Raw genomic sequence first — 111335 nt, 5'->3', positions numbered from 1 at the left:
CAGGATAAAAGTCGTCCCGAATCGCGTAGAGGCGACCGGGCCTACCATTCATTGAAAGAATCAGGTCGACCCTCATCGCCGGACCCAGAAGCACGCGACCATCAACCGGAACATGGGGGTCACAGGGTTGACCGTCGATAGCAATCACAATCGGATTGTACCGTGAGAAATCCAGCCGCATGATGCGCGCGAGACATGCGTTAATCAGTCGAAGGCGGACGATTTCGCCATCATGAAACGCTTCCTGTTGCCGGAAGTTGCCATTTATGGAAACCAGGCTGCCTATCCGGCCCGCCATTCCTGCTTCCATCGGATTCCCGAAGCCGCCGACAATCTGGCGCTCGTCGTCAAGGCGCCAGTCCGTCAAAACCCAATGAATATCCCGATCAACAGCCGGCGGGCTGTCTTCCTCGACAATTAATACACCGGCGAGTCCCCTGCCCTGTTGCTGAAGGCTGTTGGCATGGGGGTGGTACCAGAAGGTTCCTGCATCCGGAGGAGAAAATTCGTAGACAAATGCTTCACCGCTGTGAACCGGAGGCTGTGTCAGGCCAGGAACGCCGTCCATGGCATTCGGAAGCCTAATTCCATGCCAATGAATCGTTGTGTCATCTTCAAGTCGGTTATGAAGGGTTACGCGCAGAGGTCTCCCCTGCTTAACGCGGAGAACTGGGCCCGGAACCTTGCCGTCATAAGCCAGCATGCCGGTAGCCGGTCCGGAATCGGCCCAAAAGTTGTGATCCGCAGCGGAGGCGGTCAGAAATATTTCCTGCAGGCCGGATCTGACTGTCCTGCCAGAGGCAACTTCTGCCTGCCCAGAGCGGACGGGCATTGCCGTTGCTGCGAGCCCAGCCAGGCAAGCAAGAGCCTGCCGGCGGCTGAAGCTTCGCGAGGACCATCCGATGTCGCGATGGCTCATTCACGAATCCCTCGATTGTAGAAAACCGATTCAGCGCAGTTCCGCTAATCGAGGGATAAAAATCCCAATGCGATCACCGTCAGCTGAATGTAACTATCGAGAGATCAGGATCGAGGTGGGTATGGATCTGGCCGGGTAGAGCGATCAGAATGGGATACGTCCACATTCAGGAACTGGTCGGTCCGGAAATAGACCAGGGCAACTGGCATGTCTGGAAGAACCGCAAAGAAAGCGATGCACTGGGTGGAGATGCTGCAAGGAGCAGCTTTCGCTGAACCGCAGCCTTCACAGTCCCCGCTATCTTGTCCGGTCATACGGCTCATACCCGTCGGGGACATTGTCGCCGAAGCATAGGAGGCCTGAATTGCCCCACTCATGATCAGAGAAAGGGCAAGGAAGGCGACAAGGATGCGTGAACAGAACCGCATGTCGCCAACGATAGCACCTGCGGTCGAGAAAGCAATATAGGGAAAAGCTGGCGTGTGTGGCTGATTGCCGCAGATTCCCACGTGGGAAGGTTTGGGTTGGTACTTTGGCAATGGGCGAACCAGGTGCTACGATGCGCTGACAGATAAGTGAGCCGGGCATTCACTCTGCAGCCCGTGCAGCAACCCAACTTCAGAAGTCGATGTGGAGTGCCAGATGCAGAAGCAGCCTTCACTTGAATCAGAAATCCTGAGGCTTCTTCATCGAGCGGATTTCGAAAGACGACCAAAAATCGTTGAATGTCTGCTCCAGGCACTGGAGTCCCTGGAAACGAGGGACTGTTGCCATCCAGCCGTTTCGGAAGCTTACAGGCAGCTGTGTATGCCCACGAAAAAGCCAAACTGAACAAGGCTGCTATTGGGCAGTCTTGCCCATCGCGAAAGATACCCGCCGTTCACGGCCAAACGCCTGAGCGGCTCTAAAGCTTCAGGAACCGGCTATACTGAAACGCCTGTAAGCTGCCACCGGGAGTGGAGTGCGACTCGTACTCAGCCCCAACCAGCCTGTACCGGTCTCCTAGGGCAGCGGCCAAAGTTTCCGGGCTATATCTCTGAACGGGGAGCCCGCTGCATTTATCAGGCCCATCCAATGCGAAAGTCGCAATGATGGCGGTGCTGCCGGTTGTAGTTGCCTGATCCATTGTGGTGAGGTAGCGGCTGCGCTGTTCCTCTTCAACCATGAAATGGAACACGGCCCTATCATGCCAAACCAGATAGTTTCTTTCCGGTTGCCAGGCCGTGATATCGGCTACGGTCCAGTTGACCTTGCTGCCCGATTCACCCAGCCGGGCCTTTGATCTGGCAAGTGCTGAAGCCGCAACATCGAGCACAGTTACATCCATGAACCCGGAAGCAACAAGTGCGTCCACCAGCCTGGATGCGCCACCGCCAATGTCGATGATCGGCGTTTCACTCGTCCGGGCGATTGCACGAATCCAGTCAGCAGATCTGACCGGGGATTCCTGAAACCAACTCACTTCGTCTTCGGCCTTTCGGACATATACGCCGGCCCAATGATCGGAAATGGACTGTTCGGCCATATGTATGCCCTTTCTGTGGTGCCCATGCAGCAATGACCTGACGATAGGGGGGGCTGGCGAAATATCAATCGGACATTTCCTGCTTGACCTTCCAAGACGGCAAGGTTGCAGGATGGGCTCCCCTAATCAGGAGAAGGCCATGCTGAGGATTTTTGTACAGAACATGACATGTGGCGGCTGCGAGAAGAAGATCCGCGAGGGTCTCTCCGGGATAGCCGGCGTGGAGGGCGTTACAGTCGACCGGAGCCAGAAACACGTGCACGTCGTAGGACCCGCAACCGAAGAAGAGGTGATCGAAATCATCAAAGCGCTTGGGTTCAGTGCAGAAGTACTCCCAGCCCGTGGATCGGACTGAGCAATCATGAACAGAACTGCTTATAGAGCCAGTGAGAAAAGCCTTCACTGGATGTCCGCTGCAGCAATCATTACCCTGATCGGGATCGCCATCTGGGGTGGTCAGCTTTCCCCCGGGCCCACGAAGCTCATTCTTGGCCGGCTGCACCTCGGACTGGGTGTCATCGTCCTCGCACTGAGCATGGTTCGAGCGGCAATCAGGCTGTCCGGACCGAAACTATCCGGCATTGGAATTGCTGCACGAAGCGTTCACACAGGATTGTACCTGCTGCTGTTTGCGATCCCGGCGACCGGCCTGGTGACCACAATCAGGTCGAATGGCATTTACATCCTGCTGAATTTGTCCGGCGGCGAGGCCTATAATCCCCTACTGGCTGAGGATACAGCAAACCTGCACATCATTCTGGCTTACACCATGGTCATTGCCCTGATCGGCCATATCGGGGCTGCATTCTGGCATCAGTTTATTCTGAGAGACGGAACAATGGCGAAAATGATGAGATAGCATCCAGTCCGCACCGGGCGGCGGAGCAGGTTTTCCAGCTCCGCCCCATCCGGGTTGTAAGAACCATATCTTTTGACAAGACTGATCATCAGGAAGCAGAATTTTCATTACCAAAGCAGAAAGAAGACGGAGACCAGCCAATGTCGAACGGTCATCACACGGGCCATGGTCATGGCCATCCGGGCAAACATCTTCATGACCATCCGAGCACGTCTTCTGTTCATGACCCTGTCTGCGGCATGCAAGTCGAGCCAGCGGCGGCAAAATTCTCTTCAGAGTATAACGCGAAGCGGTATTTCTTCTGCAGCGGGAAATGCCAGGGAAAATTCGACGCCGCCCCGGAAACATATCTGACTGTCCAGAAAACCGCAGGCAAGACGCCAGATCAGAGCGGCGTAGTTTACACCTGTCCGATGCATCCGCAGATCCGCCAGAATGGACCCGGTGCATGCCCAATCTGCGGTATGGCGCTGGAGCCAGAGAATGCGGCCGATGCAACCGGCCCCAATGCCGAACTTCAGGATATGGCTCGCCGGTTCTGGGGAGGTGCAATACTAACGCTTCCCCTTCTTGTCCTGGAAATGGGTCCGCATCTTTTCGGCTTACATCTCCTTGGACCACAAAGCTCAAACTGGGTGCAGCTGCTCGCGGCAACCCCGGTCGTATGGTGGGCTGGCTGGCCGTTTCTGGAGCGGGGCGTCTCATCCGTCCGGAACAGAAAGCTGAACATGTTCACGCTGATTGCCATGGGAATTGGCGTTGCATGGACCTACAGCGTTGTAGCAGCAGTATTTCCAAGTGTCTTCCCTAGTGCCTTCAGAGGGGGTGATGGCGCCGTCGCTGTATACTTCGAAGCAGCGGCCGTAATTACCGTACTGGTACTTCTGGGACAGGTACTGGAGCTTCGGGCCAGGGATCAGACCTCTGGAGCCATCAAGGCTTTGCTGGATCTAACGCCGAAGACCGCCCGCCGTGTTCAGGATAATGGAGCCGATGAAGACATTCCCATCGAGGAGATCGCTGTTGGTGACAGGCTGAGAGTCAGGCCAGGAGAAAAGGTCCCCGTCGATGGGGAGCTCCTGGAGGGAAGATGCAATGTTGATGAATCTCTAGTAACCGGTGAGTCAATGCCGGTTACCAAAGAGCCAGGAAGCAAGGTGATTGCCGGAACCATCAATCAAACCGGCAGTTTTACCATGCGCGCAGATAAAGTCGGTCACGATACGATGCTGGCGCAGATTGTCCACATGGTTGCACAGGCTCAGCGCAGCAGAGCCCCGATCCAACGCCTGGTTGATGATGTCTCCGCGTGGTTTGTACCTGCCGTTATTCTGGTTGCTGTTGTCGCCTTTGCTGTCTGGGCCGTGTGGGGGCCCCAGCCACAAATGGCATATGGTCTTGTTGCCGCAGTTTCTGTGCTCATCATTGCGTGTCCATGTGCACTCGGCTTGGCAACACCGATGTCGATTATGGTCGGTGTTGGACGTGGAGCCCAAAGTGGCGTTCTCATCAAGAATGCAGAGGCAATTGAGCGGCTGGAGAAGATCGATACAGTCGTCGTCGACAAGACGGGAACGCTGACGGAGGGACGGCCCGCTGTTACCCAGATAGTGCCCCTGGCAGGATACGGACAGGATGATCTTCTACGGATCGCAGCAAGTCTCGAAAGGAACAGCGAGCACCCTCTTGCACATGCCATTATTCAGGCTGCAACCGAAAGGAATCTCGACCTTGTCGAAGTTGTTGATTTCGACAGTCCGGTTGGGAAAGGCGTAATCGGTTCAGTCCAAGGCGCCAGGGTCGTTATTGGAAACTCAAAGTTTCTTGATGAGATGAAAATCCCCTTGTCCGATGCCCTTGGAAAGGCCGATGAACTTCGGAAGGGTGGTGCGACGGCAATCTATGTGGCCATCGACGGGGTGGTGGCAGGGATTCTGGCAATCGCCGATCCAGTCAAGAAATCGACGCCGGAAGCCCTCAGCGCACTACAGGCAGCCGGAATAAAGGTAGTCATGGTGACTGGCGATAACCGTACTACCGCTGAGGCTGTCGCAAAGGAACTCGGAATCGACGAAGTCGAAGCTGACGTTCTCCCGGATAAAAAAGGCGCCATAGTCGATAAACTCCGCCGCACGGGTGCAGTGGTCGCCATGGCCGGTGATGGAGTGAACGACGCTCCGGCACTGGCAGCTGCAGATGTTGGCATTGCCATGGGCACCGGCACTGATGTGGCTATTGAAAGCGCCGGGGTTACCCTTCTGAAGGGTGATCTGCTCGGGATTGTAAGGGCAAGAACCCTCTCCGTAGCGACAATGAGAAATATCAGGCAGAATCTATTCTTTGCCTTTATATACAATGCTGCTGGCGTACCGATTGCAGCTGGTATTCTCTATCCTTCATTCGGTGTGTTGCTGTCTCCCATTATTGCTGCGGCAGCCATGGCGCTCTCATCTGTCAGTGTAGTCGCTAATGCGCTGCGACTTAAGTCGCAATCAATGTTCTAGGACAGACAGACACCAGATGCATATGACATGGCGGGATGTCCGAGGATACAGCCATGCACCCGGATGAACGACCAACCAAGCTATTCAAGGTGTCGAATTGTGACATTAGCGCAATTCGGCAGGCATACTAATAGGATTGAAAATGGCGGATCACAATCACTCGAGCAACTACAGAAAGGGGTCGATCACGCTCGCCGGCGCTGTTGCCATGGGCACCGGTGTCATGATCGGGGCTGGAATCTTTGCTCTCACCGGCCAGATAGCTCAACTCGCCGGCCCATATTTTCCTTTGGCTTTCATTGCCGGTGCCATTGTTACTGGCTTTAGCGCTTACTCGTACATTCGTATGGCGAATAAATGGCCATCAGCTGGCGGCATCGCAATGATACTGCAGAAATGCTATGGCACAGGGGCTGTTGCTGCCGGAGCATCGCTTCTCATGGCCCTCAGCATGATAATTGCCGAGAGCCTGGTGGCGCGGACATTCTCGACCTATGTCCTCCGCCCCTTTGATATCGATGGCGGGCCGCTGATACCGGTGTTGTCCGTCGGAATTATTCTTGTTGCTTTTCTTGTCAATATCGCAGGCAATCAGTCTGTTGGGGTCGCCTCACTGATTATGGCCGCATTGAAGATTGGCGGCATTGCTGTTTTTGGTATCGCAGCACTCTGGAGCGGGGGATTTGTTTTCAAGGCCGCCGGCGGTACCGGAGTGGAGTATGACGCCCTGGGATTTACAGGCTCCGTGGCATTGTCCATCCTGGCTTTCAAGGGGTTCACCACAATTACCAACAGTGGATCAGAAGTTACCGACCCGCATCGGAATATTGGTCGTGCGATTGCAATTTCCATCGTAATTTGCACGTTCGTTTATCTGCTCGTGGCCTTCGGTGTAGGTTCGAGTCTTCAGCTTCAGGATATTGTCGTAGCCAGGGATTATTCCCTGGCAGAAGCGGCGAAGCCGACGCTGGGAACAGCAGGATTCCTGCTGACGGTACTTCTGGCAGCTGTAGCCACGGCGTCCGGCCTGTTGGCAAGTGTCTTCGCTGTCTCTCGAATGCTGGCAATGCTTACCGACATGAAAATGATCCCACATAGCCATTTTGGGATGTCAGGGCCCATTCAGCGACACACGCTGGTGTACACTGTCGTTGCGGCATCGATCCTTGCTGTGTTTTTCGACCTGAGCCGGATCGCTTCACTCGGTGCTTTCTTTTATCTGGTCATGGACATGACCGTGCACTGGGGTGTGTTCCGCTACCGGCGACATGAGGTGGGGGCGTCGGCGGCAGTCCTGCTGGCCGCAATTGGGATGGACGGGCTGGTTCTGACCGCCTTTACGGTGCTGAAACTTTCAAGCGATCCGATGATCGTCCTGTATGCATTCATCGCAATCAGCACGGTCATGCTGTTCGTCCGCATTTACCTGGGGCGTTGGATCGGATCGGAGACACATCAGATGGGCTCGTAACCGGTCTTTATGTTGGAAGGCTTGTACTTGGGCTGTGAACCGGCAGATTGACTGACACCCCAGAAGTATTCAGAGAGCTTTAACGGGACATAAGGCACACCGATTACTGATCCTGCCTGAGTCGATATACATCCAGCGGATTCTGACGACCAGGCAGGTGCTGAGCATCTACCTTCTCAAGCATGGTGGAAACCGGGTGCCTTCGGCATGCCGAAACCAGATCGTCGGAGACAACCAATGATGTATTCAGAGTCCTGGGGAGCCGGGACAGCCGGCTTGCAACATTGACCGTGTCTCCAAGTACTGTGTACTCCATCATGACACCATCATCGACAATACCAACGAAGGCCTCACCGAAATGAGCGCCAATAGCTATCTCAATCGACGGAAGCCCGGCGCTTCGCCTGTCACGCGACCATTCCGAAACCGCCTTAACCATTGACATGGCACATTGAAGGGCACGGTCTGCGTCATCTGGTTTTGAGTTGGGAGCACCAAAAACTGCCATCACGGCATCCCCAATATATTTGTCAATAATGCCCCCATTGTCATAGGCAGAACGCGCTACCCTTGAACGAAACTCGGACAGGAATATTCCAAGCGCCATGGGGTCCATATTCTCAGACATTGCCGTGAAGTGCTGAATGTCTGCGAAAATCACTGCCACTTTCCTCCTGCGGGCATGTTCTTTTGTATCAGCGCTTTGCTCCACAAGTTCAGAGGAAACATCCGGCGAAAAGTAGCGGGCCAATGCAGCCGCGCGGGCAGCATTCCGAGTGGCATCAGACAGGAAACGCCGGGAACGGTAAGTCAGGATGAAAACGATCGCAGTGACCAGGACGAAGACTATCGCACTGAGAAGCTGGAAATGGGAAAGATGCTCTTCGTGAGCGGCGCTGGCGCCAATTCCAGAGAGGGGAAAGAGCATAAAACCCAGGCCGATACTGGCCGCAAACAGGAATGAGGCATAGAGGACCAGAATTGGCCTGTACCTCATCGAAGCATAGAGAAGTATAACATAGATAAGTCCAGAAACCGGGAGCGTTGCAGACGTCTGTGGAGAGAGACCGAACCCGGTTCCAAGCAAAAGAACGACGACCGCCAGGCACACCACGTCCATGCTTATGAAGGCATATGCGAGGATGGCGCTACGGCGTGGCCAGAGGAATGAAAGAGAACTGAGTAGCGTGGTAAAGCCGTAGATGAGCGCTGCGGCTTCAAAGGACCCGTGGTTCACGCCAGTGGCCCTGGCAAAAACTCCATAGACCAGTAATGCACCAAAGATCGAGGCGCGGATCGCAAATGCGATGCGCTCGTTGTTTTTCTCGGCAAATGACGCCATTTCTGATGGATTGTACTGGCGCATGAATTATGTGAACCGTTTCGAAGTCAATGACAAAGAATCTCTTTGTCAAGAAAAAGCCATTTGATTGCTTATCGATGATAAGCGGCGGAAATATTCAAGCATGCGTTTTCCCGTTCAGAACTAGGACTGGCGCAATACCAGAAAAGTGCGATGTCGACGAATTGGACCCGGTATGTGATATAGAAGAAGGTCGGTGAGTCCAATACGCTGCGGGAAGTCAATACCGCACTACTCGGCCGTCGCAGGCGAAGTGCGATGGAGACGACAAGATGCGCTTCACAAAAAGACGAAGGATTGATCGTGCCATAATGGTGACGGGCAACCCATAGTTCAGTGGAATCTGTTTGACGAGGCCTGACAAGCAGGCCATTAACATACCAAGATGCAATATTATATCGGCGACAATAGGCCGCATTCACTCAGATTTCTTGGAAAACATGTTGACTTCGTGGTCAGAATGTTTAGTTACGCTCCAACGCTTGGAGCATAAGTGAGTGCCATGAGCAAACCATCACATGTACAACAGAACTGGCGGCGTATTTGCGCCGCGGTCGTTGTCATGTGCATGATTTTGGCAGGACTCATTACCGCCTTTCATACTGAGAATGTTGGCGATGCATCTTCTGATGACACGATCATTGCCTTTGACGGGGTCGGCTTAGGCGATCAGAGTGCGCCTGAAAAGATTGTGTTGACGCAGAGTGATTGTGGCCTCCATTGCAACCAGCATTCGCCAATGCTTTCCAAAGTTCCTGAGGGACCAATCAGCGCTGATCCCGAAGCGGAACGCTTGTGCGCCGCAAATGATCTAGGCCTCTATGCAGCCCCGCTGTGGGGCGTACTTGAACCACCACGCGTCTGATTTCGCTTGAATAGCAGCCCCCGCACGACGACGCGGGACTTAAAGTCATGCCCAAGCGAGATTTATCATGCGCACCCATTTCATCTTTGCACTTATCAGTGCAGTTGTATTTGTAAACTCGGCGGCGGCGCAAGCGCCAATCATTCTCCAGGACTTAAATGACGCTCTGCGGCTTGGTGAGACCAATGCCGCTCGACTGCGAGCAGCCGAAGCCGGCATCGCAGGAGCAGGCGGCGCGCTGCTGCAGGCCGGCGCCCGACCGAACCCCGAGATATTCGTCGACGCCGAGAATTTTGCTGGCAGCAAAAATTATTCCGGAAGCAAGGGCCTGGAATGGACGGCCGGATTGTCACAACGCATTGAGCTCGGAGGCAAACGACAGGCGCGGATAGCCGAGGCACAGGCAGGGTTGAAGCAAGCCGGGTATCAACGGGACATCGAAGTATTAGCGTTCCAGGTCGATATTGCGCGGGCCTATGTGCGAGCGCTTGCCAGTAAACGACGTGTCGATATAGCAGATCGTCAGAAATCCAATGCCTCGACGATTGCAGAAGCGGTTCTTGCGCGGGTGGAGGCCGGAAAGGAAGCAGTCGTACAAATCCAGCGGATCAACATCCTTCTTGCGACGGCGGACATGGCGACTAGAAAGGCGCGCGGCTCCTACGAAGCAACAATGGCCGAATTCTCGGCATTACTGAACCAAAATGCGGCCAGTCTGGATATCAAAGCCGGGTGGCTTGACGAAATTGGGAGCGTTCCGGCAATAGCACCAGATCAACCGGCACTCGCCCAGAACCCGATTTTCGCGCGGATCGCCGCAGAAGTTGAACGAGCAAGGGCTGCTGTCGATTCAGCAACTTCCGCAGCCATACCCGATCCAACATTTAGCGCCGGATTCCGCAGGTACAATGAGGACGACAGTTCCGCAGTTGTTGTTGGTGTATCCATCCCGATTCCAGTCTTCGATCAGAACAAGGGCTCTATCCTCGAAGCTCGTCAGAACCTGCTCCGGACTGAAGCTGAACAAGAAGCAGCCAAGCTCGAGATCCTAGGAAACCTGGCTAAATCGCGCTCAAACCTGCTGACGGCCTACCAGCAGGTTGTCACCCTCAGGTCGATTATTGGTCCAGCTGCTGATGGCGCTCTTTCTGCAGCTAAGGATGGGTATCAATCCGGAAAGTTTGACTTCTTAAACTTACTGGATGCACAGCGCACCCGCTACGAGATCGAAGAGCAACTTGCAGATGCACTCGAAGAGTATCATCTGGCTCGAATTGATTTGGCACGTCTGGTTGGCCGAGTGCAGTAAAGCTGCACGAAATCCCGCTATCAATTTCTATCAGGAGAATCATGATGAACCGGCGTGCAATATATATCGCTGTTGCATTGTTCTTGCCCGCGATCCTATCAGGATGCGATGACAACACCCAAGAAGCGAACAAGGCCAACAATATGGCTCATGCTGGGCATAAGGAGGACGAAGGAGAGAAGCATCAAGAGCAAAAGGGTCAAGGAGAAGAACACGAGAATGAAGCAAATAATGTCACTTTGACATCGAAGCAAATCGAACTGGCGCAGATCGAAACATCGCTAGTCGCGCGCGGCGATGTCCAGGTGCCTCTCGACTTGACAGGAGAGGTGGTGCTCAATCGCCATCGACTGGCATTAATTGTGCCGCGTGTTTCTGGATATGTCGCCAGGATAGAGAAAACGATTGGGAGTGCCGTGAAAACTGGTGACACTCTTGCTTTGGTCGAGAGCCGGGAACTCGCAGAAATGAAAAATGCTTTTCTTGGAGCAAGGGAGAAGGCGCCACTAGCGCTTAGTCGCATGCGAAGAGAAGAGCAATTGTGGAAACGAAAAGTCTCCTCTGAGCAGGATTATCAGGATGCGCGGCAAGAGTATTTACAGGCCAATGTAGAATTGCTAACTGCCGAGCAGAGCCTGCTTTCTGTCGGCATAGACCTGAAGGCAGCAGCGGCTGACAGTAGCGGCCGATATCAAATTGTTACCCCGATCAGCGGAGTAATAATCGACTGGGACATCGTACAAGGTCAGGTAGTCGGGTCTGACACTAGTGTCTATACGGTCGCGGATCTATCCAGGCCCTGGATCATCGCTACTGTAAACATTAAGGATATTGGCCGTGTCCGACCGGGACAGCAAGCTATCGTCCGGACTCGCAAAAGCGGGGTGGTCCTGACCGGAACCGTGGACTGGGTTGCCGATATTGTGGATGAGAAAACAAGAACCCAGCAGATCCGTATCGAAGTCGAGGACACTGCTGGGCGACTGAAACCAGGCATGTTTGTAACAGCGTCGGTTTTTGCAGAAACCAAGCCCGATGTCTTGGTTATACCTGTTAGTGCCGTTCTACGGCAGAAGCAGAACACCATCGTCTTTGTTGATGCAGGTGGAGGAAAATTCGACCGACGGGAGATCAGAACGGGCCTAAGAGACGCAAAACTGATTGAAGTGACGGATGGTCTCGTGGAAGGAGACAGCGTGGTTACGAGTGGTAGCTTCACGCTCAAATCAGAACTGGAGAAGTCTGGCTTTGAAGCTGGGCATGGACATTAATGAACCGGTCGATTTGAACAGGAAGGCAACACAAGAATGATCAATCGCATCATTGACATGGCGTTGAACCAGAGGTTCCTGATCGGGATCCTGACATTTGGTCTTGTTGTTTACGGCTGGACCTCAATGCAGGAATTGAACGTCGATGCCTTTCCAGATGTCACAAACGTTCAGGTTCAAATTAATACAGAGGCACCGGGCCTCGCAGCATCCGAGGTGGAACAGCTAGTAACATATCCGGTAGAATCAGTGATGAACGGCCTTCCCGATGTGACGGAAGTACGTTCGATCTCGAAGACGGGATTGTCTGTTGTCACAGTCGTATTCGCTGACAAGGTCGACATTTATTTCGCTCGCCAACTAGTTCTCGAACGACTGCAGATCGCACGCGAACGCATCCCCGACGGCCTTGGCGACCCGGAAATGGGCCCGATTACCACTGGTCTTGGACAGGTCTACAAGTATCTCCTGTCCAGTCCTGACAAATCCTTGATGGAACTTCGGTCTATCAACGACTGGCTCGTTAAATTCCAGCTACGCACAGTACCAGGCATCACAGATGTTTTGAGTAATGGCGGAGTTGTTCGCCAGTTCCAGGTCAAGGTTACTCCCGAGCGCATGATCGCATACGACGTCACATGGAGTGATATTCGGGAGGCCATACAGAAGAACAACAGAAATGCCGGTGGCTGGTACATCGAAGGGAAACAGGAACAGCTTGTTGTCCGAGGTGAAGGCTTGATCTCTGGCGGCAACCGGGGGCTCGCAGATATTGAGAGAATTGTATTGAAAACGATTGATGGAACACCTGTTTACGTCCGGGATGTTGCAGATGTCGAGTATGGAGCAGAAATTCGCCAAGGAGCTGTCAGCGTCAATGGCGATGGTGAGGCTGTTACTGGTGTTGTTCTGCAATTAAAGGGGGCCAACACGAGGCAGGTATTGAGTGATATCCGCAGGAAGGTTGAGCAGATTCAGAAGACCCTGCCGACTGGTGTCCGCATTGATCCTATCTATGACCAGTCCATGCTTGGAGAGAAAGCCGTAACAACGGTGGTTAAGGCGTTGGCCGAGGCGGCTGTCCTGATCGTGTTTGTGCTTTTTATCTTCTTGTGGAACGTGCGGGCCGCATTGATTGTCGTGTGCTCGATTCCGATTTCTATGCTTGTGGCTTTTATCATGATGAGGCATTTCGGGCTCTCGGCCAACCTTCAGTCACTGGGTGGTCTCGCCATAGGAATCGGAATGATGGTGGATGGATCAGTTGTTATGATCGAAAACATCATGAGGCACCTGGCCGAGGAAGGACACGAAAACGACAGCCTTACCAGTAAGGTTCGACGAGCAGCGGAGGAGGTCGGGCAGCCTGTATTCTTTGCAGTGCTTATTATCGTTGTCGTTTTCCTCCCGTTGTTCACACTTGAAGGTGTGGAAGGGAAAATGTTCAGTCCTATGGCATTCACCATCGCCTTTGCCATGTTGGGGTCTCTAATTGTCGCCCTTACTGTTGTTCCTGTTCTCGCGTCAGTTCTATTGAGAGGGAAGATAGCCGAGGAGGACACCAGGTTGCTGCGCGTGCTGAAAGCGGCGTACCATCCGCTTCTAGTACGAGCAATACGACATAGAGCAGCGGTTGTAGTCGTTGCGTTGACGGCGCTTGGCGGTTCCCTGGCAACGGTACCATTTCTTGGCACCGAGTTTGTGCCGGAGCTCAACGAGGGCAGCATGTCAATACGAGTAACGATGAGCCCCAGTATTTCTCTCGGGGAGGCCAAGCGGATCGGAAAGATACTGGAGAAAAAGCTCATCAAGTATCCAGAGGTCATTTACGCGGTCAGTCAGATCGGACGACCAGAGCTCGGAGGGGATCCAGAACCAATCTCCAATAACGAAATCCTAGTTGTCCTGAAGGATCAGAAAGAATGGACAACGGCGTCGACAAAGCCAGAATTGGTCGATCTCTTCGAGCGAGATCTTGCTGAGTATCCCGGCGTAACCCTAAATTTTGGACAGCCGATTGCCTCGCGAGTAGATGAGCTTCTGTCGGGCGTTAAAGCGCAGTTGGCAGTTAAGCTTTTTGGTGAGGATCTCGGTGTGCTTGAGGAGAAAGGGCGAGAAATCGAGGCCGCTATCAAGTCCGTGAAAGGTGCCGCGGATGTTCAGATGGAACAGATTGGTGGTGAAGCGCAGCTGGTGGTCCGCGCTGATCATGAAGCGCTTGCACGATATGGTCTCAATGTAGCCGATGTCATGGAGATCGTTTCTACTGCTGTTGGTGGAGAGCCGGTCAGTCAGGTTATCGAGGGTCAGCAACGATATGATATTTACCTTCGCGTTGCCGAAGAATCCCGTGATAGTGCCGCTTCCATTGGTAATTTGCTGATCAGTGGAGCCGGGGGTATTCGCATTCCTCTTTCTCAGGTGGCCGATATCGGCGTCGTTGAAGGTCCGCCGGCAATCATTCGGGAATCAGCTCAGCGCCGCGTTGTAGTACAAGCGAATATACGTGATCGAGACATGGGAGGTTTCGTCGCTGAGGCCCAGCAGACTGTGGCCAACAGCGTCAGCCTCCCTGCAGGCTACTTTGTAACCTGGGGTGGACAGTTTGAGAATCAACAGAGGGCGCAAAGGACATTGTCAGTTGTGGTGCCTATTAGCTTGGTCATGATCTTCCTCTTGCTGTTTGCCTCATTCGGCTCAGTGCGGAATGCTCTACTCATAATCCTGAATGTCCCCTTCGCTTTAATCGGAGGAATATTTGCCCTTGCTGTATCCGGACAATTCTTGAGCGTTCCAGCATCAGTCGGTTTCATTGCGCTGTTTGGAGTAGCGGTACTGAATGGCGTCGTGATGGTGTCATATATTAACGACCTTGTTCGACGCGGGCGGCCGGTCGACGATGCAGTATACGAAGGAGCAATGACTCGACTGCGCCCGGTCCTGACAACAGCAACAGTTGCAAGCCTTGGCCTCATCCCCCTTTTGCTTGCCAATGGAATAGGCTCTGAAGTGCAGAGGCCGCTGGCAACGGTCGTAGTTGGAGGCCTGATCTCATCAACCGTGTTAACCCTGCTTGTTCTTCCGGCTCTTTACAGGTGGTTCGCTATCATTCCAGAGCGAGACAGGCGTTCAGCCAAGCATACAGTCTCAGCCAATGACGGATCACCAGCGCATGGCGCCAGGTGACGGGCGTACCGGAAAAGGAGAAGCACGATGAAAATGATAGTTGCCTTTATAAAGCCACACCTTTCCGTAGAAGTGGTACTCGCATTGCAGAATGTCGAAGGGCTGAGCGGCCTCAGTCTTTCGGAGGTACATGGCTTTGGCCGTGGTCGCGCCCATTCTGCGCCAGACATGGTGATTTTTCATGGCCTGGAACTTGTTCTGCGTACCCGCCTCGAGATTGCGTGTACGGATGAAGTGGTTGAAGTTCTCTCGGATATTATTCAGCAGGTCGCACATACCGGGCTGCGTGGGGATGGAAAGATTTATGTTTCGGAGCTCCAGCAAGCTAGGCGCATAAGCAGCGGAGAAATAGGAAGAACAGCTGTTTGATTAATCTATTGCATATGTGACCGCTTATTGGCTTCTAAAGGAGAATTAAATGCGGAGACTGACACTGACTATGGTTGGGATCGCCAGTCTCGGGTTGGCTGGCTGTGGTGCGACTCAGGAGCAATTGGCTGAATACAGAAGCAATCGGTGCCAGGAAGCAGGCCTAGCGGAAGAAACCCAGGAATTCAGAGAATGCATGGCAAAACAGGTTCATCGTCAGCACGCAATCGGTGCCGGCGCGCCGTTGCGGTTTCGCCGTCATAGTTGGACACATGACATCATCGAAAACTGATAAGTGTCGATCATTGCGCCAGTGACGTATATGTGCTGGCGGCCAGAAATTCCCTCGATAGTAAGTTTAATGCTGATCAGTATTCATGAACTCCGAGCAAATCTCCTAATGACTTCCCAATAAGCTTTCTATGCAATCATAGCGATAAATCAGGTAAAAAATGTATATAAAAAGAATGCATTCTGAGTAGTTGGAATAATCTTGCGTGTATACTAAGGTTGCTCCAAGTCGTTTCCAGAGCCTCCGAAACGGCGAGTTGTTCCCGCTCAGGTGGTTTTCTGCGGGGGAAGCATATAATCGGAGCTTCGGGGCCTGTTATTCTCCCTGGCGAACCGGCTTTCCTGCAACGAACAGCTGACTGGGACATGCCGATCGGGTTTCACAAAGCAGCAGGCCGTGTCAGGGCCGTAGCTGCAGCTCTCATCCTGAATCCCTGCGGGACCAGCGATGCTGCTAGGTCATTGCCTGGACAGCATGCGGGTTTCCAGGGCAGGCGACGATACCGCCGGGGGTAGAACCCCGCGTGATGAAACCTGATTGTCTGGTGACTCATGGACGTACATCTTCTCGCAACCTCGGTTGCAAGCCGCTTTTGTATCACACACCACAATAGCTCGATCACTTCGATTTTCAGCAGCGCAAATGACAGCGTCGTCCTGGAACACCTGTCATCGACCAGCCAGAAGACTCTCCGCTGCGAGATGACCGCCGAGGAGGCGATCGAGAGCGCCCGGGCCTTCGCCGTTCACGCGGCCTATGCCGAAATCGGCTTTGCCCCCGATCAGGACAATCAGAGCCTGGTCCAGACACAGATCTCCGAGAACTACATCGTCAGCAAGGATGGCAAGGTCATCTTCACCCATGCCTATACCGGCAACCACCCGGCGGCCGAGAGATCTGACGTCGAGATGCGGATCAAGGTCTCGCCGCCGGGGGCCATCAAGATTGGCGAAGGACTGAGTGCCGTCGGCACTCAGACACTTTTTCGCCGCATCATCAATGAACGCTTCAGCGAGATTCGCTGACTCGGCTTCCGTATATACGGTCAGCGAAAGAAGGAAAGGCCGCCGGCATTGCCGGCAGCCTTTCTGATTCTATTGCGACAACGACGCTTCCTTGGCATCCCGCTCAAGGTAAACGGACAGCATCTGAAAAATATACAACGTAAGAATCATGGCATTAATGCTTGACTGCGCCGTCTTGTAGCTCACCAATCCATGTACCACAGCATGCCGGTTCGGAATTGGATCATCGACAATACCAGCAAGATCCTCTGATGACTTAATATGCTCATAGAGGTGACCCCGCAGCCGCTTGTGAAAATTCAGAGCCGCAATGCTGCCCGGAAGATATTCATCCGCTACATCTGCCAGCTTGCGAAGGCTCGAAATCTTCCTTGGCATACCTTCATCCTTGTGCAGGATATCGCCAACAATCCTTTCCACTTCCGGAAAAAGCAGCCGTGGCGCCACCCGATACAGCCCGTGCCCGTGCGCCGTGATCGCCTCGCCAAATGTCATCTTCGCTTCATCGTCAATGGAAGCGTCTTCAACAGCCGACAGGAACTCGGCTGAAATCCATTCCCAGTTTTCCCTGTAATAGGCATCAACTTTCTGCCGGACCTCGTCACTGTTCCAGGCAAGATTCTCCTGCAGCAACTCAAATGGCGATGTCCGGTGCGGCAGCCACCCCGCCTTGTCCAGCATCTCGCATTGATGACTATGCCGTGCGATCACGGCCACAGTGTCGAATACGGGCTTCAAAGCCTGAGCAACTTCACCAATCGTTTTAACAACCGGCTGAACATTGCGAGCAAAGCCTTCCGCGGCTCGCAGTGTCGGCTCTATGAGCCGACCTATGCCATTCGCCAGCTCTTGCAGGCGTTTCCGATCCGTCGGGGGCAGGTCATTCCAGGACATCACAACACCATCTGCTTCCAGTGACTGGTACAGATATATCGTAACTCACATCGCTACACACCGCCGCCACAACTGCACGGCCGTCGGTGCTCGTGGTCATCGTCCTGAAAGCGGTGGTGCCGACAGCCGATTGAGGTAAGAACAGGGGCCACGCTAAGCGTGGCCCCTGTCGTTTCTTCCGTGTTGCTACTCGCCGCTCACCCGAACACGGACTTCTGCGCTGGCGACGTGCCAGCCATTGGTATCCATGTCCTGGAGCAAGGCCTGAACATCGAAGGCGATCCGGGGCTTGTCGTCTGGCTCCAACTCGATCTGCCTGAAGTAGATCCATGGGCCCAACTCGGCCGGCAGATTGGTGCCCGCCGAATCCCGGGTGAACCCGTAAGCGTTCCAGGACTTTGATGATTTGAGTATATGAAGCTGTATAATTTTCTCCTTCTATATGCGTTGCTCATGAATAAGGTGAGGCGATCAGATGTGATCGGTCACCCCTGTATATTTAGTCTCGCCGCCCAAAAATCCGGGCAGGTCCTGCTATTTTATTCTCGCGCAGCCCAAGGCTCGAAAGAGACACGCCAGACCAGGAAGCTGGGCGCGTCCCTGCGGGAGAGCTGCCTGGTGGTGCTGCGCACCCGAGCCCCGCGTGCGGGTCTCGGCCAGTCGGCGCCGTCAGCCGCGCGAGCCGGCCGCCGCCGGCGGCCGTAGTCGACGCCGCGATGCCGCGGCGCGTCGTCTGTTCATTTTTCCCTCGGCCGCGGGTGCTGGCCGTCGCGCCCTTTTAGGCCAGCCGCGGCGGGCCGTAAGCGCCATCTCGGGTTTCCCCATGATTTCCGGCTCGCCGGAAATCACACGCGGGCGTGCGCCAAAAGGCGCCCGCGTGCCCTCGCGCAGCGCCCTGACTTCGCTGCGGAGCGCCCGCTCGGGTGGGCGATACCCCTCCCTCGATGAACGCTTCGCGTCCCGCCTTCTCCGTCTGGCCTGTCGGGCTTTGCGCCGTCCACCCCCCGCTTCCGGGGAAAAAGCGCGGGGTTGGTTCAAGTGGCGGCAGCAACGCGGCAAGCCGACACCCGGTCATGTCGCGGAGATTGGTAGAGCCCTTACCCCGCAAGTGAACCGACTCAACAGGAGACAGAAAGATGACCATCGAGCGCGTGAAGCTGAGCGACCTCAGCCCCAACCCGAACAATCCTCGCAAATCCTACAAGCAGGACAGCATCAAGGAACTGGCCGCCAGCATCCTCGCCAACGGCCTGCTGCAGGCGCCGAGCGCCAAGAAACTGCGCGGCAAGAAGCGCGAGATCATTTTCGGCAGCCGCCGCTACTACGCCCACATGTATCTGGTCGAAACCGGCGCCCTGACCGCCGATCACGAAATCGACGTGGACGTGAAGGAGGACGTGACCGAGCAGCATGCCAAGGAACTGGCGCTGATCGAGAACGTTCAGCGCGAGGACATGAACCCGGTTGATGAGGCCGAGGCCTTCGCCGATCTGGTCAAGTCCGGCGCCGAACTGGCAGACATCGCCGCCCGCGTCGGCAAGTCCGAAATGACCATCCGCCGCCGCCTCGCCCTTGCCGGCCTGTGCAAGGAAGCGAAGTCCGCCCTGCGCAAGGACGAGATCACCCTGTCCGTTGCCGAGGCCCTGACCATCGGCACCAGTGCGCAACAGCGGGAGATCGTTGCGGACATCCGCAGCGGCTCCGAAATGGACGCGGACGATGTGCGACAGTCATTTCTGGAAGACCGGGCCTCGGTCGCCCATGCGATCTTCCCCATCGAGCGGTACAAGGGCCGCATCGCCGCCGACCTGTTCCAGCAGGCGGAAACCTCCTACTTCGATGATTTCAGCCAGTTCCTGACCCTGCAGAAGCAGGCGGTCGAGGAAAAGGCCGAGGAACTGCGCCAGACGTCGGCATGGGTGGAGGTGTTCGAGGGCTGGCACTGCGCCACCCATCTCTACGACCGCAGCAAAGCGAAGAAGTCGGGCGTCATCATCCACATGACCCCGAACGGCAAGGTCGAAATCCATACCGGCCTGCGCAAGCGCGAAGTCGCCCCCTCGGTCCGGGAAGCGATCCGCGAGGAAAATGCCAAGGTCCGGCCCGATTATGCCGAGCCGGTCAAGCGGTACATCAACGCCCACAAGACCGCCGCCGTGCAGGCCGCCATCCTCGGCTCGCCCAGGACGGCCCGCATTCTGGCCGTGGTCGGCATGCTGGCCTACGCCCAGAACATCGGCATCAGCACCGCCAAGAGCGCCGGCATCGCCTTCTTCGGCAACAACCCGGAAGCCAAGTCGGACAGCTTCCGGAAGCTTGAGGAACAGGCCCGCTACTATGCCCGTCTGCTGGGGGCGACCGACAAGCGGCTGGAAGATCACGACAGCGGCCTCGAATTCCTAGAGCGATCCTACGGCCGCAGCGCCACCGCCCTCTACGAGCGGATCAAGGGCCTGACCGATGCGGACCTCGAAGGCCTTCACCTATTCCTGACCACCATCGCCTTCTGCGCCACCCACAACGAGAAACTGGACGGCAGCGCGGACAGCCTGTTCAACGTTGTCGCCAACGACCTCGGGGTGAACATGGTCGATTGCTGGCGGCCGGATGCCTTCTTCCTGTCGAAGCGCAACCGGACCCAGCTGGAAGCGATCATGCAGGAGGCCGGCATGCCGGCAATATCCGGCAAGGCGAAGAAGTCGGAACTGGTCGACATCGCCGCCGCCCGCTTCGCCGCCGGCAGCACCGAGGAAGCCCGCAACTGGCTGCCCGGCGCGATGATGTTCCCGGCCACCGGCCCGGACGTCGAAGTCTTTGCGTCGCATGACGACGACATGGACGACGAGGGCGACGATTACGAGGGCGATGCCGGCGAGGACGATGCCGGCGACAACATCGAGGCGGATGACATCGAGCAGGATGCCAGCGCCAACGATGACGACGACGCCGGCGAGGCCTTCGCCGAAGCCGCCGAGTGACACCGGGCCGGGCGCGCCGTCTCCCGCGCCCGGCTTCTCCCGCCGCCCCGCGTTTCCCTCCTCCGGCGCGGGGCGGCACCCCTCTTCCCCAGACACCCCTGGGAACAGCCATGCTGCACACCACGACCCATCGGCCGGCACTGGCCGGCCGGCTCACCCTGCCTCCGGCCCCTCTCTACACCAGCCGCGAATTGCAGATCGGCAAGCACCTCTGGCGCGCCATCGTGATCGCCCATCCCCTCTACGGGAACAACGTCGAGTATGAGTGGAGAAACGCGGCCGGCGGCATGTGGCTGCCGGCCCGGCTGTGGAGCGGCTACGACCCCGATCATTACGACCACGGCCTGCCCGCCCGTCTCTGTGACCTCTACGAGGCTGAGGCGCCGCAGCTGGCCCGCTTCGTCCCCGGCATCGCCGCGCGCCTCGCGCGCCGGGCGCTGCAGGAGCTTCCAGCATGAACACCCTCCCGAACAACCCCGATCACCCCGGCGGAGGTGCCGCGATGACCGTGATCGCGACGATCCGGCAGGCGATCACCGAGCAACCGGCCGATGTGCGCCAGGGCGTGGAACTGCTATTCCAGTGGGGCGAAATCAGTCGTCGCCCGGAACAGTCGGATTACTGGCGCATCGCCTACCTGGTCGGCCTTGGCCACAGCCCGGGCCGCGCCGCCGCCCGCGAACTCGGCTATCGTCTCGCCCGCGCGTTCGATGCCCGCCAGCAGCGTTGCTGCTGGGGCGGCGGCAATGTCGCGGGGTAGAGGATCACCCCTCTTTCGGATGCAATCTTTTGAGCGTCCGGCCGAAGGTTGCCCGGAACCGATGGCCGACTTCCGTTGAGACTGTCAGTCTCGGATATCGAGCGGCCAGCCATGGCACTCGCGACTTTCGGGCTAAATTTCCGAGCATCACCCTGTAGGCTTCCAAGTCGTTTGTCAGCACGAGCGCCGCAGACCTGCCCGGCTCCAGCTTGATCGGCTGATTCCGGAAGACGGGCTCATGTGGGTTCTGCTGCATAACTTCCTTCCCAAAAGGGACACTCCATACAAAAGAACTCAGATACGGAATCGTCACCGGCACCGGGCCAATATTGTCGATGGACACCATGATGACTGACGGTGCATTGCGTGTGTCGAGTGTGTCTCTTCCCTGTTGGGCCTCAGACGAGAAATAAAGCCGAATATCGACAAAGACCTTCAGACGCGGCCGGGACTGCCGCCCAGCCAGGTATAGCGCAACGACCACAGCCGCGATGGTTCCTACTGCCGACAAAAGGGCAATTGTCGAGGGATAGCGGGCCAAGAAGGCTTCAAGCGTATCCATGGCGTCAGCTGGTCAGCTCTGCCCAGTGATCTTCCACAAACCGTGACAGGCGCAGCAGCCGGACCACGGCCTCGTCAGCCTCCCATTCGTCAATGCTCGATGGCAGCCCGTGGCCGCCATCGTCGCGCCAATATTTCAGCAGGTCCATCAGATTATGGAATCGGTCGCGCAACTCCTGCGGCTGCTGACCTAGAAGCGCATTCTCCATACGGCGCCGGCCGCTTGCTGACCGGTATTCCCGCACAACGGCCTCGTTGTCCCCCCTCTTCGCTGTCGCCGCGGCCAGAAGAACGGCCTCGGCCGCGGCGCCGCACATCACGCAACAAGCGAGGTTTGCTCCGGCCTGCTTGCAGCGGGCTGCTTCTTCAGCCCTTTGCTTGTACGCAAGGCCGAAACGCTGGGCGTGCCGCTCGATCAGCCGTCCGAACCTGCCGGCATCTGCCGAGATCACCAGATCCCGGTCTTCTGACTTCAGCCACTCGCGCCCGTATGCGGTCAGCGAGTAACCGTTACCGCTGGCACCGTCTTCCGTCGCCTGCCGTCCGATTTCCCGAACATGCGGCCGCAGGATGCCCCGCCGGCATAGTGACCAGGCTGCATCATAGAAGATTGGCGAGAGCCTCTGGGCCTGAGATGAATGACCATGGAATTCGTGCTGCCCTGGCAGCTTACCTGCCAAATATGCATGCAGCACATTTGGCAGGTAGATTTCATAACCGTATGAGCTGTACTCCCCTCGGGTTCGCATCGCCCCCGAGGCATATTCGAGAGTGAACGCTGCTGCGGCGTCCATTGTCAGCTCGTCAGCCATGGCTCCTCTCTTTTCCGTCTCGGAAATGAACCTAGAGTAACTACCGCAGATTCAATCAGCATAGTATCCCTGCAAGCCGCTGCGCTGCATCGCAGTAATACTGGTGGAACTGTGTCAGGGCCCTGGAATCTGCCGTCAGCCCGGCATACCGCCGGAGAACCGGCAGCTGCGCCGCCGCAAATGCTTTCAGGTCAACCCCCTGCAATCGGGGGAGAATCCCGGTGAAGGGCAGGGCCAGCCGGCCGCCGGCCGGTTGCTTGCTCAGCATCTCCAGCTTGCCGACGATGCCGGCGGCCGAGGCGGCGAGGCGGTCCGCATAGGCTTTGATGATCGGCACCTGGTCCAGCAGCATCTGCCGCTCGGCATCGAAATCCGCCCGGTCGAGAATCCTGCCATCCTGGTAGACTAGGGGCGCGGCCTTCGAGATGTCGCAGGCCCAGCCCGCCCGCGGCAGCAGCATGTCCGCCTGGTCGGCTTCATCCTTGTAGGCATAGAAGGGCATGGCACGGCAGCGCACCGGTTTGACGGCATGAATGCCGCAGAGACCTTCCTGCGTCAGTTCCGGGCAGGACGTCTGCGGCGGCAGGTAAGCCATCGGAATGACCTGCACCGCAACCGATTTCCGGCGCGCTATCTGCACCACTGTCCCGAGGCGGGCTGCCATCGCATAGGATGCCGCCCCCGGCTTTATCACGGTCCAGACCATGGCCAGCGGGAAACGGTGGGCATGCTGCAGGGCTTCGTCCAGGGTCAGCGGCAGCATGCCGGTACAGCATTTGCCGCAGGCGGTGCAGGCGAAATGGTGCTGCATCCCGTCAGCTCCGGCCGGCTGCCGCCCGGCTGCCTATGCGCTGGCGCCGCAGCATTTCTTGTATTTCCTGCCGGAGCCGCACGGACAGGGGTCGTTCCGGCCGACCTTTTCCGTCCGGCGCGTTTCCGGCTTCGGCGCGACTTCTCCGCCGGAACAGAGCCAGACGCCATCGTCACGCCGGAACGTGGCGCGCTCGTGATGGACCCGCTGCTCGCCATGCAGCCGGAACCGGGCCGCATACTCGACCATGCCTTCCGTGTCGCCTTCGCCGCCGCCCGCGGTCGCAATGATGCTGAGGCCGGACCAGTGCGCCGCACCGGCCACGCTCCTGGTCTCCGCCGGATCGAACTCCGCCTTCGCCTCGGCGGTCAGCGTGCGTTCCAGATAGCCGATATCGACCTTCGTATAGGCGGTGAAGCGCGCGCGCATCAGAGCCAGTGCCGTCGGGGCTGGCTGTCCGGCAAGCAGCGGGCCGCAGCAGGCATCGAAGCCGAGGCCGGAATCGCAGGGGCATTTCGTCATGGGTGATCTATCTCTGGATATTCCGGATATTGCCTTTCGGCACAGCTTCTCGGAAGAGAATTGGCGCCTGTTCTCCCATCTTAAACTTCAAGAAATACTTCCCCAATCAGTGCACAGCCCTTAGTTCCTGCAGTTTCCAAGACTTTCCGTCGTGTGACAATCGGACCATTCCGAGAGTGCCGATTTCTATCCGCCAGAATGCAGCTGGTGGAGCGCCAAGAACATAAACCAGTGCGGCTCGCATCACTGGTGGGTGCGTCACGGCACAAACTTGACCGCGAAAGGCAGTCAGCGCGTCGAGCCAGCCGATGATCCGGTTCTGGACATCGGCAAAGCTTTCCCCACCGTGTGGTTTGGCATGAAATTCATGCCGCCATTCAGCTAATGCCGCTGGCTCATCCAGTTGCAGGCTGGTGAGCGACTTTCCAGCCCAGCGGCCGTAGTCGCAATCCCGCAATGCTGGATCGATGACAACGCTTCCTGACAATGCTTTTGCTGTCTCTCGTGTTCGTGCCTCTGGAGCAGCACTGAGAGGTTGCCCCAAAGATGCCGGCAAGGACAACGACGCAGCGATCGCCTTGGCGCCAATGAGCACCGCTTCATCAGCTGGAAAGGCAGCCGTCCTGGTGGCAGCGGTGGGAGCATGGGCTATCAGCGTCACGAATATGGCCATGTTCAGTATCGATCCAATTGACAGGATTCCGACCGGCACTTAATCTGCAGGCCGTCAGGAATCGGGGAAGCCGGTGAGATCCCGGCGCGGTCGCGCCACTGTATCTGAGCTGCACTGATGCTGTGTAGTTCTCAAGTCAGACCCCCGAATTCAGGACTTACTCCGTTTTGGGCGCGTTTTCCCAATTGAGGTACCAGATGGCTCAGGTAAGCACCCTTTCCCGCACGTCGACAACCTCCATTCCTTCACTGGACATTGTCTCCGGGCTCCTGTTCGGGACTCTGATGTTGCTTATGCTTTATTTCATCGGAATCGAAGAAGGAGCAGCAACAGTTATCCATGAAGCGGCCATCCACGAATTTGTTCATGATGGTCGTCATCTTCTGGGGATTCCTTGTCATTGACAGAAGGCTGTAGCAAATGCTGCGTCGCCTTCTGGTCCTTGGCCTGCTCGCCGGGGCAATCGCTGGACTTCTGGCCTTTCTTTTTGCGCTGACAGTTGGTGAACCCCAGCTTGATCGAGCTCTTGCATTCGAGAGCCAGTCAATGCAAAGGCATTTGCACCCTGTCGAATCGGAAGTGGTAAGCCGCAGCATTCAGTCCGGGATTGGCCTCTTTGTTGCTGTAGTCGTATTCGGTACAGCGCTAGGCGGGCTTTTTGCGGTGGCGTTCGCATTTGTCCATGGCCGTTTTGGTGATTTGTCGCCGCGGGCGACCTCAGCACTATTGGCCGCGGCCGCCTTCTTCGCTATCGCTCTCGTCCCAGCAATAAAGTATCCGGCCAATCCGCCCTCGGTTGGCTCCCCAGACACCATTGCGGAGCGGACCACCCTTTATCTTGTGACCATCCTCGTCACAATCGCCGGCATGCTGTTCTCTGCGTTCATCGGCAGCCGCTTTCTCACTCGACTTGGCACCTGGAATGCGTCGCTGCTAGGAAGTTCGGTTCTTTTGCTGGTTTTGATTATTGTCCATGCCTTGCTGCCTGCAGTCGGAGATATCGCCCAGCAGTTCCCGGCTGATGTTCTCTGGAATTTCCGAATTGCCTCCATTGGGATCCACCTCATCCTCTGGACAACAATTGGAATTGTTTTTGGTGAGCTAGTCGAGCGCGTTTTATTTCCTCCCTCATCGCGGCATTAGTGGTGCTTAGCAACCAAGGGGCAGGCCGAACCCTGCCTTTCGATCAATAATTTTCGGATTTCGATCTTTCTCCTCGTCGCCGCGTTCAGCTTGCCTGTATCTGCGGCACATAGCACCTCAATCCGGTCTATCCATGTCGGTGAGACCATGATCTGTCACCTGCACGATCCTGGAGTGCAGGTTGTTAATCGCCGGCAAGCCTACTGGCCTTCGATCCGGCATGGCGGCTTTCAGGCCCTGCGCCTGGTCGCCTGGCCCGTGCGCAGACCGCTCCGTCCGCTCGTTCAGAAAAGATCTCCAAGGTCCCAGATCCGCGACAAGGGCAGAAAAGAGACCGGGAACCGAAAGGGCCGCATGGGATGATTTTTATGGCCACAGTATCAACACTGTTGACACGTAGCTTCCCGACTCTGTAGTATCAACAATGTTGAAACGGAGGCCGTCATGCTGGTCACGCTCAAAAAATGGGGAAACAACGCTGCCGTCCGACTGCCGGCCGCGATCATGCAGGCCGCCGGCTTGCGTATCAATGAGCAGCTGGACGTGCGCACCGAAGGCGGCCGGATCATCATCGAAAAGGCGAATCCTTATGACGCCGAACCGCCGGCGATCGATCTCGAGAAGCTGATGGACGGTGTCCGGGCGGAAGACGCCCCTGAGCTTGTGTCCTTTGGCCCCCCAGTGGGCGACGAGGAATGGTGATGACGGACGCAGCTTATATTCCCGACCGGGGCCATCTGGTCTGGCTCGATTTCGACCCCCGCGTCGGAACCGAACAGAGCGGACACCGGCCGGCGCTAGTGCTGTCGCCACTCACCTACAACAAGACCGGCAAGATGATCTGCTGCCCGCTGACAACCAATCCCCGGCCCAACTGGCCGTTCATGGTGGAGATAACCGGCGGCGACAAGGCGTCATTTGCCATTGCAGACCAGCTGCGCTGCGTGGACTGGCGTCACCGAGGCGCCTCCTTCCTCCGCAGGGCAGAGCCGGCGGAGGTCAACAAGGTGCGGGGCCTTGCCCGCGCCCTGCTCTAGCCCAGCCTTCGCCTGCGCGAGAGACTGCACTACCTGCACAACCGCATCGTGAACCCCGTTGCCGGGGGCGAAAAGAAAACCGTACGAGTCCCAACATATGAAGGCCGGCCGTCATCACAGCTGGTCCGGTGTTGCTGAAATGCAGACCAGATTCGATTGAGCACCGCCTCCTCTGCCGAGAAAGCGCCCGGCATACACGTAGCGCAGGAACGGCAACGATCCAGGAAGATCGTGCGCAACCTGGCCCGCAGGTCAGGATCAGCTGGCAGTCTCGTGCAATTGACACAGTCTTTCGATCATGGCGGACTGACGGGAGTAGCCGCATATCTCCGCGACCTTCATCCAGCCTGGTCATGCGAGAACGGTGCCGAGGTATTCAGCAGCAGCAGGACATATCTTGCTGGGCATGCCTGGACTTGCCCACGGGACGGAACCTTGGCGTCGGTTCCCTGATTGAGTCGCGGATCTGCTGATATCGGATGAGCCAGACGCCGCGGTGCCTGCATCCTCGGCCGCGGCGCGCTTCTCGCGTCCCTCGTCCTCACAGGACTGATTTCCGAGACGACGGCGATTTACCTCGCCACAACCCTCCACTGGTAAGGAAGGATAGACCCATGTCCGCCATTAAAGCCGAAATCCCTGAAGTGATCCGGAATGCGCCCCTGAAACGTGGACCGAGATACATGGTCACGCTGCGCGACGGGAACATCGTGATTGCCCGCCGTGACGGTCTGCCCTGCGATCAGTCCGATCTGCAGCGGGCCGGGTTCGTCGACAAGGCTGCCGATCTGCTGCGCGTCCTGAAGCTCTTCATCGACAACGACCCTGAAGCGCTGGCCGAGGCTATCAAGTGCGCCAGGACGGCCGCTGAGTAGGTGGTGCCATGACCACCGACCTTCCCCTCTATGAAGCCGCCCGGCGACATGTCGCCGGCATAGAGTGGAAACAGGACCAGCGGTTTGTCTGTTACAAGCGGTGCAGCGCTGCAAAAGCCCATGTGCTGGTGGCCAGGCCGCGCGGCGCCAGCGCCGGCCGCCTGCCCGAAGCCTGGCCGGTGCTTCTCTACCGAGACCGGGTCAAAGCCGGCACGATCGAGGCCGCAACACTCGCCGGCGCCCTCAGGCTGGCCGATGCGTGGATCACCGACCAGCTGGTCGCCCTGCAGCGCAAGGCGACCTGGCCCGACGCCGGCATCAGCTGAGCAAACCGGCCAGATCCTACCCCCACAGAGATTCCTGTCTTCGCGGACGTCCCATGGCACCATGGGGCCAGGGTCCGCCTCAAGGACGAACGGTTCCCCCAATTTTTCCGGCCAGGGCCGAAAAAATCGGCTCCCCCGTTCGCCGGCAAGCCGGTCGCTGCGCGCTCCCTGACCCGGCCCCCGTCCCCATGGTCGCGTCGTCAAACAGAAGGAGAGACGATCATGAGCACCATCGAGCATATCGAGCAGCTGAAGGCCAAACTGAAGGGCGGTTGCTGGGAGAGCATCGAGGAGAAGGCCGCGATCGAGGCGGAGCTGGCTGATGCCCTCGCGCAGCTGGCCGTCTAGGCGGCCGGCCGGCGGCGTCCGAAGGGGCGCCGCCTTTTCTAACTTGATACCCGGCGTGGGCTGCTCATCAAGAGCGCGCGAAGGCAATCAGGTCTGAAACGTCGTGCCCGACCGCTTTCAAGAGGGCTGCCATATATCGGGCGCGGGTATTGCCCTGCTGAGACAGCAACTCAGGCTCGCCGGCACTCGCCCAGGTGAAGCGTTCTGCACCGAGCCTGACCGCCAACAGGTCGGCCATCATCCGCGACCACCGGCCATTGCCATTCGGAAACGGATGTATCGATACCAGGCTGACATGAAAGCGCACGGCGATCTCATCGACCGGGAAACTTTTATAGTCGCGCCATGCCCTGGCTTCATCCAGCGCGGCCCGGAGCCGGACTGGAATTTCGTATGAGTCCACCCCAATGCGGCGCTTGTTCTCCCGGCTGAACGTTCCAGCCCAGCTCCATACATCGCCAAACATACGGCGATGCAGCTCTATCACAAACGCCTCGGCAAGGAGTCCGCCGCGGCGCCGCCAGGCCCAGGCCGCGCCTTTTGCGATATTGTCGAATTCGGCCTGATTGAGCTCGTGACGGTAGGTTATGTCCGGCAACCGCAGGCCGAGACGTTCGTCAGGGCTGAGTGGGGAAGCATGCTCGTCGACCTCATCGAACAGATTCACGGGTCAACCTTGGCGTCCCACAGGGAGCGTTCGTCGAGGTTTTCCTGGATGTAATACTGAATGCGCAGCTCGTCTTTCAGATCGATCGCCTGATCCTCTAGGGCCATGGTCGTATTGACCGCCGCTAGCGCTTTCAGCGCCACCTTGCGCGCGCGCGTTTCCACAATCTTGCGCAGACTCTTCTCCTTGTTGTTTGGGATGAAGGCGTAGACCAGCTGGCAATCCAGAGCGAGGGCGAGTTGCGCAAGGCTGTCGATCTGGATGCGCCCCAACGCCTCGTTCTTTTCCAGCTCCAGAATTGACTGAGATCTCTTCCCCACCCGATTTCCGAGCTGCCGTGTAGACAGCCCCAGCGCCGTCCTGACTGCCTTGATCCAGCCCTTTGGGGGGACAGCAAACCGCTCGGCCGAGGGGAACTCGGCAAAGCGTGCGTCCAGTCGTTGGCGAGAACTCTGTTTAAGTGAGTTCCAAGGCATTTTCGACCTTATCTACAGGCTGTAGCCTGTCAAATAGTAGTTTGATTACAGGCTTTATCCTGTAAATACCTCAATTTATAACAGGCTATACCCTGTCGATCAATAATATAATTACAGGCCATACCCTGTCAAAATATCAAGGGCTATGGGTGAGACCAAGGAGAAGCCCACGATGCGCTTAAAGACCGGGAACGGGGGCTAAGCCCCGCTTCCCGTTCAGGGCAGACGGTCACGCCGCTTTTGCCGGCGACCGCTGGCATCGATTCCCGCAGCTTCCATCGCTGCCCATCCCCTGGCGAGATACGGACTGGCATTGGGCTTCGCGTCCGGCCGCGACAGGCCCAGACGGAAGCCCTTCATGTTCACGACCTCGGGATGGCTACGGCTACCCTGGCCGAACCAGCGAAGACAACCAGCCCTTCGAATGGCAGGTCCGGAAAGTTCTCCCGCATCGCCATCAGATGCCCGTAGTTCTGGCGCAGCGGATTGTAAAAACGGAACCGTTGGCCGCCCAGTATCTGGGTCCAGTCCTGGTTGCTCTCCCATCCCTTGATGGTCCCGCTGTAGTTCTTTACCTCGATCACAAAGAAGCTGTCCCCGATCCAGGCCAGCACGTCGATCTGATACGGGCGGCCGTTGGCGCCGATCAGCCGAACATCCCGCACGTGCGAGATTCCGTGCCACCTCAGCTGGCGGCAGACCCGGGATTCCCCCCCGCCAGCCACGATACTGCGGCTTGAAGATGTTCCAGGCGATGATGAGGACGACGAAAGCCCCGATGGCAAACACGTACATGGCGCAGCGGTCCCGATACTCGATTCCGGCCAGGGCCGGTGACAGATCCGGCTTCATCGCCTCCATCATCTTCTTCTGAGTGACGATGATAGCCATCGCGAGCGGGTCATCGAGGGCGCCATAGGTGAGAAAATCCTTCCAGGTCCGGAAAGCCTTCACAGCCAGCGATTCCTTCTTTTTCGCGGCACGTCCGACCAGATCCCGACGCCACAGACGGCCCTGACCCGGATGGCGCGTGACCGGCCGCAACCGATAAGAGCGCTGCGGCCGATCCAGAGTCCTGGCCGGCTTCTCGAAGGGACCGAACTTCTTCTCCAGCTCGCCTTTCGAAAAGGACCGATCGAGGGCACTCGCCTTCATGGCCTCCTTCCCGCGCTTGTTGGCAATCACCAGACCGTTGCCCCGCAGGCGAAGCTCCAGATCGTACTTTGAGAACGCCTTGTGCAGATCCTGCCAGCCTAGAGCCTGGTCCTTGGCCTTCAGCAGCTCGTCCCGACGCTCACGCACAAAAGTGTCGAAGCTCTGTTCCAGGTATGCGCTTCCTTGTCCCGCGCCCTGGTGGCACTGCGATCGGCTTTGTCCTTGTCGCTACGCCCGAGGTCGACTTTCATGCCATGCTTCAGATCCATGGCCCTCGAAACCTGTTCGAGCGTCCTGAAATCCCGATACGGCGTATGCACTTTCAATGAAGTCGAGCGCACCTTGTTGAACGCAACATGCATGTGAAAATTGTCGGTGTTCACATGCGTAGCGACGACACGCTGAGTGGCGGAGTGCCTGTACCGTCTTGTGCACCATCTATACTTCCATCAAGAATAGTCTCCGGGATCAGCACTTCAGTTGATGATGGTGGTCATTGGCGGCGTTGCCGGCGCCGTCTTCGGATATAAAGTGCAAGTGCTCAATGGCCCTCAATCCACCCTCTGGGAGATCGCAGGCGCTGTTGTCGGCGGACCCTTCATGGGTTTTCTCTTCATATACGTTCCGGTCTACATGCTCATCACGAAGCTTCTGGCATTCGATGATCAGAGGAAGTGACCGGCATTCATGGCTTCATTTGTCCGAATAGGCACAGCATTCTGTGCTTTTCTCCTGGCGGGATTTTCTGGCAGCGAGAAGCTGTGGGAGCTCGAATACCGAGGTTCCTGAGTGCCGTCATCGATAGAAATCATCGGCGCCGGCATCATCCTGGTGCACACCACGGAACCTGTCCTCGATGAGACGTCGACGGATATAGCGATACCCACCGGCACAAGCGACACCTGCGCCATGGGCTCGGCCATCAGGACGCGTACCAAATAGCCTGCCTGATGCCCCTTCTTCTTCGGAACCTCTTCTCTCAGATATCGATTTCTCTCAGACATCGATCGAGCGCCTGATGCAGGGTGGTGCGCTCGGCTTCGGAGCGGTCGACAAAACCGTCCGCGCGATTTCCGATTCAATCGTCAGGCGAAACTTCGCCGCCTCCGCCCTGGTGCGGAAACTGCGGACAATCGTCGGGAGCCCTTGCGGCGAATCCGCAATGTGTAGCCGGCGCCGCGCCTGGTGATACTGGCCATGATCCTCTTCCCTGGCTGGCCGTCAGCTGGACGGCCGGCCTAGTCAAGAACGGCGGCTGCGACACCGTCACTGGAAGCCAGTGGAGCAAATTTGGAGCAAACCGGCATCCGGCCGATCGGCCGAACAAACAAAAAGCCCGCCAAGATCTTGATCTGGCGGGCTTTCGATTGGTTGCGGGAGCAGGATTTGAACCTGCGACCTTCAGATTATGAGCTAGAATTGGGGAGCGGAGCAAACATGAGAACAAACTCTCTCATAATCGAGGCCGCTACGGGGAGCAGGTCAGCACTTCCGGAACAGCTCGGCCAAGTCGCCATCAAAAGCTGTAACGCAAAGGCACTTTTTCGAAAATCCCAGCCAAAAGTCCCAGCCAGAGATTCTGGCCAGACTGCCAACTTAGCTAAGTGCTTGGGAAAATGGCGCGCCCGAAGAGATTCGAACTCCTGACCCCCAGATTCGTAGTCTGGTGCTCTATCCAGCTGAGCTACGGGCGCGCAGGCCGCGAAACCGCGACGGGGGCGGAACCTACTCAATTCGGGGGGGCCGCGCAAGGGGCAAGCCAACACCATCTGAAATTGCCGCAAGCCCCGGATTCTACAGGCAGATGGTGCTTGCGGGTCCGCCGGGCCACCCCTAGAATACAGGCGGTCGTCGCAGGATGCTCCGGGGTGGGATTCGCTGCCGGGCAATTGTGACGGCTGGGGGGCCTTCTGGCCACAAAGCGACTGATGACAATAGCAAACGCGAGATGGCGTGGCATGGCACATCCTGTTCGTAATCCGGCGCAGCGGTCCGGTGGTCGGTTTCCGGTCAATGCCCTGGGCACTGCCGGCGCTGTGGGCCTTGCCCTGCTCCTGTCCGGCTGCTCCTACGTGTCGGACGAACTCTGGCCGTCGCTTGCCGGCGAAGATCCGGCTGCACCGCCCACCGTCAGCCAGCCGATTCCGGCCTCGGCCGCCGAGAGCAATCCGCAGCCGACCCTCAGCCCGCCGCTTATGGGCAGCACCAATTTTGTCGTACCGGGCGTCACGCCGGGCCAGGCGACCGGCACCTATGTGGGCCAGAAGGTACAGCAGATGCGCGGTGAACTCGGCCAGCTGCAGCAGGCCGTGACCCAGCGGAACCAGCAGCTGCAGGGCATCCGCACCACCGCGACGCAGAACTCCCAGCGCTATCATGGCCTGGTCGCCGCCGTCAGCACCCGCCTGCAGATGGGCACCACCCCGGGCAATCCGATCCTGCTCAGCCAGTGGAATGCCGCCCAGGTCGATCTCGACAAGATGGCCGCCGATGTCGCCCAGCTGTCGAACCTTGGCAACCAGGTCGCTTCGGATTCGGCGATGTCGACCTATCTGCTGCAGGCGATCAAGTCGACCTACAGCCTGTCCGGCGCCATCGACGAGGATCACCGCCAGCTGGCCGTGCTTGAGGACGAGACCGCCAAGACGGTCGTGCTGATTGACCGCCTGCTTGGCGAACTGAGCCAGGATGTTGCCCGCCAGTCGAATTATATCGGCAGTGAACGCACAAACCTGACCGCGCTGTCCGCCGCTATCAAGCAGGGTGAATTGCTCGGCCCCGCGCTCGGCACCCGTGCTGCTTATTACGCCGGCAATCAGCAATATGCTGCCGCGGCTGCCGCGCCGGTTGCCACCGATGGCCGCACGCCGCTGGTGGTGATCCGCTTTGATCGCGCCGATGTGCCTTACCAGCAGGCCCTGTACAATGCCGTGTCGCAGGCCCTCGCCCGCAAGCCGAACGCGATGTTCGATGTGGTGGCCGTGGCCGCCGGCGGCAGCCAGGCCCAGACCGCCAGCAACCAGAACCAGGCTCGCCGAAATGCCGACCGCGTGCTGCGCTCGCTGGCCGATATGGGCCTGCCGGCCAGCCGGGTGAATGTCACGGCCGGCAGCAATGCCCAGCTGGCAGCCAACGAGGTGCAGGTTTTCGTGCGCTGACCGGCACGCCGCACCAGCCAGAGCACCAGACGAAAAAACCCGCCGGATTTCTCCGGCGGGTTTCTTGTTTCCGCGATCCTGTTATTTCCAGGACACCGCCGACAGGTCGTTCACGAAGATCGGCGCGCCGGTCCAGAAACCGGTGACGCCGGCTTTGTAAACGCCAATGCGCGGCAGGTTGTAGAGGAAGCCGACTACGGCATCCTCGGCGATCTGGCGCTGCAGAGCCTGCAATGCCCTGACCCGCTCTGCCTTGTCCAGTGTCGAGTCAGCCTTGGCGATCAGGTCCTGCGCCGCCTTGCTGTCGTACTGCCAGTAATAGGTCGGATCCGCGAATTTCACATAGTCGTTAGGTTCGACATGGCTGATGATGGTCAGGTCGTAGTTCTTGTTCTTGAACACGCCATCCAGCCACTGCGCCCATTCCATATTCTCAATCTTCGCGGTGATACCGACATCCGCCAGCAGAGCCGCGATCACCTCACCAGCCCGGCGGGCATAGGGCGGTGGTGGCAGCTTCAGGGTCAGTTCGAGGTTGCTGACGCCAGCCTCCTTCAGCAGGGCCTTCGCCTTGGCCGGGTCGTAGGGATACTTGCCGGTCATGTCGACATAGGCTGCATCATGCGGCGGGATCCAGCTGCCAATTGCCTTGCCGTAGCCGGAATTGACGCCATCGATAATCGCCTTGCGGTCGATCGCATGCGAGATGGCGCGACGCACCCGTACGTCATCAAGCGGCTTGCGCTTGTTGTTCATGGTCAGGATGGTTTCACCCTCGGTCGAACCGATGGTGACCATGAAGCGCTTATCCTTCTCGAACTGGGGGACATTCTCGCCGGTAATGCCGATCGGCACCGCGTCGAGATCGCCCGCCAACATCGCGGTAACCATGGCGCCTGCATCCGCAATGAAACGGAACTTTGCCGTCTTGATCTGGATCGCCCTGGCATCACGGTAACTCTTGCTGGCGACCAGCGTGGCGGAATCGCCCTTGACCCAGTTCTCCAGCACATAAGGCCCGGTACCGACCGGTTTTGTGGCATTGGTTGCCGCCGATTCCGGCGCCGTGATGACCGCGGTGTTTTCACCCAGACTGAACAGCAGCGTCGGGTTGGCGCTCTTCAGCGTGATGACCACGGTTTTCGCATCCGGCGTCTCGATCTTCTCCATATTGGCGAAGACCGCCTTGCGCTTGTTGGTACTTTTTTCCCCGGCATAGGTCTCGAAAGAATATTTGACATCAGCGGAATCGAAGGCTGTGCCATCGCTGAATTTGACCCCGGATTTCAGCTTGAAGGTAAAGGTCTTCATATCGGGCGACACCGTCCAGCTGTCGGCCAGCAGCGGCGCCACGTCACCATTCTCCCTGATGCGGGTCAGGCCCTCGAAAATATTCATATGGGTGATCTCGCCGATCGCCGCGGCCGGCGCGATGGTCGGGTCGAGACCCGGCGGCTCAAGAGCCATGCCGATAACAATCGCATCCTTTTTGCCCTGCGCGGCAGCGCCCCCGGTGTGCCCGGCGATTCCAAGACCGGCGGCCACGCCTGCAACGGCACCCAACATCTTCCAGCGGATCATGAACCCCTCCTCCGTTTCTGAACTGCGATACGACAAATCCTCACCTGTCCGGCCGCATTACCTGGCCGGCACTGGCTGCACCGTCCTGAGGCGCGGCGGCCCAGACACCACGGGCCACAGCCCGCGCCACGCAATCAGCTGCTATGCTGCCAACCCGGGCAATCAGCCAGGATCGCGTCGCGTCGCCCCCGGCATCCTGCCATGCGCCGGTCGCCAGGGCAAAGAGCGTGTCGCCGTCGAACGGCGTGTGCACGGGCCGGATGGCGCGCGCCAGGCCGTCATGGGCCATGGTTGCAACATGGCGCAGGGCCGCCTTGTCCAGCACGGCATTGGTGGCCACGATGCCGATACAGGTATGCCCCCCGGTGACCGGCGGCCCGATCCGCGCCTCGGCAGCAATACCCAGATCCAGGCCGCCCGGCGCCAGCCCGAGACCATGACCGCCAAATTCACCGTCCTGTTCATATGGCGCTGCCCAGAAGCCGCGGTTGCCGGGGGTGAGCACACTGCCGACAGGGTTGACCGCCACCATGGCGCCAACCATCAGGCCATCGTCTTCCACCCAGGAGACACTGCCCAGGCCGCCTTTCAACTTTGCCGCCCTGGCGCCGAAACCCGCACCGGTATCGCCCAGCGAAAAACCATTGGCAGTGGCCGCAGCACAGGCCTCCCACCCGAGCCGCCGGTAGGGCGGTTCATCCCCCCAATCTTTGTCGCCGCCGTTTGTCAGGTCGAACAGAATGGCGGCCGGTACGATCGGCACCAGCCGGTCATGCACGGCAAAGCCCCGCCCAGCCCGGGCCAACCAGTGCGCCACGCCGGAAGCCGCATCCAGTCCGAAAGCCGAGCCCCCGGAGAGGCAGATGGCGTCAACCGCCGGCATCGATGCTTCTGGTCGCAGCAGGTCGGTTTCGCGGGTACCGGAGCCGCCACCACGCACATCCACCGAGCAGGCGGCCCGCTGATCGGGTAACAGCACCGTTACGCCGCTGCGCAGTCGCTCGTCTGCGGCATGGCCAACCTTCAGGCCTGGAATGTCGGTGATGAGATTCTTCGCTCCAGGCCTGCCCATGATGCCATCCTGTCCTTAGCCGCCGGCACCAGGCAGGACCCGGTGCCGGCGAGGGACAGAATGCGCGCCAAGGGCGGCCGTCGCAACCAGCGGCTTAGAGATTCTCCGCCTTCGGCCCCTGGTTCAGCGGGTAGCCATAAACCTTATCCAGCGGCATGGCTGTCGGGTCGATGGCATGGACCGCCAGTTTCCCCCCCATGCAAGCGCCCTCGAAACTGCCGACATTCAGGCCGGTATAAATCCAGTCCCCCGCCAGCACGAGATTTTTAAATCCGGAATCCCAGGCCTTCAGACGATATTGTGTACTGCCCGGCGGCGAGGTGGTGTAGCGCTCGGTCGGATCGATATTCGGCTTCCAGAACTGCTGCTCAAGGCGCTTGACGCCAAGAGTCTCCGCGTCCTTTTCAAGGCAGATCAGCTCCGAGAAGTCGAAGCCAATTGGATCTCCCGGCGGATTGACGACATTGGTGACCGCCTTGGGCAGCAGGGCCCCCATACAAGCCTGCAGATACTGTTGGGCCTGATTCTTCACGCGGGCATATTCCCGCTTCGGGTAATCATGGTCGCTGAAGGGTGGCTGCGGATCGTATTGCGGCGTCGCACCGGAGAAATACAGCAGCGACTGCGGCATGTTGTCGGTTGGCCAGGTCTCAACCGGAATCAGGTCAGAGAAGTCGGCCACGCCGTCGATCGGATTGACGAAGGTGGCGCCGATCAGGCGGTCATAGTTCTGGAAATCGAAGGGCAGGCCCATCTGCTTCAGCGTGCGCTTCATCCAGATCTGCAGAGTCTGGGTCTGCACTGTCTTGATTGCATCGACCATCTGCGGCCATTTCGGGTTGGCCTGCATCAGCTGCGGCGCCAGAACCGGCAGGGCTCCGATGGCGATCGCATTGATCACGGTATCGAAGTCGCGGCCGGCCTTCAGCCGCTTTTCGGCCACCGGCTTCCAGGGCGTCCAGTAGGATTCGATATCGACACCGGCCGATTTCATGGCCTCACCTTCCACCAGCTGCTCGTAGCGCGGCCGGTCCGGCCACACCGGCAGGGTCTTGCCATCGTATTTTTCCAGCGGCAGATTGATCAGCGGGTCATACCCTGCGGAAGGATCTTTCGGAGTGGCCTGGATGTCGAAGACGATTTCGTCGACCGCATTCCCGCCAGCATTGGCGGTGATCTCGCGTACCTTGTGGAACAGCTCGAACTTTACCCCGAGCCGCTTGAGCACCAGATACAGCGGCGCCACCACGGTGTCGCCAGTGCCGGCCGCGAACAACCAGCCGAAAGATCCGAGATAGGCAAATTCACGCAACGTCCAGTGCAAATAGGCGCCCGCCGCCATGGCCGGAGGCCGCGTGGTGTCGCCATCAGGATACTGGTACGACAGGTTGGGCGTATTCATGCTCAGCGGCGAAGAAATCGTCAGCATGGTGCCGCCATGGCGGGCGAACCAGTCGGAGAAATTCTCATTGTCGAGCTGGTCAAAACCCTTGTTAATGACGTCGTCCTTGATAATGCCGCGCATCATCGTCAGGAAATAGTCGATGGTGACATAGAGGTGCCGCAGGGTATCGTTATCAGCGATCAGTTTCTCGATCTGGCGCTTGAACCAGTCCCAGAATTCCTCAATGGCTGCCAGCAGCGGCCCGCCTTCCCCGCGCGCCACCGCCTCGGCACGGTCAGTCAGGCGCTTGACCAGAGCCTTGGCAAGCCCCGTTTCTAGGCCTGCCGCGGCAAAGGACGGTGCATGATGCTCGAACAGCCGTCCCATGAAGGCGATCACGGCCTCAATCCAGTGCCGCAGGGTTGGCAGCGATTCCGGTTCCCATGGTTTCAGATCGTTGCGCGGCATCGTGAGTTTCCAGTTCACCCAGCGATAATCGCGGAACTCCCAGCAGAGAATCGAATCGATCGGGTAGAAGGCCTCCTCGAAACTGGCCAGCGGTTCGCCTGGTTTGCGGTCCAGCAGGCGGTAGGCTTCGGTGACCATCGACAGCGTGTTGTAATAGCTGCCGAGGAAGCCATGGATGCCGTGCTCCTCGATGCGGTTCCCGAATTGCGGGTTGCGGCCGGTGGCGCATTTCCCGCCCAGCCGCCAGCCCAGACAATAGACGGTGATCTCGTAGCGCTCCTGTGCATCCGGCTGCGAGGCCAGGTAAAAGGCACTGGTCAGCGCGGACACGCCGCCGCCGAGGATGGCGATTTTCTGCTTCTTGCTGTCTGACATGATCCCCCTCTTTTGCCTGTATCATATGGCAGAAGTGGTATTCTTGTCAGGAAGTGTTACCTACAGGTGAAGATGAAATAACGGTCGGGGGGCAATGCTACCGGCACAGGCTGTGGTTGCAGTTGCGGGTTATCCAATCGCTGATCGCTCAGGATCAGGGCGCCGGCCGCAGCCAATGGCGGGATCAGCCGGCTCATCAGCCGGACCTGCCGCGCATTCGCTTCGGGATCGCCAAGGCCGGCATCATAATGGATCAGGACTGCGGCCGCCGGGTGCTGCCGGGCGAATGCGGGCAGACTCTCGGCGAATTCCCCGAGAACCAGACGATCGGCCGGCGGTACCGAGCGCGGATTGGCATTGTTGGCCCGGTCGAAGGCATAAATCTCGCGGTCTGGCAGCTTTTCCCGCAGATGGTCATAGGTTCGCCCGTTACCGAGGCCGATTTCAAGAATGAGACCGGAGCCAGGCAACAGGATGCCGGCAGCCCAATCCAGCAGGCTGCGCTGCGCCTGCAGGCGCCGGATGAAGCTGTCAAGACGGCTCATGTACGGTCAGGATTTCTGCCGGGCTTCGCGCAGGTCGGTGGTGGTGCGCTCCAGGCGGTGCGCCAGCACCCGCATGATTTCGATCGCGATCTGAGGAAAATCGGTCACCAGCCGGAAGAACAGATCCTTCTCGATCCGCAGGGTTGTCACCTCGCTGGCGGCCACGACCGAGGCGGTGCGCGGCACGTCGCACAGGATGGCAATTTCGCCAACAAAATCATTCTGCTTCAGCCGTGCGACCTTCAGCGGGCCGGTCGGCGTATCCACCGTGACATCTGCCTCGCCGCCGACAATGACGAAAGCGGCATCCCCCGGGTCGCCCTGGCGGAACAGTGCATCGCCCGGCTTGTAGGTCAGGCGCTGGCTGGTGAATGCCAGCAGTTTCAGCTTGGCTGGCTCGATCTTGGCGAATAACGGGATACGCCGCAGCAGTTCGACTTCCTCATTCAGGCTCATGGTCTCTTCCCCATAGCGGTATCCTGCGGGTGCCGGTCATGCCGGCGCCAGAAGTTGCTGGAAGCGGCCCTGGCGGTCGCACAGATCCGCGTATTTTCCGCTCTGCACAAGGCGGCCATCCTCAATCACGAGGACAAGATCGAAACCTTCGCAATCGGCCGCGCGCTGCAATGACCAGACAAGGCCGGCATCCTTCCTGGCATCCAGGATGCCGCGCATCATTGCGGCATGGCTGCGGGGGTCGAGCGCGGCAGTCGCTTCCGACAGCATCAGCCAATCAGGCCGCTTGATGATGGAGCGGGCGATGGCCAGCTTCTGCCGCTGGGCCGCACCCAGCCGGGCGCCGGCAATACCCACCTCGAAACTGAAGCCGACCTCAATGATCGGCTCGCGCAGCTCCATCTGGGCCACGACATCTGCCATAACCCGGCCGATCTTTTCCTGCGCCTGCGCCTGGCCGTAGGCTACGCGACCGAACAGGATGTTATCGACGATGCTGGAGCCGGCGGTGAAGTGCTCCGGATCAAAGAATGCAACCGACCCGGCCCGCTCGGGTGGCAGCGTGCTGGAAAAAATACTGCGTGCCTTGAGGATCGCGGCGCGCTCGGCCTCGTCGAAATGCCCGAGACGGTGACGTGCCAGGACCAGCTTGAAAGGCAGCGACATCAGCCGCGCGCGATCCGTATCCGGCAATTGGTCGAGATCACCCGGCCTGGCACGAACCAGCAGGTCCTTATAGTCCGGCAGGTCATCGGACGAGATGAAGCTGAACTGCTGGAAGAATTCGTGATCCGGCGGCAGGTCGGCAAAGAGTTCGACCATGGTGCTGGCCACTTCATAGCCGATCTCGAGAAACCGGGCCCGCAGGCCAACGGCATCCAGCACAGACAATACATGCGGATCGCGGGCCAGGTTATCCTCCTGGTAAACGACATCGCGTGCGGTGCCAAACATCAGGTTTTCTGCCACCGTGGCGTTGCTGTTATACTGTTTCGGATCCCAGCTCTCGACCAGATCGGCCAAAGCCCCGTTCGTCAGTTCGGTACGAAAGGCGCGGCGGGCATTCAGAATGCGCTGGGCAAGGTCCGGATGTCGCTCCGGATCAATACTGCCGCGCATGCCGAGCTGGAATACATCCTCGTCGAAAGCCGCGACCTTCAGCGCCTCGATTGCACGGGCTGTCAGCGCGGTAGGAGCATCGGCGCCTGCGGCCGCATAGTCCACCCAGTCGGCATCCGGATCGTAGGGAGAGTTCCCCGAGGCGATCGCCTCGCCCAGCTCCCGCTCATAGCGACGACGTGCCTCAGCCTCACGTTTGACTTCCCGCAACGGCCGGTGCTGCAGGCCAAGGAACAGGTTTTCGCCCAGGCTCATGTTAAATATATGGGCGGCGCTGCCGATATAGGACAGGCGTCGACCGGTCACCGTCTCAGGCAGCTCGCCAAGATTTTGCTCGTTGATCAGGATTTTACCGCGGTCGGGATCAATGGTCCGCGCCAGCAGCTGCAGCAGTTCATCCCGGCCATGGCCACCGACCACGGCCACCCGCGCCGGCCATGGCAGTGCAACAGTCAGGTTGTCGATGACCGGATTATCCTGGTCGTCATGCAGCGTGACCGCCGCAATCGAAATCGGCCCGCGCAGATCGACCGGCGTCTCCGGCTCGACCGCCTGGTATTCCGGCGGCCGCAGACCTTCCGGCTCGAACTGCGTGATGATCTGGTCGTATTTCTGCTTGGCGTCCTCACGATTCTGGTAGTGGTTCAGTAATTCCTTCCACGGAGCCGCCATTTCCTTGTGCGCACTGACCGCGGCAACCACCGTGCCGACATCAAGATGACCGCGGATCGCGAGATAACCACCAATTGAATAGAAGAAAAACGGCCCCAGTTGCTGAATAAAGTTGTTCAGAAACTTGATCATGAACTTGCGCTGGAAGATTTCCACGCGGATCCAGTAGCTGATACCCAGCCGGCGGGTGAACTCCGCCTGCATACGCGCCGAATAGTCATGGGTATGCACTTCATACATGCCGCTGACCGTCTCGCCGATACGGTCCGCCAGCCGGCGCTGGTTCCTGATCCGCTCGCGCCCCAGTGCCCGCACCTTGGCCTGCATGCGGGGGACGAAATAGAACTGGATCGGATACAGGGCGACGGCCGCCAGGCCCATCAGCGGGTTCTGGATCATCAGAAAGGAAAAGATCACCAGCAGCATGCCGCCCTGGAAAATCGGCAGCGCGAAGCTCTCGCCAATAAAGCCGCCGATCGGCTCCACTTCGGCCACCACCATCGGAATGATCTCGCCCTGGCTGGTGCGACGGAAGGTCGGCAGCGGGAACCGCAGCATCTGCGCATACAGATCATAGCGCAGGCGGCGCAGCATCCGTTCGCTGGTCACTCCCTGGAAAAAATTGATCGCGTATTTGAACGCCTGCTGGACCAGCACCAGACCGAGAAACCCGAAGCAGAGCAGCAGCAGGTAGTCGGTGTTGTCGAGGCTGAAGAAGCCCAGCCCGAAGAGATCGAGCGGATAGCTGATATCCTTGCCCTGGATGCCCTGGTTGACGATCGCCTTGGGCATGCTCAGGTAGTAGTAATAAGGGATGAAGGATGCCATCGACAGCACGGTGATGATCACCTGCTGCTGCAGACTGTGCTTCAGGATAAACCGGTAAAGATTCTTCTCCAAAGGCACCCCCTGTTCCGGCGAACCTTAGCCCAGTCCGGCCGGGGCGCCAATCGCCGCAACAGAAACGGAACGATTTGAGGAAACACCTCCGGCTCAGGCCCTTGGCCTAGGACGGAGGGCTGTGCCATAGTCCCCCCGAGCGGTCCCAAGGGGGGTCCCAGCATGGTTTCGCGCAGCGACGGCACCCGTGTGCTGATCTACAGCCACGACACCTTCGGCCTCGGCCATCTGCGCCGGTGCCGCACCCTTGCGCATGCCCTGGTGGAACGCCACAAGGACATGTCGGTTCTGATCCTGTCCGGCTCGCCCATCATCGGCAGCTTCGATTTCCGCAGCCGGGTTGATTTCGTTCGCATCCCGGGCGTCATCAAGCTGCGGGACGGCCAATACACCTCGCTGAATCTGCCTATGGATATCGAGGAAACCCTGAAAATCCGCGCCGAGATCATTCAGCATACGGCCCGCATTTTCGACCCCGATATCTTCATTGTCGACAAGGAACCGCTTGGTCTGCGGGGCGAGGCGCTGGAAACCATGAAAATGCTGAAGGCCCGAGGCACCCGTCTGGTGCTTGGCCTGCGCGATGTCATGGACGAACCGAGCCTGCTGGCCCCGGAATGGGAACGCAAGAATGTTATGCCGGCCCTGAAAACCCTGTTCGATCAGATCTGGGTCTACGGCTTGCCACAATTCTGCGATCCGCTGGAAGGGATCGCCCTGCCCGACCGGGTGCGACGCAAGGTGGTCTATACCGGCTACCTGCCCCGGTTCTCCCAGGAAACCCCGCCGGAGCACCAGCTGCCGGAAATGACCCAGCGGCCTTTCCTGCTGGTAACGCCGGGCGGGGGCGGCGACGGAGAAGGGCTGATCGACTGGGTTCTGAAAGCCTACGAGAGCAGTGAGATCCTGCCCTACCCGGCCCTGCTGGTGCTGGGCCCCTTCATGCATCGCGAGCGGCGCGGCGAATTTCTCAGCCGGGTCGCCCGTCTGCCGCGCGTCGAAGCCATCACCTTTGACGCCCATATGGAACACTTGGTCCAGAATGCCGTTGGGGTTGTGGCGATGGGAGGCTACAACACCTTCTGCGAGATATTGTCTCTGGACAAGCGGGCAATCATCGTGCCGCGCAAGCGGCCCCGTATGGAGCAGTTCATCCGCGCCAGCCGGGCACAGGAACTGGGCCTCGTTCGCATGCTGGAAGACGACGAGGTTTATGATCCTGCCGTGATGGCTGCGGCGATCCGCGGCCTGCCACGTCAGCCGCAGCCGTCGGAAGTCGTGATTCCCGGACTGCTGGAAGGCCTCGACAATGTCGACCGTCTGGTTCAGCCGTGGCTGCGCCCAGCCTCGTCGATGGCCAATGTGGTCGAACTGCGCGGCTGACGCGCTTCACCTCCGGCCGCCGGAACAAGTGGACAATCCATGGTGCGTACTCAGCCGGTGCCGGTCGCCTTCATCCTGAAGGGCTATCCGCGCCTGTCGGAAACATTCATCGCTCAGGAAATCGCGGCCCTTGAAGCCCGCGGCCTCGACATCCTGATTGTCTCATTGCGCCATCCGACTGACCGCAAGCGCCATGCCCTGCACGACCACATCCGGGCACCGCTGCTGTATCTGCCGGAATACCTGTACCAGGAACCGCTGCGCGTGCTGCGTGCCTGGTGGCGGGTCCGGCGCCTGCCCGGTTACCGGAAAACCCGCCGGCTGTGGCTGCGTGACCTTGTACGCGACCTGACACCCAACCGGGTTCGCCGTTTCGGCCAGGCCGTCGTGCTGGCCGCCGAATTGCCGGAACAGTACCACTGGCTGCACGCTCATTTCATCCATACCCCTGGCTCAGTGGCCCGCTACACTGCACATCTGCTTGACCTGCCCTGGAGCGCCTCAGCCCATGCGCGCGACATCTGGATCACCCCGGAATGGGAAAAGCGGGAAAAGCTGGCGGACAGCCACTGGATGGTGACCTGCACCGGCCACAACCTGACCCACCTGTCGGCGCTGGGTGGCTCCGGCAAAGTCACGTTGGCATACCACGGGCTCGATTTTGACCGGTTCCCGGAACCGCCTCGCCGGCTGGACCGGCGAGACGGCCAGGACCCGGCCCAACCGGTGCGCCTGCTGTCGGTTGGTCGCGCCGTCGAGAAAAAGGGCTACGATATTCTGCTGGATGCGCTGGCACAGCTATCCGGCGACCTGCACTGGACATTGACCCATATTGGCGGCGGACCACTGCTGCCGGACCTCAGGGCGCGGGCCGAACGGCTGGGCATCGCCGACCGCATAACCTGGGCCGGATCGCAGGCGCAGGAAGCGGTGATTGCCGCCTATCGTGAGGCGGATGCCTTTGCCCTAGCCTGCCGCCGTGACCGCGATGGCGACATGGACGGCCTTCCCAACGTGCTGATGGAAGCCCAAAGCCAGGGGCTACCCTGTGCAACCTCGGCCATCTCGGCGATTCCGGAATTCCTGATCGATGGCCAATCCGGCCTGCTGGTGGAGCCGGAGAATGCCGAGGCAATGGCTGTGGCGCTGAACCGGCTGATCGTCGATCCCGGTCTGCGCGAACGACTGGGGCAGGCCGGCGCGGCGCGGGTCCGCGCGCATTTCGGCATGGCGGCCGGGATAGAGGTCCTGGCCCGGCATTTCGGTCTTGCCGGCTGATCCATGCGCATCGGCTTCTACGCCCCGCTCAAGCCACCTGACCATCCGGCTCCGTCCGGAGATCGCCGGGTCGCCCGACTGCTGATCGAGGCTCTGGAGGGCATGGGACATGCCGTCGAGCTGATCTCCAGCCTGCGCAGCTACAACAGGGATGGCGATCCGGCAGTGGAGAATGCCACTTCGGCAGCGGCCGCTGACGAGGTTCGCCGCATTGCGCAGGACTGGGAAAGCGGCAACCGGCCGAAGCCCGCCCTGCTTTTGACCTATCACGTTTACCATAAGGCCGCCGACTATATTGCGCCGGCGCTGCAGCAGCGGTTCGGGCTGCCTTATGTGATCGCGGAGCCTTCCGTGGCTCCAAAGCGCGAGAATGGTCTCTGGGCCGCCGGCTATGCCCAGGCCGGACACGCCATCCGTTCGGCCGATACCCTGCTGGCGATGACAACACTGGATCGCGCCTGTCTGGCAACCTATGCCGGCGCCGCAAAAGTCAGCCTCTTCCCTCCCTTCCTGGATCCTACCCCCTTTGCCGCTGCCGCGGCAGACCGGCCTGCATGGCGTATCCGCATGGCCGAACAGTTCGGATTGCAGACCGATCGCCCATGGCTGCTGTCTGTCGGCATGATGCGGCCGGGCGACAAACTCGCCTCCTTCCGCCGGCTGGCCGAAACCCTGCTGCTGGCTGCCGGCCGGCCCTGGCTGCAGATCGTCGTTGGCGACGGGCCGGAACGCGCGGCAGTCGGCAATGCCTTCGCTGCGCTGGGCGATCGGGTGGTGTTCACCGGGCAACTTGAACAGGCGGCCCTTGCCGGATTGTATGCTGCCGCCGATCTCTGCATCTGGCCGGCAGTGAATGAAGCCTATGGTATGGCACTGCTGGAGGCGCAGGCGGCAGGCCTGCCAGTATTGTCGGTGAATACCCGCGGTGTTCCGGATATCGTCCGCCACGGCGAAACCGGCTGCCTCGCCACCGATGACCGCCCTGAAACACTGGCCGCTGCACTGGACGGCCTGCTGGCCGATACGGCAGGCAGGCAGGCCATGTCGAAAGCCGCCCGTGTTTTGGTGGCGCGACATCTGTCAATCACGGCCGCGCAGGAACGGCTGGCCGCCACCTTTGTGCGCCTGGGGCTGCCGGCATGATCCGTCTCGCTCTTCTGCGTCACGGCGCTACGGACTGGAATGCAGCGGGCCGCCTGCAAGGTCGCGCTGATATCGCCCTGTCTCCGGCCGGCCGGGAACAGCTGGCCGGCCGCAGTCTGCCGCCGGCTTTCCGGCAACGGCACTGGTATACCAGTCCGCTGCAGCGCGCCGCCGGTACCGCTGCGGTTCTTGGTATCGCAGCCGACATCGAGCCGGCACTGATCGAAATGGACTGGGGCGAATATGAAGGCCGCAGTCTTTCCGAATTGCGGGCGCTGGATGGCGTGCACCTAGCCGCCAACGAAGCACGCGGACTGGACTTCCAGCCCCCCGGCGGAGAAAGTCCGCGCCAGGTTCAGGCTCGCCTGCGACCCTGGCTGCAACGGCTGGCCGCCACCGGAGAGGATGCCGGTGCCGTCACCCATAAAGGCGTGATCCGGGCCTTGCTTGCCGAGGCGTATGGCTGGCCGATGCTTGGCAAGTCCCCGGTACGGCTGGATTGGCAATGCCTGCATGATTTTCGTATCACTGCCGATGGCCGGCCCGAGCCGCTGGCCATGAATATACCCCTCGCCTGAAGCCGGAGCCCCTGATGCCGTCGCCGCCCCGCATCATGATCTATGTCCAGCATCTGCTGGGGGTCGGACATCTGCATCGCGTTGCCGCGATCGCGCGCGCGATGCGGCGTGGCGGCTGCGAAACCATGCTGGTTTCCGGGGGTATGCCGGACCCGACCCTGCACGACCTGGACAATATCCGCTTCGTGCAACTGCCCCCTGCCCGGGCGCAGGATGCGTCGTTCCGGGTTCTGCTTGATGAGACCGGACGTCCGATCACCGATGCCTGGCGCGCCCGCAGAATCGAAGCCCTGATGGATGCGTTCGGCCGGTTCGCCCCCGATGCAGTGCTGACCGAACTGTTCCCCTTCGGGCGCCGTCCAATGCGGTTTGAACTGCTGCCGCTGCTGGAGCATATCCGCGGCATGGCCCGTCGCCCTGTGGTTTTTTCCTCTGTCCGCGACATCCTGGTCGATCGCACCAAACCGGAACGCGACCGTGATGCCATTCACTGGCTGCAGACATTGTACGATGTCGCGCTGGTGCATGGCGATCCGGCGCTCGTTTCCTTCGAGGCAACCTTCCCGCTGGCGCGGGAGATTGCCGGCCAGCTGCATTATACCGGCTATATCGTCGAGAGGCAGGCGATCCCGCAAACGGTGGATGGCCAGGGCGAGGTTCTGGTCTCAGCCGGAGGGGGCGCTGTCGGCATGCCATTGTTCCGCGCTGCACTGGCCGCGCGATCCCTGTCGGCAGCGCACGACCTGCCCTGGCGTATCCTGGTCAGCCGTCATGATGACCCGGGTGAGATAGCCGCCCTGCGAGAAGCGGCAGGAACCGGCGTGACCGTCGAACCAGTACGGTCCGACTTCGCCGGCATGCTGCGACATTGCCGCCTCTCCATCAGCAAAGCCGGCTATAATACCGTCATGGAAACGCTGGCCAGCAAGGTTCCTGCTGTGATCGTGCCCTTTGCCGGCGGCGAGGAAACCGAGCAGGCGATGCGCGCCAATCTGCTCGCAGAACGCGGCCTGCTGCAGACAGTGCGCGAGAGTGAACTGACGCCGCAGCGCCTTGCCGCAGCGATTGACCGGGCGCTGGCCAGCCCGCCCCAACCCGATGCCGGTATCCGCCTCGACGGGGCTGATGAAACCGTGCGGCTGGTCAGGCAATTCGTGGCTGCGCGACAATGACAGCCAGCCGGCTGCCCTGGCATCGCCTGACTGCGGAACTGGATCTCTGGCAGGATCGCGGCCAGACAGCCAGTTTCTGGTGGCGGGATGACGATGCAGTCACTGTCACCCCGGCGCTGGAACATTTGCTTGCCCTGCAGGCCGAGCAGGAAGCACCGCTGCTGCTGGCGGTGATCCCCCGTGATGCCAGCCCGACCCTCGCGGCACGCCTGCGCGGGCTGGTCGGAGTCTGTGCGGCGCAGCATGGGTTTGGCCATGTCAATCATGCACTGCAGCACGAGAAAAAGTCGGAATTCCCGGCAGCACGAGCCCCCGAGGCCTGCCGGAACGATCTGGGGGAGGGCCGCCGCCGGCTGGCCGCACTCGGGCTGGAGCCGGCCCCGGTTCTGGTGCCTCCCTGGAACCGGTTCGCTGCCGACCTGCTGCCGGCGCTGCCCCGGCTCGGATACCAGGCCATTTCTGCTTATAAACCGCGTGAATCCTATTGGGCCGCGCCGGATCTGGTACAACTGAACACCCATCTCGACCCGGTGGACTGGCACGGCTCCGGCCCTGGACATGGCCCTGCGGACTGCTTTGAGACCTGCCTCCGCCTTCTGGAGGCCCAGCGTCTCGGGCAGCAACCGCCCCAACCGATCGGCCTGCTCAGCCACCATTTACGCCACGATGCGGCAGAATGGGACTTTCTGGCCGGAATCCTGTCCCACACCGGTCGGCACCCTGCCGCACGCTGGCTTGATTGGTCCGGAGCCCTCGCCATTGGCCGGCCGGACCAGTCCATCGCGCCCCGGCCCGTCACACCACGGTCATGACCCGGCTGTATTACCCCCTCGCCCGGCTGTGGCCGGATTACCTGCGCGCCCTGCTGGGGCTGCTGATCTGTGCCGGACTGCTGTTGTTTGCCTCGCCCCAATCTGTCATTTTTGTGTTGCTAGCCGCATTGGCCCTGCTGTTTGCCTGGCTCGGCGCCAATACCGTGTGGCGCCAGCAGATCGAGATTGAACTCGACTCCGGGGGCATCACGCAGGTTTCGCGGTGGCATGCCGGCTGGCGCTGGGTTGTTCCGTGGTCGCAGATCACGGCGGTATCCCTGCGATACTTCTCGACCCGTCGGGACCGGAGTGAGGGGTGGCTGCAACTGACGATCAGGGGACACGGGGGACGCGTGCGTGTTGATAGCCGTTTGACGGATTTCCCGCTGCTGGTGCGGCAGGCCATTGCAGCCGCCGACAGTTGTGGCATTCCGCTCGCCGAAAGCACCCGCATCAATGCGGCACGTCTGGATGCGCCCGACCTCCGAAAGGGAGCGCACCTGTGACTGCGGCCGTTCTCGATGTCCGTGATCTGCGCGTTTATTTCGACCTGCCCGAAGGCGAAATCAAGGCTGTCGACGGCGTCAGCTTCACCATCCCGCAAGGCCGTACTGTTGCGCTGGTCGGTGAATCCGGATCGGGTAAATCCGTCGTCAGCCAGGCTATTATGGGAATTCTGCCGAAAATGGCACGAATAGCCGGCGGCAAGATCATCTTCCATGACCCGGATCGTGGCGGTGCCGTGGATATTGCCGCACTGGCCGGCAATGGCGGAGAAATGCGCAAGCTGCAGGGCGGCCGCATCTCGATCATCTTCCAGGAACCGATGACGTCGCTCAGCCCGCTGCACACCATTGGCGACCAGATCACCGAAGCACTGCATCTGCATCGCAGTGCCAGCACGGAAGACGGGCACAGGCTGGCTGTTGACATGCTGCGTCTGGTTGGCTTCCCCGATCCGGAACGGGCGATGCGGACCTATGCTTTCGAACTGTCTGGCGGCCTGCGCCAGCGGGCCATGATCGCCATGGCCCTGGTCTGCCGTCCGGCCCTGCTGATCGCCGATGAACCCACCACCGCGCTGGACGTCACCATCCAGGCGCAGATCCTGAAACTGATCAAGGATCTGCAGGCGGAACTGGGCATGGCCGTGCTGATGATCACCCACGATCTTGGTGTCGTCGCCAACATGGCTGATGAAATTGTCGTCATGTATCATGGCCGGGTTATGGAGCGCGGCGCACTGCATGATATCTTCGGCGACCCGCAGCATCCCTATCTGCGCGCCCTGCTGAATGCCGTGCCGCGTTTCGACATGAAACCCGGCGAGCGACTGGTACCAATCCGTGAGATCAAGGGAGAGGTTGGCCGGCTTCTGCGCCGCGACCCAACAGCTATCCTGCAGCAGGCCGGAGCTCCCCTGCTCGAGGTTGAGCATGTCAGCAAGACCTTCTCGTTACGCAAAAGCGGTCTCTTCAGCGGGCAGGCAGCACACCGGGTAATTGCCGTCGACGACATCAGCTTCACCATCCGTCGTGGCGAATGCCTCGGCCTGGTCGGAGAATCGGGCTGCGGCAAAACCACGGCCAGCAAGATGATCATGCGGGCGGTCCAGCCCGACAGCGGCAGCTTGCGTTTCCACGACGGCGACCGGATGGTTGACATCCTGACTCTACAGGGCGGAGCCCTGTTCGACTACCGACGCAAAGTTCAGTTCATATTCCAGGATCCGTTCTCATCACTGAATCCGCGCATGACTGTGTTTGATATCATTTCCGAGCCACTCGTAATCCACGGCATCGGTGATGAGGATGAGCGTTTCGAGCGCGTGAAAGAGCTGATGGCACTGGTTGGCCTCGACATCCGTTTCCTGCGGCGTTATCCGCATTCCTTCTCGGGTGGCCAGCGACAGCGCATCGGCATTGCCCGCGCCCTTGCCCTTCAGCCCGACCTGCTGATCTGCGATGAACCGGTCTCGGCCCTGGATGTGTCGATCCAGGCACAGATTCTCAATCTGCTGAAAGACCTGAAGGCTGAGCTGAATCTGACCTACCTGTTCATCTCCCACAATCTTGCGGTGGTCGACTACATCGCCGACCGCATTGCCGTGATGTGTGCCGGCCGCCTAGTCGAACTGGCGCCGCGCGAGCAGCTGTTCCGCAATCCTGTGCACCCATATACCCGCGCCCTGCTCTCAGCCGTGCCCAAGCCTGATCCGGGCAGCCGGCTAGATCTGCGCCTGCTGATGGAGGGCAAGGCCTCCGATCCTGCCCTGTGGCCGGCCCCCTTCACAATTGACGGAGCCTCCAGACCGCGCATGCTGGAAGTTGCCGACGGTCATCTTGTTCGTGCCGCCGCGGACGCCGATATCCGGGATCTGGTTGCATGATGCCCCTGAACCGCATTCTCCTGCCGAGCCTGCTGGCCTTTGCCCTTCTGCTTCCGGCCGCCAGGGCACAACCGGGTGATTACAAAGAAACGCCGAGCCTCGCAGCCATGGTTTCCGCCGGCAAACTGCCGCCGGTGGCGCTGCGGCTTCCCGAAAAGCCACTGGTGATGCCGCTGCAGGCCCCGCGCGAAGCCGGGCAGTCCGGCGGCGATTTGCGCACTATGATCGGCCGTTCCCGTGACATCCGGCTGTTATCGGTGATCGGCTATACGCGGCTGGTTATCTACAACGAGCAATTCGAGATCATACCGGACCTTGCCGAATCCTATACGGTCGAGGACGGCAGGACGTTCACCTTCCGCCTCAGACCCGGCCACAAATGGTCGGATGGTCAAGCCTTCACGGCAGAGGATTTCCGCTACTACTGGGAGGATGTCGCCAACAACAGGGAACTCAGCCCGTCCGGCATCCCGGTCGACCTGATGGTGGATGGCGAGCCGCCGCAGGTCAGCTTCCCGGACGCCCTGACGGTACGCTACAGCTGGACCAGGCGGAACCCGCATTTTCTTGCCAGACTGGCCGGCACGGCGCCGCTCTATATCTACCGGCCGGCTCATTACATGAAAAAATACCATGTCAAATATGCCGACCCGGCGGCACTGAAGCGGGAAATCGAGACCAGCAAACGGCGCAACTGGGCCGCTCTGCACAACAAGATCGACAATATGTACGAGGCGGAGAATCCCGACCTGCCCACACTCGATCCCTGGGTGATCACCACCCGGCCACCCGCCGTGCGGTTTGTTGCCGTCCGCAATCCGTTTTTCCACCGCGTGGACCAAACCGGCCAGCAGCTGCCCTATCTCGATCGCCTGGTTTTCAGCCTGGCCGACAGCAAACTGATTCCTGCCAAGGCGGGCGCCGGCGAGGCCGACCTGCAGTTCCGCAACATCTCCTTCAACAACTTTACCTTCCTGAAGGAGAACGAGAAACGCTCCGGTTACCGTACTCTGCTGTGGCGGACCGCGAAGGGCTCTCATTTCGCCCTATTCCCGAATCTCAACAGCAACGATCCGGGCTGGCGCCAACTGATGCGCGATCCGCGCTTCCGCCATGCCCTGTCCCTCGGCATCGACCGTCAGGCAATCAACGAGTCGCTGTTTTTCGGCCTTGGTATCGAGGCGAACAACACCGTCCTGCCGGACAGCCCGCTGTTCCGCCCCGAATATCAGACGACCAACGCCACCTTCGATCCGGCCGCTGCCAACCGCCTGCTCGATCAGATCGGGCTGGCGCGCCGCGACAGCAGTGGCATCCGCCTGATGCCGGATGGCCGGCCGCTGGAAATCATCGTCGAAACCGCTGGTGAGGACACCGAACAGACCGACATCCTCGAACTGATCGGCGAGAACTGGGCAAAGATCGGAGTCAAGCTGTTCTCGAAACCGAGCCAGCGCGACATCGTGCGCAACCGCATCTTCGCCGGTGAAGCGATCATGTCGGTCTGGACTGGCCTCGAAAACGGCCTCGCCAATGCCGGCACCAATCCGGAAGAACTGGCCCCGACCTCGCAATATGGCCTGCAATGGCCGAAATGGGGACAGTGGCACGAGACCCGTGGCCAGTCCGGCGAGCCCATCGACCTGCCGGCAGCACAGGAACTGTACAAACTTTACGATGCGTGGATGAGCACCTCCAACCGCGACGAACAGGCCCGGATCTGGCATCGCATGCTGCAGATTCACGCCGAGCAAACCTTCACCATCGGGGTGATCAGCGGCGTCTTCCAGCCAATCGTGGTGAGCAAGCGGCTGGTCAATATTCCCAAGGAAGGCGTGTTCAACTGGGACCCCGGAGCCTTTATCGGCATCTATCGGCCGGAAAGCTTCTGGCTGCGGCAGTGAGCATGGATCACCCGACATGCTGACCTATCTGGCCCGTCGCCTTCTGCTGATGATTCCCACCCTGCTGGTGATCAGCCTGCTGATATTCATCATCATCAAGCTGCCGCCCGGCGATTATCTGAGCAACCAGATTGCCGAATTGCGGGCGCAGGGTGAGAGCGGCGCACTGGAGCGGGTTGAATTCCTCCGTCGCCAGTATGCACTGGACCGCCCGGCGATCGAACAATATGCAATCTGGATGGGCCTATGGCCCGGGCCGAACGGCTTTTCCGGCCTGCTGCAGGGCGACTGGGGCTGGTCCTTCGAATATAACCGCCCGGTCGGCGAACTGATCGGTGACCGTCTGGCGATGACTGCAATCATCAATCTCTTCACGATCCTGTTCATCTATATCGTCGCCTTCCCGATCGGGGTCTATTCCGCAACGCGGCAATATTCCTGGGGCGATTACGGCTTTACCCTGTTCGGCTACATCGGCTTGGCGACACCGAATTTCCTGTTGGCACTGGTGCTGCTGTACTATGTGAATATCTGGTTCGGGGTCAGCATGGGCGGCCTAGTCGATCCGGAACTGATCGACGCACCCTGGAACTGGGAGAAATTCCAGTCCTTGATGGCCCATATGGTGGTCCCGGTGATCGTGATCGGCACCTCCGGCACGGCAGCGATGATCCGCCGCCTGCGTGCCAATCTGCTGGACGAACTGCAAAAGCAGTATGTGACGACAGCCCGCGCCAAGGGCGTGCCGCCGCTGCGCCTGCTGGTCAAGTACCCGATCCGCATGGCGCTGAATCCGTTCATTTCCGATATCGGCAACCTGCTGCCATCGATCGTCTCCGGATCGGTGATCGTATCGGTGGTGATGAGCCTGCCGACAGCCGGGCCGATGCTGCTTGGCGCCCTGCAGTCGCTGGATCAGTATCTGGCGGGCTCGTTCCTGATGTTTCTCGCGTTGCTGACCGTGGTTGGCATGCTGATCTCCGACATCCTGCTGGCCCTGCTGGATCCGCGTATCCGGCTGGCCGGCGGGCCGGCGAAATAGAGGCTGGCCATGTCGGAAACTTCGCAATCCAAACAGACCGAACACTGGGTCAACCGCGAGCCTTTCGATCCCTACCGGGTCGAGGCCCTGACGCCCGAGCAGGAACGCTTCTACAGCGCCTCACAATGGCAGATGATGTGGTGGAAATTCCGCCGTCATCGCCTCGGCGTCTGGTGTGGCGTGATTCTGCTGCTGATCTACGCCTCGACTCTGATTTCCGAGATCATCGCCCCCTACAGCCTGCAGACCCGCAATCCAAGGGCAATCTATGCCCCGCCCCATGCGATCCATCTGTTTCACGAAGGGGAGTTCATTGGCCCCTTCGTTTACGGCAACCGCTTCAAGATGAATATCGAAACCCTCAAGCGGGAATATTCGCCGGATCGCAGCAAGGTACACAGGCTGCGATTCTTCTGCAGCGGCGACCCCTATGAATTCTGGGGCCTGATCAAGGCCGATTTCCATCTGGTCTGTCCCGCCCAAGACGGCCAGTTCTATCTGCTGGGGACCGACCGGCTCGGCCGCGATATCTTTTCCCGTATCGTCTACGGCACGCGCATATCGCTGACCGTCGGCCTGATCGGCATCATCATCAGCTTCCTGATTGGCATCGTCCTGGGTGGCATCTCCGGCTATTACGGCGGCTGGATCGACAATCTGATCCAGCGCCTGATCGAGATGATCCGCAGCCTGCCAGAGTTGCCATTGTGGATGGCATTGTCCGCCGCCCTGCCGGTAACCTGGTCGCCAATTCTGGTCTATTTCGGCATCACCATCATTCTTGGCCTGCTCGACTGGCCAGGTCTCGCCCGTGCCGTACGCTCCAAGCTGCTCAGTTTGCGCGAGGAGGATTTCTGCACGGCGGCCGAGCTGATGGGCGCTTCGCCGGCCCGGGTAATCGGCCGGCATTTGCTGCCCAGTTTTGCCAGCCACCTGATTGCCTCGGCCACATTGTCGATTCCATCCATGATCCTGGGCGAAACCGCCCTGTCTTTCCTCGGCCTTGGACTGCGCCCGCCAATCACTTCATGGGGCGTATTGCTCAATGAGGCGCAGAACATTAATGTGGTGGCCTTGTACCCTTGGCTGATGGCTCCAGCCATCCCGGTGATCATCGTCGTCCTGGCCTTCAACTTTTTCGGTGATGGCCTGCGCGATGCGGCGGATCCTTACCGCTAGCTAGCGTGGTCGAACCAGCCACAGGCTGGCGGGGCGCCCCTCGGCTGCCGCCGGCAGACGACCGGCAATACTCTCCTGTACGATACCGGCATGGCGGCTTGCCATGTAATGACTGGCAAACAGAATATCCCAGCCGCCGGCCAGCATCGGGCCCAGCCCCTGCTGTTCGTTATAGCCCCGCCAGCCCCAGTCGGCCGGATAATCATCGGGCAGGAAGATGTCGTGGATATGCACCAGCACTCCGGCCGGCAGATCAGGAAGGATACGGTTGAGCAGCCAGTCGACATCCGTGCCGGGCATGAGGATGTGGCTCGAATCGATGAACAGGATGTCGCCTGGCCGCAGGGCCGCAAAAATTCCCGGATCGGCGGTCTGCATCACCGCCGGGATGAACCGTATCGGCAGGCCCTGCAGGCTGGCACGCGGCGCCGGGTCGATTGCCGTGATCGCGGTGTCCAGCCCGGCATCCGCAACAGCCCGGGCGAGAAACCGCGTCGAATGGCCGGACCCTACCTCGACAATGCGGGCCGGCCGATGGCGGCGGACCAGCGTGTAAGCCGCCACCGCATCGAGCGTGGGGAACCAGCTCTGGGTAAACCGCGGTGCCGGCGGAGAGTCAGCAGTGGCAGCAATACGATCAAACGCCACTTCATGGCTGCCGGCTTCGCTCAACAGCGCCGCAAAAGCCGGAACGGCCGCCATGAAACGGCTTTCCAGTGCGGCATAGGCCGGCTGGCGCTCGGCAACATTGTCGGCGTAGCGATATGGGATGAAGAACCCCTGGCGCCGCAGGCCGAATACCGGGCCGAGCAGGGTCTGCAGCCCCATGCGGAGCCGGCGGCTGACGGAACGGCCTGCCATCATCAGGGGCGCAGAATCATGCCTTCACGGGCCACCACCGAACCCGGCCGCGCGGCCTCCACATTGGCAGCTACCTTGTCCATAAAGGTATCATCATGTTCGGGATCGTGGTGAAACACCACAAACGTCTTGACGCCGGCCTCGTCACAAAGCCTGGCGCCGGCCTGCCACGTCGAATGCCCCCAGCCCTGACGGCAGGCGTACTCCTCGTCGGTATACATCGAATCATAGATCACAATATCTGCGCCCCGGATCAGCTTCAGGATATGCTGGTCGAAACCTTCAGCCGGATGCTCGGTATCGGTCAGGTAGCAGATCGACTTGCCGGCATATTCGACGCGGTAGCCGGTTGCGAGGTCGGGGTGGCTCAGGGGCGCTGTCCGCACTGTCACTCCGGGATGCGGAGACAGCACGTCTCCCTGACGAAAATCATGAAAGCTGAGCTCGGCCTGGAAAATCTCCAGCGGCACCGGAAACAGCGGCGAACACATCATCTGCTTCAGCACACCCTTGATGCCGCCGGCATCGGTGACATGGCCGGCATGGATGCGAAAGCGGTTTTGCGGGTTGAACGCGGCGCAGAAATGGGGCAATCCGCAGACATGGTCATAATGGGTGTGGGTGAGAAAAAGGTCCGCATCGACCGGGCTTTCTTCCCGCAGCGCAATGCCGAGCGCGCGCAAACCCGTGCCCGCATCGAACAGAAGAAGATGCGAGCCGCAGCGTATTTCCAGCGACGACGTGTTACCGCCGTAGCGCATGACATCGGGTGAGCCCACGGCAATGCTGCCGCGGACACCCCAGAAGCGGACATAGAACTCTTCTACCCCCACTTGGGCCTCCTATTTCCCGTCAGCGTCGAGGGACGGAGCGCCTCATTGACCTCGGGCCTTGCCGTCGGCCGGGGCAAAACGGAATATGTCTCTCCTCAAGATTAAGGGCGGTGCGGCGCATGTCTCAAGCATTTATTCAAGAATTCCGCGATTTCCGGGCGACCATCACATTTACCAGGCCGGAAAAGCACAATGCGCTCGAGATTGCCGACCTGGAGGCGCTGGACACCGCCTTGCTGAATCTGGCCGCCGATCCCGCTATCCGTGTACTGGTGCTGCAGGCTACCGGCAAAAGTTTCTGCGCCGGCGTGGATTTTGTTTCAGTGGCAAACCATGACTGGCGCGACAGTCCGCTGGAGCGGGTTGCCGACCGGCTGGAAGCCCTGCCCTTCCCGACCCTGTGTGCACTGCAAGGCGGCGTCTATGGCGGCGGCACTGACCTCGCGCTGGCCTGCGATTTCCGCCTCGGCGTCCATGGCATGAAAACCTTCATCCCGCCAGCGAAGCTCGGCATCCAGTATCACGTGCATGGGCTGAAACGCGCCGTTACCCGCCTCGGCCTCGGACCGGCTAAGCGCCTGTTCCTGGCGGCGGAAACCTTTGATGCGGAGGAAATGCTGCGCTGCGGTTTTCTTGATTGGCTGGTCCCGGCCGAAGAACTCCCGGCGCGGGCCGATGGCATTGCTGCCTCGCTGGCCGGTCTTGCCCCCCTGTCGCTGCGCGGTATGAAACAGACCCTGAACCAGATCGCCGAGGGCCTGCTGGACGAGCGCGCCGCCCGCGACCGCTTCGCCACCAGCTTTCATGGCGAAGATTTCCAGGAAGGCCGCCGGGCCATGACCGAAAAGCGGCCGCCGGTCTTTGCCGGACGCTAGGGCTGCAGGCGGTACCCCCCGGGATCAGTGATCAGCAGGGCCGCCTCACCCGGGTTGCGCTCGATCTTCTGCCGCAGCCGGTAGATATGGGTCTCCAGTGTGTGGGTCGATACACCGGCGTTATACCCCCAGACCTCGGTGAGCAGCGTTTCGCGCGAAACCGGCTTGCCGCCGGCGCGCAGCAGGAACTTGAGGATTGCCGTTTCCTTCTCGGTCAGACGCACCTTCCTGCCGGCCTTTTCGTTGTCCAGCAGAAGCTTGTTGGCCGGCCGGAAAGTGTAGGGCCCGATGGTGAAGACAGCATCCTCGCTCTGCTCGAACTGACGCAGCTGAGCCCGGATCCGGGCCAGCAGCACGCCCAGCTTGAACGGCTTGCTGATATAATCATTTGCGCCGGATTCCAGGCCGCGGATGGTATCGGCATCGGCGTCTGCAGCGGTCAGCATCAGGATCGGGGCCCGCACACCCAGCCGGCGTAGCTCCCGGCAGACATCGCGGCCGTCCATGTCCGGCAGACCGACATCGAGCAGAACGAGGTCAAAATGGTCGTGCCCGACGATGTCGATAGCCGCGGCGGCATCGTTAACGCAGGTGGTCGTGAATTCCCTGGTCGTTTCCAGCTGTTCGGCCAGCAGCGACTGCAGGGTGCGGTCGTCATCGACCAGCAGGACACGCTTGGCACCACTCATTCCCGTCTCCCTATCGCATCATGGCAGCCAGCGCGGACCGGATCTGACTATCCGGCCGTGCCAGTTCGTGAACGATACTGAAATGATGCATACCCGGCGCTGTGACTTCCGTCACCTGCCCGCCACGCTCCGCATAAGCTTTCACGAAATCGTGTTGCTGGCCGTGAAAAGCCGCCGTCTCGTCGCTGCCGACGGCGAACGCCAGGGGGGGCAGCCCGCCATGATGGAACGGCAGCATGAACTGCGGACTGTTCCGGATCGCAACCGGACCGGTCATGCGCAGCCTGTCGTTCAGATAGCAGGAGCGGATCGGCAGCAGATCGTAGAGGCCGGAGATTGCCACCCCCCCCTTCACGAGATCAACAGGTGCGGCACCGTCCTGCGCCGTCCAGTCGGTCAGCGCCGCGATTGCTGTCAGATGCCCTCCGGCCGAATGGCCGGTGACATAGATGCGGTTCGGGTCGAAGCCCAGCGGAGCTGCCTCACGCCACAGCCAGACCAGAGCCCGGCGGATTGACGCAACAATGCGATCCATATCGGCCTCGGGCGCCAATGGATAGTTGAGCACCGCGACATTGGCGAGCCCCCCTGCCGCCGGCATGGTGAAGCCATCGGCCACGAAGCTGAACCATGATTTGTCGAGCGCCTGCCAGTAGCCACCATGGATGAACACCAGGAGCGGACGATCCGGCTCTGCTGTCGTGAACAGGTCGAAGCTCTCGCGGGGATGTGCGCCGTAAGGCAGATCGAGGCGGCAGAGAGCCCGCTCGCGCGTCAACCGGCTCGCTGCCTCCCAGCGATCGATATCCTGCTGGTGGTTCGGAACGGCAGCACGATTGTTGTAGAGCCTGTCGAGGGTTTCGCGATCCACCGGATATCCTCCCTGCCGGTGCGCCCTGCAGATCGTTTACTTGAATGCGACTGAAATGATCTCGTAGGCCTTGGCGCCGCCCGGTGTGGTTACCTCGACGCTGTCCCCTTCCGCCTTGCCAACCAGGGCGCGGGCCAGCGGCGCGGTAATCGAGAGCAGACCGGCCTTGATGTCGGCCTCATCGGCCCCGACGATCTGATATGTGCTTTCCTCGCCGCTGTCTTCATCGGACAGCACGACCGTGGCACCGAATTTGACCTTGTCGCCGGACAGTTTGGAAACGTCAATGACCTCTGCACGGCGCAGCTTGTCTTCCAGCTCGAGCACACGCGTCTCGATCCAGCCCTGCCGCTCCTTTGCGGCATGGTATTCGGCATTCTCCGAGAGATCGCCATGTTCGCGCGCTTCGGAAATCGCGCGGATAACGGCCGGCCGCTCGACGGACTTCAGGTGCTTAAGCTCATCTTCCAGCCGCTGGTACCCGGCCGCGGTCATCGGAATCTTCTGCATAATTCCCCTTCCTCGCTGACCGTTAAAAGTAAGCCTGCAGCGGGACGACGGCAAGACTTCCGGCGCGCAGGGCCTCGATCGCGCGCACAGCGGCTTTCGCCCCCGCCACTGTTGTGAAATACGGGATCTTGTTCATCAGGGCGGTGTGGCGCAGATCGAAGCTGTCCCGGATCGAAGCGGCTCCCTCCGACGTGTTGAACACCAGCTGGATGGCACCGTTTTTCATGTCATCCACGATATGCGGGCGCCCTTCCATCACTTTATTGGTGCGCTTCACGGCAATCCCATGCTCACCAAAAAACCGTGCGGTTCCGCTGGTGGCAACAATCTCGAAACCCATCGCAATCAGTCGGCGTGCCGCATCGACCAGCGCCGGCTTGTCGCTATCGCGCACCGATATGAAAACACTGCCGGCAAGCGGCAGCATCGTGCCGGCAGCAATCTGCGCCTTGGCAAAAGCCCTGCCGAAATCCCGGTCGATCCCCATCACCTCGCCCGTCGATTTCATCTCCGGTCCGAGGATAATGTCAACGCCGGGGAAGCGTGCGAACGGGAAGACCGCCTCCTTGACCGCCACATGTTCGAGCTGGTTCTCGCTGAGGCGGAAATCGGCCAGCTTCTCACCGGCCATCACCCGCGAGGCGATCTTGGCCAGCGGTGCGCCGATGGTCTTGGCCACGAACGGCACCGTGCGCGAGGCGCGCGGATTAACCTCAAGGATATAGACCACACTATCCTTGACCGCATACTGCACGTTCATCAGGCCGACCACGTTCAGCGCCCGGGCCAGCGCCTGGGTCTGGCTGCGGATTTCCCCGATCACCTCGGCCGGCAGACTGTAGGGCGGCAGGGCGCAGGCACTGTCTCCAGAATGGATGCCGGCCTCTTCGATATGCTCCATCACGCCGGCCACATACTGCGTCTCGGCATCGGCAAGGCAGTCGACATCAACCTCGATGGCATCCGACAGGTAGCTGTCGATCAGTACCGGCGATTTTCCGGAAACCTGCACGGCCTCGGCCATGTAACGCTCGAGCTGGGCCGCACTGCGCACGATCTCCATGGCACGGCCGCCGAGCACATAGGAAGGCCGGATTACCACCGGATAACCAATCCGGGCGACTACGGCCCGCGCCTCGTCTTCCGAGCGGGCGATGCCATTGGCCGGCTGCTTCAGTCCCAGCTTCTGCAGAAGCTGCTGGAAGCGCTCGCGGTCCTCGGCAAGGTCGATGGCGTCTGGTGAGGTACCAAGGATCGGCACCTGCGCGGCCTCAAGGCCGGCAGCCAGCTTCAGCGGCGTCTGGCCTCCGAACTGTACGATCACACCATGCAGCGTACCTTTCGACTGCTCGACACGAACGATCTCGAGCACGTCCTCGACAGTCAGCGGTTCGAAATACAGCCGGTCTGAGGTGTCGTAATCGGTCGAGACGGTTTCCGGGTTGCAATTGACCATGATGGTCTCGAACCCGGCCTCCTTCAGCGCATAGGCCGCATGCACGCAGCAATAGTCGAACTCAATGCCCTGGCCGATCCGGTTGGGTCCGCCGCCGAGAATGATCACCTTGCGGCGGTCCTGCGGCTGCGCCTCGCATTCGGCGCCCGGACCGAATTCGTAGGTTGAATACATATAAGGAGTGTGGCTCTCAAACTCGGCCGCACAGGTATCCACCCGCTTGAAAACCGGCCGCACATTCAGACTGTGGCGATGGGCGGCCACCGCTGCCTCGTCCAGCTTGGCGAGTTCAGCCAGTCGCGCATCCGAGAAGCCCATGCGCTTCAGCGCCTGCAATCCATCAGCATCACGCGGCAGACCGTTCTTGCGGATGCCGGCCTCGGCGGCGACCAGTTCGGCGATTTGCTCAAGGAACCATGGGTCGTATTTGCAGGCGGCATGCACCTCGGCGATGCTGAGGCCGTGGCGGAAGGCCTGGGCGATTACCAGCAGACGGTCCGGCGTCGGCTTGGCCAGCGCGGCGACAATAGCTTCCCTGCCGTCCGGATCCTCGGCATTTGGGATAGTGATCTCATTGAGGCCGGTCAGGCCGGTCTCCATCGAGCGCAGGGCCTTCTGCAGGCTCTCCTGGAAGCAGCGTCCCATCGACATCGCCTCGCCGACCGACTTCATCGAGGTGGTCAGAAGGCGCGCAGTGCCGGGGAACTTCTCAAAGGTGAAGCGCGGCATCTTGGTGACGATATAGTCGATGGTCGGTTCGAACGAGGCCGGCGTCACACCGGTGATATCGTTCATCAGCTCGTCCAGCGTGTAGCCGATGGCCAGTTTGGCGGCGACCTTGGCGATCGGGAATCCGGTTGCCTTCGAAGCCAGCGCCGACGAGCGCGAGACGCGCGGATTCATCTCGATGACAACCATGCGCCCGTCGGCCGGGTTGACGGCGAACTGCACATTCGAGCCGCCGGTTTCAACGCCGATCTCGCGCAGCACCGCCATCGAGGCGTCCCGCATGATCTGATATTCCTTGTCGGTCAGCGTCAGCGCCGGCGCCACGGTGATACTGTCGCCGGTATGCACGCCCATCGGGTCGATATTCTCGATCGAACAGATGATGATGCAGTTGTCCTTGCGATCGCGGACAACCTCCATCTCATATTCCTTCCACCCCAGCACCGATTCATCGATCAGCACTTCGGTGGTCGGCGAGGCATCGAGGCCGCCGGCGACGATCTCGTCGAATTCTTCCCGGGTATAGGCGATACCGCCGCCGGTGCCGGCCAGAGTGAAGGACGGCCGGATCACGGCCGGCAGGCCGACATGAGAAAGCAGTGCGCGGGCCTCATCCAGCGTGTGCGCCGTGCCCGAACGCGGCATGTCGAGCTTCAGGCGGTTCATAGCCTGACGGAATTTCTCGCGATCTTCCGCCATCTCGATGGCTTCGCGGGCCGCGCCAATCATCTTGACGCCGAATTTCTTCAGCACGCCCTGCTCGTCGAGTTTCATCGCGGTGTTCAGCGCGGTCTGCCCGCCCATGGTGGGCAACAAGGCATCGGGCCGCTCCTTCTCGATCACCTTGGCGACGATTTCGGGCGTAATTGGCTCGATATAGGTGGCATCTGCCAGCCCGGGATCGGTCATGATCGTCGCCGGGTTGGAGTTGATCAGGATGACGCGGTAGCCCTCTTCCTTCAGCGCCTTGCAGGCCTGGGTACCGGAGTAATCGAATTCGCAGGCCTGTCCGATCACGATAGGACCGGCGCCAATGATCAGAATGCTTTTGATATCGGTACGTTTGGGCATGATTCACCTGGGGCAGTGCGCGAAACCCGCGTCAGCTGCGCTGCTGCTCCATCAGTTTTACGAAACGGTCGAAGAGATAATGGGCGTCCTGCGGGCCGGGCGAGGCTTCCGGATGGTACTGCACCGAGAAGACCGGCTTGTCGGTCAGCTTCAAGCCTTCGTTGGAACCGTCGAACAGCGATATGTGCGTGCGGACCACATTCGCCGGCAGGCTGTCCTCGATCACACAGAAACCATGATTCTGGCTGGTGATCTCCACCTTGCCGCTCTCGAGATCTTTCACCGGGTGGTTGGCTCCGCGATGACCGCGATCCATCTTGCCGGTGCGGCCACCGAGCGCCAGCGCCATCATCTGGTGGCCCAGGCATATACCGAAGACCGGCTTGCCACTGCCAATCAGGCTGCGGATCACCGGCACGGCATATTCGCCGGTAGCCGCCGGATCGCCGGGGCCGTTGGAGAGGAACACGCCATCGGGCTGGTGCCGCAGCACATCCTCGGCCGAGCTGTTGCCGGGCACGACCGTGACCTTGCAACCGGCATCGGCCAGGCAGCGCAGGATGTTGCGCTTGATGCCGTAGTCGATGGCCACGACATGAAATTTAGGCGCTGTCTGGCGGCCGTAGCCCTGGCCAAGCTGCCAGCGTGTCTCGTCCCAGGTATAGGTCTGACGGCAGCTGACCTCGGCGGCCAGATCCATGCCTTCCAGCCCCGGCCAGTTCTTCGCCTTGGCATGCAGAGCCTCAAGGTCGAACTTGCCGTCCTGGCGATGGGCAACCACGCCGTTCGGCGCACCGCCATCCCGGATGCGCCGGGTCATGGCCCGGGTATCGATGCCAGAGACGCCGACCAGCGACCGCAGCTTCAGCCAGTCATCAAGATGGCTGTGGCTGCGGAAATTCGACGGCGACGTGACCGGCGCCCGCAGGATCAGACCGCGGGCAGCAATGCCCTGGGTCTCGATATCTTCCAGGTTGGTGCCGACATTGCCGATATGCGGGAAGGTGAAGCTGATGATCTGCCCGGCATAGGAGGGGTCGGTGAGGATTTCCTGATAGCCGGTCATCGAGGTGTTGAAGCAGACTTCGCCGACCGCGTCGCCCTCGGCGCCCAGTCCGTATCCCCAGAAGACGCCGCCATCGGCCAGGACCACAACGCCGGTGTAGCCCGGTCCGGGCGCGGCGGCATATTTCGCTGTCTGGGCCATCTCCGGTTTCTCCATACGCAGACCGGGCATCAGGCCCGGCGAAATCTGGCAATCTGGCCGCAAAAAACCACCGGAGGGCGATGCGCTAAGCCCAGCTCCGGCGGTACGGGACAGATTATACGATGATTGCGGCAGCGATGCCTCGCTGCGGCGACCGGGGTGGGACGATACCAAAACCCGGCCATAGGTCAAGTCCGTCAACCCGTCGGAATATGCATATTTTTCAGACGCTTACAGATTTGCGCGAATCCCCGCCTTGGTCTATGCTGCCCCCCTTCCGAAAAATACGATTCTGTATACCGCTGGGGGATGAAGGATGCTGCGCGAGACGCTCAACCAGGCGCTCAAGGACGCCATGAAGGCAAAGGATGCCCGCCGCACGGCTACCCTGCGTCTAATTCTGGCTGCGCTGAAGGATCGTGACATCGCTGCCCGTACCGATGGGGCCGACCGCAGCGGCATTCCGGAAACCGACATTCTTGCGATGCTGCAGACCATGGTGCGCCAGCGCCGCGAATCGATCACCGCCTATGAGCAGGGCGGCCGGCTCGACCTAGTTGAGCAGGAAAAGGAAGAAATCGCCATCATCGAGACCTACCTGCCCCAGCAGCTGTCCGAAGCTGAGGTCGAGGCGGCGGCAAAGGCTGCGATAGCCGAGGTCGGCGCCCAGGGCATCAAGGACATGGGCAAGGCCATGGCCGTTCTGAAGGGCAAGTATGTTGGTCAGATGGACTTTTCCAAGGCTGCGGCCGTCCTGAAAGGGCTTCTGACCTAGGCGCTTCCTTGCTAGCCTTGGCAGCTTTGTCGCCTGGGCCCTGAGTCGGGCCGGGGAAGAGGGGTTATGGCATTTCCCGATTCCTTTCTTGAAGAACTCCGCAACCGGGTGCCGTTGTCAGGTGTCATCGGGCGTTCGGTGCGCCTGATCAAGCGCGGCCGCGAATTCACCGGCCTGTGCCCGTTCCATAACGAAAAGACCCCCTCCTTTACCGTCAACGACGACAAGGGCTTTTTCCATTGCTTCGGCTGCGGCGCCCATGGCGACGTGATCGGCTTCGTGATGCGCAATGCCGGCCTGTCTTTCCCTGAGGCCGTCGAGCAGATCGCCCAGGAGGCCGGCCTAGCCGTGCCGCAGGTTCGCCCCGAGGACCGCCAGAAAGCCGACCAGGCCGCAACACTGGGCAAGGCCATGGAAGAAGCGGCAAAATGGTTCCAGGCACAGTTGCAGGGGGATACCGGCACCGAAGCCCGCGCCTACATTCGCAAGCGCGGGCTGACCGCCGACACCGTCGAGCGGTTCCGACTGGGCTACGCTCCCGCCAGTCGCACGGCCCTGAAAGAGGCCATGCTGGCGCGGAATATCCCGGAAACGATGCTGGTCGAGGCCGGACTGCTGATCAAACCCGAAGAGGGTGGCGCCAGCTACGACCGTTTCCGCAACCGGGTGATGTTCCCGATCGGGGACCGACGCGGCCGGGTGATTGCCTTCGGCGGTCGGGCGCTGGATCCGGATGCTCCGGCCAAATACCTGAATTCACCGGAGACCCCCCTCTTCCACAAGGGCTTCAACCTCTACAACCATGCCAACGCCCGCGAGGCTGCCCGCGAGGCCGGGGCGGTCGTGGTGGTCGAAGGCTATATGGACGTGATCGCCCTCGCCCAGGCAGGCATCGCCCATGCCGTCGCCCCGCTGGGAACCGCACTGACGGAAGAGCAGATGGCGCTGCTCTGGCGGCTGAGCAACGAGCCGATTCTCTGTTTTGATGGCGACAATGCCGGCTGGCGGGCAGCACTCAGGGCAGCCGACCGCGCCATGCCGCTGCTGGAGCCCGGCCGGTCCTTTCGGTTTGCCATTCTGCCGGGCGGTCAGGACCCGGATGATCTGGTCCGCAGCCAGGGGCGTGCTGCCATGGATGAGGTTCTGTCCAATGCCCTGCCGCTTGCCGACATTCTCTGGCGTCGCGAGACCGAGAACCGGCCACTCGACACGCCGGAGCGCCGGGCTGCGCTGGAGGCGGCCCTGATCGGCCTGGCCAACCAGATCAAGAGTCCGGCCGTTCAGAACCACTATCGCGAGCATTTCCGCGCCCGTATGCGCAATTTGTTTGCACCCGCCCGGACCGCATGGCCCCCGGGCGGCCGCAACTGGAGCCCGGGCCGGATCCGGCCCGGCTTTGGCCGGCCGCAGCAGCCCGAGGGGGATACGGGGCCGATCACCAGTGGCCTGTCCGGCCGCACAGAACGGGCCCTGCTGGCGGCTGTGGTGGCCCATCCCTGGCTCCTGGAGGACCATGGAGAGGTCTTCGCCGCCCTGTCCTTCCCGCAGGGGCCGCTTGACAGCCTCAAGAGCCGGATTCTAGAAGAGGCCTCCCGCCATCCGGGTCTTGACGGCGAGGCCTTCGCGGCCCATTTGAGGCAGCAGGGACTCGGACCCCAGCTCGACCTCGCGACCGGCGAGAGCGGGCGGGTTCTCGAGCCGTTTGCGCGTGCCGGGACTGCCCGGGACAAGGTGGAAAAGGGGTGGTATCAGGCTGTGCAGCGTTACCGGTTGGCGGAGCTGGAGCAGGAACTGGCGGCTGCAGAGGCCGATCTGGCCAGCGACACCAATCCAGAGGCATGGCAGCGGTTTGTCGCCCTTCAGGCAGAGGTCGGTTCGGCGCGCAGCCAGGTTTCGGCATCGGATACCGATTGAGCCGTTCCCGTCGGGAGCGGCTTTGCGTTTTTTCACAGGTTTGGTTTTCACGGACAGGACGAGTTAGGACCCGGCATGGCGAAACAAGCAGCGGCCCCTGACGCTTCGGAAGCACCCGAAAAAGAGGAAGTCGCCGACACCCCGCTGATCGACGCCTCGATTGCGGCGATCAAGCGAATGCTGGCCAAGGCGAAAGAGCGCGGCTACGTCACCTATGACGAGATCAACGCCGTGCTGCCGCCGGAACAGGTCTCCTCCGAGCAGATCGAAGACACGATGGCGATGTTGTCCGAAATGGGCATCACCATTGTCGAGTCCGAAGACCAGGACGAGGCCGCCAGCGACAAGGACGAGGCCGAGGCCGAGGCCAGCGAAGCGGAAGGGGAGACCGCGCCCGCCAAGGCCGAGGTCGACCGCACCGACGACCCGGTTCGCATGTATCTGCGCGAAATGGGCTCGGTCGAACTGTTGTCGCGCGAGGGCGAGATTGCCATCGCCAAGCGCATCGAAGCCGGTCGCGAGAAGATGATCGGCGCGATCTGCGAAAGCCCGCTGACCATCCAGGCCATCGTCCGCTGGCGCGACGATCTGGTCGACGGCAGGATTCTGCTGCGCGACGTGGTCGACCTTGAGGCCACCATGGGCGGTGGCGCCGGGCCCGAACCGGGCATGGAAGGCGACGAGGACGAGGATGCCGATCCGTCGGCCGCACCCGCCGCCCCCAAAGTCGAAGCCCGGCCCGCCAAGCCCGAGGCGGCACCGGTGAAGGCCGAAAAGAAGGTCAAGGCGAAAGATGCCGAGGCCGAAGCCGAGGCACCCGCGGCCCCGGAGGAGCTGGACGAGGAAGACGAGGCCAACCTGTCGCTTGCCGCTATGGAGGCGCAGCTCAAGCCGCAGGTGCTGGAAGCGCTTGACGCCATCGCCAAACATTACAAGAAGCTGCAGAAAACCCAGGAAGAGCGCCTGCAGGCCGCACTGGTGCATCAAGACATCGATGCCAAGAAGGACAAGGCCTATCAGAAGCTGAAGCACGAGATGGTCGGCCTGATGGAAGCCGTGCATCTCAACAACAGCCGCATCGAGTTTCTGGTTGAGAACATGTACAGCCTGAACAAGCGGCTGATGATGCAGGAAGGCAAGCTGCTGCGCGCCGCCGAAAGCTGCAGGATTCCGCGCGAGGAATTCCTCAAGCAGTATGAGGGACAGGAACTTGACCCGAAATGGCTGTCCAAGGTCGGCAAGCTGAAAACCCACAAGGGCTGGGCCAAGTTCAGTGAAACCGCGGCTCGTGACGTCAACCCGATCCGCGAGCAGATCGCCGTCATCGCCACCGAATTCGGCCTGCCGATCTCGGAGTTCAAGCGCATCTACAAGCAGGTGCGCGAAGGCGAGCGCGAGGCCGCCGTGGCGAAGAAGGAAATGGTCGAGGCCAACCTGCGCCTCGTCATCTCGATCGCCAAAAAATACACCAACCGCGGCCTGCAATTCCTTGACCTGATCCAGGAAGGCAACATCGGCCTGATGAAGGCGGTCGACAAGTTCGAATACCGCCGCGGCTACAAGTTTTCGACCTACGCCACCTGGTGGATCCGGCAGGCGATCACCCGCTCGATCGCCGACCAGGCACGCACCATCCGCATCCCGGTGCATATGATCGAGACGATCAACAAGCTGGTCCGCACCAGCCGCCAGATGCTGCACGAGATCGGCCGCGAACCGACCCCGGAAGAGCTGGCCGCCAAACTTGGCATGCCGCTGGAGAAGGTGCGCAAGGTGCTCAAGATCGCCAAGGAGCCGATCAGCCTTGAGACGCCAATCGGCGACGAGGAAGATTCGCATCTGGGTGACTTCATCGAGGACAAGAACGCCGTCCTGCCGGTCGATGCCGCCATCAACTCCAACCTGCGCGAGACCACCACGCGGGTGCTGGCGACCCTGACCCCGCGCGAGGAACGCGTTCTGCGCATGCGCTTCGGCATCGGCATGAACACCGACCACACGCTGGAAGAAGTCGGCCAGCAATTCTCGGTCACCCGCGAGCGAATCCGTCAGATCGAGGCCAAGGCCCTGCGCAAGCTGAAACATCCGAGCCGGTCGCGCAAACTCCGTTCCTTCCTGGATACCTGAGACCGGCGCCCCGATTTTCCGGAGCGCCCTTCTCCGGGCCTGTAGCTCAACTGGTTAGAGCCGGCCGCTCATAACGGTCTGGTTGCAGGTTCAAGTCCTGCCGGGCCCACCATTCCCCCAGACGACACGCCCCCTTCCCGGCCGCCGCGAGGCTGGGTCGCGGTCACAGCGGCGAGCGAATCCCGCTGCGCCGCCCGGCGGCCCGGCTATAATGGCGGAGATCAGTCCACCCCCGTGTCACCGAGGTCGTTATGACGGAAACCGGTCCCGACCTGCGCCGCAAGCTGACGACGATCTTCTGTGCTGACGTGCAGGGCTACAGCACACTGGTCGAACGGGACGAGGTCGGCACGATCACCCGCCTGAAACAGTACCGGGCGGTGATGGTCGCCGAGATCGAGCGGCATCACGGCCGCACCATCAACACCTGGGGCGATGGCCTGCTGGCCGAATTCGGCTCGCCGGTAGAAGCCGTCTTCGCGGCAGTGGCAACCCAGCGCAGCATTGCGGCCCGCAATGCGCAAACGCCGATGATTCCCCCCATGCAGTTCCGCATCGGCATCAATCTTGGCGATGTGATGATCGACGGCGACGACATCTATGGTGAAGGGGTCAATATCGCCGCGCGCCTGGAATCCCTGGCCGAGCCGGGCGGCATCTGTATTTCCGGCACCGTCCATGACCAGGTCCGCAGGAAACTCGATATCGGTTTCGCTTTTCTCGGCACTCCGGACATCAAGAACATCGCCGAACCCGTGCCAGCCTGGCGCGTGCTGGTCGGCCCGCAGGAGGCCGCCGCGACGCCCCGTTCCGCCCCACTACCGCCCCCGGCGCCTCATGGCGAAGCCCCGCGCGACACGGCTGCCGCCCTGCAGAACTGGCAACGGCATGCCTTGCGGGCGGGTATCGTCCTGGTCTTTCTTGTCCTCATCAACCTGCTGACCAGCACGCGCTATCTGTGGTTCGTTTGGCCGATGCTGGGCATCGGCCTGATGCTCGCCCTGAAATACCCCACCGATGCCTTTCCCGGCGGCCTGTGGCCGTTCCGGCGTCGTCAGGACCGGACGTCGGAATAGCAAGTCCTTTCACGGCCCGGCCCACCAGCCAATCAGGCTGTCGACTGCACGCGCCGCCAGCGATGGAACGGCCGCACCGCCATTGCCGCCAAAACCACCGTTCCCGGCGCCGAACAGCCAGAACAGCAGGGCCATGAACCAGAAACCGATCGCGGCAATGGTGGCATAGAGGGTCGCGCGCAGATACACGTCCCGCAGGATCCGGGTGATAATCTGCTGCGCTACCACCGGCGGCAGATCGATCCGCCGGTCCAGCAGCAGCCAGACCTCGGTTCGCTTGTAAGACAGATGGGTGACCCGGCCGGCCTTGAGCAGCAGCACGCAGGCCAGCAGCATGGTGAGGATGGCCCCGGATTTCAGCGACTGCAGCGGCTCTGCAATCAGGCCGATCATCACGCACCAGATGGCCAGCGCCCCGAAGAAGCAGCCGCGCCCCACCGAAAGGACTGCCTTGGCCCGCACCTGGTCTTCGATGCGTTCGGCCATGCAGTCCCCCGGCTATAGCAACCCTGGCAGCGTGAGCAGAATCGCCGCCCCCAGCCAGACAAGCATGGAGGCCTGGTCGGTTTCCTGCCGGCCGGTCAGCCGCTCGAACAGGGCTGCCGGCACGCCCGATATGAGCAGTGTCGAAACCGAGACGATCAGGGACGTCCCGTAAAGGATGGCCACCGGCGTATGCGGGGCAAATTCCGGCATCCAGATCGGCGCCATAAAAAACACCATCGGCACTGCCGGCGACACAAAGCCGTTCAGCAGGGTCACGCCCAGCACGGCCACGAACAGGCTGCGCGGGCTCATGCCGCCCCCTGGCCGAGACTCGGTGCCATACCGTAATAGGCGAAGGCAAAATGGGCGGCGTAGCGCAGCGCAAAGGCCCAGAAAGTTGTTACCAGCGGCAGAAAGCGCGGGTTGACGAAGCGGGGCGTGATGCCGTCAGTCAGCCGGATCGCCCAGTTTGTCAGCAGCCTGAAGAAACGGAAGATATAGTTCGGATGATCTGGCGGCAGAAAGGCCGTCATCAGGAAACGGCCGACACAGGTCCACCCGATCAGGGCAAGGCCATAGGCCACCACCCAGTATGGCAGGTGGCTCCAGAAAAAATCGGTATCCAGGTTCATGCGGGGGTCTCGGGCGGGCCCGCCGGACGGGCCCTCTGAAAAAGAAAACGGCGGGGATCAGTATACGATCCCCGCCGCCTTCGACAAGCAGTAGCCTGTTAGTGGATCACGGCATCATCAGCATTGGCGAGTTTCACGTCGCCCTTCGGGATGCGGATACTGTCGATGAAATCCTGCATCTCCTTCGACGGGGCCGCCGTCATCATGCTGACCACATAGGTAACGATGAACGCTGCGGGCATACCGAACAGGCCGCAGGAGATGTTCCGGATCCCGAACCAGAGATCCGCCCCATAGAACTGGGTCGTCACCAGGTAGAACACGCACACACCATAACCGGCAATCATGCCGGCCACGGCGCCAGCGCCGGTCGTCCGCTTCCACCAGATACCCATCACCAGCGCCGGGAACAGGCCCGAGGCGGCGATCGAGAAGGCCCAGGCAACCATCGCGAGGATGGTCGAGGGCTTGGTCGAAGCCGTATAGGCCGCGACGATCGCCACCAGGATCAGCAGCACGCGGCTGATGATCAGGCGACGCTTGGTCGGGGCATGCGGATCGACCATCCGGTAGTAGATGTCGTGGCTGAGCGCGTTGGCGATGGCGAGCAGCAGGCCGTCGGCCGTGCTGAGCGCCGCCGCGAGACCACCCGCCGCAACCAGGCCGGCAATCACGTAGGGCAGACCGGCGATTTCCGGCGTGGCCAGCACGATGGCGTCCGCCGCGATACGGAACTCGCTCAGCTGCAGGATGCCGTCACCATTGCCGGTGACGCCCTTGCAGAGCGCGAATTTCTGCGCCGCATCGGCGGCATCACAGGCACCGACGAGGCCGATGTCACCCCACGATTTCACCCACCCGGGCAGCGAGGCCACCTGGGCACCGATCACGTTCTGATACACTTCCAGCTTGGCGAAAGCCGCATAGGCCGGCGCCGTGAAATACAGCAGGAAGATGAACAGAAGGCTCCAGGCCACCGACTGGCGCGCTTCCCGCACGCTGGGCGTGGTGAAGTAGCGCATCAGGATGTGCGGCAGCGAAGCCGTGCCGACCATCAGGCAGAGGATCAGCGCGAAGAAGTTGACCGCCTCAAGGAAGTTCGGCTGTCCCTTGGCATCGGCGAACACGGCCGTATGCCCCTTGACGACACCGATGGTCCCCTCAAGCGCCTGGATCTTCTCGAGCGCCTGGCCATACATCAGCTGCGGGATCGGCACGCCGGTCACCTTCGCCGACATGATCACGACCGGGATCAGGTAGGCGATGATCAGGATGATGTACTGCGCCACCTGCGTCCAGGTCACCGCCCGCATGCCGCCCAGCATCGAGCAGACCAGGATGCCTGCCAGACCGACGAACACCGCGACCTCGAACGAGATGCCGAGGAAGCGCGAGGCGATGATGCCGACACCGAAAATCTGCGCCGTCACATAGGTGAACGAAGCAGAGACCAGCACGATCACGCCGACGAAGCGGGCCATGTTGCCGCCGTAACGGGCACCGAGGAAGTCCGGCACCGTGTACTGGCCAAACTTGCGCAGATACGGGGCCAGCAGGATGGACACCAGCAGGTAGCCGCCGGTCCAGCCCAGCACGAAGGCAAGGCCGCCGTAACCGAGCAGGTAGAGCGAGCCGGCCATACCGATGAACGAGGCTGCGCTCATCCAGTCGGAGCCGGTGGCCATACCGTTGTAGAAGGCCGGCACCTTGCGGCCGGCGACGTAGTATTCGCCCATTTCCGCAGTGCGCGACAGGATGCCGATCAGCGCATAGACACCGACCGTCATGAACACGAACAGATAGCCGATCACCTTGTTCGGCACGCCCATCTGCTCAAGGATGGCGAGAACGATCACGAAGGCGGCAAAGCCGCCCGTGTAGATCCCGTAAATCTTGCCGAGGTTGTCGATAAAACTCCGACCCCCGCTTTGCGTGTTGTTTGCCATGGCGTCATTTCCCCCAGGATTATTCGTCTTCCGCCACGCCGAACTCTTCGTCGATCGCGTTCTGCTTCGAGGCGAACCAGAACAGCGAGATGACGAAGGCGATCAGCGAGCCCTGCGCGGCCATGTAAAAGCCGAGCGGGAAACCAATGATGCGGATGCTGTTCAGCTGCGGCGCAAAGAAATGCACCACAAAGCCGAAGAAGAACCAGATGGCCAGCATGGTCCACATGAGTCCGGAAGTCCGGCCCCAGTAGGCCCTGGCCCGTTCAGGAGAAAGGTCTGACATTGTGCGTGCTCCTGCCCCAGATGTCGTTGTAGTTATGGCTCTCATGCCGGGGATTGATTCCCGGCACCGGCTGGTGGGAGTATAGGCAGCGCCGGCTATATCAATGCATTAGACCTAGGTCGAAGGTTCCGGCGCCGGGGAAACGGACATGATGATGGACCGCAAAAGCAGTTTGCTGCGCCGCACAAAAGACTACTTCTTTCCACCTGCGGTCGCTTCTGCAGCAGAGTTCAAGGCCTTCGTCACTGGCGAGGCCGCCTATCTCGCCCAGAAATCGGTCTTCGGCTACTGCCGTGTCAAGACCATGCAGGATTATGACAAACTGATGGGCGAGGCCCTGTTTCGCGATGGTGTCGAGATCTGCCGCTGGGAAGCCTATGCCGGCACCCTCGCCGACACCCTCGTGCTGGTGGAAGGTTTCCTGCGGCCGGCCGACCCGGCCGCGCGATCCCGGCTGGCCGGCCACATCGCCACCCTGTATCCCGACTGGCTCGGGGAGCATGTCCCGCCGCACCGCAGCGACTGGACCGATCGGGCCGAGGCTTTCGCCGCCCGCTTCGCGCTCAGCCGCACTGCCGAGCCGGCACAACCGGCCCAGGTGGTCCGTGATACGGCGGCCCTCGTGCATGACATCGTTCCGATTGCCGACCGCCTCAAGCGCAATGACCGTGAAGTCATTTACGGCGACCTCCGCCTGCATGCGCTGGCCATGCACAGCCAGATGCTGAAACGTTTTGACCGGCCGGCGCTGGTGGCGGCGCTGACTGCGGACAGCACCGACTGATGCCATGCGCCAGCGGCTGATCGGCGGCATCGGCCGCCTGCTGGCCGGGCTGCGCAGCCCGCCGCATGCCGTCCTGGCCCATGCCGTCTTTCCGGCCGACGAGCCGCTATCGACCCTGCCCTGCGTGGCGCTCGACACAGAGACCACCGGACTGAACGTGCTGCGCGACCGCATCGTCTCGATCGGCGCCCTGCGCCTGTCCGGCGGCAGCCGGGACAACACCCCGCCGCTCGACTATCTGGTACACCCGGGCATCCGGATTCCGGCCAGATCCAGTGCCATCCACGGCATCTCCGATACCGATGTCGCCTATGCCCCCTCCTTCGCGCTGGTGGCACCCAGCCTGCTTGGCTACTGGCAGCGTCGCGTCCTTGTCGGCCATAACATCGCCTTCGACCTTGCCATCCTGCGGCACGAGGCCGAGCGCATCCGCCTGCCCTTCCATCCTCCCGCCGCCGCACTGGATATTGGCCTGCTCTATGCCGGACTGAAACCCCGGGTGGCGACCATCACGCTTGAGGCCATTGCTGCCGATTTCGGCGTCACGGTCGATGGCCGCCACACCGCGCTTGGCGATGCCGAAACGGCTGCACGAATCTGGAGCCATCTGCTGCCGGCGCTCAGCCGGCTGGGCGTTGCCACCCTGGGCACAGCCCGCAGCCTGATGGCGAAGCAGCGCGACCTCCTGCACGGCCAGGCCGGCGCCGGCTGGGCGATCGGCGATCTGCTGCCACCACATCGCGGACCACAGCATGAAGGGGCACCTCATGGCTGACGATAGCGAAACGGCCATGGCGGCATCCCCAGCGCATCCGGCCGATCTCGAACCCTACCGCCGCCGCGTCGCCGATGTGATGCGGACGCCGCCCTGCGATATTGAGGAAGATGCCCCTCTGACCGCCGTCGCACGCCGCATGGCCGAAGAACAGCGCGGCGCCCTGCTGGTACGCAACCGGTTCGACCAGCATGCCGGCATCCTGACCGAGCGCGACCTGACCCGCGCACTCGGCCGCCATGGCGAGGCGGCCCTGCGCATGACGGCGGCCGACATCATGACCGCCGATATCGTCGCGATCTCAGAAAGCGCTTTTGTCTTCCGTGCCATCGGCCGCATGCGCCGGCTGAATCTGCGCTACCTGCCGGTCACCGACGATGCCGGTCGCTATACCGGCATGGTTTCGGCCCGCGCGTTGTTGCAGATGCGCGCACTGGAAGGGCAGGTGATCGCCGACGAGCTCGACGTCGCACAGACAGCCGGGCAACTGGCCCACGCCCGCTCTGCCCTGCCGCATCTGGCCGCCACCCTGCTGGAAGAAGGCAGCAGTGCGGTCGCGATAGCTGCGGTGATCAGCAGTATCTATGCCGACATCACGGCCCGCGCCGCCGCCATTGTCGAGGCCCAGATGTCCGCCGCCGGCGAACCAGCCCCGGCACCATGGTGCATGCTGATCCTTGGCTCCGGCGGTCGCGGAGAAAGTCTGCTCAGCCCCGACCAGGACAACGCCATCATTCATGCCGGAAGCACAGAAGATGACGGCTGGTTTGCCCGTGCCGGCGAGCGCATCGCCGACCTGCTGAATGATGCCGGCATTCCCTACTGCAAGGGCGGTGTCATGGCGAAGAATACCGGCTGGCGCGGCAACCAGGGCCAGTGGCGCGCCCGCGTCACTGACTGGATCCGCCGGCCGGCGCCGGAAGCACTGCTGAATGTGGATATCTTCTACGACCTGCGCCCGGTTCATGGTGCTCTGCGCCTGGGCGAGAACTTGCGCACCGAGGCCCTGGCCGCCGCCCGCGGGGCGCAGCTGTTCCTGCGCCTGCTGGCCGAGCAGACGGCGCAGATTCATCCGGCAATCGACTTTTTCGGCCGCCTGCGCGAGAAAGAAGGCCGCGTCGATCTCAAGCTCGGCGGCCTGCTGCCGCTGGTCAGCGCCGCGCGGGTGATGGCGCTGAAACATGGCATCGCCGAAACCGGTACCGGCGCCCGCCTGCGTGCGGTCTGCGCCGGACCACATCCGCCGATCGGCGAAGACGATCTCAGCCGCCTGGTGGACGCGCAGGAACTGCTGCTGCGGCTGATCCTGCGCCAGCAGATTGCCGACCTCGCTGCAGGCCGCGCCCCCGGCAGCCGTATCGATGCCGAGATCCTGTCGAAACGCGACCGGACGCAATTGAAGGCAGCCCTGAAGCATATCGAACTGCTGCCCGAGATGGTGCAGGATGTCCTGACCGGCGGGCCGGCCTGACTCGTCGGCGCCGAGCCACTCCCGTGCCGGCGGTTGCATTGCCGGGCCCATGGCGCGCCCTGAGGCAGCAGCCGGCAACCACCACTGGCGGCGCGGAAAAATCTATTTCCATCACATCTTGTATTTATGTGGCTGCCGCATCTTGCCCATGGACGGCGGGTCGCTGCTGCCGCTAAATCCCCGGCACCGCACCGCAAGAGTGCCGGAACATGCAGAGTGATGGGAGCAAGCTGACGTGATGGATTTTCTGGCGATACTCGGCTTCTGGCTGATCGGCATCCCCGGCCTGATCTATGTGTTTCTGGTCATCCGCGGGGCCGAGCGGCGCCGCACCCTTGCCTATGAGTGGAACACTGGCGAGCTGAAACGCCGCCAGTCCCGCCTAGAGGCCATGCAGGCCGAAACCAAAGCCCTGCACAAGCGCATTGCCGACCTGATGCTCGAGATTGCCCGGCTGGAAGCCCAGGTCGGCAAACTGAATGACATCATCAACGCCCGCAGCATCAAGGCGACCGCCCCCAAATCGGCGGCCTGATCAGCCCGGCCGAATCGACAGCATCCGGATTTTCCAGCCTGCTTGATGCGGGTCAATGCAGGCCCGGATAATCTCCTCATGATGGCTGCTCGGCCCGCCCGGAGAAGCCCCATGTCCACGCCCTATGAACTGGTCAGCCAGCATGTCGCTGCTCTGCTGCAGGAAGCCGCGAGCGCCGCAATTCCGCCGGAAACGGTGGCCGGCACCCTGATCACCGAGGCGGTGCGCATCATGAAACAGCACCGCAAAGCGGATGACATCCGGTCCGAACTGATGTTCGTGATCGACAATCTGGAAGACCGGGACTACGAATTCATGCGGCCCTAGGGCCTGCAGGGCATAATCCTCACAGCCAGTCCCGCCCTACTCCACTGTTACGACTCCTCGCATGCCGGCCTCGAAATGGCCCGGGAGCAGGCAGGCGAAATCCACCTGCCCTGCCGACGTGAACTGCCAGAGCAGCTCGCCCTCGTTCCAGGGCGGAACCGTCACGGCATTCTCCTCCTTGTGAATCATGCCCGGGTGTTTGCGCATTTCCTCGGCATGCGCCCGCAGCGCACCGATCTCCCCGATCATGAACTCATGGTCGCGGTCATCGCTGTTGCTGAATACGAAGCGGATGGTTTCGCCGCGCCGCACGCTGATGCGGTCCGGAATGAAACGCATCGGCTCGGCCATTTCGATACGGATGGTCCGTGCGGGTGCGCCAGGCTTGCCCGGCATGCCGGTTGGCGGCCGGCCGTCACCGTGCCCACCGGGTCCGTGGGCGAAGACCGGCGCTGCCAGCAGCAGCATTACACCGGCCAGAATCAGGGGATTTTTCATTGCCTTCTCCTCACGATCCGGTCCATTCGCGCGCCACTGTGCCAGGCGGGTGCCTGTACCAGCCCGGATCACGGTAATCGCCGCGCGCCAATCCATCACGCACTTTCACCACGCTGAACATGCCGCCCATCTCGATCGGGCCGAATGGCCCGGTGCCGGTCATCATCGGCAGGGTATTATGGGGCAGCGGCATCTGCATTTCCGCCATGTCGGCCATGCCGGCCTGTCCCATCGCCATGTAGCCCGGGATCAGAGAAGTCATCTTCCGCGCCGCCGTGCTCTGGTCCACACCGATCATGGTCGGCACGTTATGTCCCATCGCGTTCATGGTGTGATGTGCTTTGTGGCAGTGGAAGGCCCAGTCGCCGGGTGCATAGGCCACAAACTCGATGGCCCGCATGGCGCCGACAGGCAGATCCACCGTGACTTCGGGCCACTGCGCCGAAGCAGGGACCCAGCCACCATCGGTGCCGGTGACTGTGAAACTGTAGCCATGCAGGTGGATCGGGTGGTTGGTCATGGTCAGATTGCCCATGCGGATCCGCACCCGGTCACCGCGCCGGACCGCCAGATGATCAATGCCGGGGAATACCCGGCTGTTCCAGCACCACATATTGAACTCGGTCATGGTCGCCACCTTCGGAACGGCTGCACCAGGCTCAATATCGAAGGCGTTGACCAGAAAAACGAAGTCGCGGTCGACGCGGCGCTGCGCCGGATCACGCGGATGCACGACCAGGAACCCCATCATGCCCATCGCCATCTGCACCATCTCGTCGGCATGCGGGTGGTACATGAAGGTGCCGGATTTCCCGACCGTGAATTCGTAGACGAAGGTCTTGCCCGGCGGAATCTGGGGCTGAGTGAGACCGCCGACGCCGTCCATGCCGCTGGGCAGCAGGATGCCATGCCAGTGCACGGTGGTGTGTTCTGCCAGCCGGTTGGTCACGAAGATGCGCAGCCGGTCGCCCTCGACCGCCTCGATGGTCGGCCCCGGCGTCTGGCCGTTATAGCCCCACAGGCGCGCGGTCATGCCTGGCGCAAGTTCGCGCTCCACCGGTTCGGCCACCAGATGAAACTCTTTCCAGCCGTCATTCATCCGCCAGGGTGCCGACCAGCCGTTCAGAGTGACGACCGGATGGAACGGACGCCCGCTCGGCGGCAGTGGCGGCGGTTCGGTACCGGCACCGCCGGGATAGGCCGGTTCCGGAAGGGCCGCCAGGGCGGATCTGGCAACGGCGGCGGCGCCGATCATGGCGCCGCTGGTGATCAGGTTGCGTCGTGTGATCATGATTTCGGTCTCCGTGTCATTCGCCGGCCGCGGCCAGCGACAGGGGCGGCGCGGCAGCACCCGCCCCGGTATCGGCCAGGGTGACAAAGCGCAGGGCGGTTTCAGACAGCCAGAAATCCCGCTGCGCCGTTATGGCGTCGGTAACCCCGGATATCTGCTCGCGGGCATCGGCCAGCAGTTCAAATACGCTGACAAGCATGCCGTTGTACCGCAGCTGCATTTCCTGCGAGATGGTCTGCCGCAGCGGGATCACCTCATCGCGGTAGTGCCGGGCCAATTCCCAGCTGGTGTTGTATTCGCCCCAGGTTTCACGCAGCTCCGAACGCAGATTGACCGCACGTTCGGCCAGCCGGTTCACCGCAAGCATGTAGGTCTGTTCCGCATGGGCGACCTTCGCATCACCCCAGTCGAATAGCGGAATCTCCAGCCGGATCTCGTAGCCGGTCTGCCGCGCCTGGCCCGACGCGCTGTTGCGGAAATAGCTGGTTTCCAGCACGTTCACCAAGCGCGTCGTTCGGGTCAGGCCCAATGATGTCGCAAGTCCGGCGACCTCGGCCCGGCCGGCACGGATATCCAGGCGCTCGGCCAGGGCCTTTGCCTCCAGGTCGCCGGCCGGCTGCAGGGTGGCAGGCAATTCCGGCAGGCGGTCAGGCAGCCGGAAAGCCGCATCCCCGCCCCACAGACCCAGCAGCCGCACCAGCCGTTCGCGCTCTGCCGTGGCGGTGAGTTTGGCCCGCGCGATGCGGCCGACGGTTTCGGCATAGAAAGCCTGCTCGCGCGCATAATCGAGCAGGCTCCAGTTGCCGGTACGGTGCATGCGGCGCGCGAGATCGACGCGGGCCTCGGCAGCATCCTTCACCTGTGCGATGTAGGCTGCTGCCTGCTGCGCCGCGACAGCACGAAACCACGCCCGCCGCACCTCCGCCGCCAGGACAAGGATATCGTTCGCTGCCTGAAGCTTGGCCTGCTCGAAGCGGCGGCTCTCGATGGCATGCCGCAGCGGCAGGACCAGCACGCCCATGGCATCGAGGCTGACCTGCCGTTCGATATCGAGATCGCCACCCCGGCTGAGACGCTTGAAGCTGAAACCGGGATTGGGCAGCCGGCCGGCCTGGGCGAGATCGGCGGCACTGAGCCCCAGTTCGGCATACCGGGCCTGCAGGCCGCGATTGTTCAGCAGCGCAACCTCGACGGCATCATCGGGACTGAGCGGCTGGCCAAGCAGCGCGCCGACACGGGCCTCCACCCTGGCTTTGTCTTCATCGCTGCGGATCCAGACCGGCTGGCGGCCGAGAGCCTGGCCCGCGGTCTGCGCCGCTTCGTCAAATCCGCGCGTGGCGATACCCTCCGCACAACCGGCCAGCAGGCCGGCAACAATGAGCAGGCAACCGGCCCGGGCGGCAGGCAGTTTCAATGTGGTCATTGCCGCCTCCTCAATGCTTGTGGCCTGCCGGCATGGCCGGTCGCGGGGCCGCTTCCGTCTCTGCCGGCTGCATCCCGTGGCCCATGCGGCTGTGATCCATTTTGCTGTGGTCCATACCGCTGTGGTCCATGACTGGCGCCGGCTTCAGGCTGTGCCAGTCGTCGCGCAGGCCCGGCGCGAAGGTGTGATAGCCGGCAAAGGCGGAGGCCGCAGGCGCCGTCGCCGGCATGTCAGCCGGCCGCAGTTCGGGCAGGTCAGGAGCGGCTGCAGCGCAGCCGGCGGCAGGAATGGAAAGCAGCAGGAGTGCCGCCAGACGGCGTGCGGGTCCCGCAAACGGGCGAAATACAGGCATCACTGGCCTCTTGCATCTGTGGAGCAACGGATATCCCGGCCGCACAGGCGGCCCGGCAGACAGCCGGTCAGATGCGGGGCGGACGCAGCGGCGGATGAGTGCGCCGGATCAGGTGCAGGGCAGGCGGATCGGCATCCGGCATGGCGAAAGCGATGCGATGCGCGGCCGGCAGAAGCACGGGCAGCAGGGCTGCCTGCACGAACAGACAGCTGCCACAGGCGGCACAACCGCTGGCACAGGGCAGTTCGGCCGGACCGGCCGGTTCTGCCTGGCCCACGCTCTTGTGACAATCGGCATCGGACGCGGCATCGGCTGCCATCCCGGCAGGCCGATCGGGCATGACATGCCAGGCCGCTCCCGGCATGCCTCCGGGGCCCGCCGGGCTGGCTGCCGGGACCGCAAGCGCGAGCGGCGGCACCCCTGCCAGCGCCAGCAGCAGAAGGGCAGCCAGCAGCCGGACCACCCGGCCATGACTGGGCAAAAGCTTGGTCATGGCGGCAGGATAAAAGCTGCCCATATGGGAAGGTCAAGGGCCGGCCGGCACAAGACCGTCAGAACAGCCGGCCCTGCCGTTCGTCAAGGGCGGGGGGAACGAACAGATCGCGGCGCAGGCGCAGGCGGCGTTCATTCATGCCGAGCCTGCGGATCGTCAGGGCAAAACGCTGGGCGATCAGGTCGGCATAGGCCCCTTCACCGCGCATGCGGCCGCCGAAATCGGCCACATAGTCTTTGCCGCCGCGGGCTTCCTGCACCAGCTTCATCACCCGGGTTGCCCGGTCGGGGTAATGTTCCTGCAACCATTCCCGCCACAATTCCTTCAGTTCGAAAGGCAGCCGCAGCAGCACCCATCCGGCCTCGCGGGCGCCGGCTTCATGGGCGGCTTCGAGGATACGCTCCAGTTCCATGTCGTTCAGGGCCGGAATCATCGGTGCCGTCATCACGCCGGCGGGAATGCCGGCCGCATTCAGCAGCCGGATTGCCTCCAGCCGTTTCGGCGGCGTGGACGCCCGCGGTTCCATGGCACGGGCCAGCCTGCGGTCCAGCGTGGTGACCGAGACAAAAACCTTCACGAGACCAAGTTTCGCCATCTCCGACAGGATGTCGATGTCGCGGGTGATGAGGAAATTCTTGGTCACCATCCCGAGGGGATGCCGTGCTTCCAGCAGCACCTCGAGGATGCTGCGGGTGACCTTCTCGTCGCGCTCGGCCGGCTGGTAGGGATCGGTATTCGAGCCCATCGAGAGTGTGGCCGCCATGTAACCTTTCGCATTCAGTTCCTTGCGCAGCAGGGCGGCGGCATCGCGCTTGACCATGATCTGGGTCTCGAAATCGAGACCGGGTGAAAAACCCAGATAGGCGTGGCTCGGCCGGGCGAAACAGTAGATGCAGCCATGCTCGCAGCCCCGGTAGGGATTGATCGAGCGGTCGAAGGGAATGTCGGGCGACTTGTTCCAGGCGATGATGCTGCGGCTGGTATCGGCGTGGAGCACGGTACGCAGTGGCTCGGCCTCTTCCAGATTGTCCCAGCCGTCATCCTCGGCCTGCCGCGTCTCGCTGTCGTAACGGCTGCGCACCGTCGACAGGGCGCCACGGCCCCGCCGCGCATCGGGATGCGCGTGGTCGGCGGGGGTGGAAACGGCACGTTCGGTGAATTTGCCCATGCCCGAAAGCATGCCGCAGCATTAAGAACAAATCAAGAATAATCTTAATTGCAGGAATATAATGCTATCATAGTTCGATATTGTAGCGCACGAAGGGCGCGCGCTTGGCAACCCGCTCATACAGTCGCCGCGCCGGGCCGTTGAATTCCTCGGTCTGCCAGTAGAGCACCGCGGCGCCCTTCTGCTTGGAGATGTCGGTCACGGCCGCGATCAGGCGGCGGCCGATGCGCCTGCCCCGCGCTTCGGGCACCACGAACAGGTCCTGCAGATAGACATTGCCGCCGACGCTCCAGGTGGAGGCATGATGCAGATACTGCACCAGCCCGAGCGCCGCGCCGTCCGCATCCACGGCAAGCAGCCCTTCGACCGCACCGGCCGGATCGAACAGCCGCTGCCAGGTGTGGTCGGTGGCGGCCTGCGGGATGGTCTTCTCGTAGAAGGCCAGATAGCCGTGCCACAGTTTTTCCCAGGCGGCACGGTCTCCGGCAGCGACCGGGCGGATCACGATATCGGACATGGACTCGGACTTTCGTAAAGGTTGATACGCCTGCATAGCCCGGCCGTCACCCGGCGGGCAGCACCAGAATGCGGAAAACTCATGGGGCCACCCACCAGCAGGCCGCGCCGCTACTTGCGGCGTTCATGCTCGCGCAGGCGCGGAAACAGCTCGACGAAATTGCAGGGCTTGTGCCGGTAGTCCAGCTGGTCCTTCAGGATCATGTCCCAGGCATCCCTGCAGGCCCCCGGCGAGCCGGGCAGCGCGAACAGGTACGTCCCCTTCGCCACGCCGGCGGTGGCGCGCGACTGGATCGTCGAAGTGCCGATCTTCTGGTAGCTGAGCATGCGGAACAGCTCGCCGAAACCGGGGATGGATTTCTCGTACAGCCCTTCGAAGGCTTCCGGCGTCACGTCGCGGCCGGTCACCCCGGTGCCCCCGGTGGACAGCACCACGTCGATGGTTTCGTCGCCGATCCAGTTCTGGACCTGCGCGCGGATTTCCGCGATGTCGTCGCGCACGATGGCCCGCGCGGCCAGGATATGGCCCGTCCCGGTCAGCCGTTCGGCCAGTGTGTTGCCGGAGCGGTCGTCGGCCTCCGAGCGGGTATCGGAAACCGTGAGCACGGCGATGCGCACCGGCACGAACAGGCGATTGCCATCGGCATCGATGAAAGACTGGTGAGCGGCACTCACGGAATACCTCCTGCCGGATTGCGGCGGAGAGTCTACTTCCGCAGCGCCGTGCGTGTCACGTCGGGATCGAAGGCCTGGTAGACCGGCCAGCCGCCGGTCATGGCCTGCATGACACTGGGGTCCGGCTGGCCGATGCGGCTGCGGTAGATCCAGTAATTGGTCAGCACGCGCTCGACGAAAATCCGGGTCTCGGACAGCGGAATCGTCTCAATGAACAGCAACGGATCCGCCGAGACCTCCGGATTGGCACGCAGCCATTTCTGCAGGTTTCCCGGCCCGGCATTGTAGGCGGCGGCCACATACAGCAGGTTGCCGCTGATCATCGGCATCTGCAGCAGATGCTGCAGGTATTTCTGCCCCAGTTCGATATTGTATTCCGGCGCAAACAGCTTGTGACGGCCGCGGCGATGCCGCAACGAGCGGTCGCCGGCCACCGCGCCAGCCGTGTTCGGCATCAGCTGCATCAGGCCGGTGGCGCCCACCGGACTCATGGCGCGGGCATTGAAGGCGCTTTCCTGCCGCATGAAGGCGAAGACCAGGGCGCGGTCGACGATATAGCCGTTTTCCGGCTCCCAGGGCGGCAGCGGATAGAGCGCGCCATCCCAGCTTTCGCCCTTCACATTGTACCAGGCCACGCCGATGCGCATGGCGGCGGCGGGCGCCTGCATGCGGCTGACCAGCGCCAGCAGGTTGCCGGCCAGCTCGTCGCTGGCCTGGGCGAACAGGCGGGTCATCTCGCGGTCGGCCAGCGAGGCCTCGCCGATCTCGCTGAGCGCGGCGGCGCGGCGCACAGCGGGAATCTGCATCAGCTTTGCCACCTGTCCGTCATCCAGCGGCGGCGGGCGCCAGGACAGCGGCGAATCCCCGCCAAGCTGTGCCAGGCTGAGCTGGCCGTAGAAGGTGCGTTCCTCGCGGGCGCCGATCTCCAGCAGGCGGATCGCCTCCGAAGGCTGGCGCAGGCGCAGCATCACCCGCGCACCCCACCAGGCACCGGCAGCCCGGTCCCAGCCCAGCGCCGCCTTGTTGAAGGCGAGATTCTCGAAATGGTGACCGGCATTGTCGTAACGACCCAGCCGCCAGGCGGCGAGGCCGGCAACCCAGTCGGCCTCCGGGACCCTGGCGCGCGAACGTTTGGCCGCCGGTGCCGCCAGCGCCAGCGCCTTCTCGTCATCGCCTTCCAGGATCCACATCCAGGCCAGCCGGCGGGCCCAGTCGTCGTATTCCGAGCGGCTGAGCTTGCCCTTCACATCTTTGCTGTCGAGATATTCGCCGGCCCTGGTCAGGTGATCGCGGCGCAGCATGCCGTTGAACTGTGCCGCCATCTGCGCGATGGCGCGGGCATGGGCGGGATCGCGCTCGGGGGGCGTATAGCGCCGGCGGGTGGTGGCGACCAGCCCCGGATCGCCGTCGAAATCGCCGAGATCGGCTCCCAGCGGCGACAGTGGCGCCTTCTCCTTGCGACCCTTCTTCTTCAGAGCCAGCCGGTAGATGTCCTCGGCACCGGGCAGGTCGCGATACTCGCGCAGCCAGGCGGACAGCTCGGCAAAGGAACTGTAATAGGCGGTGGGATGCATGTAGCGCTGGTGCAGCACGTGGCCCATCAGCAGCCTGTCGCCCAGCTGGCGGATTTCGCGATCCGCCTCCTTCCAGTCGCCCTCGGTCTGCAGGTCGAAAATCTGCTGATAGCGGTCGATGTCGGCGGCCGACAGCACGGCAGGCAATTCGGCGCCGGCAGGCGGCGGCAACTGCGTCTCGCGGGCGATCTGCTGGGCAGAAACACCGGAAGCCGCCGCAAGGCAGGCAAGGCCAAGGATGGAGAATGCGAGACAGGCGCGTGCAAGCACGGATCGCCCGCCTCCCTGTCCACCCCGACAGGTTTGGCTGGCAGTCAGTCGCATCGCTGACCCGGATAGCCGATAAATGGTTAACAAACAAGCAAGAACACCGGCACACAACCGGTGGGTTAATTGCTACCCGCCTGAATTATGCGAGGCGGGCTGGCAGCCGTCCAATCAGTCCGGCTGCCAGCAGACAGCCGCCGGCGCAGATCGCAATCGGCCATGTATAGCTGCCGCTGACATCGAAAACCCATCCGGCCAGCGGCGGGCCGGCCAGGGTGCCGAAAGCCACCGAGGTATACAGCACCCCGATCACCGAGGCGGCGGCACGCAGTCCGAACAGGTCGATGGTATAGGCGGGGATCAGAGCCACGAAACCGCCGTAAAACAGGCCGAAGGCCAGCGCGAAGAGTGCCAGCGCCCAGAAGCCGGTCGCGGTCAGCCAGTACAGCAGCGCACACCCCGTCAGCAGGGTGACACACGCGACCGCCCGCCCCCGGCCCATGCGGTCGGCGACGCCGCCCAGCACAAAACGGCCAAGCGTGCTGCCCACCCCGATCAGGCCGACCAGCCAGACCCCCTCGATGCGGGTGAGGCCCTGGTCCTGGGCATAGGGCGCCAGATGCACGAAAGGCACGAAGGTGCCGATGCAGCACAGGCCCGCGCCGAGATAGAGCTGCCAGAACACCCGGTGGCGCAGCACCTCGCGCAGGCTGAAACCGGGCGGCGGCGCAGATGGCTGCCCGGCTTCCGCCGGATCGGCAGCGGCCCCATCGGGCTGCAGCCCGAGTTCGGCCGGCGAACCGCGCAGCAGCAGCACGGCCAGGGTGCCGAGCAGCAGCACCGCAATGCCCAGCGCCACATAGGCAGCACGCCAGCCCAGTATGCCGATGATGGCCGCAGCCAGAGGCGGTGCCGCCATGGTGCCGATACCGATGCCGGCAACCGCCCAGCCCGATGCCCGGCCGCGGTTGACGCGGAACCAGCGCTGGACCGCACCAATGGCCGGGACATAGGAAAAGCCGACGCCGATGCCGACGCCAAGGCCATAGCCCAGCACGATGGCAGTGAGGCTGTCGGCAAAGCTGGCGGCGATCAGGCCCAGGCCGATGCAGGCCATGCCGAAGCCGACCACCGGGCGCGGACCGATGCGGTCGGCCAGCGGGCCGCTGATGGCGCCGAGCAGGAAATACAGGCAGCCGGATACCGAGAAGACCAGCGAAACGGTGCCCCGCGAAGCACCGAAGGCGTCACTCAGCGGGTCGAAAAACGCCGGGAATGTGTAGGCGGCGCCGAAACCGGTGAACATCACCAGGAAAGCCGCGCCCACCACGAACCAGCCATAGAACAGCGGCTGTCCCCGCCCGAGGCTGGCGTCGCTCACCCCTGCCCCTCCAGCCGGGCCAGCTTTTCGGCCAGAGCCTGCATGTCCTGCCAGGCTTCGCGTTTCACCCCGGGCTGGCGCAGCAGGTAAGCCGGGTGCAGCAGCGGCATGGCCGGAATGACGACCGCGCCGCGGCGGTATTCCTGCCAGCGGCCGCGGATACGGGTGATGCCCTGGTTGGTGCCGAGCAGGGTGGCGGCAGCATGCTTGCCGGCGCAGGCAATCAGCCTGGGCTGCACCAGCTCGATCAGCCGCTCGATAAAGGGTTTGCAGGCGAGAATCTCCTCGCTCGACGGGTCGCGGTTGCCCGGCGGCCGCCAGAACAGGATGTTGCTGATATAGACATTGCTCTCGTCACGGCCGATCGCCTTCAGCATGCGGTCGAGCAGCTGGCCGCTCTCGCCCACGAAGGGCCGGCCCTGCGCATCCTCGTCCCGGCCCGGTGCCTCGCCTATGATCATCAGCGGTGCCGCCGGATTGCCCCGGGCGATGACCGTATTGGTCGCGGTCGCCTTCAGGCCGCAGCCCTCGAAGGCTTTGATGGCGGCCTCCAGTTCGGCCACGGTGGAACAGGCTGCCGCGGCCTGGCTGGCGGCAGTTTCCGCCTCCCGGGCCGACAGGACTGCCTGGCTGGGGGCGGCGGGCGGCATGACCGACGGCCGTGCCCCGGAAGCCGTCGACCGGGGCGGAGAGCCGGTCGCGGCCCCGGCCGGCGCCACAGCCGGCGGGACCGGACGGGCGGGCGGCAGACTCGTCCGGTCGACCGGCTGATCGCCGATAGCCTCGTCGCAGCCTGCCTCCGCATAGAAGAGCAGGACGTCGAGTAAACTGGGCGGGAAATCAGTAGCTTCCGTAACGTTCATCGGGTGGGATCAGCTGCGGCGCCGTTGGCTTGCCCCCTATAGTCTGGTAAGCAGACAGCTAGCGTCAAGCCAAGACGCGCCCAAATAAAAAAGACCAGCTGAATTCTAGAGGTGCCCCGTGTCCGAACGCGAAATGATGGAATACGACGTGGTGATCGTCGGCGCCGGCCCGGCCGGTCTGAGCGCGGCAATCCGGCTCAGGCAGCTTGCTGCCGAGCAGGGCCATGACGTGTCGGTCTGCGTGATCGAGAAAGGCTCCGAGGTCGGCGCTCACATCCTCTCGGGTGCGGTGATCGATCCGGCGGCGCTGAACGAGCTGATCCCGGACTGGAAGGACAAGGGCGCGCCGCTCAACACGCCGGTGACCGACGACCGCTTCCTGATCCTGACCGAATCCAATCATATCCCGATCCCGAACATCGCCATGCCGCCGCTGATGAACAATCACGGCAACTACATCGTCTCGCTTGGCAATGTCTGCCGCTGGCTGGCCGAGCAGGCGGAAGCGCTCGGCGTCGAGATATTCCCCGGCTTCGCCGCCGCCGAGATACTGTACGGCGACAAGGGCGAGGTGGTTGGCGTCGCCACCGGCGACATGGGCATCGGCCGCGATGGCGAGCACAAGGCCAGCTACACGCCGGGCGTCGAGCTGCGCGGCAAATACACCCTGATCGCCGAAGGCGTGCGCGGCTCGCTGGCCAAGGAGCTGCAGCAGAAGTTCAGCCTGCGTGACGGTGTCGACCCGCAGAAATTCGGCATCGGCATCAAGGAGCTGTGGCAGATCGACCCGGCCATGCACAAGCCCGGTCTGGTGGTGCATACGCAGGGCTGGCCGCTGGACAGCAAGACCGGCGGCGGCAGCTTCATGTATCATCTGGAAGACAACCAGGTGGCAGTCGGCTTCGTGATCCACCTGAATTACCAGAATCCCCATCTCTCGCCCTTCGACGAGTTCCAGCGCTTCAAGACACATCCGTCGATCGCGCCCTACTTCGAAGGCGGCAAGCGCATTTCCTACGGCGCCCGCGCCATCAACGAGGGCGGCCTGCAGTCGATCCCGAAACTGACCTTCCCGGGCGGCGCGCTGATCGGCTGCTCGGCCGGCTTTGTCAACCTGCCGCGGATCAAAGGCAGCCACAATGCGATGAAAACCGGCATGCTGGCTGCCGAGGCCGCCTTTGCGGCCCTGAAAGGCGGCAGTGCCGGCGGCGATGAACTGGCGGCCTATCCGGAGGCTTTCAGGTCTTCCTGGTCCTACAAGGACCTGTGGAAGGTCCGCAACGTCAAGCCCGCGCTGGGCTATGGCATGTGGCTCGGCACCATGGTCGGCGGCATCCACATGTGGCTGAACGATCTCGGCCTCGGCTTCCTGGTGCCGTGGACCACGCGTCACACCAAGGCCGATCACGAGAGTTTGAAGCCGGCGAAGGACTGCCAGCCGATTGCCTATCCGAAGCCCGATGGCAAGATCAGCTTCGACAAGCTGTCCTCGGTGTTCCTGTCAAACACCAACCATGAGGAGGATCAGCCGATCCATCTGAAGCTGAAGGACCCGTCGATTCCGATTGCGCAGAACCTGCCGATGTATGACGAGCCGGCCCAGCGCTATTGTCCCGCTGGCGTCTACGAGGTGCTGCGCGACGACGATGGCAGCAACCCGCGCTTCCAGATCAACGCGCAGAACTGCGTCCACTGCAAAACCTGCGACATCAAGGACCCGGCGCAGAATATCAACTGGACCGTCCCGGAGGGGGGCGGCGGTCCGAATTACCCCAACATGTGAGACTGATGGCCACGAACAGCACCCTCTGCACCCGCCTCCCCGGCTTTTCCCTTTCCAGGCTGCTGCCGCGCAGGGCCGCCCTGCTCGGCGCCCTGCTGCTGCCGCTGGCTGCCTGCGGCGGCCATTCCGGCATGATGGCCGGTTCGCCCCACGGGGGAGAAGGTTTCAGTTCGCCCTATGGCAACTTCCTTGCGGCGCGTCATGCCCGCACCCATAACGAAAACAGCCTGGCGGCCGATTATTACCTGAAAGCCCTCGGCGAGGACCCGGACAACGCCCTGCTCGTGCAGGGTGCCTTCCTGGCATTGCTGGCCGACGGCCGCACGGCTGAGGCCATCAGGCTGCTGCCGGCACTGCGCCAGCATAACCCCGGCGATTATCTGCCGCGCATGACCGACGCGGCCGCCCGCATGGTGGCCCGCGACTATGACGGCGTGCTGAAGCTGGTGAGCGATGGCCCCAGCGGCGGTATCCATGCGGCTTTCAATCCGATTCTCGCAGCCTTTGCCCATGCCGGCAAAGGCGATGCCGACAAGGCTGTCGCCAACCTGCAGAGGCTGGAACGCCACCCCCTGCTGGGCGGGGTCTACATGCATCTGAAACCGCTGCTGCTCGACCTGCTGAACCAGGCCGAGCCGGCCGAACTGGCCTACCGCGAAGCCATCGAGGGACGCGAGCGTCCCGGCACCCGACTGATCGACGCCTTCGCCCGGCTGCTCGAGCGCCAGGGCCGCCAGGCCGAGGCCCGCCGCCTGATCGCCGATCAGATGGCGCAGAATCCCGACAACCCGATCCTGCAGCAGGCAATGGCGCGGCTCGACGGCAAGCGCCGGCAGCCGCCGGAGCCGCTGCTCGGCAATGCCGTCGACGGTCTGGCCGAGGCGATGTTCGCTTCGGCGTCGGCCTTCGGGCGCGGCGACGGCGGCGACCTGGCCGAGCTGCACCTGCAGCTGGCCCTGTTCCTGCGGCCTGACCTGGACGATGCCCGCATGCTGCTGGCCGATCTCTACGAGGCCAGTGGCCGCTGGGTCGATGCCCTGAAGACCTACAACGCGGTTGCGGCCGGCTCGGCCTATGCTGAAACGGCGCATCTGCGTGCGGCCTGGTGCACCAGCGAACTGGGCCGGAAGGAGGAAGCCGTCCGCATCCTCGAACGCGCGGCCGCAGCCAATCCGGCCAGCCCGCAGCCGATGCTGACCCTGGCCGACCTTTACCGGCAGGAAGAGAACTGGGACGCGGCGGCGAAACATTATTCGGCTGCACTGCAGCGGATTCCGCGCGTCGAACCACGCCACTGGACCATCTTCTTCGGCCGCGGGATCGCCTATGAACGCTCGAAGCAGTGGGAAAAGGCCGAGGTGGACATGCTGAAAGCCCTGGAACTGCAGCCGGACCAGCCCTCGGTGCTGAATTATCTCGGCTATTCCTGGGTCGACATGCACCGCAACCTCGAACAGGCGACCCACATGATCGAGCGTGCGGTCGCCTTGCGCCCGAATGATGGCGCCATCGTCGATTCCCTCGGCTGGGCATTGTATCGCCAGGGCCGCTATCAGGATGCCGTGCAGCAGCTGGAACGTGCCGTCGAGCTGCGTGGCGGCGACGCGGTGATCACCGATCACCTGGGCGATGCCTACTGGCGGGTCGGCCGCTTCGAGGAAGCCAAGTTCCAGTGGCGCCGCGCGCTCGGCCTCAAACCCGAGCAGGATCTGCAGCTGCAGATCCAGCGCAAGCTGGATAATGGCCTCGATCCGGTCGCCAACAGCCAGTGACCCGATGCCTGAGGCAGGCCTGAGCCGGCTGGCACCAGCCAAGATCAACCTGTTCCTGCATGTCACGGGACGGCGCCCGGACGGGACCGAGCATGGCGGCTATCACGAGCTGGAAAGCCTCGTGGTGTTTGCCCGCAATCCCGCCGCCTGCGACCGCGTGACGGTGGCGCCGGCCGACACACTCAGTCTAGCCGTGACCGGCCCGCAGGCGGCCGCCCTGCAGACAGACACGGCCGATAACCTGGTACTGCGGGCCGCCCGCCTGCTGCAGCCGATGAACATGGCTGGCAGCGGCCGGCGTGGCGCCGCGCTTGCCCTCGACAAGACCCTGCCGGTGGCCTCCGGCATCGGTGGCGGCTCTGCCGATGCGGCAGCCACGCTGCATTGCCTGCGGGCCCTGTGGAACATCGCCATCGACGATGATGCGCTGGCCGCCGCAGCCCTGCAGCTGGGTGCCGATGTCCCGGTCTGCCTGCATAGCCGCGCCGCACTGATGACCGGCATCGGCGAGCGGCTGGCACCGGCGCCTCCCCTGCCGCCCTTCTGGCTGGTACTGGCCAATCCCGGCATCACGCTGGCGACCGCAGAAGTCTTTTCGGCACTGGCCGGCCGCTTCGGTGCGCCGCAGCCCTTCGGGCGTCAGCCCGACAGCGCGGCCGACCTTGCCATCCTGCTGCGCCAGAGACGCAACGACCTGGAAGCGCCGGCCCGCTTCCTGGCGCCGGAGATCGATCCGGTGCTGGCCGCACTGAAGGCCCAGGCCGGCTGCCTGCTGGCCCGGCTGTCCGGTTCCGGGGCCACCTGCTTCGGCCTGTTTGCCGGCGAGCGCGAGGCGGAATTCGCCGCGCGCAATCTTGGCCGCGCCTATCCGAAATGGTGGGTGGCGGCGACAGCGGCAGGCTGACCCGTCCGGCGATAGTTCGGCGGAAAACCGGGACGCGGCCCGGCTGTTTCTGGGACTGGAAATTGCCGGCGGCGGCGATTATTGTCCGCCCGCGCCGCGCCCGGCAATACGGGACGCCTGCTGGGGCGTAGCCAAGCGGTAAGGCAGCGGTTTTTGGTACCGCCATGCGGAGGTTCGAATCCTCCCGCCCCAGCCATTCTTCTGCATTCTTCCGTCCGTCCCCCGTGCGATGCCGCTTCTGCCGGACATCTGCTTCCGGGACAACAGCAACCTGCCGACTGTTCCGCAGACAGCGGGCTGAGACACAAAAAGGCCGGCACAGCGGCCGGCCTTTCCAGTCATGGCGGCAAGCCGCCGCCATCAAGGCACATCCGCCTCAGTACATATGCTGGCCGCCATTGATGCTCAGCGTCGAACCGGTGATGAAGCCGCCCTCGTCGGCCACCAGGAAGGCAACGCCACGGGCGATTTCCTCGGCCCGGCCAAGCCGCCCGACCGGGATCTTGGCCACGATCTTCTCCAGCACATTGGCCGGCACGGCGGCCACCATGTCGGTATCGATATAGCCCGGCGCGATGGCATTCACGGTGATGCCACGCGCGGCACCTTCCTGGGCCAGTGCCTTGGTGAAGCCGTGGATGCCCGACTTGGCGGCAGCATAGTTGACCTGACCATACTGGCCGGCCTGGCCGTTGATCGAGCCGATATTGACGATGCGGCCGAAACCGCGGTCGCGCATGCCGTCGATCACCGCCCGGCACATGTTGAAGCAGCCGCCGAGATTGGTGTCGATCACCGCCTGCCACTGCTCGTGGCTCATCTTGTGCAGGGTGCCGTCGCGGGTGATGCCGGCATTGTTGACCACCACGTCAACCGGTCCGAGCTCCTGTTCGACCAGCTTCACGCCGGCCATCGTCTCCTCGAAGCTGGCGACATCCCACTTGAAGGTGCGGATGCCGGTTTCCGCCTCGAAGGCCTTGGCCCGTTCGGTATTGCCGGCATAATTCGCTGCCACCTTGTAGCCCTTCTGGTGCAGCAGCTTGGAAATGGCTGCCCCGATTCCTCGGGTTCCGCCGGTGACGATGGCAACGCGCGACATGTGGTCCTCCTGTCAGGATTAATTATTCTTGTTGTGTTTTTAACGTCAGATGTGCGGCAGCTTTATGCTGTTTCGTCCTGTGCCGCCTTGATGCAAAGCAAGACCCGGCCGGAATACCCCCTTCCGGCCGCGCCTCCAGGGTCAGTCGCGGGCCACGCACATGGCGATGCCCATGCCGCCGCCGATGCACAGGGTGGCCAGGCCCTTCTTGGCATCGCGCCGCTGCATTTCATACAGCAGCGTCACCAGCACGCGGGCGCCCGAGGCACCGATCGGGTGGCCGATGGCGATGGCGCCGCCATTGACGTTCACCTTGTCGGTATCCCAGCCCATATCCTTGTTGACCGCACAGGCCTGGGCGGCAAAGGCCTCGTTGGCCTCGATCAGGTCGAGATCGCTGGCCTTCCAGCCGGCCTTCTTCAGTGCGGCGCGCGAGGCCGGGATCGGGCCGGTACCCATGATCGACGGATCGACGCCCGACTGCGCCCAGCTGACGATGCGGGCCAGCGGCTTCACGCCGCGCTTCTTGGCTTCCTCGGCGCTCATCAGCACCACGGCGGCGGCGCCGTCGTTGATGCCCGAAGCGTTGCCGGCGGTGACGCTGCCGTCCTTGGCGAAGGCCGGGCGCAGGCCCTTCATGGCATCCACGGTGGCGCCATGGCGGATGTATTCGTCATTCTCCACCACGGTATCGCCCTTGCGGCCCTTGATGGTGACGGGAACGATCTCGTCCTTGAACTTGCCGGCCTTCTGCGCGGCCTCGGCTTTGTTCTGGCTTTTCACCGCGAACTCGTCCTGGGTCTCGCGGGTGATCTGGAACTGCTTGGCCACGTTCTCCGCCGTGTTGCCCATATGATAGCCGTTGAAGGCATCCCACAGGCCGTCGCGGATCATCGTGTCGATGAAGCCGAGATCGCCCATCTTGTGGCCGGCACGCAGATAGGCTGCATGCGGCGCCTGGCTCATGCTTTCCTGGCCACCGGCGACGACGATGGCGCTGTCGCCGTTCTTCACGGCCTGGAAACCCAGCGCGACCGCGCGCAGGCCCGAGCCGCACAGCATGTTCACGCCCCAGGCCGGCACTTCCACCGGCAGGCCGGCATTGATCGACGCCTGGCGCGCCGGATTCTGGCCCTGCGCGGCGGTGAGGATCTGGCCCATGATCACTTCGCTGACCTCGCCCGGCTGCACGCCGGCGCGCTTCAGCGCGCCATCGATGGCAACCTGGCCGAGATAATGCGCCGGCACGCTGCTGAGTGCGCCGTTGAACGAGCCCACCGGCGTGCGCGCGGCGCTGGCGATGACGATATCGGTCATGGTTGTTCCTCCATGGACGGGGATCCGGTCGGATCATTTTGCAAGCGAGACGTGGCAGTGCCGGCGCGGCAGACAGCGGGGCAATGCGCGGAATACGCCGACGATAGCGGTGTTTTCGCAAATGCGGCAAGGCCCGCCGCATTGCAAAATAAATGATCAGGCCCGTACTTTGGTCACAGGCGGTGCTTTCCGTCGCGTCCGGACCGACGGTCGGACCGGGCCGGCGGCGTTTCCGCCTGTGCGCAGCAACCAGTCCGACAATGGCCGCCACAGGCCGGTTTCGGCACGCGGCCCCACCATCATGCCGATATGGCCGCTGGGCACGTCCAGCCGGTCGGCCTGCGGCAGCTGGGCCAGCAGCGCGGCCGCCCCCTCGCGGGGCACCAGCCTGTCCCGCTCGGGCAGCACCACCAGGGCCGGCTTGCGCCAGTCCCGGGGGCGCACGGGATTGCCGCCGACCTGCCAGCGCCCGGCCGGCGGCGCATTCTCGCCATACCAGCCGATCAGGCATTCGCGGGCCACCCGTCCGGCCAGCGGCACCCCGTCATTCAGCCAGTCTTCCATGGCAACGAAGCGCCGGGCCGCCTCGCTGTCCTCGGCCAGCAGGCCGAACTGGGTGAACTTCTTCATCGCCGTCAGCGGATCGAGCGCCCAGAAAAAACCCTGCAGCAGGTCAACGCCGAACAGCGGCGGGGTTGTGCCGTCCGTGGCCGCAGGCGCCAGCGCCGGGGCCAGTGCCTGTACCAGCGCCGCCTGGTGGGCACCGCCGGCATGGAAATCCCATGGCGTCGCCAGCAGGGCGAGGCCGGCCACATCCTCCGGCGCCTGCAGGGCGGCAGCCAGCGTCAGGTTACCACCCATGCAATAGCCAAGCAGCAGCGGCGCCCGGCCGGTCTCGCGACGCAGGAAAGCCAGGGCGCGCACCAGCCGGGCAATATAGGCGGCGAGATCGAAATCCTGCTCGGGACTGCCCTCCGGGTTGCCCCAGTCGAGCAGGAAGGGCCGCAATCCGCGGCCGGGCAGGAAGCGCGCCAGGCTCTGGCCTTCGGCCAGATCGAGGATATAGGCGCGGTTGACCAGCGAGGGCACCAGCAGCACCGGAATACCGGCATCCGCATAGGTCAGCATGCGGCTGCCGCCTTCCTGCCAGATGGCCGGCGGATCGGCCAGATCGCGCTGCCAGCCGTGCCGGCGGTAGCGCAGCAGGCCGCCGGTCATCGCCGCCATGCGGGTGGCGGCCAGCCGGATCAGGGCATCGGCAAACTCATTCGGATCGACGGCGGCGAGAGCCGGTGCCAGCGCGGCGAGGCGCGGCTGCAAGAGCGGATTCCAGAGCGGCGATACGCTTCTCGCACTCGGCCAGACGGCGAGCGAGCTCAGCAGCATCAGGTTGGCCGTTGCCAGATGCAGCGGCAGCGGGCGCGGCCCCGGCCGCCGGTCCGGCGCGTCCTGCGGCGGCATCTGATCCTGCGGCATGGCTGTCTCCCGCGGCATGGGATGCCGCCTGCCGGGCGGCTTCGGCGCCCTGCTGCCACAGGCCCATCCAGGCGGCCGACAATTCGGCCAGTTTCGGATCGGTGGCCAGCAGACCGGCCTGCTCCTGCCAGAGATCCAGGAACTGCCGGGCCAGGGCCTGCGGGTCGGTGGCGGCGGGGTCATCCATATGCTTGAGGATACAACGAAGCGGCGTTTTCGGGCCAGCCTTTCGCAGCGCAACAAGAGGCTTGCGTATACAAACGAATACGAGTGAAATGCTGCCTCATTCGTGGGCTAGGGAGCGTGTGAACGTGGCCGAACAAGACCAGACGACGGCAGCACCGGCGGTCAAGATCAAGAAATACGCGAACCGGCGGCTCTACAACACGGCGACCTCCTCCTATGTCACCCTCGAAAACCTGTGCCAGATGGTGAAGGACGGCCAGGATTTCGTCGTCGAGGATGCCAAGACCGGCGACGACATCACGCGCAGCGTCCTGACCCAGATCATTTTCGAGGAAGAATCGAAGGGGCAGAACCTGCTGCCGATCGGGTTCCTCCGTCGGCTGATCACTTTCTACGGCGACAGCCTGCAGACCCTGGTGCCCAGCTATCTCGATGTCTCGATGGCCTCGTTCCAGCGCAACCAGGAACAGATGCGCCAGTACATGGCCGAGGCTTTCGGCGAGATGTTCCCGTTCCGCAATATCGAAGAGATGGGCCGGCAGAACATGGCGATGTTCCAGCGCGCCATGACCATGTTCAATCCCTTCATGGCCAACCTGGCCGACAGCAGCGTCGAGAAGCCGGCCGCCGGCGGCGGCGAGCAGCCGGCCGAGGTCGACACCCTGAAATCCCAGCTGGACGAATTGCGCAAGCAGGTCGAAGCCCTTGCCCGGAACAAGGGGTGAGCTGCCAGCCACCCGCCCGCCCCCGCCGATGACAAACCCGCCACGGGGGCCGCGCCTGCGGCCCTCGATTTCCTTCGTGCTGACGCTCGGCGTCGGCATGCTGATGCTGATTGCCGGTATCGCCTATGGCATTGCCCTGGTCAGCGGCCGGCTGAACACGGTCGATCTGCTGCGCGACCGCAACCAGCGCATCGTCAGCCAGCAGGTCGAGCGCACCCGGCTGCAGTTCGACCCGGTGCGCCAGCATGTCGAGGCTTTGCGCGACCGGCTGCAGGGCGGCAAGCTCGACTTCAACTATATCGGCCGCCTGACCGACTACATCGTCGCCACCCTGGATGGCCTGCCACAGATCGATGCGGTCGCCTTCGTGCGCCAGAATCTCGTGGCGACCCGGGCGGTGCGCTATCCCTGGGGCATCGAAACCGCCCATGAAAGCATCGCCAAGTATCCCGGCACCGCCGCCCGCATGCGCGCCCTGCGCCAGGCGCTCGACCGCCGCCGCGAAGCCGTGCCGCTGCGCAGCGATGCCGCCATCTGGGGCGACCTGATCTGGAGCCCCGAGATCGCCCAGCCGATGATCAACGTGTCGGCGCCGGTGCAGATGAACGGCGAATTCGTCGGCGAGGTGGTCGCCGTCGTCTCGCTCGGCACGCTGTCGCGCAGCCTGGAGCCCGACAGCAGCGACGACCAGTCGGTCAGCTTCATCCTCTATGACGACCGCTTCGTGCTGGCACATCCGACCCTGACCAACCACGAATACCACCTCTCGCCGGAACAGCCGCTGCCGACAGTCGCCGAGATCCACGACCCGGTGCTGCAGCGGATCTGGGACGGCCGCATCGACGTGCCGCTGGCCCGCGCCATGCTGGGCAACGACGCCGCCCACATCGTCGAGGCCGAGGGCCAGCGCTGGATTTTCGTCTACCGCCGCCTGACCAGCTACGGCGAAAAACCCTGGCTGGTCGGCCGCTATTTCCCCTTCGAGGAGATCCAGACCGAGGTCAACCGCCTGCAGATCGCCGGCGCCGTCGGCATCGTCAGCCTGCTGCTGTCGCTGCTGATCGCCTGGCGCCTTGCCCACCTGATCCGCCGGCCGCTGCTGCAGCTCAGTGCGGCCGCCACCCGGCTGCGCAACCTCGATTTCGACGCGCCGCCGCTGGAGCGCGCCCGGCTGCGCGAGCTGGACGATGCCGCCCAGGCTTTCAACGCCGCCAATGCCGCGCTGCACTGGTTCGGCAATTACGTGCCGCGCAAGCTGGTCAGCCGCCTGATGCGCGAGGGCGAGGATGCGATCAACATCAGCAAGCACCGCGAAGTCACCGTCATCTTCACCGACCTGGTCGGCTTCACGGCGATGTCGGAACAGCTGTCGGCGCAGGAAACCGCCGACCTGCTGAACGAGCATTTCGCCCTGGTCACCGCCTGCATCGAGGCGGAAGGCGGCATCGTCGACAAGTTCATCGGCGACGCGGTGATGGCCATGTGGGGGGCGCTCAAGCGCGACGACGACCACGCGGTGCGCGCCTGCCGGGCGGTGCGCGCCATCGGCGCGGCACTGGTCGCCGACAATGCCCACCGGCAGATGCGCGGCCGGCCGCTGCTGCGGATGCGGGTCGGCATCCACAGCGGCCCGGTGGTGATCGGCAATATCGGCGCGCCCGGCCGCATCAACTATACCGTGGTCGGCGATACGGTGAATTCCGCCCAGCGCCTCGAGCAGCTTGGGCATGACCATCTCGGCGAAGCCGAGCAGTTCATCGCGCTGGCCAGCGCCGAGACCGTCGAGGCGGCCCGCCTCGACCCGCCGCCACGGCGGGTCGGCCTGCTGCCGGTGAAAGGCCGCGCCGCCCCCATCGCGGTCTACTGCCTGGACCGGCGGCCCTGACATCCCGGCGGGCTTAACCCGCCGTTAAGGGACTCCCTGCTTGAGTCCGGCGGTTACCGGACAGGGATTCCATGGCCCCCACGATCGTCAGCAGCTATCTGGTTCCGCTTCGCGGCGACCGGGCCGATTCGGCGATCGAAACCGCCCCCCGGCGCCAGCCGAAAGCCGGACCGGGCCTGTTCGCCGCCGGCGAGCAGGCGGATCAGCGTCCGGCCGCACCGGCACCGCGCGGCAACCGTATCGGCGGCGATGTGGCCGTGGCCGACAGCCTGCCGCTGCTGCGCCGGCGCACCGACCGCGGCGAGGCCGCCGATCCCGAAATCCGCATTCCGCCCCATCTGGAGCGGCGGCGGGCCTGGCGCGAGGCCTTCGGGCTGAATACCTGGCACACCCAGCAGCTGGCCCAGGCCGACAGTGCCGACGAGCCGGCAACCGATGCAGCCCGGGCCGCCATCCGCGCCTACCGGACCACTGCCTGGCGCGGCCGGCTGGACCTCGACCTTGCGCAGCGCGTCAGCGTGACCGTATAAACGACCCGTCCTTTCCCTGCCCTGCGGTCGTTATTCCATGCATTCTGATCCCGTCGACCTGCTGATCATCGGCGGTGGCGTGAACGGCACCGGCATTGCCCGCGACGCCGCCGGCCGCGGCCTTTCGGTGCTGCTGGCCGAGCGCGGCGACCTCGCCGGCGCCACCTCTTCCGCCTCCACCAAGCTGATCCATGGCGGCCTGCGCTATCTCGAGCATTACGAGTTCCGGCTGGTGCGGGAATCGCTCGGCGAACGTGAAACGCTGATGCGCATGGCACCGCATATCATCTGGCCCCTGCGCTTCGTGCTGCCGCATCATCCCGGTCTGCGCCCGGCCTGGATGATCCGCATCGGCCTGTTCCTCTACGACCACCTCGCCGGCCGCGTCACCCTGCCGGGCTCGACGGGCATCGACTTCACGAAGGGCGATCTCCGCGGTGCGCCGCTGAAGCCGGATTTCCGCCGCGGTTTCGAATATTCCGACTGCTGGGTCGACGATGCCCGCCTCGTGGTGCTCAACGCGATGGGCGCCCGCGATCTCGGCGCCACCGTGCTGACCCGCACCGCCGTGACCGCGGCGCGGCGCGATGGTGGCCTGTGGCAGGCAACCCTGACCGACCAGCGCAGCGGCGCCAGCCGCATGGTTGCCGCCCGCGGCATCGTCAATGCCGGCGGCCCATGGGTGCGCGACACCCTGACCGGCGCCTTCGCGCAAACCCCGAAGAATGCCGTGCGCCTGATCAAGGGCAGCCATATCGTTACCCGCCGGCTGTTCGATGGCGATCACTGCTACATCTTCCAGAATGCCGATGGCCGCATCATCTTCGCGATCCCCTACGAGCATGACTTCACCCTGATCGGCACCACCGACCTGCAGCTCGACCGGCTGGACGGCCCGCCGCGCATCACGCCGGAGGAAACCGAATATCTGCTGTCGGCGGCCAGCGAGTATTTCCGCCAGCCGGTCACCCGCGATGCCATCGTCTGGTCCTATGCCGGCGTGCGGCCGCTCTATGACGACGGCGACAGCGACCCGTCGGCGATCACCCGCGACTACGTACTCGACCTCGACACCGATCCGCAGGGCGGCCTGCCGCTGCTGTCGATCTATGGCGGCAAGCTGACCACCTACCGCCGCCTGTCGGAACATGCGATCGAGAAGATCGCACCTTTCTATCCGCAGCTGGGCCGGCCATGGTCGGGCGGGCGGCCCCTGCCCGGCGGCGATCTCGACGGCCGGACCTTCGCGGCCTTCGTTGCCGGCCTGCAGCAGCGGCATCCCGGCCTCGATGCCACATGGCTGGACCGCCTCGCCCGCCGCCATGGCGCGGCATCGACGGAGATCATCGGCACGGCCACCGCCATGGCCGATCTTGGCGAGCATTTCGGCGGCGGGCTGTATGAATGCGAGGTCGGCTACCTGATGCGCCGCGAATGGGCGTTGGAAGCCGACGATGTGCTGTGGCGCCGTACCAAATGCGGACTGTGGGCTTCGGCAGCCGATCGTGAAAGACTGGCTGCATGGATGGCCCGCCACCGGGTGAACGAGGGACAGGAAGAATGAAGATTGCGGTAGTCGGCGCCGGTGCCATCGGCGGCTATTTCGGCGCGCTGCTGGCCCGGGCCGGCCATGACGTCACGCTGATCGCCCGCGGTGTCCATCGCGATGCCATCCTCGCCGACGGCCTGACCATCGAAACCCGCAACGAGGGCAACCAGCCCGAAAGCTTCACCGTGCATCCGGCCTGTGTCGAGAATCCGGCCGAGGCCGGCGCGCAGGATGCCGTGATCCTCAGCCTGAAGGCACCGGCGGTGCCGGCGATGGCGGAAAGAATGCTGCCGCTGTTCGGTGCCGACACCCCGCTGATCACGGCGATGAACGGCGTGCCCTACTGGTATTTCCACAAACATGGCGGGCCGCTGGACGGCCTGCGGCTCGAAACGGTCGATCCCGGCGGCCTGCAATGGAACCTGATCGGGCCGCAGCGCGCCATCGGCAGCGTCGTCTGGGTGGCCGGCGCCATTGCCCGGCCCGGCGTGATCAGCCATGGCGGCGGCCGGCGCCTGCCGCTGGGCGAGCCCGATGGCAGCCGCTCGGACCGCGTGCTGCGGCTGAGCGAGACGCTGACTGCCGCCGGCATCGATGCCCCGGTGCTGGACAATATCCGCCAGGACATCTGGACCAAGCTGTGGGGCAACCTGTCGTTCAACCCGGTCAGCGTGCTGACCCATGGCACGCTGGGCGGCCTTGCCAATGATCCGGATGCACAGGCCGTGCTGGGCGCCATGATGGCCGAGGCACAGCGGATCGGCGAGGCACTGGGGATCACCTTCCCGATGACCATCGCCGACCGCATCGGTGCAGCGCGCAAGGTCGGGCCGCACAAGACCTCGATGCTGCAGGATCTCGAAAGCGGCCGGCCGATGGAGATCGACGCGCTGATCGGCGTGATCGCCGAACTGGCGCGCCGGCTCGACATACCCACGCCCACCATCGACACCGTGCTGGCACTGGTAAAAGCCCGCGCGCGCAGCGCCGGCACCTATAACGGATGAGATCATGGCCTTTGACTGGCGCAGCCTGACCCCGGAGCAGATCGAGGCACAGTTCAACCCGCGCATGTCGGTGCCGGATTTCCAGCCGCATTTCGACGCCTATGTCGCAAGGTCGGCAGCCGCCCGCGCCGCGATCGGCGGCGACTACGATCTGCGCTACGGCCCCGGCCCGCTGCAGACCTACGACCTGCATCGCCCGAAGCCGCCGAAACCCGGCGCGGCACTGGTCGTGCTGGTGCATGGCGGCTACTGGCGCGGCCTCGACAAGAACACCATGACCTTCGCGGCACCGCTGTTCCTCGATGCCGGCGCGGTCGTCGTGAACCTGAATTACGATCTCTGCCCGCAGGTGACGCTGGATGCCATCGTGCGGCAGATGCAGCAGGCGCTGGCGCATCTGGCCCGCAAGGCCGCCGGCTGGGGCGCCGATCCGGCGCGGCTGCATGTGATCGGGCATTCCGCCGGCGCCCATCTCGCCGCCATGATGGCGGCGGCACCCTGGCCCGCCGGTCTCGGCCCGCAGCCGGCCATCGCCTCGCTCGGCCTGGTCAGCGGCATCTACGACCTCGCCCCGGTGCTGCAGGTCAGCGTCAATGAAAGCATCCGCCTCGATGCCGCCATGGCCGCCCGCAACAGCGTGATGCAGTTTCCGCCGCGCATCGCCGGGCCCGTGCTGGTCGCCGCCGGCGGCGCCGAACCCGAAGGCTGGCAGGCGCAGAGCACGGACTTCCATGCCGCCTGCCGGGCTGCCGGCACCAGGGCCGAGATGATGCTGGTGCCCGGCGCCGACCATTTCACCATCAAGTTTGCCGCCGCCGATTCTGCACATCCGCTGGGGGCAGCCCTGCTGCGGCAGGTCGGTCCCTGACGGTCAGCGGCCGAGCTGTTCGTAGACGGCGCGGGCCAGCGGCAGCAGCGCCTCGCGGCCGGTCTCGCCGGCCAGCGCATAACCGAAACCGCCATCGACCCAGTAGAAGGCTGCGGCCGCACCCTCGCCGGCAAAGCGGAACGCCGTATCCTGCGCCGGCTCGCCCGAACGCACATACAGGGTCAGCCGCTGGCCGCCGCGGTTCTCGTACATGAACTGCGCCGCCGCCGCATTGTCGGCCGCAGCCGGCAACAGCCGGCCACCGACCAGCGCATAGCCCTGCGCCGTCAGCACCGGCACGGTCAGCGGCCGGCCCAGCCGCTTGGACAGCCAGGCCACCAGATGCGCTTCCTCCTTCGCCGTCACCTCCACCGGATGCAGCACCTCGCGGCTGTAGACGAGATGCGCGCGGGCCGCCTCCTGCGGCAGCGCGGCCACCATGGCCGGCGGCTGCGGCGCGACCCAGCCCCGCCCCCACCAGCCGGCGGCGGCGCCGGTCACGCCGACCAGCAGCAGGGCCGCGATGCGCAGGGCCGCCTGCAGGCGCCGTTCACCGGCCTTCTCGCGGGCCAGCAGGCCGGCCATCGCCGCCGGCACCGGCGCGTCCAGTGCCGGCGCGAAATGATCGCGCAGCGCCTCTGCCTGGTCCTGCCAGGCCGCGACCCGCGCGGCATCGCCGGGATGCGCCACCAGATGCGCCTCGATGCGCAAACGGTCGGCCGGCGACAGGCGGTCGTCGACATAGGCATGCAGGTCGGCCTCGCTGACCGGCGGCTGTGCAGGATGATCGCCCGTCATTTCACTCTCCTCAGATGCGGGCCGCGCCCGCCCGCCAGTCCGGCTGTGCCGGTCGGCGGCTGGCCGTCCATCAGGCGCCGCAGGCGCTCGCGCGCCCGGGTCAGGCGCGACATCACGGTGCCGACGGGAATGTCCTGCACCCGCGCCGCCTCTTCGTAGCTCAGTCCCTCCACCGTCACCAGCAGCAGCAGGGACCGCTGCGCATCGGGCAGCAGCGCCAGTGCGGCATCGAGGTCGCGCAGCTCCAGTGCCTCCCACTGGCCGCCGCTGGCTGCGGGCTCGTCATCCATGGCGTCCAGCGCGAAACGGTCCGGCCGGGTCAGGTCGCGGCGCAGCCGGCTGCGCCACAGGTTGTGCAGGATGGCGAACAGCCAGGGCCGCAGCGACTCTTCGCTGCGCCGCGTGGTCCAGGCCGCCAGCGCCCGCAGCAGGCAGTCCTGCACCAGATCGTCGGCCGCCGCACGGTCGCGGGCCAGCGCCAGCGCGAAACGGCGCAGCCGGGGAATCTCGGCCTCGACGGGATGCGGCTGGCGCGGGCGGAACAGCATCGGCAATCCGGCTCCGGGTGGGTCGGGCGGCGGCGATGACGGCCCGCCGCCCGACCTTACGCCCGGCGTCAGGGTTTGGCGACGTGCCAGGCGCCGTTCAGGAAGCCGTCGCCGGTGGTATCGCCCGGCTTCTGGTCCTTCACCCAGCCATAGAGCGGCTTGCCCTTGTAGGCCCACTGCTTCGATCCGTCGTCGCGGGTGACGACGGACCAGTCGCCGGTCGCTTCGGCACCGGCCGGAACCATCAGCGGCGGCCAGTTCTGGGCGCATTGGCCGTTGCAGACCGATTTGCCGGGCGTGGCATCCCGGTCGAAGGTGTAGAGGGTCATGCCCTTGGCATCGACCAGCACGGTGCCGATGGCGGTTTCGCCGGTCCTGGCCGGCATGGTGGCGGCGGTGGCACAGGCAGCCAGGCCCAGCGACAGGGCGCCGGCCAGCATCAGGTTGCGCAGCATGGATTTGTCCTTCCGATCCCGGAAACCGCGGAATGCGGCCCCGCAGAGACAGACCGCCGGCGCCGGGATTTATTCCCCCCCGGGCCGCAAAAAAAATCCGCCCTTGCCGGGCCCCGTCCCGCCCCCTACCATTTTGACCATGCGCCGCCCGCTTCCCGGCCCTGCCGCCCTGCTCCTCGCGCTGCTGCTCCTGCCCCTGCCGGGCCGCGCACAGCCGGATGCCGTCCGGACGAAACAGGACCCCGCGACAACCGGGCAGGCGAAGCCGGAAGAGGCACCGGCCGGGCTCGATTCCCTGTTCGACCAGCTTTACGCCGCCGCCAGCCCGCTCGAGGGGCGCCGGATCGAGGGACGCATCTGGCAGGCCTGGATGCAGTCCGGCTCCGACACCGTCGATGCCCTGATGAAAGGCGGCATGACGGTGATGGACAAGGGCGACCTGAAACGCGCCGAGGACATCTTCTCGGCCATGATCGAGCTGCAGCCCGATTATGCCGAGGCCTACAACAAGCGGGCCACGGTGCGCTTCCTGGCCGGCAACTATGCCGGCTCGGTGGCGGATATCGAGCGCACCCTGAAGCTGGAGCCGCGGCATTTCGGCGCGCTGAGCGGCCTGGGCGCCATCATGGAGCGGCTGGACAACCTGCCCGAAGCCCTGCGCGCCTGGCGCCGGGCGCTGGCGGCCAATCCCTTCCTCGCCGATGCACCGGAGAAGCTGAAGGAGATTCGCCGCCGCATCGACGCCAGCACCCTCTAGGCGGCTGCCGCTATTTCTGGAAGATGAAATACACGGCGCCGATCAGGCAGGCGAAGGCGGCGAAATAGTTCCAGCGCAGCTGCTCGCCGAGATAGAACAGCGCGAACAGCGCGAAGACCGCCAGCGTGATCACCTCCTGCACGACTTTCAGCTGCGCCGCCGTGAATGTGCCGCTGACAAAACCGATGCGGTTGGCCGGCACCGCCAGGCAGTATTCGAAGAAGGCGATCCCCCATGAGATCAGGATCACCTTCCACAGAGCCTGCTCCGGCGCCTTCAGATGCCAGTACCAGGCGAAGGTCATCATCACGTTCGACGCGCAGAGCAGCAGGATCGTCGTCATTGCCGGGTATCACGCCTCTATCCTGGCGATGCGCAGCACATTGGTGTTGCCCGGGATGCCGAACGGCACGCCGGCGGTGACCACCAGATTGTCGCCCGGCCCGGCCATGCCGTGTTCGCGCGCCACCTTGCTGGCGATGGCGATCATGTCGGCGAAATTGATCGCGTCGGGCGCCACCACGGCATTCACGCCCCAGGCGAGACACAGCCGCCGGGCGGTGCCGGCCAGCGGCGTCAGGCACAGGATCGGCGACCGCGGCCGTTCGCGGGCCGCCCGCAGGGCCGTCGAGCCCGACATCGTGTAGGTGACGATGGCGGCCGCGCTGATCGTCTCCGCCACCTGGCGGGCCGCCGCGGTGATCGCATCCGGCACGGTATGCTCCGGGTTGGCATGCTCGGCTTCCATGATGCCGCGGTAGAGCGGATCGTGCTCGACCGCGGTGGCGATCGCATCCATGGTCGCCACCGCCTCGACCGGCCAGTCGCCGGCGGCGCTTTCCGCCGACAGCATGATCGCATCGGCACCGTCGTAGACGGCGGTGGCGACATCGGAGACTTCCGCACGGGTCGGCACCGGCGCCTTGACCATGCTGTCCAGCATCTGGGTCGCCACCACCACCGGCTTGCCGGCGCGGCGCGCCAGCCGCACGATGCGTTTCTGCAAGCCGGGCACCGTCTGCAGCGGCATTTCGACGCCGAGATCGCCGCGCGCCACCATCAGCGCATCCGCCAGGTCGATCAGCTGGTCGAGGCAGTCCACCGCCGACGGCTTCTCGATCTTGGCCAGCAGCGCCGCGCGGCCGGCGATCAGGGCGCGCGCCTCGGCGAGATCCTCCGGCCGCTGCACGAAGCTGAGCGCCACCCAGTCGACGCCGTGTTCCAGCGCGAAGGCGAGATCGGTGCGGTCCTTCGCGGTCAGCGCCGACAGCGGCACCACGACATTCGGCAGGTTCAGCCCCTTGCGGTCGGACAGCCGGCCGCCGACCACCACCTCCGCCTCGGCCCGGCCGGCGCCGGCTGCGGTGATGCGCAGCCGCAGCCGGCCATCGTCGAGCAGCAGCTCGGCGCCCGGCTTCAGGCTGCCGAGCACCTCCGGATGCGGCAGCTGCACCCGGGTGGCATCGCCCGGGGCCGGATCGGCATCGAGGCGGAAAGCCTGGCCCGGGACGAGGTCGGCCCCGCCGCCGGCGAACAGCCCGACCCGCAGTTTCGGCCCCTGCAGGTCGGCCAGCAGGCCGACCGGCCGGTCGAGCTCCTTTTCGAGGGCGCGCACCGTCTGGATCGCCGCCAGATGATCGTCATGGCGGCCATGGCTGAAATTCAGCCGGAACACATCGGCGCCGGCGGCGACCAGCGCCCGGATGCGGTCGGGTGCGGCGGAAGCCGGCCCGAGGGTGGCGACGATCTTCACGTTGCGCGCGCGGTGCATGCGATTCCTCCGGGTCCGGCAACAACTTACATAGCAGCGCCGGGCCCGGCCCGTCAGCACAACCCTGCCGCCGGAAGGCAAAAAATCGGACCCGGAGCGTTGCGTTTTCTGCCGCATCTGCGAAAAAGACGCCGCTTCCCCCGTCGAAAAAACGTCCCAAGGACCCGACCCCCATGGATATCGCCCGCATTTCGCTCGGCAAGAACCCGCCCTATGACATCAACGCCGTGATCGAGATCCCGGCCGGCGGCGCCCCGGTGAAATACGAGCTGGACAAGGAATCCGGCGCGCTGTTCGTCGACCGCTTCCTGCACACGGCGATGTTCTACCCGGCCAATTACGGCTTCATCCCGCATACCCTGTCCAATGACGGCGATCCCTGCGACATCCTGGTGGTCAGCCATGTGCCGGTGGTGGCCGGCGCGGTGATCCGCTCGCGCCCGATCGGCGCGCTGAAGATGGAGGACGAGGCCGGCGGCGACGAGAAGATCATCGCCGTGCCGGTGGACAAGCTGCATCCCTTCTACAACAACGTGAAGAGCTACGCCGACCTGCCCGAGATCCTGCTGCAGCAGATCGAGCATTTCTTCGTCCACTACAAGGACCTGGAGAAGGGCAAGTTCGTGAAGTCGGCCGGCTGGGTCGGCACCGACGAGGCCGCCCGCATGATCACCGACGGCATCGTGCGCGCCGCCGGCGTGAAATAGGCCGGCCCGCACCCATCCGGAAAAAAATGCGGCGACCGGGACGAACCCGGCCGCCGTCAGGGAGGAACCGGAGGTTCCTGTCTCTGCTGCCCGGCGGCGCTGCTTCGACATGCGCCGGGCAAACACTTGCGGCCTGCCAGCCAGTTTATTGGGTGCTCCCGGTGGGGTGGACCCGGAGCACCAGGCCGGGCGGCCACTGCCATGGCCGGCCCGGAAGATTTTCGGGGTGCACGTCCGCGCCGGGCCGAAACCCGGGCAGAGGGGGGAAGTCGTGCACCCCTCCCGGCAGGACGAACCTGCCCAGGATATCCGGCAGGGGGGCCTGCCCGGATCGGAATACCGGTGGCCGGCGGATAACGCCCGCCGGCCGGCAGCCATCGCGGACACGCTGTCGCGGATACGGATGGCCTGAACTGTCGATGGCGGCCCGGCAGGGCCGCCGGCACCCCCGGTAGCCATGGGGGGCGCAGCAGGACCTGCCCTGTCTGGGGAACAGCTTGCAAACCGGGTCACCGACTGTCTGGCCGCATTCTCGGGCTTTCCTCTACCGGACTGCTATGCCGCCTGTGCCAGCCGAAAACAGGACCCGGGCCGGGCCGGGCGGAAGGCAAGCCGCTGGGCAGACACGATTTTATCCGGAGTCGCCTGTGGAAAAGCCCTTGGACGGACTATGCAGTTTGTGCCAGAGTATGGCCCTTCAGGGCACAGGATACCTACCTATGGGCGCAGGCCGGCCGCCATTCCGGGCCGCAGAATCGGGCATGGGTGCGGATTCCGGGCCGGAGTCGCCGCCGGAACCGCTGGCGGAGTCGCCGGCCCTGCCGCCGCCCTCCCTGCCACCACCGGCCGCCGGCCTCTGGCCGGAGCGGCTGCTGCACGGCATCGAGGCGCTGGCCGGCCGCGGCCTGGACGCCACCCTGCTGGCGCCGCAGCCGCCGGGCCGGCCGCTGGGCGGGCTGCAGCGCGCCGAGCTGCCGGCGATGAGCCTGCGCGCCGGCTGGCTGGCCGGGTCGCTGCGGCTGCGCGGCCCGCTGGCCCGGCGCCAGGTGGTGCTGGCCCTGCACCTGCCGGACCCGGAAGCCGCCGCCGGCCGGCTGCGGCTGTGGCACCGCGCGGTGGCGCCGGGCGACCTGTGCCTGATCCCGCCGGGCCTGGAACTGGATGCCTGCCTGCATGGCCGCGCCCGTTTCCTGCTGCTGGCGGTGCCGCCGGGCCAGCTGCGCGTCGCCCTGCGCCAGATGACCCCGGCCGACGGCTTCGCGCCCGACGCCACGCCGCTGCTGCGCGGCAATGCCGTGCATGTGCCGGCCATCGGCGCCGCCGCCCTGCGCCGGATCGCCGCCGCGCTGGCGATCCAGGGCCAGTTCGGCGCCGGCCTGAGCCCCCGCGCCCGCCAGCTTCTGCGCACCGAGCTGCTGGAGGCCTGCCTGCAGCCGCTGGTGCGGCCGGCGGCGGCCGGCGCGGCGGCCATCGCCGAGGCCAGCGCCGAACCGGTGATGAGCGGCGCCTATATCGTGCGGCTGGTGGAGGATTACCTCACCGTCACCGGCGCCGCCGCCGGCGGCGAACTGCCCGATATCGACACCATCTGCACCGCCTTCCGGCTGTCGCGCCGCAGCCTCGCCCGCGCCTTCCAGGACAGCCTCGGCGTCGGGCCGATGACCTATATCCGCCTGCTGCGCCTGTCGCAGACCCGCCGCGCCCTGCTGGCCGCCCGCCGCCATGGCAGCAGCAGCCCGGGCGGCAGCAGCCAGGCCGAGGGCGCCGCCGCGCCGGGGGTGACCGGCATCGCGCTCGGCCACGGCTTCACCGAACTGGGCCGCTTCGCCCAGCTGTACCGCCGCATGTTCGGCGAAACCCCGTCGGAAACCCTGCGCGCCCGGCACTGACCGGCGGCATCCGCTGCGCACCGTTCCTGACCGCCCGTGACCGCTGGTGACCGCTGCGGTTCGTTTGTGACCGCTGGTGACCGCTGGTGACCGTTGCTGACCGCTGGTGACCGGCCGTGACCGTTCCTGACCGCTGCGGACCGTTCGCGCTTATTGCCACCTGCGGGTGAATGGCAGACACCTCCTTCCGCGTGGCCGCTGCCGGCACCGGCCGCAGCGGGCAATCTGGGAACAGATAGGGTACATTCCGGCCGGATCAAGCCCCCGGTTCCACGCCGTGGCCTTCCCCGGCCCCGGCCGGCTGGACGGTGCGAGGCTGGACGGTGCGAGGGAAACAGTGTGAAACGGGCGGACTGGCCACCGCTTTCACGGGAACGACGGATTGATCCTCTGATCGTCATTCCCGCGCAAGCGGGAATCCAGTCCGCTGCGCGGCCCCGAACATACCGCCGCTCTAGCGGTTGTCCGCCAGCACCATGGCGGCGCCTTTTTCGGCGATCATCAGGGTGGGAGAAGCCGTGTTGCCGGAGGTGATCAGCGGCATCGCCGAGGCATCGATCACCCGCAAGGCCCGCACGCCACGGACTCTCAAACGCTCGTCCAGCACCGCCAGCGGATCGGAGGCCACGCCCATCTTCGCGGTGGCGACCGGATGGAAGATGGTGGCGCCGAGATCGCCGGCGGCGCGGACCATCTGTTCTTCGGTTTCCACCTGCGGGCCGGGCAGGTATTCCTCGGGGCTGTACTTCCGCAGCGCCGGCGCGGCGGCCAGCCGGCGCGTCAGCCTGAGTGAGTCCACCGCGACGCGGCGGTCTTCTTCCGTCGACAGGTAATTCGGCTGGATCGCCGGGGCCTGGCGCGGATCGGCGCTCTTGATGCGCACAGACCCGCGCGAGGTGGGGCGCAGGTTGCAGACCGACGCCGTGAAGGCCGGAAACTTGTGAAGCGGCGCGCCGAATTTGTCGA

107 protein-coding genes, 3 tRNA genes, 2 pseudogenes and 1 riboswitch (2 of these 113 only partly in view) are annotated in these 111335 nt (G+C 62.8%); of the genes and pseudogenes, 58 read left to right on the top strand and 54 right to left on the bottom strand.

Annotated features, from left to right (window positions below):
- Both ACEQZY_RS18795 and ACEQZY_RS18790 read right to left on the bottom strand, forming a co-directional pair.
- Positions 1–919, bottom strand: the 5' portion of a protein-coding gene (locus ACEQZY_RS18795) for a multicopper oxidase family protein (protein WP_370156435.1). Its footprint begins 536 nt before the window's first position; the window shows 919 of its 1455 coding nt (coding positions 1–919); the start codon lies at positions 917–919; its stop codon lies beyond the left edge, outside the window.
- Between the two features lie 904 nt (positions 920–1823).
- Positions 1824–2444: a trans-aconitate 2-methyltransferase gene (locus ACEQZY_RS18790; protein WP_370156433.1), complete on the bottom strand. Its 621-nt coding sequence runs from the start codon at positions 2442–2444 to the stop codon at positions 1824–1826.
- 139 nt (positions 2445–2583) lie between these two features.
- Here ACEQZY_RS18790 and ACEQZY_RS18785 point away from each other — a divergent pair, with 139 nt between their 5' ends.
- The 4 genes from ACEQZY_RS18785 to ACEQZY_RS18770 all read left to right on the top strand — a co-directional run bounded on the left by ACEQZY_RS18785 (position 2584) and on the right by ACEQZY_RS18770 (position 7278).
- Positions 2584–2799, top strand: coding sequence for a heavy-metal-associated domain-containing protein (locus ACEQZY_RS18785; protein ID WP_370156431.1), 216 nt, complete (start codon positions 2584–2586; stop codon positions 2797–2799).
- A gap of 6 nt (positions 2800–2805) precedes the next feature.
- Positions 2806–3303, top strand: a complete 498-nt coding sequence (locus ACEQZY_RS18780) for a cytochrome b (RefSeq protein ID WP_370156429.1) — start codon at positions 2806–2808, stop codon at positions 3301–3303.
- Positions 3304–3443: 140 nt separating this feature from the next.
- Positions 3444–5807 (top strand): heavy metal translocating P-type ATPase, encoded by a 2364-nt coding sequence (locus ACEQZY_RS18775; protein ID WP_341702037.1) that lies wholly within the window; start codon positions 3444–3446, stop codon positions 5805–5807.
- Positions 5808–5949: 142 nt separating this feature from the next.
- Entirely contained in the window at positions 5950–7278 is a 1329-nt protein-coding gene (locus tag ACEQZY_RS18770; RefSeq protein WP_370156427.1) for an APC family permease, read from the top strand.
- Between the two features lie 103 nt (positions 7279–7381).
- On the opposite strand, the gene ACEQZY_RS18765 is transcribed toward ACEQZY_RS18770, so the two are convergent.
- Positions 7382–8644 carry an adenylate/guanylate cyclase domain-containing protein gene (locus tag ACEQZY_RS18765; RefSeq protein ID WP_341702035.1) on the bottom strand — a complete coding sequence of 421 codons (1263 nt, stop codon included), beginning with the start codon at positions 8642–8644 and terminating at the stop codon, positions 7382–7384.
- A 499-nt stretch (positions 8645–9143) separates the two neighbouring features.
- Between ACEQZY_RS18765 and ACEQZY_RS18760 the strand changes: the two genes are divergently transcribed.
- From ACEQZY_RS18760 to ACEQZY_RS18735, 6 genes are all read left to right on the top strand, one after another.
- A complete protein-coding gene (locus ACEQZY_RS18760) occupies positions 9144–9506 on the top strand; it encodes a hypothetical protein (protein WP_370156425.1) in 363 nt (120 codons plus the stop codon).
- Between the two features lie 67 nt (positions 9507–9573).
- Positions 9574–10815: a TolC family protein gene (locus ACEQZY_RS18755; protein WP_341702033.1), complete on the top strand. Its 1242-nt coding sequence runs from the start codon at positions 9574–9576 to the stop codon at positions 10813–10815.
- Positions 10816–10856: 41 nt separating this feature from the next.
- Positions 10857–12086 carry an efflux RND transporter periplasmic adaptor subunit gene (locus ACEQZY_RS18750; RefSeq protein ID WP_341702032.1) on the top strand — a complete coding sequence of 410 codons (1230 nt, stop codon included), beginning with the start codon at positions 10857–10859 and terminating at the stop codon, positions 12084–12086.
- Positions 12087–12122: 36 nt separating this feature from the next.
- Complete coding sequence (locus ACEQZY_RS18745; protein ID WP_370156422.1) at positions 12123–15272, top strand: efflux RND transporter permease subunit; 3150 nt, start codon at positions 12123–12125, stop codon at positions 15270–15272.
- A 27-nt stretch (positions 15273–15299) separates the two neighbouring features.
- The gene (locus ACEQZY_RS18740; RefSeq protein ID WP_341702030.1) at positions 15300–15641 is read left to right on the top strand and encodes a P-II family nitrogen regulator; all 342 of its coding nucleotides are present in this window, start codon (positions 15300–15302) and stop codon (positions 15639–15641) included.
- A gap of 993 nt (positions 15642–16634) precedes the next feature.
- The gene (locus ACEQZY_RS18735) at positions 16635–16958 is read left to right on the top strand and encodes a hypothetical protein (protein ID WP_341702029.1); all 324 of its coding nucleotides are present in this window, start codon (positions 16635–16637) and stop codon (positions 16956–16958) included.
- Positions 16959–17027: 69 nt separating this feature from the next.
- Here the strand turns inward: ACEQZY_RS18735 and ACEQZY_RS18730 are convergent, their stop codons facing one another.
- On the bottom strand, positions 17028–17852 hold the full coding sequence (locus ACEQZY_RS18730; RefSeq protein WP_370156420.1) for a hypothetical protein: 825 nt from the start codon (positions 17850–17852) through the stop codon (positions 17028–17030).
- A 1136-nt stretch (positions 17853–18988) separates the two neighbouring features.
- Here ACEQZY_RS18730 and ACEQZY_RS18725 point away from each other — a divergent pair.
- The 3 genes from ACEQZY_RS18725 (at position 18989) to ACEQZY_RS18715 (ending at position 21590) form a co-directional block, all read left to right on the top strand.
- Complete coding sequence (locus ACEQZY_RS18725; RefSeq protein ID WP_370156418.1) at positions 18989–20830, top strand: ParB/RepB/Spo0J family partition protein; 1842 nt, start codon at positions 18989–18991, stop codon at positions 20828–20830.
- Positions 20831–20940: 110 nt separating this feature from the next.
- The gene (locus ACEQZY_RS18720) at positions 20941–21288 is read left to right on the top strand and encodes a hypothetical protein (RefSeq protein WP_370156416.1); all 348 of its coding nucleotides are present in this window, start codon (positions 20941–20943) and stop codon (positions 21286–21288) included.
- Complete coding sequence (locus ACEQZY_RS18715; protein WP_341702121.1) at positions 21285–21590, top strand: hypothetical protein; 306 nt, start codon at positions 21285–21287, stop codon at positions 21588–21590. Before ACEQZY_RS18720 ends, ACEQZY_RS18715 begins: the two co-directional genes overlap by 4 nt.
- Positions 21591–21594: 4 nt before the next feature.
- Here ACEQZY_RS18715 and ACEQZY_RS18710 read toward each other — a convergent pair whose 3' ends face one another.
- The 5 genes from ACEQZY_RS18710 to ACEQZY_RS18690 form a co-directional block, all read right to left on the bottom strand.
- Positions 21595–22152, bottom strand: a complete 558-nt coding sequence (locus ACEQZY_RS18710; protein ID WP_341702120.1) for a hypothetical protein — start codon at positions 22150–22152, stop codon at positions 21595–21597.
- 4 nt (positions 22153–22156) lie between these two features.
- Complete coding sequence (locus tag ACEQZY_RS18705; RefSeq protein ID WP_370156414.1) at positions 22157–22963, bottom strand: hypothetical protein; 807 nt, start codon at positions 22961–22963, stop codon at positions 22157–22159.
- A gap of 55 nt (positions 22964–23018) precedes the next feature.
- Positions 23019–23774, bottom strand: coding sequence for a YkgJ family cysteine cluster protein (locus ACEQZY_RS18700; protein WP_341702118.1), 756 nt, complete (start codon positions 23772–23774; stop codon positions 23019–23021).
- A 33-nt stretch (positions 23775–23807) separates the two neighbouring features.
- Positions 23808–24296 carry a YchJ family protein gene (locus tag ACEQZY_RS18695; protein ID WP_370156412.1) on the bottom strand — a complete coding sequence of 163 codons (489 nt, stop codon included), beginning with the start codon at positions 24294–24296 and terminating at the stop codon, positions 23808–23810.
- Positions 24297–24402: 106 nt separating this feature from the next.
- Positions 24403–24969 carry a histidine phosphatase family protein gene (locus tag ACEQZY_RS18690; RefSeq protein ID WP_370156410.1) on the bottom strand — a complete coding sequence of 189 codons (567 nt, stop codon included), beginning with the start codon at positions 24967–24969 and terminating at the stop codon, positions 24403–24405.
- A gap of 11 nt (positions 24970–24980) precedes the next feature.
- A riboswitch (cobalamin riboswitch) is annotated at positions 24981–25134 on the top strand.
- A gap of 32 nt (positions 25135–25166) precedes the next feature.
- On the opposite strand from ACEQZY_RS18690, the gene ACEQZY_RS18685 reads away from it, so the two are divergent.
- The 7 genes from ACEQZY_RS18685 to ACEQZY_RS18655 all read left to right on the top strand — a co-directional run bounded on the left by ACEQZY_RS18685 (position 25167) and on the right by ACEQZY_RS18655 (position 28698).
- Positions 25167–25373, top strand: a complete 207-nt coding sequence (locus ACEQZY_RS18685; RefSeq protein ID WP_370156408.1) for a CbtB-domain containing protein — start codon at positions 25167–25169, stop codon at positions 25371–25373.
- A gap of 16 nt (positions 25374–25389) precedes the next feature.
- A complete protein-coding gene (locus ACEQZY_RS18680) occupies positions 25390–26112 on the top strand; it encodes a CbtA family protein (RefSeq protein WP_370156406.1) in 723 nt (240 codons plus the stop codon).
- A 444-nt stretch (positions 26113–26556) separates the two neighbouring features.
- Positions 26557–26814 carry an AbrB/MazE/SpoVT family DNA-binding domain-containing protein gene (locus tag ACEQZY_RS18675; protein WP_341702113.1) on the top strand — a complete coding sequence of 86 codons (258 nt, stop codon included), beginning with the start codon at positions 26557–26559 and terminating at the stop codon, positions 26812–26814.
- Positions 26814–27149: an endoribonuclease MazF gene (gene mazF, locus ACEQZY_RS18670; RefSeq protein ID WP_370156404.1), complete on the top strand. Its 336-nt coding sequence runs from the start codon at positions 26814–26816 to the stop codon at positions 27147–27149. The genes ACEQZY_RS18675 and mazF overlap by 1 nt, the downstream gene beginning before the upstream one ends.
- 614 nt (positions 27150–27763) lie before the next feature.
- Positions 27764–28024: a hypothetical protein gene (locus tag ACEQZY_RS18665; protein WP_370156402.1), complete on the top strand. Its 261-nt coding sequence runs from the start codon at positions 27764–27766 to the stop codon at positions 28022–28024.
- Between the two features lie 8 nt (positions 28025–28032).
- Positions 28033–28350, top strand: a complete 318-nt coding sequence (locus tag ACEQZY_RS18660) for a hypothetical protein (protein ID WP_370156400.1) — start codon at positions 28033–28035, stop codon at positions 28348–28350.
- A 222-nt stretch (positions 28351–28572) separates the two neighbouring features.
- Positions 28573–28698, top strand: a complete 126-nt coding sequence (locus tag ACEQZY_RS18655) for a hypothetical protein (protein WP_370156398.1) — start codon at positions 28573–28575, stop codon at positions 28696–28698.
- A gap of 67 nt (positions 28699–28765) precedes the next feature.
- Here ACEQZY_RS18655 and ACEQZY_RS18650 read toward each other — a convergent pair whose 3' ends face one another.
- The 5 genes and pseudogenes from ACEQZY_RS18650 to ACEQZY_RS18630 all read right to left on the bottom strand — a co-directional run.
- Entirely contained in the window at positions 28766–29365 is a 600-nt protein-coding gene (locus ACEQZY_RS18650) for a mobile mystery protein B (protein WP_370156396.1), read from the bottom strand.
- A complete protein-coding gene (locus tag ACEQZY_RS18645) occupies positions 29362–29841 on the bottom strand; it encodes a mobile mystery protein A (protein ID WP_370156394.1) in 480 nt (159 codons plus the stop codon). The genes ACEQZY_RS18650 and ACEQZY_RS18645 overlap by 4 nt, the downstream gene beginning before the upstream one ends.
- Before the next feature lie 362 nt (positions 29842–30203).
- The gene (locus tag ACEQZY_RS18640) at positions 30204–30506 is read right to left on the bottom strand and encodes a nuclease-related domain-containing protein (RefSeq protein WP_370156577.1); all 303 of its coding nucleotides are present in this window, start codon (positions 30504–30506) and stop codon (positions 30204–30206) included.
- Between the two features lie 478 nt (positions 30507–30984).
- Positions 30985–31143, bottom strand: a pseudogene (locus ACEQZY_RS18635) (relaxase); the annotation flags it as partial.
- Positions 31116–31397: pseudogene (locus tag ACEQZY_RS18630) on the bottom strand (relaxase/mobilization nuclease domain-containing protein); the annotation flags it as partial. The pseudogenes ACEQZY_RS18635 and ACEQZY_RS18630, both read right to left, overlap by 28 nt.
- A gap of 82 nt (positions 31398–31479) precedes the next feature.
- On the opposite strand from ACEQZY_RS18630, the gene ACEQZY_RS18625 reads away from it, so the two are divergent.
- Positions 31480–31674 carry a hypothetical protein gene (locus ACEQZY_RS18625; RefSeq protein ID WP_370156392.1) on the top strand — a complete coding sequence of 65 codons (195 nt, stop codon included), beginning with the start codon at positions 31480–31482 and terminating at the stop codon, positions 31672–31674.
- Here the strand turns inward: ACEQZY_RS18625 and ACEQZY_RS18620 are convergent.
- Both ACEQZY_RS18620 and ACEQZY_RS18615 read right to left on the bottom strand, forming a co-directional pair.
- Positions 31662–32000 (bottom strand): hypothetical protein, encoded by a 339-nt coding sequence (locus tag ACEQZY_RS18620; RefSeq protein ID WP_370156390.1) that lies wholly within the window; start codon positions 31998–32000, stop codon positions 31662–31664. The genes ACEQZY_RS18625 and ACEQZY_RS18620 overlap by 13 nt on opposite strands.
- A gap of 613 nt (positions 32001–32613) precedes the next feature.
- Positions 32614–32690: transfer RNA gene (locus ACEQZY_RS18615), tRNA-Arg, on the bottom strand.
- 264 nt (positions 32691–32954) lie between these two features.
- Here ACEQZY_RS18615 and ACEQZY_RS18610 point away from each other — a divergent pair.
- On the top strand, positions 32955–34154 hold the full coding sequence (locus ACEQZY_RS18610) for a hypothetical protein (protein WP_341701872.1): 1200 nt from the start codon (positions 32955–32957) through the stop codon (positions 34152–34154).
- Positions 34155–34235: 81 nt separating this feature from the next.
- Here the strand turns inward: ACEQZY_RS18610 and ACEQZY_RS18605 are convergent, their stop codons facing one another.
- From ACEQZY_RS18605 to ACEQZY_RS18580, 6 genes are all read right to left on the bottom strand, one after another.
- On the bottom strand, positions 34236–35735 hold the full coding sequence (locus ACEQZY_RS18605; RefSeq protein WP_370156388.1) for an ABC transporter substrate-binding protein: 1500 nt from the start codon (positions 35733–35735) through the stop codon (positions 34236–34238).
- Positions 35736–35775: 40 nt separating this feature from the next.
- Positions 35776–36807: a P1 family peptidase gene (locus ACEQZY_RS18600; RefSeq protein WP_341701870.1), complete on the bottom strand. Its 1032-nt coding sequence runs from the start codon at positions 36805–36807 to the stop codon at positions 35776–35778.
- Between the two features lie 94 nt (positions 36808–36901).
- Complete coding sequence (locus tag ACEQZY_RS18595) at positions 36902–39034, bottom strand: NAD(P)-binding protein (RefSeq protein ID WP_341701869.1); 2133 nt, start codon at positions 39032–39034, stop codon at positions 36902–36904.
- A gap of 56 nt (positions 39035–39090) precedes the next feature.
- Complete coding sequence (locus ACEQZY_RS18590; RefSeq protein ID WP_341701868.1) at positions 39091–39579, bottom strand: class I SAM-dependent methyltransferase; 489 nt, start codon at positions 39577–39579, stop codon at positions 39091–39093.
- Between the two features lie 6 nt (positions 39580–39585).
- Complete coding sequence (locus ACEQZY_RS18585) at positions 39586–40035, bottom strand: cyclic nucleotide-binding domain-containing protein (RefSeq protein ID WP_341701867.1); 450 nt, start codon at positions 40033–40035, stop codon at positions 39586–39588.
- Between the two features lie 36 nt (positions 40036–40071).
- A complete protein-coding gene (locus tag ACEQZY_RS18580) occupies positions 40072–42726 on the bottom strand; it encodes an ABC transporter transmembrane domain-containing protein (RefSeq protein WP_370156385.1) in 2655 nt (884 codons plus the stop codon).
- Positions 42727–42888: 162 nt separating this feature from the next.
- Between ACEQZY_RS18580 and ACEQZY_RS18575 the strand changes: the two genes are divergently transcribed.
- From ACEQZY_RS18575 to ACEQZY_RS18525, 11 genes are read left to right on the top strand one after another with little or no spacing between them, the layout of a single operon-like run.
- Positions 42889–44109, top strand: coding sequence for a glycosyltransferase (locus tag ACEQZY_RS18575; protein ID WP_341701865.1), 1221 nt, complete (start codon positions 42889–42891; stop codon positions 44107–44109).
- A gap of 39 nt (positions 44110–44148) precedes the next feature.
- Positions 44149–45387 (top strand): glycosyltransferase family 4 protein, encoded by a 1239-nt coding sequence (locus ACEQZY_RS18570; protein ID WP_341701864.1) that lies wholly within the window; start codon positions 44149–44151, stop codon positions 45385–45387.
- 3 nt (positions 45388–45390) lie between these two features.
- Positions 45391–46530: a glycosyltransferase family 4 protein gene (locus ACEQZY_RS18565; protein ID WP_370156383.1), complete on the top strand. Its 1140-nt coding sequence runs from the start codon at positions 45391–45393 to the stop codon at positions 46528–46530.
- Positions 46527–47108, top strand: coding sequence for a histidine phosphatase family protein (locus tag ACEQZY_RS18560; protein ID WP_341701862.1), 582 nt, complete (start codon positions 46527–46529; stop codon positions 47106–47108). The genes ACEQZY_RS18565 and ACEQZY_RS18560 overlap by 4 nt, the downstream gene beginning before the upstream one ends.
- Positions 47109–47122: 14 nt before the next feature.
- Complete coding sequence (locus ACEQZY_RS18555; RefSeq protein WP_370156380.1) at positions 47123–48280, top strand: glycosyltransferase family protein; 1158 nt, start codon at positions 47123–47125, stop codon at positions 48278–48280.
- Positions 48277–49092 (top strand): polysaccharide deacetylase family protein, encoded by an 816-nt coding sequence (locus ACEQZY_RS18550; protein WP_341701860.1) that lies wholly within the window; start codon positions 48277–48279, stop codon positions 49090–49092. Before ACEQZY_RS18555 ends, ACEQZY_RS18550 begins: the two co-directional genes overlap by 4 nt.
- Complete coding sequence (locus ACEQZY_RS18545) at positions 49089–49598, top strand: hypothetical protein (RefSeq protein ID WP_370156378.1); 510 nt, start codon at positions 49089–49091, stop codon at positions 49596–49598. The genes ACEQZY_RS18550 and ACEQZY_RS18545 overlap by 4 nt, the downstream gene beginning before the upstream one ends.
- Positions 49595–51481 carry an ABC transporter ATP-binding protein gene (locus ACEQZY_RS18540; protein ID WP_341701858.1) on the top strand — a complete coding sequence of 629 codons (1887 nt, stop codon included), beginning with the start codon at positions 49595–49597 and terminating at the stop codon, positions 51479–51481. Before ACEQZY_RS18545 ends, ACEQZY_RS18540 begins: the two co-directional genes overlap by 4 nt.
- Positions 51478–53385, top strand: coding sequence for an ABC transporter substrate-binding protein (locus ACEQZY_RS18535; protein ID WP_370156376.1), 1908 nt, complete (start codon positions 51478–51480; stop codon positions 53383–53385). The genes ACEQZY_RS18540 and ACEQZY_RS18535 overlap by 4 nt, the downstream gene beginning before the upstream one ends.
- Positions 53386–53401: 16 nt before the next feature.
- Positions 53402–54427, top strand: a complete 1026-nt coding sequence (locus ACEQZY_RS18530) for an ABC transporter permease (RefSeq protein WP_341701856.1) — start codon at positions 53402–53404, stop codon at positions 54425–54427.
- A gap of 9 nt (positions 54428–54436) precedes the next feature.
- Positions 54437–55606: an ABC transporter permease gene (locus tag ACEQZY_RS18525; protein WP_341701855.1), complete on the top strand. Its 1170-nt coding sequence runs from the start codon at positions 54437–54439 to the stop codon at positions 55604–55606.
- Here ACEQZY_RS18525 and ACEQZY_RS18520 read toward each other — a convergent pair whose 3' ends face one another.
- Both ACEQZY_RS18520 and ACEQZY_RS18515 read right to left on the bottom strand, forming a co-directional pair.
- Positions 55607–56470, bottom strand: coding sequence for a class I SAM-dependent methyltransferase (locus ACEQZY_RS18520; RefSeq protein WP_370156373.1), 864 nt, complete (start codon positions 56468–56470; stop codon positions 55607–55609).
- Positions 56470–57300 (bottom strand): MBL fold metallo-hydrolase, encoded by an 831-nt coding sequence (locus ACEQZY_RS18515; RefSeq protein ID WP_341701853.1) that lies wholly within the window; start codon positions 57298–57300, stop codon positions 56470–56472. Before ACEQZY_RS18515 ends, ACEQZY_RS18520 begins: the two co-directional genes overlap by 1 nt.
- A 119-nt stretch (positions 57301–57419) precedes the next feature.
- Between ACEQZY_RS18515 and ACEQZY_RS18510 the strand changes: the two genes are divergently transcribed.
- Positions 57420–58175, top strand: a complete 756-nt coding sequence (locus ACEQZY_RS18510; protein ID WP_370156371.1) for an enoyl-CoA hydratase/isomerase family protein — start codon at positions 57420–57422, stop codon at positions 58173–58175.
- Here ACEQZY_RS18510 and ACEQZY_RS18505 read toward each other — a convergent pair.
- The 5 genes from ACEQZY_RS18505 to carA are packed head-to-tail and all read right to left on the bottom strand — an operon-like array spanning position 58172 to position 64708.
- Positions 58172–58864: a response regulator transcription factor gene (locus tag ACEQZY_RS18505; RefSeq protein ID WP_341701851.1), complete on the bottom strand. Its 693-nt coding sequence runs from the start codon at positions 58862–58864 to the stop codon at positions 58172–58174. The genes ACEQZY_RS18510 and ACEQZY_RS18505 overlap by 4 nt on opposite strands.
- A gap of 10 nt (positions 58865–58874) precedes the next feature.
- Positions 58875–59735 (bottom strand): alpha/beta hydrolase, encoded by an 861-nt coding sequence (locus tag ACEQZY_RS18500; protein WP_370156369.1) that lies wholly within the window; start codon positions 59733–59735, stop codon positions 58875–58877.
- 36 nt (positions 59736–59771) lie between these two features.
- Positions 59772–60245 (bottom strand): transcription elongation factor GreA, encoded by a 474-nt coding sequence (greA, locus tag ACEQZY_RS18495; protein ID WP_341701849.1) that lies wholly within the window; start codon positions 60243–60245, stop codon positions 59772–59774.
- 22 nt (positions 60246–60267) lie between these two features.
- Complete coding sequence (gene carB, locus ACEQZY_RS18490) at positions 60268–63501, bottom strand: carbamoyl-phosphate synthase large subunit (protein WP_341701848.1); 3234 nt, start codon at positions 63499–63501, stop codon at positions 60268–60270.
- 31 nt (positions 63502–63532) lie between these two features.
- Entirely contained in the window at positions 63533–64708 is a 1176-nt protein-coding gene (carA, locus tag ACEQZY_RS18485) for a glutamine-hydrolyzing carbamoyl-phosphate synthase small subunit (RefSeq protein WP_370156366.1), read from the bottom strand.
- A gap of 316 nt (positions 64709–65024) precedes the next feature.
- Here carA and ACEQZY_RS18480 point away from each other — a divergent pair, with 316 nt between their 5' ends.
- From ACEQZY_RS18480 to ACEQZY_RS18460, 5 genes are all read left to right on the top strand, one after another.
- Entirely contained in the window at positions 65025–65483 is a 459-nt protein-coding gene (locus ACEQZY_RS18480; RefSeq protein WP_341701846.1) for a GatB/YqeY domain-containing protein, read from the top strand.
- Between the two features lie 66 nt (positions 65484–65549).
- Positions 65550–67397 carry a DNA primase gene (dnaG, locus tag ACEQZY_RS18475; RefSeq protein ID WP_370156364.1) on the top strand — a complete coding sequence of 616 codons (1848 nt, stop codon included), beginning with the start codon at positions 65550–65552 and terminating at the stop codon, positions 67395–67397.
- 75 nt (positions 67398–67472) lie between these two features.
- Positions 67473–69524 (top strand): RNA polymerase sigma factor RpoD, encoded by a 2052-nt coding sequence (gene rpoD / locus ACEQZY_RS18470; protein ID WP_370156362.1) that lies wholly within the window; start codon positions 67473–67475, stop codon positions 69522–69524.
- Between the two features lie 35 nt (positions 69525–69559).
- Positions 69560–69636: transfer RNA gene (locus tag ACEQZY_RS18465), tRNA-Ile, on the top strand.
- A 139-nt stretch (positions 69637–69775) separates the two neighbouring features.
- Complete coding sequence (locus tag ACEQZY_RS18460; RefSeq protein ID WP_341701843.1) at positions 69776–70600, top strand: adenylate/guanylate cyclase domain-containing protein; 825 nt, start codon at positions 69776–69778, stop codon at positions 70598–70600.
- Positions 70601–70609: 9 nt separating this feature from the next.
- Here ACEQZY_RS18460 and ACEQZY_RS18455 read toward each other — a convergent pair whose 3' ends face one another.
- The 5 genes from ACEQZY_RS18455 to ACEQZY_RS18435 form a co-directional block, all read right to left on the bottom strand.
- The gene (locus ACEQZY_RS18455) at positions 70610–71086 is read right to left on the bottom strand and encodes a hypothetical protein (protein ID WP_341701842.1); all 477 of its coding nucleotides are present in this window, start codon (positions 71084–71086) and stop codon (positions 70610–70612) included.
- Between the two features lie 12 nt (positions 71087–71098).
- The gene (locus ACEQZY_RS18450) at positions 71099–71398 is read right to left on the bottom strand and encodes a hypothetical protein (protein ID WP_341701841.1); all 300 of its coding nucleotides are present in this window, start codon (positions 71396–71398) and stop codon (positions 71099–71101) included.
- Positions 71395–71718, bottom strand: a complete 324-nt coding sequence (locus ACEQZY_RS18445) for a YggT family protein (RefSeq protein ID WP_341701840.1) — start codon at positions 71716–71718, stop codon at positions 71395–71397. The genes ACEQZY_RS18450 and ACEQZY_RS18445 overlap by 4 nt, the downstream gene beginning before the upstream one ends.
- 98 nt (positions 71719–71816) lie before the next feature.
- Positions 71817–73664: a sodium:solute symporter family protein gene (locus ACEQZY_RS18440; protein WP_370156359.1), complete on the bottom strand. Its 1848-nt coding sequence runs from the start codon at positions 73662–73664 to the stop codon at positions 71817–71819.
- 19 nt (positions 73665–73683) lie between these two features.
- On the bottom strand, positions 73684–73950 hold the full coding sequence (locus ACEQZY_RS18435; protein ID WP_341701838.1) for a DUF4212 domain-containing protein: 267 nt from the start codon (positions 73948–73950) through the stop codon (positions 73684–73686).
- A 148-nt stretch (positions 73951–74098) separates the two neighbouring features.
- Here ACEQZY_RS18435 and ACEQZY_RS18430 point away from each other — a divergent pair, with 148 nt between their 5' ends.
- From ACEQZY_RS18430 to ACEQZY_RS18410, 5 genes are all read left to right on the top strand, one after another.
- Positions 74099–74734 (top strand): hypothetical protein, encoded by a 636-nt coding sequence (locus tag ACEQZY_RS18430; protein ID WP_370156357.1) that lies wholly within the window; start codon positions 74099–74101, stop codon positions 74732–74734.
- 4 nt (positions 74735–74738) lie between these two features.
- A complete protein-coding gene (locus ACEQZY_RS18425; protein WP_341701836.1) occupies positions 74739–75509 on the top strand; it encodes a 3'-5' exonuclease in 771 nt (256 codons plus the stop codon).
- Positions 75502–76980, top strand: coding sequence for a DUF294 nucleotidyltransferase-like domain-containing protein (locus tag ACEQZY_RS18420; RefSeq protein ID WP_341701835.1), 1479 nt, complete (start codon positions 75502–75504; stop codon positions 76978–76980). The genes ACEQZY_RS18425 and ACEQZY_RS18420 overlap by 8 nt, the downstream gene beginning before the upstream one ends.
- 235 nt (positions 76981–77215) lie before the next feature.
- Positions 77216–77515: a hypothetical protein gene (locus tag ACEQZY_RS18415; protein ID WP_341701834.1), complete on the top strand. Its 300-nt coding sequence runs from the start codon at positions 77216–77218 to the stop codon at positions 77513–77515.
- 111 nt (positions 77516–77626) lie between these two features.
- Complete coding sequence (locus ACEQZY_RS18410) at positions 77627–77842, top strand: hypothetical protein (RefSeq protein WP_341701833.1); 216 nt, start codon at positions 77627–77629, stop codon at positions 77840–77842.
- Positions 77843–77878: 36 nt separating this feature from the next.
- On the opposite strand, the gene ACEQZY_RS18405 is transcribed toward ACEQZY_RS18410, so the two are convergent.
- The 11 genes from ACEQZY_RS18405 to ACEQZY_RS18355 form a co-directional block, all read right to left on the bottom strand.
- Positions 77879–78340, bottom strand: coding sequence for a cupredoxin family protein (locus ACEQZY_RS18405; protein WP_341701832.1), 462 nt, complete (start codon positions 78338–78340; stop codon positions 77879–77881).
- A gap of 10 nt (positions 78341–78350) precedes the next feature.
- Complete coding sequence (locus tag ACEQZY_RS18400) at positions 78351–79631, bottom strand: copper oxidase (RefSeq protein WP_341701831.1); 1281 nt, start codon at positions 79629–79631, stop codon at positions 78351–78353.
- Positions 79632–79647: 16 nt separating this feature from the next.
- Entirely contained in the window at positions 79648–81054 is a 1407-nt protein-coding gene (locus ACEQZY_RS18395; RefSeq protein ID WP_341701830.1) for a TolC family protein, read from the bottom strand.
- 10 nt (positions 81055–81064) lie between these two features.
- Positions 81065–81406 carry a hypothetical protein gene (locus tag ACEQZY_RS18390; RefSeq protein ID WP_370156353.1) on the bottom strand — a complete coding sequence of 114 codons (342 nt, stop codon included), beginning with the start codon at positions 81404–81406 and terminating at the stop codon, positions 81065–81067.
- Between the two features lie 67 nt (positions 81407–81473).
- Positions 81474–81899, bottom strand: a complete 426-nt coding sequence (locus tag ACEQZY_RS18385) for a hypothetical protein (RefSeq protein WP_341701828.1) — start codon at positions 81897–81899, stop codon at positions 81474–81476.
- A gap of 58 nt (positions 81900–81957) precedes the next feature.
- On the bottom strand, positions 81958–83067 hold the full coding sequence (locus tag ACEQZY_RS18380; RefSeq protein ID WP_370156351.1) for a PA0069 family radical SAM protein: 1110 nt from the start codon (positions 83065–83067) through the stop codon (positions 81958–81960).
- Between the two features lie 67 nt (positions 83068–83134).
- Positions 83135–83584: a GNAT family N-acetyltransferase gene (locus ACEQZY_RS18375; protein ID WP_341701826.1), complete on the bottom strand. Its 450-nt coding sequence runs from the start codon at positions 83582–83584 to the stop codon at positions 83135–83137.
- A 110-nt stretch (positions 83585–83694) separates the two neighbouring features.
- On the bottom strand, positions 83695–84258 hold the full coding sequence (gene moaB, locus ACEQZY_RS18370) for a molybdenum cofactor biosynthesis protein B (RefSeq protein ID WP_341701825.1): 564 nt from the start codon (positions 84256–84258) through the stop codon (positions 83695–83697).
- Between the two features lie 32 nt (positions 84259–84290).
- A complete protein-coding gene (locus tag ACEQZY_RS18365) occupies positions 84291–86102 on the bottom strand; it encodes a lytic transglycosylase domain-containing protein (protein WP_341701824.1) in 1812 nt (603 codons plus the stop codon).
- A gap of 139 nt (positions 86103–86241) precedes the next feature.
- Positions 86242–87480 carry an MFS transporter gene (locus ACEQZY_RS18360; protein ID WP_370156349.1) on the bottom strand — a complete coding sequence of 413 codons (1239 nt, stop codon included), beginning with the start codon at positions 87478–87480 and terminating at the stop codon, positions 86242–86244.
- Positions 87477–88130 (bottom strand): uracil-DNA glycosylase, encoded by a 654-nt coding sequence (locus ACEQZY_RS18355; RefSeq protein WP_370156347.1) that lies wholly within the window; start codon positions 88128–88130, stop codon positions 87477–87479. The genes ACEQZY_RS18360 and ACEQZY_RS18355 overlap by 4 nt, the downstream gene beginning before the upstream one ends.
- A 346-nt stretch (positions 88131–88476) precedes the next feature.
- Between ACEQZY_RS18355 and ACEQZY_RS18350 the strand changes: the two genes are divergently transcribed.
- From ACEQZY_RS18350 to ACEQZY_RS18335, 4 genes are all read left to right on the top strand, one after another.
- The gene (locus ACEQZY_RS18350) at positions 88477–90126 is read left to right on the top strand and encodes an electron transfer flavoprotein-ubiquinone oxidoreductase (protein WP_370156575.1); all 1650 of its coding nucleotides are present in this window, start codon (positions 88477–88479) and stop codon (positions 90124–90126) included.
- Between the two features lie 5 nt (positions 90127–90131).
- Entirely contained in the window at positions 90132–91898 is a 1767-nt protein-coding gene (locus ACEQZY_RS18345) for a tetratricopeptide repeat protein (RefSeq protein ID WP_370156345.1), read from the top strand.
- A 4-nt stretch (positions 91899–91902) separates the two neighbouring features.
- Positions 91903–92802, top strand: a complete 900-nt coding sequence (locus tag ACEQZY_RS18340; protein WP_370156343.1) for a 4-(cytidine 5'-diphospho)-2-C-methyl-D-erythritol kinase — start codon at positions 91903–91905, stop codon at positions 92800–92802.
- A gap of 121 nt (positions 92803–92923) precedes the next feature.
- Positions 92924–92998 (top strand) — tRNA-Gln (locus ACEQZY_RS18335).
- 180 nt (positions 92999–93178) lie between these two features.
- Here ACEQZY_RS18335 and phbB read toward each other — a convergent pair.
- From phbB to ACEQZY_RS18320, 3 genes are all read right to left on the bottom strand, one after another.
- Positions 93179–93901, bottom strand: coding sequence for an acetoacetyl-CoA reductase (phbB, locus tag ACEQZY_RS18330; RefSeq protein ID WP_341704188.1), 723 nt, complete (start codon positions 93899–93901; stop codon positions 93179–93181).
- Positions 93902–94042: 141 nt separating this feature from the next.
- Complete coding sequence (locus tag ACEQZY_RS18325; RefSeq protein WP_341704190.1) at positions 94043–95218, bottom strand: acetyl-CoA C-acetyltransferase; 1176 nt, start codon at positions 95216–95218, stop codon at positions 94043–94045.
- Between the two features lie 156 nt (positions 95219–95374).
- Positions 95375–96694 carry an alpha/beta fold hydrolase gene (locus ACEQZY_RS18320; RefSeq protein ID WP_370156340.1) on the bottom strand — a complete coding sequence of 440 codons (1320 nt, stop codon included), beginning with the start codon at positions 96692–96694 and terminating at the stop codon, positions 95375–95377.
- On the opposite strand from ACEQZY_RS18320, the gene ACEQZY_RS18315 reads away from it, so the two are divergent.
- The 7 genes from ACEQZY_RS18315 to ACEQZY_RS18285 all read left to right on the top strand — a co-directional run bounded on the left by ACEQZY_RS18315 (position 96693) and on the right by ACEQZY_RS18285 (position 103444).
- On the top strand, positions 96693–96968 hold the full coding sequence (locus ACEQZY_RS18315) for a hypothetical protein (protein ID WP_341704192.1): 276 nt from the start codon (positions 96693–96695) through the stop codon (positions 96966–96968). The two genes, ACEQZY_RS18320 and ACEQZY_RS18315, sit on opposite strands and share 2 nt — an antisense overlap.
- A gap of 37 nt (positions 96969–97005) precedes the next feature.
- Complete coding sequence (gene phaR / locus ACEQZY_RS18310) at positions 97006–97605, top strand: polyhydroxyalkanoate synthesis repressor PhaR (RefSeq protein ID WP_341704193.1); 600 nt, start codon at positions 97006–97008, stop codon at positions 97603–97605.
- A gap of 76 nt (positions 97606–97681) precedes the next feature.
- Positions 97682–99490 (top strand): adenylate/guanylate cyclase domain-containing protein, encoded by a 1809-nt coding sequence (locus ACEQZY_RS18305; protein WP_370156338.1) that lies wholly within the window; start codon positions 97682–97684, stop codon positions 99488–99490.
- Positions 99491–99561: 71 nt separating this feature from the next.
- Entirely contained in the window at positions 99562–100020 is a 459-nt protein-coding gene (locus ACEQZY_RS18300; RefSeq protein WP_370156336.1) for a hypothetical protein, read from the top strand.
- A 37-nt stretch (positions 100021–100057) separates the two neighbouring features.
- A complete protein-coding gene (gene glpD, locus ACEQZY_RS18295; RefSeq protein WP_370156334.1) occupies positions 100058–101584 on the top strand; it encodes a glycerol-3-phosphate dehydrogenase in 1527 nt (508 codons plus the stop codon).
- Positions 101581–102576: a 2-dehydropantoate 2-reductase gene (locus ACEQZY_RS18290; RefSeq protein WP_341704198.1), complete on the top strand. Its 996-nt coding sequence runs from the start codon at positions 101581–101583 to the stop codon at positions 102574–102576. Before glpD ends, ACEQZY_RS18290 begins: the two co-directional genes overlap by 4 nt.
- Positions 102577–102580: 4 nt before the next feature.
- Positions 102581–103444, top strand: a complete 864-nt coding sequence (locus ACEQZY_RS18285; protein WP_370156332.1) for an alpha/beta hydrolase — start codon at positions 102581–102583, stop codon at positions 103442–103444.
- A gap of 3 nt (positions 103445–103447) precedes the next feature.
- On the opposite strand, the gene ACEQZY_RS18280 is transcribed toward ACEQZY_RS18285, so the two are convergent.
- From ACEQZY_RS18280 to ACEQZY_RS18270, 3 genes are all read right to left on the bottom strand, one after another.
- Positions 103448–104242: an anti-sigma factor gene (locus ACEQZY_RS18280; RefSeq protein WP_370156330.1), complete on the bottom strand. Its 795-nt coding sequence runs from the start codon at positions 104240–104242 to the stop codon at positions 103448–103450.
- A complete protein-coding gene (locus tag ACEQZY_RS18275; protein WP_341705658.1) occupies positions 104239–104790 on the bottom strand; it encodes a sigma-70 family RNA polymerase sigma factor in 552 nt (183 codons plus the stop codon). The genes ACEQZY_RS18280 and ACEQZY_RS18275 overlap by 4 nt, the downstream gene beginning before the upstream one ends.
- A 68-nt stretch (positions 104791–104858) precedes the next feature.
- Positions 104859–105245, bottom strand: a complete 387-nt coding sequence (locus ACEQZY_RS18270) for a hypothetical protein (RefSeq protein WP_370156328.1) — start codon at positions 105243–105245, stop codon at positions 104859–104861.
- 139 nt (positions 105246–105384) lie between these two features.
- Here ACEQZY_RS18270 and ACEQZY_RS18265 point away from each other — a divergent pair, with 139 nt between their 5' ends.
- Positions 105385–106002: a tetratricopeptide repeat protein gene (locus ACEQZY_RS18265; protein WP_341705659.1), complete on the top strand. Its 618-nt coding sequence runs from the start codon at positions 105385–105387 to the stop codon at positions 106000–106002.
- Positions 106003–106012: 10 nt separating this feature from the next.
- Here ACEQZY_RS18265 and ACEQZY_RS18260 read toward each other — a convergent pair whose 3' ends face one another.
- Positions 106013–106345, bottom strand: coding sequence for a DMT family protein (locus ACEQZY_RS18260; RefSeq protein ID WP_341705660.1), 333 nt, complete (start codon positions 106343–106345; stop codon positions 106013–106015).
- Between the two features lie 9 nt (positions 106346–106354).
- Entirely contained in the window at positions 106355–107773 is a 1419-nt protein-coding gene (gene pyk, locus ACEQZY_RS18255) for a pyruvate kinase (protein ID WP_370156326.1), read from the bottom strand.
- 173 nt (positions 107774–107946) lie between these two features.
- Between pyk and ppa the strand changes: the two genes are divergently transcribed.
- Both ppa and ACEQZY_RS18245 read left to right on the top strand, forming a co-directional pair.
- Positions 107947–108480 carry an inorganic diphosphatase gene (ppa, locus tag ACEQZY_RS18250; protein ID WP_370156324.1) on the top strand — a complete coding sequence of 178 codons (534 nt, stop codon included), beginning with the start codon at positions 107947–107949 and terminating at the stop codon, positions 108478–108480.
- Positions 108481–109241: 761 nt separating this feature from the next.
- Positions 109242–110369, top strand: coding sequence for a helix-turn-helix domain-containing protein (locus tag ACEQZY_RS18245; protein ID WP_370156322.1), 1128 nt, complete (start codon positions 109242–109244; stop codon positions 110367–110369).
- A 454-nt stretch (positions 110370–110823) separates the two neighbouring features.
- Here the strand turns inward: ACEQZY_RS18245 and ACEQZY_RS18240 are convergent, their stop codons facing one another.
- A protein-coding gene (locus tag ACEQZY_RS18240; RefSeq protein ID WP_370156320.1) for a GMC family oxidoreductase crosses the window boundary here: on the bottom strand, positions 110824–111335 show its end. The gene runs 1135 nt beyond the window's last position; only the last 512 of its 1647 coding nucleotides appear in the window; its start codon lies off the right edge, out of view; the stop codon is at positions 110824–110826.

Source organism: Ferrovibrio sp., assembly GCF_964218355.1.
Lineage (GTDB): Bacteria > Pseudomonadota > Alphaproteobacteria > Ferrovibrionales > Ferrovibrionaceae > Ferrovibrio.
Note: the sequence above shows the minus strand (reverse complement) of the source record. Positions and strands in the feature narration are given on the sequence as shown.

What these genes read in the sequence shown, in the direction of transcription:
- ACEQZY_RS18790 (WP_370156433.1), bottom strand. Translation starts at nt 2,444, where the DNA reads ATGGCCGAACAGTCCATTTCCGATCATTGGGCCGGCGTATATGTCCGA.
- ACEQZY_RS18785 (WP_370156431.1), top strand. Translation starts at nt 2,584, where the DNA reads ATGCTGAGGATTTTTGTACAGAACATGACATGTGGCGGCTGCGAGAAG.
- ACEQZY_RS18780 (WP_370156429.1), top strand. Translation starts at nt 2,806, where the DNA reads ATGAACAGAACTGCTTATAGAGCCAGTGAGAAAAGCCTTCACTGGATG.
- ACEQZY_RS18775 (WP_341702037.1), top strand. Translation starts at nt 3,444, where the DNA reads ATGTCGAACGGTCATCACACGGGCCATGGTCATGGCCATCCGGGCAAA.
- ACEQZY_RS18770 (WP_370156427.1), top strand. Translation starts at nt 5,950, where the DNA reads ATGGCGGATCACAATCACTCGAGCAACTACAGAAAGGGGTCGATCACG.
- ACEQZY_RS18765 (WP_341702035.1), bottom strand. Translation starts at nt 8,644, where the DNA reads ATGCGCCAGTACAATCCATCAGAAATGGCGTCATTTGCCGAGAAAAAC.
- ACEQZY_RS18760 (WP_370156425.1), top strand. Translation starts at nt 9,144, where the DNA reads ATGAGCAAACCATCACATGTACAACAGAACTGGCGGCGTATTTGCGCC.
- ACEQZY_RS18755 (WP_341702033.1), top strand. Translation starts at nt 9,574, where the DNA reads ATGCGCACCCATTTCATCTTTGCACTTATCAGTGCAGTTGTATTTGTA.
- ACEQZY_RS18750 (WP_341702032.1), top strand. Translation starts at nt 10,857, where the DNA reads ATGATGAACCGGCGTGCAATATATATCGCTGTTGCATTGTTCTTGCCC.
- ACEQZY_RS18745 (WP_370156422.1), top strand. Translation starts at nt 12,123, where the DNA reads ATGATCAATCGCATCATTGACATGGCGTTGAACCAGAGGTTCCTGATC.
- ACEQZY_RS18740 (WP_341702030.1), top strand. Translation starts at nt 15,300, where the DNA reads ATGAAAATGATAGTTGCCTTTATAAAGCCACACCTTTCCGTAGAAGTG.
- ACEQZY_RS18735 (WP_341702029.1), top strand. Translation starts at nt 16,635, where the DNA reads ATGACCGCCGAGGAGGCGATCGAGAGCGCCCGGGCCTTCGCCGTTCAC.
- ACEQZY_RS18730 (WP_370156420.1), bottom strand. Translation starts at nt 17,852, where the DNA reads ATGTCCTGGAATGACCTGCCCCCGACGGATCGGAAACGCCTGCAAGAG.
- ACEQZY_RS18725 (WP_370156418.1), top strand. Translation starts at nt 18,989, where the DNA reads ATGACCATCGAGCGCGTGAAGCTGAGCGACCTCAGCCCCAACCCGAAC.
- ACEQZY_RS18720 (WP_370156416.1), top strand. Translation starts at nt 20,941, where the DNA reads ATGCTGCACACCACGACCCATCGGCCGGCACTGGCCGGCCGGCTCACC.
- ACEQZY_RS18715 (WP_341702121.1), top strand. Translation starts at nt 21,285, where the DNA reads ATGAACACCCTCCCGAACAACCCCGATCACCCCGGCGGAGGTGCCGCG.
- ACEQZY_RS18710 (WP_341702120.1), bottom strand. Translation starts at nt 22,152, where the DNA reads ATGGATACGCTTGAAGCCTTCTTGGCCCGCTATCCCTCGACAATTGCC.
- ACEQZY_RS18705 (WP_370156414.1), bottom strand. Translation starts at nt 22,963, where the DNA reads ATGGCTGACGAGCTGACAATGGACGCCGCAGCAGCGTTCACTCTCGAA.
- ACEQZY_RS18700 (WP_341702118.1), bottom strand. Translation starts at nt 23,774, where the DNA reads ATGCAGCACCATTTCGCCTGCACCGCCTGCGGCAAATGCTGTACCGGC.
- ACEQZY_RS18695 (WP_370156412.1), bottom strand. Translation starts at nt 24,296, where the DNA reads ATGACGAAATGCCCCTGCGATTCCGGCCTCGGCTTCGATGCCTGCTGC.
- ACEQZY_RS18690 (WP_370156410.1), bottom strand. Translation starts at nt 24,969, where the DNA reads ATGGCCATATTCGTGACGCTGATAGCCCATGCTCCCACCGCTGCCACC.
- ACEQZY_RS18685 (WP_370156408.1), top strand. Translation starts at nt 25,167, where the DNA reads ATGGCTCAGGTAAGCACCCTTTCCCGCACGTCGACAACCTCCATTCCT.
- ACEQZY_RS18680 (WP_370156406.1), top strand. Translation starts at nt 25,390, where the DNA reads ATGCTGCGTCGCCTTCTGGTCCTTGGCCTGCTCGCCGGGGCAATCGCT.
- ACEQZY_RS18675 (WP_341702113.1), top strand. Translation starts at nt 26,557, where the DNA reads ATGCTGGTCACGCTCAAAAAATGGGGAAACAACGCTGCCGTCCGACTG.
- mazF (WP_370156404.1), top strand. Translation starts at nt 26,814, where the DNA reads ATGACGGACGCAGCTTATATTCCCGACCGGGGCCATCTGGTCTGGCTC.
- ACEQZY_RS18665 (WP_370156402.1), top strand. Translation starts at nt 27,764, where the DNA reads ATGTCCGCCATTAAAGCCGAAATCCCTGAAGTGATCCGGAATGCGCCC.
- ACEQZY_RS18660 (WP_370156400.1), top strand. Translation starts at nt 28,033, where the DNA reads ATGACCACCGACCTTCCCCTCTATGAAGCCGCCCGGCGACATGTCGCC.
- ACEQZY_RS18655 (WP_370156398.1), top strand. Translation starts at nt 28,573, where the DNA reads ATGAGCACCATCGAGCATATCGAGCAGCTGAAGGCCAAACTGAAGGGC.
- ACEQZY_RS18645 (WP_370156394.1), bottom strand. Translation starts at nt 29,841, where the DNA reads ATGCCTTGGAACTCACTTAAACAGAGTTCTCGCCAACGACTGGACGCA.
- ACEQZY_RS18625 (WP_370156392.1), top strand. Translation starts at nt 31,480, where the DNA reads ATGATGGTGGTCATTGGCGGCGTTGCCGGCGCCGTCTTCGGATATAAA.
- ACEQZY_RS18620 (WP_370156390.1), bottom strand. Translation starts at nt 32,000, where the DNA reads ATGTCTGAGAGAAATCGATATCTGAGAGAAGAGGTTCCGAAGAAGAAG.
- ACEQZY_RS18610 (WP_341701872.1), top strand. Translation starts at nt 32,955, where the DNA reads ATGGCACATCCTGTTCGTAATCCGGCGCAGCGGTCCGGTGGTCGGTTT.
- ACEQZY_RS18605 (WP_370156388.1), bottom strand. Translation starts at nt 35,735, where the DNA reads ATGATCCGCTGGAAGATGTTGGGTGCCGTTGCAGGCGTGGCCGCCGGT.
- ACEQZY_RS18600 (WP_341701870.1), bottom strand. Translation starts at nt 36,807, where the DNA reads ATGGGCAGGCCTGGAGCGAAGAATCTCATCACCGACATTCCAGGCCTG.
- ACEQZY_RS18595 (WP_341701869.1), bottom strand. Translation starts at nt 39,034, where the DNA reads ATGTCAGACAGCAAGAAGCAGAAAATCGCCATCCTCGGCGGCGGCGTG.
- ACEQZY_RS18590 (WP_341701868.1), bottom strand. Translation starts at nt 39,579, where the DNA reads ATGAGCCGTCTTGACAGCTTCATCCGGCGCCTGCAGGCGCAGCGCAGC.
- ACEQZY_RS18585 (WP_341701867.1), bottom strand. Translation starts at nt 40,035, where the DNA reads ATGAGCCTGAATGAGGAAGTCGAACTGCTGCGGCGTATCCCGTTATTC.
- ACEQZY_RS18575 (WP_341701865.1), top strand. Translation starts at nt 42,889, where the DNA reads ATGGTTTCGCGCAGCGACGGCACCCGTGTGCTGATCTACAGCCACGAC.
- ACEQZY_RS18570 (WP_341701864.1), top strand. Translation starts at nt 44,149, where the DNA reads ATGGTGCGTACTCAGCCGGTGCCGGTCGCCTTCATCCTGAAGGGCTAT.
- ACEQZY_RS18565 (WP_370156383.1), top strand. Translation starts at nt 45,391, where the DNA reads ATGCGCATCGGCTTCTACGCCCCGCTCAAGCCACCTGACCATCCGGCT.
- ACEQZY_RS18560 (WP_341701862.1), top strand. Translation starts at nt 46,527, where the DNA reads ATGATCCGTCTCGCTCTTCTGCGTCACGGCGCTACGGACTGGAATGCA.
- ACEQZY_RS18555 (WP_370156380.1), top strand. Translation starts at nt 47,123, where the DNA reads ATGCCGTCGCCGCCCCGCATCATGATCTATGTCCAGCATCTGCTGGGG.
- ACEQZY_RS18550 (WP_341701860.1), top strand. Translation starts at nt 48,277, where the DNA reads ATGACAGCCAGCCGGCTGCCCTGGCATCGCCTGACTGCGGAACTGGAT.
- ACEQZY_RS18545 (WP_370156378.1), top strand. Translation starts at nt 49,089, where the DNA reads ATGACCCGGCTGTATTACCCCCTCGCCCGGCTGTGGCCGGATTACCTG.
- ACEQZY_RS18535 (WP_370156376.1), top strand. Translation starts at nt 51,478, where the DNA reads ATGATGCCCCTGAACCGCATTCTCCTGCCGAGCCTGCTGGCCTTTGCC.
- ACEQZY_RS18530 (WP_341701856.1), top strand. Translation starts at nt 53,402, where the DNA reads ATGCTGACCTATCTGGCCCGTCGCCTTCTGCTGATGATTCCCACCCTG.
- ACEQZY_RS18525 (WP_341701855.1), top strand. Translation starts at nt 54,437, where the DNA reads ATGTCGGAAACTTCGCAATCCAAACAGACCGAACACTGGGTCAACCGC.
- ACEQZY_RS18520 (WP_370156373.1), bottom strand. Translation starts at nt 56,470, where the DNA reads ATGATGGCAGGCCGTTCCGTCAGCCGCCGGCTCCGCATGGGGCTGCAG.
- ACEQZY_RS18510 (WP_370156371.1), top strand. Translation starts at nt 57,420, where the DNA reads ATGTCTCAAGCATTTATTCAAGAATTCCGCGATTTCCGGGCGACCATC.
- ACEQZY_RS18505 (WP_341701851.1), bottom strand. Translation starts at nt 58,864, where the DNA reads ATGAGTGGTGCCAAGCGTGTCCTGCTGGTCGATGACGACCGCACCCTG.
- greA (WP_341701849.1), bottom strand. Translation starts at nt 60,245, where the DNA reads ATGCAGAAGATTCCGATGACCGCGGCCGGGTACCAGCGGCTGGAAGAT.
- carB (WP_341701848.1), bottom strand. Translation starts at nt 63,501, where the DNA reads ATGCCCAAACGTACCGATATCAAAAGCATTCTGATCATTGGCGCCGGT.
- carA (WP_370156366.1), bottom strand. Translation starts at nt 64,708, where the DNA reads ATGGCCCAGACAGCGAAATATGCCGCCGCGCCCGGACCGGGCTACACC.
- ACEQZY_RS18480 (WP_341701846.1), top strand. Translation starts at nt 65,025, where the DNA reads ATGCTGCGCGAGACGCTCAACCAGGCGCTCAAGGACGCCATGAAGGCA.
- dnaG (WP_370156364.1), top strand. Translation starts at nt 65,550, where the DNA reads ATGGCATTTCCCGATTCCTTTCTTGAAGAACTCCGCAACCGGGTGCCG.
- rpoD (WP_370156362.1), top strand. Translation starts at nt 67,473, where the DNA reads ATGGCGAAACAAGCAGCGGCCCCTGACGCTTCGGAAGCACCCGAAAAA.
- ACEQZY_RS18460 (WP_341701843.1), top strand. Translation starts at nt 69,776, where the DNA reads ATGACGGAAACCGGTCCCGACCTGCGCCGCAAGCTGACGACGATCTTC.
- ACEQZY_RS18455 (WP_341701842.1), bottom strand. Translation starts at nt 71,086, where the DNA reads ATGGCCGAACGCATCGAAGACCAGGTGCGGGCCAAGGCAGTCCTTTCG.
- ACEQZY_RS18450 (WP_341701841.1), bottom strand. Translation starts at nt 71,398, where the DNA reads ATGAGCCCGCGCAGCCTGTTCGTGGCCGTGCTGGGCGTGACCCTGCTG.
- ACEQZY_RS18445 (WP_341701840.1), bottom strand. Translation starts at nt 71,718, where the DNA reads ATGAACCTGGATACCGATTTTTTCTGGAGCCACCTGCCATACTGGGTG.
- ACEQZY_RS18440 (WP_370156359.1), bottom strand. Translation starts at nt 73,664, where the DNA reads ATGGCAAACAACACGCAAAGCGGGGGTCGGAGTTTTATCGACAACCTC.
- ACEQZY_RS18435 (WP_341701838.1), bottom strand. Translation starts at nt 73,950, where the DNA reads ATGTCAGACCTTTCTCCTGAACGGGCCAGGGCCTACTGGGGCCGGACT.
- ACEQZY_RS18430 (WP_370156357.1), top strand. Translation starts at nt 74,099, where the DNA reads ATGATGATGGACCGCAAAAGCAGTTTGCTGCGCCGCACAAAAGACTAC.
- ACEQZY_RS18425 (WP_341701836.1), top strand. Translation starts at nt 74,739, where the DNA reads ATGCGCCAGCGGCTGATCGGCGGCATCGGCCGCCTGCTGGCCGGGCTG.
- ACEQZY_RS18420 (WP_341701835.1), top strand. Translation starts at nt 75,502, where the DNA reads ATGGCTGACGATAGCGAAACGGCCATGGCGGCATCCCCAGCGCATCCG.
- ACEQZY_RS18410 (WP_341701833.1), top strand. Translation starts at nt 77,627, where the DNA reads ATGTCCACGCCCTATGAACTGGTCAGCCAGCATGTCGCTGCTCTGCTG.
- ACEQZY_RS18405 (WP_341701832.1), bottom strand. Translation starts at nt 78,340, where the DNA reads ATGAAAAATCCCCTGATTCTGGCCGGTGTAATGCTGCTGCTGGCAGCG.
- ACEQZY_RS18400 (WP_341701831.1), bottom strand. Translation starts at nt 79,631, where the DNA reads ATGATCACACGACGCAACCTGATCACCAGCGGCGCCATGATCGGCGCC.
- ACEQZY_RS18395 (WP_341701830.1), bottom strand. Translation starts at nt 81,054, where the DNA reads ATGACCACATTGAAACTGCCTGCCGCCCGGGCCGGTTGCCTGCTCATT.
- ACEQZY_RS18390 (WP_370156353.1), bottom strand. Translation starts at nt 81,406, where the DNA reads ATGCCTGTATTTCGCCCGTTTGCGGGACCCGCACGCCGTCTGGCGGCA.
- ACEQZY_RS18385 (WP_341701828.1), bottom strand. Translation starts at nt 81,899, where the DNA reads ATGACCAAGCTTTTGCCCAGTCATGGCCGGGTGGTCCGGCTGCTGGCT.
- ACEQZY_RS18380 (WP_370156351.1), bottom strand. Translation starts at nt 83,067, where the DNA reads ATGGGCAAATTCACCGAACGTGCCGTTTCCACCCCCGCCGACCACGCG.
- ACEQZY_RS18375 (WP_341701826.1), bottom strand. Translation starts at nt 83,584, where the DNA reads ATGTCCGATATCGTGATCCGCCCGGTCGCTGCCGGAGACCGTGCCGCC.
- ACEQZY_RS18355 (WP_370156347.1), bottom strand. Translation starts at nt 88,130, where the DNA reads ATGCCGCCCGCCGCCCCCAGCCAGGCAGTCCTGTCGGCCCGGGAGGCG.
- ACEQZY_RS18350 (WP_370156575.1), top strand. Translation starts at nt 88,477, where the DNA reads ATGATGGAATACGACGTGGTGATCGTCGGCGCCGGCCCGGCCGGTCTG.
- ACEQZY_RS18345 (WP_370156345.1), top strand. Translation starts at nt 90,132, where the DNA reads ATGGCCACGAACAGCACCCTCTGCACCCGCCTCCCCGGCTTTTCCCTT.
- ACEQZY_RS18340 (WP_370156343.1), top strand. Translation starts at nt 91,903, where the DNA reads ATGCCTGAGGCAGGCCTGAGCCGGCTGGCACCAGCCAAGATCAACCTG.
- phbB (WP_341704188.1), bottom strand. Translation starts at nt 93,901, where the DNA reads ATGTCGCGCGTTGCCATCGTCACCGGCGGAACCCGAGGAATCGGGGCA.
- ACEQZY_RS18325 (WP_341704190.1), bottom strand. Translation starts at nt 95,218, where the DNA reads ATGACCGATATCGTCATCGCCAGCGCCGCGCGCACGCCGGTGGGCTCG.
- ACEQZY_RS18315 (WP_341704192.1), top strand. Translation starts at nt 96,693, where the DNA reads ATGGCTGTCTCCCGCGGCATGGGATGCCGCCTGCCGGGCGGCTTCGGC.
- ACEQZY_RS18320 (WP_370156340.1), bottom strand. Translation starts at nt 96,694, where the DNA reads ATGCCGCAGGATCAGATGCCGCCGCAGGACGCGCCGGACCGGCGGCCG.
- ACEQZY_RS18300 (WP_370156336.1), top strand. Translation starts at nt 99,562, where the DNA reads ATGGCCCCCACGATCGTCAGCAGCTATCTGGTTCCGCTTCGCGGCGAC.
- glpD (WP_370156334.1), top strand. Translation starts at nt 100,058, where the DNA reads ATGCATTCTGATCCCGTCGACCTGCTGATCATCGGCGGTGGCGTGAAC.
- ACEQZY_RS18290 (WP_341704198.1), top strand. Translation starts at nt 101,581, where the DNA reads ATGAAGATTGCGGTAGTCGGCGCCGGTGCCATCGGCGGCTATTTCGGC.
- ACEQZY_RS18285 (WP_370156332.1), top strand. Translation starts at nt 102,581, where the DNA reads ATGGCCTTTGACTGGCGCAGCCTGACCCCGGAGCAGATCGAGGCACAG.
- ACEQZY_RS18280 (WP_370156330.1), bottom strand. Translation starts at nt 104,242, where the DNA reads ATGACGGGCGATCATCCTGCACAGCCGCCGGTCAGCGAGGCCGACCTG.
- ACEQZY_RS18275 (WP_341705658.1), bottom strand. Translation starts at nt 104,790, where the DNA reads ATGCTGTTCCGCCCGCGCCAGCCGCATCCCGTCGAGGCCGAGATTCCC.
- ACEQZY_RS18270 (WP_370156328.1), bottom strand. Translation starts at nt 105,245, where the DNA reads ATGCTGCGCAACCTGATGCTGGCCGGCGCCCTGTCGCTGGGCCTGGCT.
- ACEQZY_RS18265 (WP_341705659.1), top strand. Translation starts at nt 105,385, where the DNA reads ATGCGCCGCCCGCTTCCCGGCCCTGCCGCCCTGCTCCTCGCGCTGCTG.
- ACEQZY_RS18260 (WP_341705660.1), bottom strand. Translation starts at nt 106,345, where the DNA reads ATGACGACGATCCTGCTGCTCTGCGCGTCGAACGTGATGATGACCTTC.
- pyk (WP_370156326.1), bottom strand. Translation starts at nt 107,773, where the DNA reads ATGCACCGCGCGCGCAACGTGAAGATCGTCGCCACCCTCGGGCCGGCT.
- ppa (WP_370156324.1), top strand. Translation starts at nt 107,947, where the DNA reads ATGGATATCGCCCGCATTTCGCTCGGCAAGAACCCGCCCTATGACATC.
- ACEQZY_RS18245 (WP_370156322.1), top strand. Translation starts at nt 109,242, where the DNA reads ATGGGTGCGGATTCCGGGCCGGAGTCGCCGCCGGAACCGCTGGCGGAG.